Here is a 100552-nt window from a genome sequence, read left to right as displayed (position 1 = left end):
AATTACGATTTAAAACAGAGATGTCTCATAATTCCAACACCATCGCGAGCGATCGTGGCGATATACTGCAATGCACCGCCGTATTTTAGAAATCCATACATTACAAAATTGGATTGTGGTGCTTTGCAGATTTAGCCGAGAGCGCGGTCCGGCCTATATTGAAAAATGTTTTTTTAAACGTTGTCACGCCGGACGCGACCAAAATTCCAAGAATTCAAATTCTCTTATTTTGGATTCAATACCTTCGTAGGATTATCGATCCCTTTTTGGTAAGATTTTCACGGAGCCGATCAGAAGTGCGCTTTCATCACTTGTAAAATATATGAGCGGCCCCCGAATTCGAGACGCTATCGTCGTCGGTCGCAGGCGTCGGAGGAGGGCCGTTGGATTTGTTTAAAATCAGTCCGAGTCCGTCATCGTCATTCTGCGCAGCTACCGCCATCAAGTCTCCGTCGATACAAACCAACATCCCGAAAGCGTCCGAGGACTCGGCATTGGGCGCTTTCAAATAAGATTGGAAGGTCCATCCGGAAGATGTTTTTCGAAACACATACGCCGCACCGGAATTCGACACGCTATCGTCGTCGACTCCGGGACCCGGAAGAGTCGCGGGAGAATGTAATACTCCGGTCTGAAAACTATCTTCTCCAGTGGCTCCGACGAGGATCGTATCTCCCGATATCGAAACGCTTCTTCCGAAATTATCACTGGCCTCGATGTTCGGAGATTTCAGATACGCTTCAAACGCCCAAATGTTTCCGTTTCTTCGAAACACATAGACCGCGCCGGAGGAAGTCGCGGAATCGTCGTCTCCAAGTGTTGTAAGATTCGGACCGAGAGAATTTGAAATCGTAGTTTGAGCGCTGTCTTCGTTGTAAGCCCCGATAACCGCGACACTTCCATCTTCAGAAAGATCCAAGCTGACGCCGAACTGATCGCTGTTGTCCGCGTTCGGAGCTTTGAGGTAGGATTCAAAAGCCCAGTTCGGACCGGTTTTTCGAAAGACATAGACTGCGCCGGAACCGCTCAGAGAATCGTCGTCACCGGCGGGCGTCAAGGACGGCCCAGGAGAATTCTGGATGGCCGTATTTCCGCTGTCCTCATTCGACGCACCCACGAGCAAAGTATCTCCTCTGACTTGAATCTTGACTCCGAATAAATCTCCCGTTTCTACATTCGGAGCTTTGAGATAGGCATCCCAAGCCCAAGTCGTTCCCGTCCGTTCAAAGATATAAACCGCACCCGATGTTGGCGCAGAATCGTTATCGGTCGCTCCTGTAAAACCGGGTGCAGGCGCTTGTGTAATCACTCCAAGACCTCCTCGCTCCTGAACGGCTCCAACCGCGATCCGATCGCCGGAAATCGAAACGCTTACACCGAACTGATCTCCGGGATCCGCATTTGGCGCTTTGAGATACGCTTCCAAAGCCCAAGTGCTTCCCGTTCTCCGATAGACGTACGCGGCTCCCGCGCTAATCAAAGAATCGTCGTCCCCCGCCGGAGTCAGACCAGCAAAGGGAGAATGAACAATGGTGGAGTTCCCACCGTCTTCCGCGCGAGCTCCGACCACAATCGTATCGCCCGAAACGGCAACGCTGCAACCGTATTGATCATTCGCCTCGGTGTTCGGAGCTTTGAGATAGGCTTCCAAGATCCAAGTCGTTCCCGTGCGACGGAAAACATAAGCGGCTCCTGCAGCGGACGCAGAATCGTCGTCCGCGACAGAAGTCAAACCTGCAAAGGGACTCGAAACGATCCCGGTCTGAGCGCCGTCTTCCCCGCACATTCCCACCACCAACGTATCTCCCGAAAGATCGAGATCAAACCCTCCGCTTGTATCGCCGATATCCGGGTTCGGAGATTTTAAAAAACTTTCCCATTCCGCATTGAGTGCATCGATTGAAATCTGGATCGAAACCGAAGAAGAACCGAATGAGTTCAAAGCCGTTATCGTATAAGAAGAAACAACTTGTTTGGACGTAGGCATTCCCGTAATTTCGCCGGTCGTCGAATCCAGTGTAAGACCGGAGGGCAAAGCCGGGGAAATCGAGATGGAAGTGGAAGCTCCGGTGATCGTCGGACGAATCGTAGAAATCGCTATGTTTTTTACGAATTGAAACGAACTCGCCGGATACGTCAGAGTGGGAGCGTTCTCGTTCGATCGGAAAAGATCCTCGTTCGTTAAGGATGTAGGATAACCGAGCAATACCATAAAAGGTCCGGAAGAATGATCCTGCAAACACCCGAAAAGAAAAAAGTGACAAAGGAGGGAACACCAAAAGACTCGATCACGAAAAAAATAATTTTTTCTCACCGCACTCCCCCTTTTACCGTAAGACTTTCCTTACAGCTTTTCCTGAGAGAGGATGGTACGTGAAAATCGGCCCTTCAACAACCCTGATTATAATTGAGGAAGTCTACGATTATAAGCAATCCGCTAGTTCTATGAACGAAAACAAAGAGTATAATTTTTTTTGAATATTCAAAAAATATTCTATTTCTTCTTTAAAATTCCACCTTTTGATTTTCGTGTGATTCATCGTTGCAGATGAAAAATTACTCAAGGGATACCTTTTGGACAAATTCTTCCTTCTACACAGTATTGCCTGAACCGCAAGTGAACTGGATCTTAGAAAGCCTTCCGCCGTAACAATGACGATCCCGTAAAACGAAAGCCAGGCACTGTGTAGCAGAACCTTCCTACAAGTTTGTCGAATCTTGAAAAGAATCTGTCGGAACTCCGACAATTCTTCCGTGAAAGTCGCGGGCCCCACCCTGATCTTGGGTGGTGGGGTGGGTGGCGGAAAAACTCCGGAAACTTTCCTCTACCACAAAATCAAACTTTTCGCAAGAAAAAATTCTCATGTAAGAACTCCTACAAAACCGATGTCCCGATACGATTCTCATCGTATTTCCTCTTAACTTGTGGGTAAGGTTATGCAAATTTCGGGTGGGTGGCGGGAAAACTCCGGAGGACTTTCCCCCATCATAAAATTCTAATTTTGCAAGAAAAAAACCCCGTGTAGGAACTCCTTTAAGAATTTCACATCGGCAACTTGCCGGTTCTCATTAGTTTTTCCAATTTTTCGAATGATCTTGACGCGGGCGAGGCGCATCTGAGCAAAAAAAATCCACGCCCTCCTCTTCGGGTGGCGTGGAACTTTCCAATGTAGTAACGGTTGCTAATTACTTCTTCAGTTCGGGGGCAAGTTCCGCCAACGGAACCTTATCCTTGGGAAGAGAAGCATAATCCGGGAATTCGTATCCGTTTGGATAGTGCTCGTGATCTTCAGGATTGTAAAAAGGAACGTAATCTTTACGAGATCCCCAAGCAAAGACCGATTTTTCAGGATCCTGACCCACTACCAAACAACGCGGATTGATCCAACCCTCGGTTTTTTCGGTCTTGACTCGAACAAAAGGTTTCGGATTTGGACCGTGATTTCTATACTCATACACTCTCACCACGGCTCCAGGCGCAACCCTTTCTTTGACAGCCGAGGTCGCGTCCGCTTCCGCAAAGATAGGGACCGAAGGATTCAGAGAAGGACTCACCAGGGAAGGATCACAATTCTTATGATTCGTAACCTGAGCCAACTTGGAACAAGCTCCCAGAAGAAGAGCCGTTCCGGTTAGGAGAACAACAAGTGTTAAATTTCTTTTCATTCTTCTTCCTCTTTTATTGATGATGGTGAAGAGCTTGATCCAATCTTGGATCCCCAACCGGGATCAATGGAGCAGACTCATAACGTTTTAGAACTACAAAAGCGAATAATCCGATAAAACCGATCACCGCTCCGAATGTAAGAATCAATCCGGAAAAACTGAAGTGTTCGAAGTTAGCGGGAAAAACCAACCAGTAAATTTCAATCACTTGTGTAAAAACGATCCAAAGAGCGATCTTTACAAGAGAATTGATATCTCTTTTGTTTGGACGATTCAGCAAAAGAAGAAACGGAAGAACAAACTTAATAAAAGGAAGCGCGTAAGTGATTACTTCCCATCCGCCCGTGAGTCTTTGCTCGTAGAAAAAAGTTTCTTCCGGGATGTTTGCATACCAGATCAACATAAACTGAGAAAATCCTACATACGCCCAGAAAGTACAGAAACCGAGCATAAACTTTCCGATATCGTGAATGTGATTTTCGTTTACGAGGTTTCCGAGATAACCTTTCTTTTTCAGAAAGTAGATCATGATCACGAGACTGGAAAGTCCGGTTTGATACGCGCCCGCAAAACAATACACGCCGAACATGGTCGAGAACCAGTGTGGAGTTAAGGACATGATCAAATCAAAAGACGCCAAGGAAAAAGAAAGAGCGAAGAATACAAGAAACCCACCGGCCAATCTTGCGTTGAACTGAGTGTGAGCTACATCCTTATCCTGATCTTGTTTCGTCGATCTCTTATAAAAAAGCCATCCGAATACGGACCAAACCGTTCCGAAAAGAATCATTCGAACGATAAAGAAAGGAACATTCAAAAGAGGTTTCTTGTGTTGTAGAAGATGATCGTGAGCCACCACGTCCGCATGACTCCATTCGTAAAGATCGTGAATTCCGAAGGTGGTTACGAGCAAAAGAACCGCGACGACCGGTAAGAATAGACCGTATCCTTCCGCGAGTCTCCTAACCGTGACGGACCAATGAGAACCGGTGATATGACTGATCGCGGTGAAAAAAACTCCCGCGAGTGAAATCCCTGTGATAAAAAAGGTTCCGATCAAAAAGGCGGACCAAGCCGGATTGGAATGTCCACCCTCGTGTCTTGGAGGAGTGTGTGATAGGGTAAAATACCCGATGAGTAAACTCAAAACTCCGATCCCGATCATCCCGAAAAGGGCGCTACGAGTTTTGGAGTCGAGTTTAAAGTTAATCAGATTTTGTTCGACTTTGACTTCCATGATTCTTAATTCCTGGCCACGTCTTTTTTAGTTCTGTTCTCGTATTCCTGGAGTTTTCTCACGTAGAGAACGATTTTCCAACGGTCTTCCGGAGAAACTTGTGAGGAATAACTCTTCATTCTTCCCCAACCCGCTGTGATTACGTGATAGATTTGTCCGTCGGAATACCCTTGGATCTTAGGAGAGATCACTGCAGGAACCGGAAACCCGATTCTTGGCGCCGGTCCTACGATGCTTCCGTTCCCTGCTCCTCTTACGCCGTGGCAAGGAGAACAGTAAGTTTGATATTTCGCCTCTCCCTTTTGGAGATTCGCTAAATCATTCTTATAAGGATTTCCAAGTCCTTTGTTCGGTAATTGTGTTACGTCCATTCCGAGAAATTCGTATGGAAAATAATTCACAGGAATTGCTCCCTTGGGAGGAATTCTGGAAGCGGCCCCGTCTTTTGAGATCGGATCCGCTTCTTGGGCTTCTCTCGCCGGAGAATCCGCCATATCCGGAAAGTATTCCAGAGGAGGCGTTTTGGACTCGCAGTTCCAGAATAGAACGGCGGCCAAAAGGAAAATCAGTGATTTGGTAAATTTCATTCTTGTCGCTGCTCCTATTTCACAACCTCGACGTTCTTTCCGCCAAGACCTTTGATAAAGCTAACCACTTCGTCTTCCTTGTATCCTTTAGAAGAAGAAGGGATCCAGAGTGCAAACTTGTCCGTAGTGATATCGGGATGCAAAATTCTCCGATTGATTTTCGGAAGTTTGGTTAAGAAAAACATCGCCGCCGCAGTTCCTACGCCGGCCATAAAAATCGTGAATTCGAACGTGATTGGGACGTAGGCAAACCAAGCGTTTAAATTCTTTCCGGAGATGTTCAAAGGCCAATCAAACTTGTGAGTGAGATATTGCATTCCAAAACCGACGGTGCATCCGAAAAGGCCCATGAAAAAAGTCACCCAAGGAAGACCAGAACGTGGAACTCCCATCGCGTCATCCAATCCGTGAACCGGATACGGAGTGAAACAATCGAAGTTCGTGTAATTCTTCTCTTTTGTTTTGGCCGCCGCAGAAATGATTTCCGCCGGAGAATCAAAGAGCCCGAATACTCCAGCGCTCGTTTCTTCAAATGTATGAAATTGTTCTTTATGAGGTTTATACATCAGTGGTGTCCTCCGTCTTTGCTTGGCATAACGGTTTTGACTTCCGCGATCGCGATTACAGGCATGATTCTACAGAACAGAAGGAACAACGTGAAGAAGATTCCGAACGTTCCGATGAGCATCATAAAGTCGTAAACGGTTGGGATATACATATCCCAGCTGGAAGGAAGGAAGTCTGCGTGAGTCGTCATAACGATTACGTATCTTTCGAACCACATCCCGATGTTTACTACGATAGAAATGATAAACATAACTGGAATGCTCGTTCTGAGTTTTTTCCACCAGAATACCTGTGGAGAAAATACGTTACAGCTAAACATAATAAAGTAAGCCCAACCGTAAGGACCAAAAGCTCTGTTTACAAAGGCAAAACCTTCGTATTCGTTACCCGAATACCAAGCCATGAAGAACTCGGTGGAGTAAGCGAGACCTACGATCAAACCTGTGACCATGATGACCTTGTTCATGTTTTCCAAGTGTTTCATGGTGATATAATCTTTCAGATTGAACACTTCTCTCGCGATTACCATCAGAGTCACAACCATTGCGAATCCGGAGAAAATCGCCCCTGCCACGAAGTATGGAGGGAAGATCGTAGTGTGCCATCCTGGAAGAATGGATACGGCGAAGTCGAAGGATACGATCGTGTGAACCGAAAGAACCAGAGGAGTGGAAAGAGCCGCGAGGATCATCGCAACCATCTCGAGGTGAGACCACGCTTTGTTCGAGCCTACCCAACCTAAAGAAAGAATGTCGTAGATCTTACGTTTCATCTCACCTTTGGAACGGTCTCTTACAGCCGCGATATCCGGAATCAAACCGATATACCAGAACACGAGAGAGATCGTTAAGTAAGTAGAAACCGCGAACGTATCCCAGATCAGAGGAGAACGGAAGTTGACCCAAAGAGGTCCTCTTTCGTTCGGATAAGGGAACAACCAAAATCCCACCCAGGGTCTTCCGATGTGGATGATCAAGTTGGAAGCGGCGGTTAACACGGCGAAGATGGTCATCGCTTCTGCGGCGCGGTTGATCCCTGTTCTCCATTCTTGGCGGAACAGATAAAGGACGGCTGAAATCAGGGTTCCGGCGTGACCGATCCCGATCCAGAATACGAAGTTTACGATGAAAAATCCCCAAGCCACAGGATTGTTGATCCCGAGGATATAGAGACCTTCCCACATTAGATATCCGATGATACCTAAGTCGATGACTGTAATGGTAAGAACCAGAAGGAAAGCCTTCCACCACAAAGAAGTGGGGAACGCTTCGACCGGTCTAAGGATATCTTCGGTAACGTCTCGAACCGACTTACCGCCGGTTACGAGAGGCTGGATATCCAGGGCTTCTTTGACTGCGTTGGACATTGACATAGCTTTTTACGTTACTCCATTAAATTGAGCTTCTGACTCGGGTCAGGTACGCAACCTGAGGACCGACGTTCAGATATTCGAGAACACGATACGATCTTGGATCGGAAGAAAGTTTCGCAACTTCGGAAGTTTTGTCGTTCGTATTACCGAAGCTGATCGCATCCGCGGCGCAACTTTGTTGGCAAGCGGTTTTGACTTCTCCGTCTTTCAGAACGCGACCTTCGTTTTTCGCAGCGATCTTCGCTTCCGCGATTTTGTGAGAACAGAAATTACATTTTTCCATTACCCCGCGACCGCGAACCGTAACTTCAGGATTGAGTCCCAGATAACGAGGAGCCTTCGCGCCTTCCGCACCGTTATACCAGTGTTGCATCCAGTTAAAACGTCTCACTTTGTAAGGACAGTTGTTCGAGCAGTAACGAGTTCCCACACAACGGTTGTAAACCATGTCGTTGATCCCTTCGGAACTGTGAACGGTTGCAAGAACCGGACAAACGGTTTCACAAGGAGCGTTGTCGCAGTGCTGGCAGAGCATAGGCTGGTGAGCCACTTGGAGAGTTTCCGGTTGATCCGGCTCGCCGATGTAATAACGGTCGATACGGAGCCAGTGCATCTCGCGACCCACGCGAACTTCATCACGGCCAACGACCGGAATGTTGTTCTCCACCTGACAAGCGATCACACAAGAACCGCAACCTGTGCAGGAAGAAAGGTCGATACTCATTCCCCATTTGTAACCGGGGTAAGAATAATTCGGGTTCGCTCCGACCGCATCCACGAGTTTTCCGTCTTTAAGAATCTTAGGAATCTCGGAAGCTGCCTTGCCGGAAGCTGGGTTTTTACGATATTCTTCAATGGAAGTGGATTGAACGAGCGGACGATCCGGGTAGTTAAAACCGGGAGACAACATGTGGTGGTGTTGCGTGCAAGCCAACTTGTAAGTCTTTCCTGTTTTCTCCAGAGAAGTGACTGCGAGACCGGAATAGACACCGTTTTCGGAAAGAACATACGCATTCTTACCAACTCCGGTTCCAACGGCGCCCGCAGCAGTTCTTCCGTAACCGACCGCAACACCGATCGCTTCTTTGTGCATTCCAGGTTGGATCTGCGCGGGAAGTTCGATCGTTTTGTTTCCGGTTTTTAAAACCAGAACGTCGTTGGAAGAAATTCCCTTTTCTTTTGCAAGAGCGGGAGAAAGAAGAATGTAGTTGTCCCAGGTAACTTTGGTTACCGGATCCGGAAGTTCTTGGAGCTGAGAATTGTTCGCGGCTCTACCGTCTCCGATCGCAGAGGTTTCATACAACGCGAGTTTGAGCCCCGCAGAAGGAGAAGCGATTTTTTTAAGAGCGGAACGGTTGAAGTTCCGAGAAGAACCGGCGGACTTCTTACGATCGGACGCCTTTACGGTGGTTCCGATTCTTAAGAGGTCTTCCCATTTCTGTTTAGAACCGAGTTTTTTAGTCCAAGAATTTTTTACGTATTCGTAAAAGCTCGTTTCTCCGCCGAGAGATCCGCCCGCAAAAGCGATCAAACTGTCTTCAAAAGAACGAGAATTGAAGAGAGGACGAACCGCAGGTTGTTGGATCGAGAAAATTCCTTTTGTGACTTCGGAATCCCCCCAAGACTCGAGGAAATGAGTGGTGGTCGCGAGAACGTTAGACGCAAGCGCAGTCTCGTCGGCACGATCGCTCAAAGAAACGACTAACGCGGCTTGGTGAAGAAGGTTTTTCCATTCTTCTCCCGCTTGATAAACCAGGTTGACGTCGTTTACAAAAAGAACGCCTACTTTGGTTCCTTTCAGCTCGGAAGCTAAAGAATTCAGATTGTTCGAATAATCCGCAGAACCTTCTTTTTTCGGATTGGAATGATCCACGGTTTTACCGTCGTTTTCCAAAACGCTGTTGAGAAGGTTTACAAGAACTTGAAGATCCACTGCGTCTTTGGTCGTCGCCGCGAGACTTCCCGCAACCACGAGAGACTTGCCTTTGTTGGACCAAAGAGCCTTTGCAGTCTTACGGATATTTTCTTCGCTCACTCCTAAGGAAGAAGCGAGGCTCGCAACGGTAGCACCGCCTAACGCTTCTTTTGTGTTGGCTCCGAGTTCGCCGAGAGCCGCCGCGATCGCAAGAGCGAGAGCGGTTTGATCCCCGGGACGAATCGGAAGACGAAGATCCGCATTGGATCCCGACATAGTAGGAATGGATTCCGCCGCTACGAAGAAGTTTACGTCCTTCGCACCGTTACGAAGATTTCTTCTTTTAGAAAAATCTTTTTGGTGTTCTTCGGGAGAAAGCCAATTGCCCATAAAGTCGCAATCGATAGAAAGAATAACGTTCGCGAGATCGAAGTGATAGTTCGGAATCAGAGCCTTTCCGTAGGAAGCGGCCTGCCCTTTTGCCACAACTTCTTCCGCAGAAGTAAGAGAAATCTCGTAGTGTTTTCCACCGCCAACTGTGCGAAGAAAGTCTCCGATGATCGACTTGGTGGAAGGAGAATCGAGCGGTCTTGTAACAACGACCGACTTTCCTTTGTTCGCCGCGAGAGCCGCTTTTACTTTTGCGTCAACGGTCGCCCAATCGGCTTTAACCTCAATACCACCTTCGATGGTAGCCGGTCCTTGCGCTCTGTCCGGATCGTATAGATCGAAGATAGAAGCCTGACCTGCGGCGCCGAGCGCTCCTTGAGAAACCGGATGATCGGGATTTCCCTCGAGTTTCAGAGGACGTCCGTCTCTTGCTTTGATTAGAATCCCGGTTCCTGCATAAACGGAAGCGTAGTAGTAAGAATGTCCGTGTTTTACGAAATCATATTGTGCGTTTTCGTCGGCCTTATTGAGATCCACATAAGGAACGATCTTCTCAATCGGTTTACGAACACAATTGAGAGAGGTCATCGCGACCCCGGCGCCCATCAATTTGAGAAAGGATTTGCGATCGAATTCTCCCGACTTAATTCTTGCGATCAAAGGATCCGGAGAAGTAAAGAATTCCGCTTTTTGCATTTCCTTAACTTCTTCGTCTTTGTCTCTGAGATCATAAGAGAGCCAGTGAGCCTTCTTTTCTTTTTGGAAATTTTTTTGATCCATGCTTAGTATTACTCCCGGTTATCTGTGGCAGGTTGAACAGTCGGTTGGTGCGTTGTTCTCTCTGTGACAATCCACGCAGTATCCCATATTCAGGGATGCGACTTGTTTCACTTTGACCATCTCCGCTACGTTTCCATGACACTGAGAACAATCCACTCCTCTCGAAATGTGACGAGAGTGATTGAATTGAACGTGATCCGGCATATCGTGCACCTTCACCCATTCAAGCGGCTTGTTTTCGTTATACGATTTTGTAAGCGTCTTGATTAGGGGTTTGGAAGTTGCTACAAGAGAGTGGCAGTTCATGCAAGTTGATGTGGAGGGGACTGTGGCGTGTGCTGAGGTTTCTACCCCGGTGTGACAGTACTTACAGTCTATCTTATTATCTCCGGCATGTATCTTATGATTGAAGGGTATAGGCTGATCGGGCGCATACCCAACATACTTGGAGGGAGAGAAAATCAGATACGCTACGGCCGCGATGGCAATGAGCGGTACCGAAAGTTTCAGTGCTCTGTTATTCATTCGTATGAAGTCCCTATGAATCCAATATTGGTATTGGTAACAGGATTTTTGTCTCTGTGAAAAATTGCAAGTAAACGAAGATCCAGGGCCTTTTCTTTGCGTTTATTTTGAAGGCTATTTGAGAATTAAAATCAATTACAAAAGTTTCATCTGTTTTAAAAAAAGTTCTGAAAGTTAAAAAAAAATCCGAGCGTAGCCAGGCGACGGAACGGAGAAAAATCTACTTTTTTTGTGAAAACTTGGATTTAAAAAATGGAAAGTTCAAGAACTTGGACTGTCTAAGGAGTTCTTCTTTCCATGCTTCATTCTCCAACTTTTGGGATCGTTCGAATTTCCGGGAAGATCCTTCTCTTTTTTGCTGTTCTCCTCGCTGCGGAGTCGCTCAAGGCACAGAATTTAAAACTAAAACTCGCGAGTTTCAACGCGATGTTTCTCTATGACGAGATCGAAGACCGGAAAAAATTTCCTAAAGGAAGAATTCCAAGAAAAGAATCCGACTTTGAAAAAATCAAAACCCATCTTTCCAAGATCGATCCGGATATTTTAGCGCTTCAGGAAGTGGAGAATGAGGCCGCGGTTCTCAAAATTCTTCCGAATTCTTATCTTTGCTCCGTGACAAAAACTCCCGGTTATCAACAAGAAGTGGGAATCTGTTGGAAGAAGAAATTCGTCTCTCACGAGATTCTTCTTTATCCCGAACTTTCCTTAGAGCCCGGAGCAAGAAGCGGAATCGAGCTGAAAGTTTCCATCGGGAAAACTACCTACTCTTTTCTAAACGTCCACCTCAAAGCCGGTCATTCCGAAAAAGCCCGCGATCTTCGATATAGACAACTCCAAACGTTAAACGAAATTCTAAAACGCAAAAAGAAGTATTTTTTGCTCGGGGATATGAACGTTTCTCTCGGGAAGGACAAAAAGGCTTGGAAATTTCTTTCGGAAGGTTTGGATTTGAAAAATCCGGGACGTTATGCGAAACAACTTTGCTGGGGACACAAATCCTTAATCGATTTTATCCTGACGGACCTTTCAATTTCCAACGCGGCCTTCGAACAAATTCCCTTTATGGAGGACGACGGAGACTTTGACGGAATCCCGGAAAGCGAGAACGGCCTATCCGATCACTGCCCCGTGGTTTTAGAAATCGCACTCGAATGAGATTTCCAACCGGATTTTTCGATCTGATTTTTCCGAAATTCCCGTTCCGGATGAGATTTTTTTTTAAAAAAAGAACGGTTCTGAATTTCGATCGCCCTCAAGTAGAAATCGGATTGTTTTTTGCGGAAGTTCGATTTTGGGCGCGCTTTCGCGTAACGTTTCGAGGAATCGATCAAAAATTCGCAAGAAAAAGTAAGTTTACGGTCTCAATTTGGGCTTTTTCCAGTCGGGTTTAAGCCATCTATGCGGTTGACTGGATACAAACGTTAAGGAGAATCAAAAGAATGTGGAATACGGATTCGTTATGGTTAGAAGTGTCGGTCGTGACCATTTTCTTTTTGTTAGGACATATTTTCTTAGGGCATTTCGAAGAAAGAGGCCCCAGTTGGAGAAAACTGGGAAAGTATATTCTCACTCTCCTGATCATCATCCTTACTTCCATTTACTTCGGAAGGACGTTCTCTTTTCTCCTTTTAGCCTTATCACTTTTACCCGTTATCTATATCCACGCGATCGTTCTTCCAAAAAAAGGAATCCACGGCTGGACGGGTGAACCCAAAACAAAGTATTACGACTTCCGCGGATGGGACAAAAATATTTTTGAAGCGGATTCGATGTCACAAAAAAAGAAAAAGTAAAATTCAAAACATACAATTTTCATTTCGGGGCGGTCTCAGGACATTCTCATCGAACGAGAAATTATGATTCATAACTCAAGACCTCGGTTATAAATTGAGCGTTTGATTTTTTTTAGAAATGCAAAAGAATTTCCCCGTCTCGGTCTTGAGAGTATGAAAACGATACTCAAAAAATTAACAACTACTACATTCATTTTTTTGAATGTATTTTGTTCGGGTGAAAGTAGTTCAAACGATTCCGATATTCTGAACTTACTGTTGTTCCGGCAAAATTCCGAATCGGCGTCGGCCTCTTCGTCCAACAACCGTGCATTCCGATACATTTTCGTCACCGCCGACGCTCATAACGGAAATTTCGGAGGAATCAGCGGCGCGGATGCGTTTTGCGGAACTCAAACTCCGACCGGACTGGGAACTACCGGAAGTTTCAAGGCTTTGATGATTTCGCAAAACGGAGGCGGAGAAAACACAAGGATCGCGTCTTTAAACGCGGACGCGAACTTCAACGGCCAAGGAAACGGACAAGTGAACTGGATCCTAAAAGCGGATACGGATTACAGAAGAATCGACGGAACCACTGTCGTTTTTCGAACCAACGGCCGACGTCTCTTTGACTTCAACCCGGCAAATTCTTTGCAGAATTCCTTTACGACAACCGTTGGAACCCGAATCTGGACTGCCTTGAATCCGGACTGGAGTGCGACCAATTCCTGCGGAGATTGGTTTTCAGCCGATGCAGGGAACCAGGGAGAAACGGGCCTACCGAATGAAAGAGATGTTCAGTCGATCCATATCGGAACGATCAACTGCAATACGACAGCGAGAGTCCTCTGTATAGAACAGTAGATTTCGAAAAAAGGGATTTGTCTTAGGCTTCGAACAAATCCCTTTTTAAAAATAAAAAAATAGATCCGGAAGTGAGAATGGAGTTTCCGACGATGCAAAACCGTTTTAGAAATGCGTCCGAGAAAAATTCTTCACAGATTTCAAATCCGATTTTTCGGAAAATCAGACTCACTTTTACGTTAGCCGCCTTCTCCTCCGCGCCAGAACCTTATCCGCAAGTTAAGAAGAAATAAAAACAAGAATCGTCCCGAGAACAGGGTTTTGTAGGAGTTCCTACATGAAAATTTTTTCTTGCGAAAAGTTTGATTTTGTGATAGAGGAAAGTCACCCGAGATTTTCCCGCCACCGCTCCCCACCACCCAAAATCAGGGCGGGGCCGCCCATCTTTCACGGAAGAGTTGTCGTAGTTCCGACAGATCCTTCTTGAGATCAAGACAACTTCTGGGCAAGGATATGCTCCACGCAGGGAGGATTTGTATTTCAGTTCAATTCCATAAACAACCGCGGAAAAAACTCGGACCAAAAATAGAATTCCTATTTTTAGAAAATTTTCTCCATCAGGATTCGTTTATTTTGTAAGAAAAAACTAGAAGAATTGGACCTTGCACAAAAACAAATCAGGCTGTACTGATAAAACAAAAATTTCTCTGCCCTCTCCAATTCGATCGCACTTCCGCTAGGGAGGGAAATCCTATGTATTGAGCCGTTAAATTAAAATAAAATCCGATCCCTAAGATCACGAGCCCATCGCAAAAGTATATTATAAAAATTCGTCAGGCGCTTTGTAACTGGTATTCGTTTCGATTTCAGAGACTCGAACTTGGCAAATCAAGGAAAAAAGGGATTTGTCTTAGGCTTCGGGAGTTGCCTAAGACAAACTCGAACTCAATCGATCAGTAAATGGAAATTCTTAAATGGTAATTATTTCTTTGTTTCCGGAAGAATCGCCCCGCGAACTTGTCCATCCTCGCGACCGATCGTCTTGATAAGAATATAAAGCTTACCTGCGTTCAACGCCTTCTTCTGATCCAAGTTCAAATCGCACGAACCCCAATCCTTCCACGGACTGTTGGTCGCATTGTATGGAGGTTTGAAGGAACAAATCGGATCTTCTACTCCTTCCGTTTGAACAAGAATACCGGTTGCATTCGTTCCGAAATATTCGTAAGATCCCGATACTTTCAGCTTGCCGGTTTCTTCGTCCAAAATCGCATCCACACTTCCTCTGGCGTTCACGTTTTGTTGGGTCGAGTCTTTCAAAGACGCTAAGTATTTAACCGGTCCTTTTCCATAAACCAAAACCGGAAAAAAAAGAATACTAAGCGCCAATAAGATAGTTTTCAGTTTCATTGATAATCCTTTCAAATTTTTTCAAAGACTCGATGAAGTTCTCTTCAAGACTTTTCCTGCACCAAGCAACAAGAGTGTTCGAAGAATTTGCGGATTTATTTTTTAAAAATAAAAACTCCACCTTACATCTTTGATTTAAGAAAATATTATATAATAAATCTGCAACCTTCGCCAAAAATCGGAGAAAGCACGAACGCAAATTATAAGCAGATCACGAGGATTATCATTCTATTCCCGATTTAAAAATCGAAAACAAAAAGGACATACGATCGATATTCTAAGATCAACCTTAAGGGATTGATAAACGAAATGTCTTAAGGAGCTGAAAGATTTTGAAATTCGAAATGGATGCAATCCAGGATTTCCATTTCTTCAACGTCCAAGTTTTTCCAATCGGATTTCATTTCGAGAAGAATCGGATGGGAAATCTCTATGTCTAAAAAACCGAGCAACTCGATGAATCTTTTTTGAAGGTGAGGATTTTCCCGAATGGACGACAATAAAAGCGAGGAGACGGCTTCCGGATTCTTCTTAGCCGCCTTTGCAATCATTAGATTCACCGAATGGTCCCAGAAATCGGATCGTCTCGTGGCCAAGTTTTCATAAAAGTCGACGGGTTTCGTGATTAAAATGGAAAACAAGTGGGAAATGGTTTCGTTGAGATTGAAAGAACACAAAAATTGTTCGATGTAACGATCCTCAAGTTCAAAAACGTTGTTCTCTTCGGATAAATACTCTTCTTGGTAATTCGACCCGAAACCCGCAAAAACAAAGGGATCCATCGGGCAGGTCAAGTCGGCTATAAATTCCAATAGTTTTTGTTTAGACATCACTTTTCATTTTCAGATCGGTTGATGGAATTGGTATCCGGTTCCAAGACGATTCTTGAAAACGGAAGAAGTATCGATAGAATCCGATTCCAATCTTCCAAAAACTTCAATCACCTTCGATTAAATCCAAACAAATCGGAAGAACGTTTAAAGCATAAGGAGGTAAATTCGATGCGATCTTTTTATCATCGATTTCGTTCCAGAGTTCGATTTCTCTTTTCGGTTTCAGAATTACGACGCCCGTTTTTTTGTAGATGTTCGGACTCGAGGTATTCCGTATCCTTCCAAAAATCGAAACCGGATTCCTGAACAAAGGTTCTTCATAATTGAGATGTTTGTATCTATGATTCATTCCATTCTGAGGAATCCAACCTACGTTGACCAACACCGCATCGAACGCATACCAGGAAGGCCAACCCAAAGAGGGATTCGATTCTCTCAAAAATGAAAAAGGTTTCAAAATCAGATAACCGCTTTCACCGTCTTTTGTCGCCTCCTCCAGTATTTCCAATTTGTGAAAAAACCCGGAAAGAGAAACGAGTCCACCTCGTTTTCCGGCGAAGGAAAGATTTTTCTGAGTAAGGATTTTTGTCTCCGAAAGAATTTCGGTCCTAAGGACGATCTTTTGAGGATCGTAAACCGCACGATCGCAGGAAAGAAAAAAGAAATTTATAACGATCCAAAAGAATAGGAAACTTCGATGAAAATTCATTTTATTCTCCAAGACCTAAGAGGTTGAGAAAATTCTTTCGATCGATTTCGAGGTCCGCGACGTTCTCCATAAAATAATTCGACTGCCAGATTTGAGTTTTTTGCGCCTGTTTGTTAAGCGACAAGTCCCAAGGCGGATAAATTCTAAAACCCCTCTTGCCCTCCTTTTTGCCCGAGAGAATTCCATGCTCGTATAAAGCTTCCTTTGGAAAGATAAATTGTCCGGAACGGTTTGGAAGATTTGCAAGAACGATATAATAATCGACGTCGTCTTGAATATGGTACGGTTCGATCGGACCGCCTTTTTTGCGTTTCCAAAGAGTGACGAATTGCCCTGCCTTGGTCGGGGTAATCTTGGCGCTGCGGAATACGATCTTCTGATTTTTGAGTTCAAAAAAACAAGCGGCGTATTCTAAACTTTCTTTTTCGATAAAAAAACGAGCGGCCTCCAGTTCGAGAGGATCCAAAACTTTCCGACGAAATTCTTCGAACGCATTTGGAAAAATATATTTTTCTAATGCTTGTCCGTCTTCCATCCTTCGAGAAAGAGAAATATTTTTTTTCTTTGTCATAGGCTGTTTTTTGTTTGGATCCATAGAAAGTAAATTTTTCCCGCCATATCAAACGAGTAGAAAACAAAACAGTGCAAGCAGGAACGTAATCGGAGTAAAAAGAATACTTTCGAGTTGATTGAGGGAATTCAAGTTTCCAAACGTGTTCAACGAGAAAAGAAAAATCATGATCCAAAGAATGACCTTAAGAAGCGCAACCGAAAGATACCTACGAATATATCCCCGTTCCATAAGGATCACAAAAAGAAAGAATGAATTCAACAAGATGGAGACGATTTCGAATCCGTACATCTGCTGCGTGTTTTGAAGACGACCGCCCCAGACAATCGTATAAGGAATGATCCGAATCAAAACAAAAAAATGAAAAACTAAGATGACCGAAAAAATCACAATGAGGACTCTTCCTATATTTTTTTTCAGTTCCGGATTTTGAATAATCATCAATATCGATCCTTTTCGATAAATTCTAATTCTTTTAGATTCTATCCATTTGGGTCAAAGGATCCTTATCGACAAGAATTCTTTCATTTCAATTTCTTTTTGTTTTCTTCGACTCTCAACTTTACGATTTTTGAAATGAGAGTTTTCGGCAATTTCCGATCCAAAGGAAACTGAATCGCACCTTTCGAATATTTATAAGGAGCCAAATCATCTGCAAATATTTTCGTCGCGATCGAAGTAGGATAAAATCCTAGATGTTTTTTGTAAGCCGCAAAATACACCAAAATACCGTTATATTCAAAGGCCGGCATATTATAACCGATCTTTTCCTTTGCCTGAGGAGCCGCCTTGCGAACGATGTTTCTCATTTCGCTTAATATTTCTCGGGTTTCTTTCGGGAAGGAACCGATGTATTCGTCGATCGTTTTGTACTTCACACCCGATAACGAACGGGAGCGAATTTCAGTTTTTTTGAAATTCACCTTCAAAGGTTTCATTTCCTTTTCGATAAGCGCAATCGTATTCGGCCCAACTCCGTGAAGGATGGAAATTTCTTTTTTTGTAAACTTTGAGAAGTCTTCGATCTTTTTTAGCTTCAGCGATTGGAGCGCTCGTTTTGCAGGATTGGAAAGTTTTTCTAAAAGGATTTCCAGTTTCATCAATTTTACCGTTTTGCACCTTTTCGGATTGTTCTTAAATTTAGAATGAAGGACATACTTCCGTTCGTTTGGGATTTTCCCGCGCTCTTATCACAAGCGGACATCCGAGCCGATTTCAAGCTTTTTTCAATTTTTTTCATTTTTCCAAAATTCTTCTCTTTGTGAAAATGAGATTTTCAGCAGAGTTTTGAGCTCCTGGAATGAAAGATCAATTTCAGAATGGAGTTTTCATTACACTCGTATTCATTTTTTAGTGAGTTAAAAACCGCCCCAATTTTTAAATTTTCTGACGAGGTAAATGTTTCAAACCGGAAGATCAGAACGTTTTTTAGCGTAAAAATAAAAGAAAAAAACAATCCTTAAACTTTTGGGAAATTAAAAGAACAAAATTACGACCTGAAAACCGAAGCAAACTCTCGCTTTAAAGAGAATTGATTCACACCTTTCGCTAGCGAAGTTTTACAAAGAGTTGCGGGGGGAATATAGAATGGATCCGGATCAAAATACATGGTTTCAAAATAGGACACAAAAAGCTAACGGAACTTCACAATTCAAAAGACGTTTGGTCAAAGTTAGAATCTTTCGAATTTACAAAGGAATTCTGAAAAGTATTCACCCTTTCAGGATTTAGGGAGAAGTTTTTGTTTTCTACTTGCTTGCCTTACTAATACAATCGAAGATCAAGTATATCTTCTTTAGGATTGGTGTCCAAAGACCGACAAGACGTTTCCACTCAATCGATCTATGTAAAAAAATCATGAATTATTGTAAGTTTGCGGATCGATTCTCGTTGCAAGACGTGATTCAAACACAGGAACTCGTCGTTCCAGAATCCAAGTCACCACCAAGCATTGTTCTATTCGGTTTCGCTCGGAGGAAGTTTTGAAGGAGAAAATTCCCGACCTGCTTCGATTCTCAAATCCAAGCCAAAAGCCCGTTATTGATAAAAATGATTTTTGCAGACTTTGCTAAAAGAATTTGGAAAGTTCGGAAAGCTGGACTCCCCTTTTCAGCGAACACGGAAGCGACCCAGGGAGAACAGGTCGTTCACAAACTGCATGACCGTTGAAACGTTTATCTGTAGAGAATTGAGATCCGATGAAAACGGAACCCGGCATCTCAAGGGAGAACCGGGTTCCATTTTCGCGAGAGAAGAAACGGTGGAAAAGAAAATTATTCGCGGAGAATATCGGAATTTTTATAACGAACATTCCCAATGTAGGGAGCTCCGTTGATAAGAAGCCCGAACTGAATGTCGTTCCGAATTTCCACTTTGTAATTACCGGAAACCAAATCTTGAGGTGTAAACAAGGCTTGGGTTTGGTTCAATTTAACCTTAGCTTCATAATACCATACATGGGATGAATTTTGTTTCGCAAGGAAGTAACAATCCGCCATGTCCAAATGTCCTCGCCCGATCGTCTGTCCATTCGAAGGATGAGTCAACAGCACGGTCAGACTGAAATCTTTGATGTCCGTAAGAAGCGCCATGTTCTCAAACGAAGGCAAACGATATTTTACTTTCGCGTAACAATCGGACGCTTCCGCGGATTCGCAGACAAAGGAAACTTTCGCGTTAAAGGAATCGTAAGGAGCCTCGAACTTTTCCGTACTCTTCCATTTATGAACGAGATTTCCCATGCCGAAAGGACTATTGGCAGGCCTTTCGGCAAGATGGAAACTGAGCTCGTTATCCGCGTTCGAATCTACGAAGTCCGTAGACAATCTTGAAATTCCCGGAAACTCGTGTTGAAACGGCAGGCTAAAGCGGATCGTATTTGAGTTCGGTCTGGTCGGTTCCGTAAAAGTTCCGGAGCCGGCTGAGGATCCGATCCTCATATCCAGACGATAGGACTTAGAAGTAACTGGACGGTCGAATAACGCTTCTACTACGATATGACCCGAAGTAGTCGGTTGGATCTGTCTGACCTTAACCTCCTCACCTTCTTGAAGATCACCCGAAGGAAGATCATAGTCTGTACAAGTTTGCCCCAAGGGGAGATATCCCAAATCCGTTAAACTAAAAACTTTCACACTTCCCGGACTTGGAGTAACGGAAAGTAGAACGGGTTCGCTTCCCGTTGATTCTCCCGGATTCGGAGTTACCGCAGAAGGAACGGTTCCGCCCTGACCCGAAGTGAGGAGAGGAACTACACTTTCCGAAGTCAGCGCTTTTTTAGAATCCTCATCTTCGCAAGATAATACGAATATGCCGAGTACGATTAGAGAAACGATTGTTATCTTTTTAATATTGGTTAGAATCATCTTCCTACCACTCCAAAAACATTTATGAAGGTTTATCTGAGAAAATCGGTAAAGATTTATTGAGAGAAAAACGATTTCTAAAACTTCTTTCTCTAAAAGACTGAACCTTACCTAAATCGATTCCTCACCTTCTCTTTGTTATACCGACGGAAAAGTATTTTTTTCCAAGATCGGATTCGGAAAATCTCAAAGGGAACGAAAGGTGATCGGGAGGACATGAAATCGGACTTTCAGGGAAGAGAAAGAAGAATCGGGATCATCTTCCAGGGTCGTTTTTCTTTTTTGAAATGATTTTTTCGTGGAAAAAAGTGGAAATTTACAAAGATCGGATTTCAAAAAGATATAAGATTCAGAAAGGGAAGAGAAAATCAATCTTCACTATCTACGATTTGAAAATAATTTCCTTCCTTCCATTTCTCATAACGCGCCCAGTTGATCTTTTTACCGACCGGAACGTAAGGGTATTCCTGATGTTTGATCTTGATTCCGTGAACTAAGGAATAAATCCCGGCGGCGAGAGAAATCGCGACATCCTTTCTGCGTTTGGTCATAAGGATCATATCTTTTTCCTTATCTATATAACCGATTTCTAAATAAGCCGAGATGGCGTTTACAAAGGTGGGTAACGCGTAAGTGGAAAGATAAGGTTTGTTGATCGGGCCGGGTTCGGGAGAATCGTCTCCTTCTTCACTTCTCTTACGAAGTCCGTATTGAACAAAACGCATAAGTTCCGCCGAAGCGTAGTGGTTGTCTCCGCCAAATCCTTCTCTACCGTCTTCTCTTCTCCAGAGTTCTGGTTCGGCCTTTTCTCTTTCCCAAAATTTTCCCTCGGCTGAAAAACTTTTATGAGTTTTAGAATACGGTCCTTTCCCGCCCACCTTGGCTAATTCTTCCCAGCCGGGGAGATCCTTGTATCTCCAACTAACCATATTTTGGCGATAACCTTCGAACGCGGAGAGATCCGTTTTATTTCCCTTTTTATTCGGCCAATAACCGTGAAAATAAATCCAGGCATCCGCGACCGCATTCTCCAGACGAGACCAGCCTTCCTTAAAAATCATCCAGTGACTCCAGGGAGAATCGGTAAACTTTTCTTCCGCATATCTTCCTTCCGAAATTCCCTTGAGAACATAGAAGGTTCGATAAGAAGGAGAAAGCACTGCAGCCATTCCGCCGGGATGTTCCTTGTAACTCGGATTGAGATGAAGAGAAACAACCAAGTTCGGTTTTTCCCGATTGATAAACGAAATTCTTCCCTGTTTGATCTTTTTCGTTTTTTTATCCGGATAATCGAAAAGACGATACGGAGCGTTCGGATCCTCGTTCGCGGAATATTCCCTTTCCTCGGCGTTCCCGTTCCTTGTCATCACGGAATCGATTTTAATCCAGGGAAGATCCTCGTTAGTAAAAGACTTCATATACGTTTTGAAAGTTTCAAAACCGTCTTCCGTCCTCGTAAGGTCGAGAATCTCTTTGAGTTCTTTAGCAAGTTCTAATACGACTGCTCGTTCTTTTCTTCCTCTGGAGGAAGCTCCGGACTTGTAGAGTTCGAGATATTTATCCGAGATGGGATCGTATTTGTCACCGTGATCCTCTTTCGGCTTGAGATCGACACCCCCGTGTCCAGGATCGATCACTACTTTAAAAGTTTTAACTGGGGATTGGATAGAATCGAGTTCTTCCTTTTTTCCGGGGCCGGCCTCGACGACCGCACCCGGAAGAAGAATCGATAAAAAGAAAAAATTTAAAAAGAAGGAAAAGTTTTTCAGTCGCCTCACTATTTTTTCTGCGGATCCTTATTGTCTGAGCTTTCGGAGAACACCATATTTCTGTTGTCGCTCAGGTCCACTTTATATTTTTCGCGGATATTCTTACTTTCTTCCTCAGCCTTCAACTTACTTAAAATCGAAATTCCGTATTCTTTTGCTAAACGGAAATGGATGAGAGAATCCTTATATCTGGAATCCTTCCGCATTCTATCGGCTTGGATCATCTGATAATAGGCGATCTGGAGTTTGTGATGATTGGCCGAAATTTCGCGGCTTCTTGCGGAAGTGGATGGAGTCATTCCGTTTTGAGTTTGTTCCACGCTTACGATCGTATCCGCGCATTCTCCGAGGAGTTGGTCCGTCCTTTTGTTGTATTGATCCGAAAACTTGTTGTAGAGTTTGTCGACGCTCTCGCTCGTCTCGCGCATTTTTCTTCCCGCGACCACGTATTGTCTTCTGTAATAATAATGCAAAGCGTCGTTGTATAGTTTCCAGATGGAGTTCAATTCTTCATTGGAACCTTGGACGCTCGATCCGAAATTTTTTGTCACCGTGGAAAGGGCGTGGATATCATTTTTCACTCTTTCTTTTACGGAATCCAAAGTTCTCGCGTAATGAAATTCTTCCAAATAGTCGCCTTGATATTTCGGGTCGTTAGCCGCACTCGCGAGCTCGCTCCCTTTTCCGTCGTCTTTAGCGGAGCCGGATTGGGCGCTGACTGAAAGGGAAACGAATAAGAATAGGACGAATGAAATCTGGAAACTTTTTAATGACATGCGGATCTCCTACGGGGAAGTATAACACAGCGTTTTAAAACGCAACTAGTATTTTTAGAGTTTGTTTTGCTGTTCGAAACCTATCTCTCTCGAAAACGAACTTGTAGCAAACCGTCTCCGACCGGGAAGAGAGTATAGGAAAGTTCGGAATTCTTCACTTCTTCCCAAAATTCCCTGACGGCCTTATCGGAAGGAGCCTGTCTATCCGGGTCGAAAATTCTACCGTGCCAAAGCACGTTATCGAACACAGCGACGTCGGGTTTTAGCTTCTTTAAAATTCTAAAAATTTCAGGATAAAGAACCTTATCACAATCTATGAATACGAACTTACCTTTCCACTCTTTCGTACCTTCTTCGTTCGCTTCTTTGAGGTATTGAAGACAATGCGTTTTGAGAAGATGAATCTCCAGATCGCCGAAGGGATGTTTTTCAAGATAAGAACGAACCTTGGCTATATAATAAATTTCTCTTTCTAAAGAAACGACCTTCGTGATTTTTTTTAAACCGCTCGCCATCCAAAAAAGGGAAATCCCGTAACCCGTTCCGAGTTCCAAAACTTCCTCGGGTTGTTCCGATTCTACGAGAAATTTGAGAACGGAACCCGAAGCGGGAGTCAACACCGGAACTCCTTCCGCAAACGCGTCCTCTTCCATCTGATAAAGAATCGCGACCGGACGAGGAATCAGCTCGGAATCGATTCGTTCTTCCAGACCTTCCAGAAACACGGAGGTCCCGTATTTACCCGGAGGACTCCCTTTGCTCATGGAATAAAAAGATGAAATCTATGTTTTTGATCGTCCGGAATCTTATCCGCCAGGACTTGACGAATGTAAGGAATCGGATAACGTTTTGAAAAATGAATAAGAACGATTTTTTCGTTTTTAAAAGAGGAAAGGTTTTCGAGAATCTCGTCGAGATGGATATGTCCCCATTCTCTCGCACGCGCCACGTTGCGTTCTTGGTCTATATAAGTACATTCAATAAATAGAATACTCGAATTAGCGACGTCCTCACTTTCCAAAACGTATTCTATCTTAGTGTCGCCGGAAAAACTGATCACGGGGAAGGAACTCAGTTCCGAAACTTCCCTATTCTCTTTGAGAATTTTGTTCAGCTCGTGTTGTGGAAGGGATTGAAATTCTTTTTTGAGCTTTTTTCTTTTTTCGTAGATCGTATAACCTTGGGAAGGAACACGATGAAACGTTTTGTGAGGGGAGAAAAAATGAGTGGAATCCAAATCCACTTTTTCACCCGGAGCCACCGCCCGCAGATCGTAATTGTACGGAAAGTCTTCGATCTGAGAATAAAGATCCAAAATTTTTCTCATAGGTTCTTCCAATGCGGGCGGAACAAAAATCTTAGGCGGTTTGAGTTTCCGAAGAGATCTCTGAGAAATATAATACGGAAGTCCCGCCGAATGATCCAGATGAGAATGAGTCAAAAGCAACGTATCCAGATGGATTCGATTCGGATTCTGCGCGCCGATATCAAACATCAGACTCAAAGAAGGAAGATAGATGGAAGTGCGTATTCCACCTTCCGAAATTCCTTCGAACTGATATTGTTTGTGCTGGAACTTACAATACACTTAGGGAATCCTTTCCTCCGGAGAAATCGTCCGGACCGCTTCCTTGATTCCCTTTGTAATATCCTTCGGCCCGGTGAGAATCGTCTTTACTCCGGAACTGACAAAATATTTTTTTCCGACTCTTTTCAGATCGGAAAGAGTGACCGCTTGGATCTTATCGCGATAATTTTTAAGATAATCCGAAGACAGATTGTGTTCTCTAAATCGAAGCGTGTTATGAAGAATCCCCATCTTATCCGCAAACTGAAAAATAAATCTGTTAACAATCGATTGTTTCGCCGTTTCAAGTTCCTGTTCGGTGATCTTGGAAATCGTCTCTTCGCTTAATATTTCTCGCATTAGATCGTAAACTTCCTTGGTCGTGGAAGTTTTTGTCTGAGTCGTAAAGTAGACGACTCCGTAATCTTTTTCAAAATAAGCGGCGCTGCTGGAAGAATACGCAAGACCCCGGTCCGAACGGATTTTTTGCATAAAGTATGAGCTAAAACCGCCGCCTCCGATGATGTAGTTCGCAAGTTGAATCGCATAAAAATCAGGATCCTTATGCGCCGGAAGAATTCCCGCCATAAGAACGATACTCTGAGTCGCGTCCTTATCGACGCTCAAGATCTGAAACGGAAGAGAATCCAGATTCTTTTTTAGTCCTTGCGTGCTTACGAGAAGTTTTTTGTCCTCTCGAACAAAAGCCCGATCGGGAAGCAAAAAAGCCGCGAGCGGTTCGGCGTCTTTTTTTTCCAAATCTCCCGTTAACAAAACCACCCTTTCCGAAGCGGAGACTATATTTTCGAAATAATCTTTCAGATCGGAGGATTGAATTTTGGAAAGGGAATCCAATTCCGCACTTTTGCCCAGAACGGTTCCTTTATACACGAGTTCCGCTGCCTTACGATACGCGATGTCCGGAAGTTTGTCGTTTCTTCGTTTGATCGCTTCCTCTAATTTGAGTTTTGCGACCGAAAATCCTTCTTCGTTTAACAAAGGATTGGAAATAAATTCTTTCAAAAGAGGAAGAATATTTTGTTCAAATCTGGAAAGATAAGAAACCGTCAAAACGATCTTATCGGAATTCGCGTCGGTATCGAGTTTGGCGCCGTAACCTTCGAGGGTTTCCAAAAATTTACTTCCGGGTGCGGAAGCGGTTCCGCTGTGTTTCCAGGCTTCCACAAAAAGTTCCGGAATTTCGGGACGTAACTCCGGATTGGAAAGAATTCCGGAATAAATATGAATCTCCAAATTCCTAAGCGGAAATTCTTCCCCGGGCAAAAATAAAACTTCAGTTCCCTTGCCGGAGGAAAAAGTCTGCACTTCCGGAAACTCGAAACTCAACGGTGGAATTTTTACGTTCTTCACAAAGTCACCGGGAGCCGAAGAAACCGGTGAAATCAATACGATCGAAACGATCAGAATAAAGTAGAATTTTTGAATATAAGGTTTCATGAATTTATTTTCGTTCGAGTCCTATTTTTCCGAAATTTTTGTTTCTTTGACGGGAGGGTTGAGATCGGCGATCGTTCTGTTTTCGAGAACGAAATACTTACGCGCGACTCTTTGTACGTCCTCGGGAGTGACCGCGTCCAATTCTTCGTAACCTCTTAAGAGTTCCTTCCAATCTCCGTAGAGAAGTTGAAAGAGAGAAAGAACGTCGGCGAGTTTTCCGTTGTCGTCCAAACCTCTCAGATAACTTCCGAGGATTTGATTTTTGATCCGAAAGAGTTCCTCTTTTGTGACGGGTTCCGTTTTTAAACGATCCAATTCCTCTTGGACCACATTCTCCACTTTTCTCTGATCCGCGTTTTGATTGTTCGTGATGTAGATCGAAAAAAGATTGGAAAGCCGATCGCCGGGATCTCCGTTCCAGCAGGAAACCCCCTGCGCGATCTGTTCCTCCAAAACCAATCTTTTAAAAAGACGACCCGATTCTCCATCGGCGAGAAGAGTGTCGATGATACCGAAGACCGCGTCGTCGGGATGAGGGAATGTCGGTTTATTAAATCCGATAATTTTAGATGGATTGCTCGGGTGTGTTACGGAAACAAACTTCGGTCCCGCAAAACCGACTTCGGGAATTTTTTTCAGAGGAACCGGTTTTCCTTTTTTCAAATCTCCGAAGTAATTACGAAGAATTGCTTCGGTCTTTTCAAAGTCCAAAGATCCTACGACGGCGATCACCATTCTCTGAGGATCGTAATAATTCTTAAAAAAGTTTTGGGTCTTTTCGAGATCTAAGAATCCGAGATTTTTTTCATAACCGATGACCGGCATTCGATACGGATGATTTTCCGGAAAAGCGGCGTCCATATATTTCTCGCGAAGAATTCCCATACCTCTGTTTTCGACGCGCATCCTCCTTTCTTCCAAGACAACTTCTCTTTCCGTATAATATTCTCTTAATATAGGATTTTTGAGTCGATCGGATTCGAGTTTTGCCCAGATCTCCAAACGATTTGCGGGAAGAAGAATCTGATAATTCGTAACGTCGTTCGAAGTGTAAGCGTTGAAGCCGACTCCCCCGTTTCGGGAATAGATAAAATTGTCTTCGTTGGAAACAACGAACTTACGATGTAATTCCAAAAGAACCCCGAAACGTTTGCGAAGGGTTTCGATTTGACTCTTAAATTCCGCCGAAGGTTCTTCACCTTTTAGTTTCATCTCCGCTTCCCGGATGCGAAGTTCGTCCAGACGTTTTCCCCAAACTGCGATTTGTTCCAAGTAAGGTTTTTCTTTTTCGAAGTTCGTGGTTCCTATGTTTTTGGTTCCCTTAAAAAGCATGTGCTCCAAAAGATGAGCCGTTCCTGCGATCTCGGGGGTTTCGTCCGCGGAGCCGACTAAAAATTTGGAATAGACCGCGATCGTGGGAGAATCTTCCCGTTTCATCATAAGAACTCGCAGACCGTTATCCATCTGAAAGGTTCTTGTTTTTTCTTCGAGGGATTTCTTGAGACTCGAAAAAATGGAACCTTCCGCGGACAAGGACACGAAGGAAAAAAAGAGACAGATTCCAAAAATCAAACAAGGTTTAAGAATCGGTTTTTTGAAACTCATGCTTACAGTCTTTCCTCTTTGGGACCTGGTGTCCAGAAGTTCACTAAAAAAATCCTGCTTCCTTTTACTTCCGATCGGGAAATGATTGTCTCATGCGGTCTTACCATCTGTTTTTAGGAATCGCGATTTTATTCTTCTTTTCCTGCGTTCCCGCGGATCCGGAATACAGACAGAAGGTTTTGGAAAACGTAAAGGACACAGGTTTTATTTCCCGAGAATTCTTTCAGATTCTTGTCAAAGTTTCTCTTCCAACCAAGGACGTAGGAATTTTAGAATTGAGAAAACAGTGTAGAAAGATCGCGGAAACAAAAAGAGACGAAATGGCGGTATCGATTCTTATCAAGGAAATCCGAGAGAACGATAGTCGTTACGGAAGCCTTCAATCGGACCCGACAAACAACAATACCAACCCGGCCCTTCCTTCTCAGATTTCGAATACGACCGGGGTAAGCGCCACACCCGGAGGAGTTGCGGTTTCGGGGACTTCCGCCAACACTTCGAATCAGACCTTCAATCCCTATGCGTCTTCGACTAGTACTTCCGCGAACTCTTCGTTTCCCGATCCCAGGGCCGCAGAAAGAGAAAAGGAGAAAGCCAAACTTTTAGGCCAAGACGTTTTGCTTTACAGAGGAACCTTTGCGTGGTTTTTAAATTCCATGTTTCTTTTTCGGGAAGACTATAGCGACCCCGCGAATTGTACTTTCATTTATAGAAATATTCAGAAAGATTTGTATGCGAACGTGATACGAAAGGGAATTCAACCGATCTCTAAACAAGAAACGCCGGAGGCTCCATGAGACTTGTTTTTTTCTGCATCCTATCGATCTTATTCTTCATCGAATGTTCTTCCGGTGCGAGGAAACCCGTTGAAAATGGAAGGGAAGAATCCACGACCACGGTTCAAGAAGAATCGAACTCGAACTCTGCGGACGAATACATCAAGGCGGCCGAAGGTTTTATCAACGGAGATACGTTTCAAGTAGTCATCTCGTCTTTGGAAGGAAGTCAGGAAAACGCACAGGACCTAGCCCGCAAAAGAGCGATCAATCTTTTGATCGCCGAAAAAGGGGAAACGTTTCGTTCTTCCGATAAAATCGTCATCAAAGAACTGGTCGAGACCAAGGGAAAGATCGTCAAGTCATCGGGTGCGATTCATGGAAAGACCTACTTTCTGTTTCAGGTCCAATCTCCCGGTTTGAAATCCTCTTTGAAAAGATAAGCTCTAATCGATCTCGACTCGCGGTTGGAAATTCTGTCCGACGATCGACGTTTTTTTCAAACGAACTTTTCCGAGACGGTCCAGACTCTCCTCGACTTTCAAATCGATTGTATCGGAAAAATTGACCTTAAAAATTTTAATAAAGGAAGTATCCTCCTTTTAGATCGACAATCGCAAACATATTAGAATTTTATGTTTCTTTTATGAACCCTCCCACCAGCGATCGACTGTAAAACATCCTTCTCTGGATTTCAATTTTGATTTTTCTAAACGATGTTACCGATGCAGATTCCGGTCATTTTCATCCGCCCCTCGAAAACGAGGGATACAATGAGGCGGACTCGATGATCGGCATTCTCGTCGCGTTGCCCTCCGAATCTCAAAATTCAAACTCGAACGAACCGCGGCTAACGGACGACTCGGATCCAAAAAAACGAAGTCGTCCTCAAACAGGGGAAACTTCGGAAAGAATTCCCTTAAAATTTCAAAGGGCATTTACAAAATCACGAGTGACACGGTGGAGTTTTCTTGGATCAGAGAGAATTCTGATTTTGCAAAATCGATACGAGACGAAATTTGAATCCGAAACGGTTTTTTCTTGGAGGCAACCGTTGTTATCTAGGAACGGAGCCAAAGGAGAAGAGGAAGAAAAGGAATCTTTCACCTTTTAGAAGGAACCTTGTTGCTCGGAAAAGAAGATTCGAAAAATCGAGAGTGTTTTTTCGGGGAAAGTTTTCGATTTCAAAATATCCTTTTTCTCCGAAAACTTTCCGGGCTTTTAAAATCGTGCTTTGGGCATTTCCCAAGACGAACCGTTTCTCGGAGCGAAAACATCCTTTCCAAAGAAAGGATGTTTCAGGACTGCAACGTTACTGAATGATTTCCACTTGTTGGATCTTTCCGGGGATGCAGATATTCTTGTCGAAGTTACAGTAGTAGATCTTACCGTGAATTTCCAAATCCCCTTTTCCAGTCACCGTAAGCTGAATCGGATCGACCGAAGCAAGGTATTCCTTTTTCTTTTCGGAAGTTTTTCCTTTCACCGTCAGATTCGCTTTCTCCACCTTTACGCCCTTACCCGCGTTGAGAAGAATCTTATGAGGCGCGTCTTTTTGAATTCCGAAATTGGACGGATGAACGATTTTTAAGAGATAAGAATTTCCAAAACTTTTCTCCAGTTTGAACTTCACCGGACTTTCCTCTTCGGCAAAAACTCCGAAGGAAACACAACTTAAAAGAACAGTGGCGAGGATAAAATTTTTCATACTAGTTTGACCAATTTGTCCGAGGATTTGTTTTAGAAAAGGATTCTTCACTTCTCTAAAAGTTAGACCTCCGACTCCACGAAATCTTGCGCCTATTTCTTGAGAAATCCCGGAAAACGAAACAGGAATTAAATTTGAAACTGGCTGATGGAATCCGGTTTTCCGAAGATCCTTTCCAACTCCACGGAAAAGTTTTTGAGAAGAACGGAAGAGATGGATCCGGAAGTCGCCGACGCAAAGAGTTTAAAACCGGATTCTCCATTGGAAAAAATCTCGATCGATCTTTCCATCGGATCCAAAATCCAGTATTCCTTGACCCCGTGTTTTTCGTAGAGTTTCTTCTTCGTCTTAAGATCGTGATACGCGTTCCCTTCGGAGAGAATTTCGGCGACCCAATCGGGGGCGCCTTCCACCCGAGTTCTTTGGATGATAGAACTTCGTTCCTTTGATATAAAAATCAGGTCGGGTTGAACGACGTTGTGTTCGTCTAACAGGACATCGATGGGAGAAGCAAGGGCAATGCCGTTTTGATTTTTTCTTACAAACTGCATTAGATAAAAATGAAGCTCGCCGGAAATTCTTTGATGCTCGGGAATCGGAGCTGGAACCATAAATATTTCACCATCCAAAAGTTCGGCCAAGGTTCCTTCCGGAAGTTTGGCGAGATCTTTATCCGTTTTGATTTCGGTCATTGGCATAGTGAGAACTCATTCTTAGATTGGGTTTGAAGCCGGAACAGTTCAGCCTCTTTTTGAGATCAGATTTTGTATCATCCACGATCGAATGTCAACCGAATCTCGGAATGAGTTTGGTCGGAGTAGAAGTTTTTGAGAAATTTATTTTCTTTCGATTCTCGTCTACCCCGATTGTTTATCGAGTCGGATTCAAATGGAAATATTCTCATTCGTTTTTCGAAGGAAGTTTGCAAAAGAATTCTCCAAAATAAAAACTCAGGATGCAATTCTCCTCTTTCCGAGATTTGGACCGAACTCGGACTTCAAAAGAACGGATTGGAAAGGTTGAAAGTCTAACGGAGCAAACGGCGAAGGTTTTGATTTTATGAAAATCGAGGAAAAGACCACACGAGGAATGTTCGAGAACAAACCTCGGTGAAACGATTTTATTTGTAGTTCGTAAATTGAACGTCGAAGGGAAGATCGGAAGTTTTTAAAAGATGAATCACTTCTTGAAGATCGTCTTTTTTCTTTCCGACGACACGAACCGATTCTCCCATGATGGTCACGTTGACCTTGAGTTTGGAATCCTTGATCAACCTCGTGACTTCCTTGGTCTGTTCCTTTTCCATTCCTTTTCGGATTTTGACTTTCATACGAACGGTTCCACCGGTCGCAGGTTCGATCTTGGATTTGAAATCGAAATTCTTCAGACCGATTCCGCGTTTCGCCATCTTGGAAACCAAAACGTCGATGACACTTTCGAGTTTTCCTTCGTTATCGGAAGTAAGAATCAGTTGTTCTTCTTCGAGTTGGATATCGGATTTGGAACCCTTAAAATCAAAACGGGTTTTGATTTCTCCGAGAGCCTGTGTGACCGCGTTGATCAGTTCGGGTCTGCTGATTTCGGAAACTACGTCGAAGGATGGATCGCTCATATTCTTTCTCCACTTAAGATTTGTTTTGCTTCTTTGACCGCGGCGGAAATCGCAGAATCCAGATTCTGAATATCCTTTCCACCACCCTGAGCCATGTCCGGCTTTCCGCCGCCCTTACCGCCTAACGCCGTGCAAGCCGCCTTTACGAGATTCCCACAATGAATTCCCTTGGAGGTCAACTCGGGGGAACAGGTGACCACAACGCTCGCGCTTTCCGAAGTTTTACTTCCAAGGATCACGAGAAGATTTTTTTCCCTGACCTTGAGATTATCGGAAAGTCCTTTGAGAGAACTTGGATCCTTGTCTTCGAAGATTGCGGAAAGAATTTTCCCGGCGCCCGTATCGGTTGCGGAAGCAAAGACGGATTCGATGACGGAAGCATTGTTTTCAAAGTCTCTGGACTCGAAGGATTTCTTAGCTTTTAGAAAAAGAGAAGTATTCTCTTCTATCTTCTGTGCGATCGTTTCGGAAAGGTCTCGGAAAAAAGTGACTGCGGTGGCGCCTTCTCTTTCGAACTTTCCGCGGATCTCCGTCGGACCCGGAATTTCACCGGTGATCCAAAGATTCTTTCCTTCTTCGCCTAACTCCGATTTGATTTTTAGATTTAGGTTTTGAACGGCTTCGGTGAGTTCGGCGAAACGATTTTGGAACGTCTCGATGACCGCTGGTCCGCAGACCCCTTCGATACGACGGTTTCCGGCCCCCGGAGAAGATTCTTTTTTGATAAAGAAGAATCCGATTTCTCCGGTATGTGTAACGTGAGTTCCTCCGCAGAATTCTAAGGAAGCGTCTCCCATCTGAACGACTCTTACCTTGTCTCCGTATTTTTCTCCGAAGGTCGCGACGGCGCCGGTTTTTTTAGCCTCGTCGATCGCGAGTTCTTTGGTTTCAACGCCGAAGTTTTTACGAATCGATTCGTTGACCCAGGATTCTATCTTGCGAATTTCTTCGTGAGTCAGAGCGGAAGGATGAGAAAAATCAAAACGAAGATATTCCGGAGAAACGATCGAACCTTTTTGAAGGACGTGATCGCCGAGTAAATTGCGAAGCGCACCGTTTAAGAGGTGAGTCCCCGAGTGATGAAAGCGAAGTCTTTCTCTTCGAAGCGGCTCCACTTCCGCATCCAGATCCTGGCCTGTGGAGAATTCTCCGCTCAAGACTTCTCCGAAGTGAATGATGACGTCGTTCTCTTTTTGTGTGTCGAGAACCTTGAAGACATTCTTTCCGTTTCGTAAGAATCCGGTGTCGCCGACTTGTCCCCCACCTTCCGGATAAAAAGGCGTTTTGTTTAAAACGATGGCGCCCGCCTGACCTTCTTTGAGAACGGAAGTCGGTTTATGATCAAAGAATAAATGTGTAATATTCCCTTTTTCGAATAGAGAAGAATAACCTAAAAACTCGGTCTTTTCGACGTTGAGTCCGGTCATCAAAGAAACCTTGTGGACCTTCCAGGATTCTCTGGAAAATTGTCTGTCCTTTTCCAATTCTTCTTGAAAGCCTTTTTTGTCGAAGGAGAGGTCGTGTTCCGCAACGATTTCTTCGGTCATCTCCGCAGGAAAACCGTACGTTCCATAAAGTAAGAATGCGTCCGCACCGGAAAAGACCGCTTGACCGGAAGATTTTGTTTTATGAACGAGAGTTTCTATCTTCTCGAGCCCAAGTTCCAGAGTTTTGTGAAAGAGTTCCTCTTCCGCGAGAATCGTTTTTTTCAGTGATGCCGAATTCTTTGCGAGTTCCGGATAACGGCCTTGATAGATTTCGATGACCTTGTCCACGAGTTTGTAGAGAAAGGGTTCGTTGAAATTCAACTTTCTTCCGAAGAGCGTAGCTCGACGGATCAAACGGCGAATCACGTATCCTCTTCCGGTTCGATCCGGATAGATTCCATCCCCGATTGAAAAGAGAACCGAGCGAATATGATCGGTCACAACTCGAAAGGGAGTTTTGTTTTCGGAAGAATACTTGAGACCGGATAATTCTTCGTAAAAGGAAATGATCTTCCGAAGTTCGTCCGTATCGTAGACAGAATCCACGTTTTGTAATAACAACGCGACGCGTTCGAGTCCGGAGCCCGTATCGATCCCGGTTTGTTTGAGAGGGTGAAGATTCCCTTCGGTGTCCTGGTTGAATTGATTGAAGACTATATTCCAAAATTCTAAAAAACGATCGCAGTCGCATCCGGGTTTGCAGGTTCCGCTGGTCGCACAATCCGGTCCGCCCTTCTCCACTCCACGGTCGAGATAGAGTTCGGAACAAGGTCCGCAGGCACCGCTGTCTCCGGCAGGTCCCCAGAAATTGTCCTTTTTTCCGAGACGCGTTATGCGCTCTTTAGGAATTCCTTTTCCCAACCAGATTTTTTCTGCCTCGTCGTCGTCGGTGTAAACGGTAACCCAGATTTTTTCCTTATCAAAGCCGAGATGATTCACCGAACAATCGAGCGCGTATTCAATGGCTTCTTCTTTGAAATAATCTCCAAAGCTGAAATTTCCGAGCATCTCGAAGAAGGTACAATGCCTTTCGGTTCTTCCTACAACTTCGAGGTCGGTGGTCCGGAGGCATTTTTGACAAGAGGTCGCTCTGGTGTAGGGAAGTTCCACGGCTCCGGTGAAGAAGGGTTTGAACTGAACCATCCCGGCGGTCGTGAAGAGAAGCGTGGGATCTCCCGCGGGAAGAAGGGAAGAAGACGGAACTACGCTGTGAGACTTATCTTTGAAGTAGTTTAAGAAAATTTCGCGGATTTCCGCTACGGATTGGCGTTTCATGATACCTCTAAAATCAAAAAATGCCTGAAGCTCTCGGACGAAAGAGATTCAGGCATTTCAAAAACGAAATGAAATGAAAAAAGAAACTTAACGTTTGGAGAACTGTGTTCCTCTTCTCGCTTTGTGAAGACCGTATTTCTTTCTTTCCACCATTCTTGGATCCCGAGTTAGGAATCCTTCTTTTTTAACGGCTGGACGGAACTCCGGTTTGATTCTGCAGATCGCTCTTGCGAGTGCGTGACGAATCGCGCCGACTTGTCCAGTGATTCCCCCGCCGGAAACATTTAAGTTGAGATCATACTTATCGGTTACGTTCAGGAGAGTCAGAGGGCGAATCGCTTCGTCAATGATAGATTTGCGGTTTTGAAGATATTCTTTGATATCTTTGTGGTTTACGGTAATTTTACCGGAACCTTCTTTGATTTTTACGCGGGCAACGGAGGTTTTTCTTCTTCCTACTGCCCAGATTTCTTTTGCTGCTGCGGGTGCCATTCTTAAATCGGTCTCCTTAGAATTCCAGTTTCACAGGCTTTTGCGCCTGGAGGTTGTGTTCAGCGCCCGGAAAAATTTTGCAATGGGTGAGCATTTTGTCTCCGAGTTTGCTCTTAGGAAGCATTCCCTTTACAGCCTCGTAGATGATCTTTTCCGGCTGTTTTGCGATGAGATCTTTGAAAGAAGTTTCAGTCATCCCACCCGGATAACGAGAGTGGTGATAATACTTCTTCTGAGTTTCTTTGTTACCGGTTACTTTCACTTTAGAAGCATTGATAACAATGATGTTGTCTCCACAATCTTGGTTCGGAGTAAAAGTTGCTTTGTGTTTTCCGCGAAGTCTTGCGGCAATCCCGGAGACAAGTCTTCCGAGGGTTTTTCCTTCCGCATCCACTACGAACCAGCCTTTGACGGCATTTTCTTTCGTAAGAGAAGGAGTTTTATGTGCTTTTGATAATACTGACATGAAAATCGTCCTGTAGGAGCCAGATTTTCGCTCTGACCCCCAAAGTCAAGAAAAAAGAACCGAATTACCGGAAAGGAAGCGTTTTAGAAAAAGGAAGGTCTTCCGTCCCTTGAGGATTTGTGAGAGTTCCTACTTTTTTCCTTCTCTCCTTGAGAACAAGGAGGTTTCTTTTTTGACGCGGGGCGATTCGCTCGCAGATCCGTTTTTACAAAAGGCTCGCGACTGCGCTTTTCGCTCCAATTCCTTTGGAATTTCCGCTTCAATCGCGATCGCGGAAGTTTTTTCCGGAGAGAAAAAGGTTTCTTTCGAAAAAACCTCGGAAACAAAATGTGAGAGTTCCTACTTTTTCAAAAAGAGAAAATTCCAGAACTCAAAAACCGTGGAGTTCCCACGAAGATTGGTGGTTCCAACGATTGCGTGAGATCTTACCTACGTTTCTAAAAGTAGGAACTCCTCCTTTCAGAGGCCTCATTCGGGAATTCTTTGAAATGGGAAGACCGACTTTGAAAAAGTCGGAACTACTTTTCCGGGGGAAGGAAGATTTCCGGAGCGAGGGACACTCAACTTTCACACTGTTTCCTCAACTCGGATCGTTTTTCACACCGCGATTGATCGGGCCAGTGGCCGCTCACTTATGTTCGCTGAACTAAAGCGCCACTGCTTCCTGAACTCAAGATCTCGTTCCCTATGGGTCACTCGATCGGGCACAACGGCCGGCACGAGAGCGTGAGAAGGAGGTAGCCGAAGCGCGGCACAGCCCGATCCCGCGAGTTCATTCAAAAAATCTAAATTTACCGTAGAACAAAACGCGGGAGCCACCCAAACTTTTTTTACTTACATTCGCTCTTGAGTTTAGTTGAGATCGTTAGATCCACGTCCGGCCAGAGTTTCGAAATTCCGTCCTTTCCTTTGTGAAGGTCATTGCAGACTTGGTTCAGGGCCTCCACCGAAGAAAGAGCTTTGAAATCTCCGAGTTCGATTTTGCTCGTTGCTTCGATCTGCGATTCTTCCGAGATGGAGAAGTTCACGTCGATTTTCTTCGTTACCCCATTGAACTGAAGTTGAATCACTCCCTTCCCCGCCTTCTTGTCGGAATTCAACTCTACGGATAATACCTTTCCTTCGATTTTTCCGTTTTTCTTCAGAGGAAAGAAAAATGCGGACTTAATCTTCGCGTCTCTCTCGTTGTTCCCGGAATTCACCGTATTCGGATCGATCGTAAATTTGAGTCCCTTCAAAGCTTTTTCCGGAGACTTCCCGGACGAAGTTCCGTCCACTTCAATCTTTTCGAAAGAACCTCCGACCCCGGTCTTCTCCGTAAACTTGAAAGCCTTCCACCCAAACTTCGTGGAAGAATGATCGTAAGTGTAAGAACAGTTTTTGTTTTTGGTCGCTTCTTCTGAAAATCCGGCGACAAATGGAAGGAGGATCAAAGAATAGAATAGAATGATTCGTTTCATAGTCTCTCAGACTGATCCGAAATCAAAGAAAGTCAAGATTTTTGAAGGAAAATTCGAATTTGAAAGAATCGGAAATCATCCGCGCACTCTATCCTCCCGAATCTTTACAGACTGACGACTGTTATCTGGACGAAGAAGGTCGGATCTACACGACGGATACGATCTGCGAAGGAACCCATTTCCGAATCGAATGGAGCGGCCCCAGAGAAATCGCTAAAAAACTCGTGGAAGTCAACGTCTCGGACATCGCCGCAGGAGGTGGAGTTCCCACAAAAGCATTCTTAAACCTTGGACTCAGCCCTGAATTCTCAAAAGAAGAATGGATTCTTCCTTTCTCGCAGTCTCTCGAAACAACTCTTTCTTCCTATGGAATCACACTTTGCGGAGGAGACACGTATCGCTCCCCTTCTCTCAATCTCACTCTTACTCTGGTCGGAACTTCAACCCTTCCCTGGAAACGTTCCGGCGGAAAGTTGGGCGACTTTCTCTATCTTTCCGGCGCCGTAGGTCTTTCTCAACTCGGTTATAAAATTCTGAACGAAGGCCTCTCAGTGCCGGAACCCCTCCGAAGTCTTTCTTTGGAAAAACATCTTTCACCGAAGGCCCGACTGAAAGTGGCCCAAGAACTCTCCCGAAACTTTCCGGTCTCGTCCTGTATGGATCTTACGGACGGTCTCCTCCAGGATCTTCCCAAACTCTCGGCGTCCTCCGAACTCGGCCTGGAAATCTTTCTGGAAAGAATTCCTTCTCCGGAGGGAATTCTTTCGTTTTTGAGTTTGGAAGAGGTCTTGAGTTCGGGAGAAGAATTGGAACTTCTCTTCTTGAGTCCCTTCGAACTCCCGAACACGTTAGCCGGAATATCAATCACAAAAATTGGTGCTACGACCGGAGCCTGGAAAGGAGTTCGATACTTCCAAAAAAACACCGAAAAGAATTTTGAACATTCTGGTTTTGAACACTTTGAACCGTCTTAATGGAGGATCGGATTTTCTATCCGGAGTTCCAAGATGCGTTTTTCTCTCAAAAAACTCTCCTTAAAGAATCCGCTTTTTTATCTTCTGATCCAAGGAACAAGATTCCAGATCAGAAACGCTCCGTGGAGATATAAACCGGGAAGCCAAATCGGAACCAGAAGAAAATCCGGTTGTGTATAATAAAAAAGGCCCGCCCGAGAAATCAATCCCTCCATCATAGCGCCTGCGATCGCAAGAAGAATAGAAAACAAACCCAGTTCTTTTCTATTCTCTGAAAAGAAGATTCTAAGAATCCAAAAAAACAAATAGATCGCCGCAAGCAATAAAGATTGATCTGCATAGACGCCGCTTGCAAAATAAACCCCCACAAACCAAAGGGTTGAAATCACGAAATCTTTTTTGTTAAATTCCCCGCTTTCTTTTCGAAAAAAGAAAGCGCCTAAATACATAAAGAAAGTTGCAAGCAAGAATTGAGGCGCCACCCACCAAGCTTGTCCCCATAATCCGGAATGAAAATACTTTAGAACTCCGTAATATACATGGATTTGATCGCAAGCGGCAAGTCCGATCGCACCTAAAACCAGGACTACGATTAACTTTCCCGGATTCTCTAAAATTCTCAGATTTAAAATCGGCATCAAATTCTCCTAAATTTTTTTTCCAACTTGTTTTTTTGCGGTGATTCTAATCGACTTTTCTCTCTCGCGCAACCCATTCCTGAAAATGGAAAAAGAATCCGCCGCTTTTTTGATCTTTCCGATTCGTTTTATCGATCGAATGAAACGAATCGAACCAAAAACGTTTCCATGGATTGATTCGTCTTGAAATTGTAAGGACAAAAGAGAACGTCTCTTCTCGATCCTACATAGAGCCGCAAATATTATAAAAAATCTCAACGCATGTTTGTGAAGGAATGAATGCCTTTGAGTGATGTTGTGTATCGAAGAATGCAATTCACACGAGTTATAAATTCCTATCGGTTGCAACCGGCGACCGGAAGAGAATCTCGGATTTGGCTTATTACAGATCGGACCGGGTTGAGATTCTAAGGAAAGTAATTTTAAGAAACCGACCTAGTAAGGAGCGTTTTGATTGTATGAATTTTCTCATTCGATTCTACAATTTGCTTCGATAGAGGGGTTCAAGTTGTTCTTTGAGAGTTTCGAATGTGCTTGAACTTTGAGTTCAAGCACAAAGTTGCCCCGGAATTTTTCAGCCAAGACTGCGTGCTCGACCTCCAGGGAAACAAGGCTGTTATTAGAGCCCGGCTTCCATCCAACTGGCTTCTCGATTCTTTACATTGGATCAAAAATCCAATACAAAAATTAAAATCCACATCGTAAGACGTTTTCTAAGCCGTTCCTTTTTTGATTCTTGAATCGAAAAAAAGGGAAATATATATTCAATTTCGTTAATTTGATTAGAATCTTAATTTTAAATATTCTAATTTTTTTAAGTATTTAGAAAGCCTCGGATACTTCTGTGAAAAAGAAACGGACGTAAGCTACCAGACATCGAAGAGAAATCTCTGGGACTTTTCCCGAACTCGTAAAACCCGCAAGGGGCTCCGGATCCAATCTATTTTCAAAAAAAATAGCGGAGGAATTCTTGCGACGTTTTAGATCTGCTTCCGGCGCGGATCTGAAAGTGTAGAAGACTCTAGATTCCACCGTGAAACCTTATCCAAAAGTTATCCGGACCCGGACGGAAATCTGTCGGAACTCCTACAATTCCACTGTGAAATTCGCGCGCCCCGCCCGATTTTCGGGTGGTGGGGTGGGTGGCGGAAAAATTCCGGCGACTTTCCTCTATCAAAAAATTATATTTTTTGCAAGTAAAAACTTCCTTGTAGGAATTCCTACAAAATCTCTCTTCTCGGGACGATTCTCATTGTATCTCCCTCTCAAATTGTTGGTACGGTTATAATTCCACCGGAAGGGGAACCGAGAATCACAAACGTAATATCGATTTATAGATTTTGGTTATAGGATTTACCTTGCAGCTTCCTATCCAAGATCCAAGAACTTCCGATAAGGATTACCGGTATCACTAAATAACTGATCGCGATTTCAGTAAAATAGGTGAAGGCGTTCATTTTAAAGCCGATGATAAACGCCAAAAGATCTGGCACAATACTCAAGACCAGCCAGAGAACGCTGGCGGAATAAGAATGTTTTTGAAAATCGGAGTTAACTGTTCTTAAATACAATCCCCAAAAAACAACAACCGTGAGCGCAAGAATAACCCCCAGAATCGATTTGAAGAAAAGTCGATTACTTCCAAGGAGTTGAAATAATGGAATCGCAAGAACGAACGGGATGACCCAAACGATAATCCCATAACTGAATATTCGGAACGTAAAGATTGATTGTCTCATAATTTTTCCAGAATTAAAAAAAGGATACAAATCTCATTCTATATTTTATTTCCGCAGCTTTTCCCAAACGGTGAGCAGGGTTCCTATAAAATCTGCCTTTCGCAAGACGGGATTTTCTTTGGGAAAGCATTTGTTGTTTCGGAGGCTTTTTATATTTGTGTGTTTATGCGAACTGCGCATAAACCCGAACAAGGCGACTTCAAGATCACGAACCAACTCCATCGCCGCGTTTACGCGAACTGCGTATAAACCCAAACATCGCAACTCCAAAATCACGAACCCACCCCATCGCCGCGTTTAGGCGAACTGCGTATAAACCCAAACAAGGCAACTCCAAAATCACGAACCACCCCCATCGCCGCGTTTAGGCGAACTGCGTATAAACCCGAACATCGCAACTCCAAAATCACGAACCAACTCCATCGCCGTGTTTAGGCGAACTGCGTATAAACCCAAACAAGGCAACTCCAGAATCACGAACCCACCCCATCGCCGTGTTTAGGCGAACTGCGTATAAACCCAAACAAGGCCTCCCCTTCAGAAATCCTTCGATTTATTTTAATTGCAGAGAAGGATCCGATCGGTTGAATTGTTCCATCCGAACAGAGAGGGGAAAAGAGAAATGAAGATACTTAAGTGGGCGCTTGGAATATTGGGAGCTTTCTCCCTTTTCCTTGTAGTAACTTTTTATGCGGAGATTCCTAAATACGAATACAAACCGACCCCTTTGCATTCCGACTTTGAAACGTATTATAAGGAAAAACTTCAGATCAGTCTTTCTAAAAAAGCGAGACCCGGAAACGAAGAAAAACTTGTTCGTTATTCTCCCGGAAAAACCGAAGTAGCCATTCTTTACATTCACGGCTTCGGGGCTTCCCGGGCGGAGGGCGAAGAAGTAACGGATAAACTTGCAAAAGATCTCAAAGCGAATCTCTATTATGTTCGTCTTCCCGGACACGGAACTAACTTAGAAGATCACAGAGATACAAGTTTTGATCAGATCATCCAAGACGCGGAAACCGCCTTTTTGGAAGCGGAGAAACTCGGAAAAAAAACGATTCTGATCGGAACCAGCATGGGCGGTTTGATCTCCACCTATTTAGCAGCAAAATATCCCGAGAAAGTTCATGTCCTGATTTTAGCATCCCCTTTTTACGATTTCACAAATCCATTGGGAGGGCTCTATCAATTCTCTTGGGGAAAAGAATTCGGACATCTTCTTCTTGGAAAAATTAGAAAGTCGACAGACGAACAAAAAAGAGATCCCGCGAGCGCATTCTGGTATCGAGATCAGTATCTCGCTGCGGTTCAAAACGTCTCCGACTTAAAGGAATTCGTCCTCAACACGGACCCTTTTTCAAAAATAACCTCTCCCGTCTTGATGTTCTATTATTATAAGAACGATCAGGAACAAGACAAATCGGCCTCCGTTAAATCGATGTTAAACGCTTTTGAAAGGATTCAGAAGAATGGAAAAGCGAACCCTCTAAATAAAGCGGTTCGACTCGAAGTCGGCGATCACGTCCTTTTTTCGAAATATATGGTGAGCGATAAGGAGAAAATTCTCAAAGAAACGGAGGATTTTATCGGAAAGGTATTATTGGAAACAAAATAAACCTAATTTCAAAACGAATTTCTATCCTACGAAGTTGAGTTTGTAAACCTCTTCTATTTCTCGAGGTTTACAAACATTCCGAAGACTACTTCTTCCGTTTTTTCACCGCAGTCTTTTTCTTGGCCGCTTTTTTCTTAACGACTTTTTTCTTCGTCTTAGGCTTTGACTTCGTTTTCGGTTTTGCCTTTTTCGCCGCCGCCTTTTTAGCTTTTGCGGCTTTTTTCTTAGGAGCGCTCTTTTTCTTTGCGGGAGCTTTCTTTTTAACCGCCTTCTTCACAGCCGTCTTCTTTGGCGCCGGGCCAAGATTCGAAAGAGCGAAAAGAATCGCACTTTCCGATAAAGAATCCCAATCTTCTTGGAATTCGCTCGGAATCTGAAGCCAATCCTTCATCGCCCTTCCCTTTCCGGACGGATCAAAAAGTTTAGCTCCCGGATAACGCGCGATGATTTCGGCAATTTTCTCCGCACCGAGTTTTAAAACGAGTTCTCCTTGGAAAAAAGCTCCGAAGGGTTTTCCATCCAAGTTCAGCGATTCAAGACCGAACCACTTTCCGATGGAAGCTTGTTTGTGTTTGTTGATAAAGTTTTCTGATAAGACTTCAATGTTAGATTGAGACATGCGACTAAGATAATTCTTTCTTAATAGTTTTCAATAAATAAATTTTTCTTATAAATACAACAAAAGATTTACGAGACTCGCACCGAAAATCCGAGGATGAGTTTGGGCCCTCGAACCGCTCACGAAGATCGTTTCTCCATCGGAACCTAAGTCCCAGAGGTCACCTCTTAAGAAAACATTCATCCCAAAGTTCGCTCCGGAACTTGAAATTCTCCCGGCCAAAGCGTATTTCAACCAAGCTTCCCCTTCTCGTATTCTTCCGATATCGCTTCTTTGAATATCGGATGGATTTTCGGAACCGTTGTAACCCTTCCAAATCGCATCCATTGCGCCGTTGGGAGCCACAAAGGAGGGCACAACGACAAAAGCTACATTCTGTTTTCTGAATGTTTCGTAAACCTCCGGATACCAGGAATCAGCGCAGACCAAAATCCCTAGTTTTCCGGCAGGAGTGGAAACGATCCTGAGATTTTCAACGGTCGACGCTCGAACAAAGGGTTTTTCGTCGTCTACGGGGAATATTTTTAGAGAAGAGTTCTCGGCAACCTTTCCATCTGGAAGAAAAACGAAGGATCCGTTTTGCAAAGCGCCGTTCCCGATTCTTAAAAAACCATCTTTTACAAAAGGTTCCGGAAGAAGAATCGAACCCGCTACGATCGTTATCGAAAACTTCCTGGAAAGACCGGAGAATGTATTTTGATAAGCGACAAGCATCTCCTTCGATTTCATCCGAAAGACGGCGTCGGAAACCTTGTCTTCCGCTTTTGCTTGAATCCAATTCCAAACAAAGGAAAAAAAGTTGCTGAGGACAAGATTCTCCATCGCCTCTTTCATTCGAGCGGCTCGGTATATCGATTCTTTTTCGCCGACCACAACGAGCCAAGTTCCCAAGTATTCGGGAAGAACCACGATCGTTTTTGGATTTAGAAAACCTTTTTTTTCGGCCAGAAGAAGATACGATTCGATCTTTTCCCGAAACCGATCGGCGCTCGCGTAATCTTCGGCAGACATCCAGGGTTGAATTCCCAAAATGTTTCCCTTGTTCGAGTCGACACCGTCGACTAACGTTCGTTCGATGCGGGTTTGGATTGGTTGTAAAGAAGGCGTTCGTCCGACGTTGGACCAGATGGTATAAAAACCGAGGAGAAGAATCAAGGAAACACCGAGGATTCGTTTTGTAAGCGTCATGGCAGACTACTTCGTTTGTTTTTTCAGTTTCGCTCAACCCAATTTTTTTGAAAAAGAATGAGTTCTGATCGGGAAAAAGATTTCGGGAGAATCAAAAAAGGAAAAACCGCCGAGGAAAAATTCCCCGGCGGTTTTAAACGGAGCTTATTTCAATTTGTAAGAACCCTTGTATGAATAAGTAGAATCTACGGTTTCGGTTCCGACCGTTCCGGTGACACGTACGGTCTCGTCGATGTTGACAACGGCCTTATCGATATCGTTCGCGTTCTCAATCGATAGTTTCGCGTTGTTTCTTGTAAACGTAACGTCGAATGTGGGATACAAAAATCCGTTTACCTTATAGTTGCTGGAACGAATTCTTTGGGTTCCGGAAGCGGAAACTTTGTAAAGCGAAGTAGTCGAAGTCGGATCCGTGGTTTGTGTCATGGTGGCGTCTTGTAAAAGTTCTCCCTCAAGTAAAACGGAAACGTTAGAATTACTGCTTCCATCGAGAGCAGGAGCGGAAAAAGAGCAAGAGGTATAAATCGACTTTGCTCCGTTAAGCTGCATCGTTATAACTCCCGCACCCACGGGGGTTATAACCACGTCTCCGGACAAATCCATGGAACCACCTTTTGGGCATTTCATCGACTGACTGACCACAGCCAATGGAGAAACCGCTCCGTTGGAATACGCACCCGCTCCACCACCGTTGCCGGTATCTCTGAGATTTAAGGCCGAATACAAACCGGAAACACCTTGATCTTTAGGGGAAGTCAGCGCCATCAGGAGCGCAAAATTTTTCATGGAATCATCGTTCCCGGATTTCCCATCGCAATAGGAAAAGAGGAAAGTTAAAAGAATGAGAGAAATCGTTTTTTTCAAAAGCATCGTGAAATCCTCCTTTTGGATTCACACTGCTTACGGTATGGAAACCAAAAGTGTGCCAGTTGAAATCAAAAACGAACCGTAAATCCTCCTGAAATTTCTTTCTCCCTTTCCAAAAACGAAATCCTCACCGAAGGAACCACCGTCCATTCTTCCAGTTTGTAACCGAGAAAAGCGTCCAAGAGCAAAACGAATAAAAATCCGGAAACGTATAAATTTCTTTCCTGAAAATATCTCCCTCTCTGCAGAATCTGTCCATCTACCAATTCAACTCTCTGGCTGATGGAATAATATTCATGCGCCAAGGTCGCCAATATTAAATTCGTATCCCGACTCAAAATGGAAGCGTAAACTTCAGGAGGACTACTGTAAGAATCGGACTCGCTCAAGGGCTTCGGCTTCGATAGATAAACGTAACTTCTTTCCGCAAGATAGAGTTCCGCGAGAATGAAAAAAAATCCAACACTCTTCCAAGCATAAGAATCGGAACGAACCAAACGAGACCATCCGGGAATCAAACCTTCCGAAAACGACTTCAAACCGGAGGTCCTTTTCGGAGTCGCGTCCGCAACCTCTAAGAAGAGTTCCTTCTCTTTCGATGGCTCTTCGATTCTTTCCGTCTTTGTTTGTGAGTCGGAAGTGCGGGGAATGGAAGATGATTTCGGAATTCCATCCGAAACGAATATTTTCAAAACCTTGGAAAGAGGAATATTCTCAGTCTTACCGTTTGCGTGTGAGATTTCAAAACCGTTCGCTACGGGTTTGATCTTTACGTTTTCGATCTTCCTTCCGTTTTTGAGCAAAACCGATTTTGCGTCCAAGGAGAAATCGAAAAAACAAAGCGGGGATAACAAAAGAAAAAAAAAGAAAACAACGGGGGCGAAATTTCGCATCGTTTGAACAATACTTGGGAACATACCTTGAGTCAATTCGTTATTGGATGAAAATGATTGAGAAATGTTTTAGTTCATTCTTTCAACCTTTTCGTATGAGGAGAATTCGGATCCGATCTTAAATTCGAAATCAAAAAGAGTAGATTCTAATTTCTTAAATACACAAAACGCTCTTTCTAAAAAGAATCGCAGAGTTATGTAAAAATCAAAAACGAACCGTCAAACCTCCGGAAATTTCTTTCTCTCTTCCTGAAAAAGAAACGTTCAAAGTAGGGACTATCATCCAGTCCTCGTATTTGTAACCGATATACGCATCCAAAAGAAGAACAAACAAAAGTCCGGAGACGATCCAATCTCGTTCCTGAAGATAACGGGACTTTTCTAGGATTTGTCCGTCGCTCAATCGAACCTTGTTATAAGTAGAATACGCTTCGTTGATGCCCGCAGCCAGTATCAGATTGGTATCTCGGAGCCAGAGCGCGTACAAAAATTCGAACGGGAATCCGTAATTGGGATCTTCGGAAACAAAACCCGGTTCCTGTAGATAAACGTAACTTCTTTCCACAAGTGCCAGCTCGGCGAGAATGAAAAAAAAACCCAATCCTTTCCAGGCATAAGAATCCGAACGAACCAAACGAGACCAACCGGGAATCAACCCCTCCGAAAACGACCTCAAACCGGATGTCTTTTTCGGGATCGCGTCCGCAACGTCTAAAAAGAGTTCCTTCTCTTTTGTCGTCTCCGCGCTTTTTTTAATCTTTGTTTGTGATTGTGGGCTCGGGAGAATTTGCGCCGACTTGGGAACGTCGTCCGAAATGAATATTTTTAGAACTTCGGAAAGAGAAATGTTTTCCACCTTACCGTTTGTGTGCGAGATTTCAAAACCGTTCGTTACAGGTTTGATCTTTACGTTTTCGATCTTTCTGCCGTTTTTTAAAAGGACTGATTTGGCGCTCAGATCCAGACTCAAAAAACAACAGAGAAACAAAAACGGACAAAAGCGAGTAAAGATTCGCATTCTTTGAATGGGAGTTCCAACCTTTGTTTGAGTCAACTCGTAAATGAACTGGAAACCTCGGTTTAGAAATGGAAAGCCCTGGAACAAAGAAAGACTTCCGATGTTAAAAATCAAATTCTCGGATCGAATTTTGATTCGAACTTTAGCCGATCCAAAATTCTCAGGAGAATCGAAATTCTAAACCGAAAACATTCGATCGAAGAAACGTGAGAAGACCAGGATTCGCAAAAATGAAAAACCATTCCCATCTTAGAACAAGATAGGAATTTCCTCGAAAAATGAGATACATTTTTGTCGAGGTTTTTGTATGGAAGAAGTTCGAACGCTTGATTTTGACGAATTGTATCCAAAGAATTACGATAAGATCTTTCGATTCTTATTGGGTAAAGGTGCGTCTCAAGAAGAAGCGGAAGAGGTTTGCCAGGAAACGTTTATCAAGGTTCTACATCATTGGGAAAGTTTTGATCCCTCGAAAGGGAACGTAAGCTCCTGGATGATAACCATCGCAAAAAATCAGTTTTTCGATTTAATGCGAAAAAAAAATTCTACACAAGGCAAAGAAATCGAAAATTCTCAGGAATACATAGAATCGATCGCACAAGCAAAGGCAAAAAACGAGGATGAAAAAAACCGATTGGATCTTTTGAAAGACACGGTGGAAAGCCTTCCTCCTTTGGAAAAGGAAATCATTCAACTTCGTTTTATGAAAAAATATACGATCAAAGAAACTTCCGAACAACTGGGAATTTCGGTAAGAACCGTGAATCGGAAAACATACGCATCCTTGACCATACTGCGTATGAAATTACAAGGGTCTGATTTTGGCTTTGGAAGTCTTTGAGGAGGCGAAATGGAAAACGACAACAAGAACAGTCCAAGCAGAAACAAAAAAATTAGAATCAAAAAAGCGAGCAAAGATTCGTATTCTTCGAGTAAAAAGCTAAACTTGAGAGCCGATAAACGCCCTTCTCATCGCGTCCTACATCGTACGATCAAAATTTTGGAATGGAATCCTCAGGGAAAGACAGTGAATTCGATTTAAATCCGTCTAAAATGCGGAAAGAAAATTCCATTCACAAAAAATCAAAAAAACTTTTTTTTAGAATTTAGCTGGCACTTTTTCTCAAGTCGAATCGTTACTTGTTATAGAATGGGTGAAAACTCTGAAGTTCGAACGTTCGATTTTGACGAATTGTATTCAAAGAATTACGATAAGATCTTTCGATTCTTATTGGGTAAAGGTGCGTCTCAAGAAGAAGCGGAAGAGGTTTGCCAGGAAACGTTTATCAAGGTTCTACATCATTGGGAAAGTTTTGATCCCTCGAAAGGGAACGTAAGCTCCTGGATGATAACCATCGCAAAAAATCAGTTTTTCGATTTAATGCGAAAAAAAAATTCTACACAAGGCAAAGAAATCGAAAATTCTCAGGAATACATAGAATCGATCGCACAAGCAAAGGCAAAAAACGAGGATGAAAAAAACCGATTGGATCTTTTGAAAGACACGGTGGAAAGCCTTCCTCCTTTGGAAAAGGAAATCATTCAACTTCGTTTTATGAAAAAATATACGATCAAAGAAACTTCCGAACAACTGGGAATTTCGGTAAGAACCGTGAATCGGAAAACATACGCATCCTTGACCATACTGCGTATGAAATTACAAGGGTCTGATTTTGGCTTTGGAAGTCTTTGAGGAGGCGAAATGGAAAACGACAACAAGAACAGTCGGAGATCAAAAATGCAGAAAGCCATCGCCAACGAAATGACCCGGCTCGAACTCGCCGAGTTTTTATCCGATCATCAAACAAAGAAAGAATTCTTCGCACTGATGAAATTAAAAAAGGATCTCGGTTCGATCGGCGCGATCGAACCTTCAAGTTCTTCGGAAGCGAAAAAAAGAGTTAATTTTAAATTCGGCCTTTTAGCGGCGGCCTCCTTATTTTTGATTTCAGCCCTGGCTCTTTACTTCCGTTTTTTTTATGAAGCTGCAAATGCGAACGAGTTCGAAGTCGCAAAATCCATCGTTACCGGAACCTGCGAGATTCAAAACTTTCAACAAAAGGTAGTATTAAAAAGCGGGAAAGAATCCTTTTGCGACCATCAAATCCAAGGTGAGATCGGATTGATCGTGAGAACGTTTCCAGAATCGGAATTTCAAATTCATAAAAACGAGGATGGGATTCTCTTGGAGTTACGCTCCGGGATTGTGATCGTCACTACAAAACGAAAAAACTCCGCAGTTTCGATCCGTGCCCGAGTCCACTCCATTTCTTCCCAACTGTTGGGAACCACTTTGGTCCTTTTCTCGGAAGGGAATTTAGATCATTATAAAATACTTGTGTTAGAAGGAAACATTCGAGTGCCGGATTCCTATGGAGAAGCCCAAAAAACCTTCGACGTAGGCTCCGGATACTCTATTTTTGAAATGGATCCGAAGTCAAAAGAAGATTCCTCAAAAAAAATCGTAACGGAAAAAATCAATCCTAAGGATTTAAAAAAATACTCCAGTCTTTCCGATGATTCGCAAAAGATCCTTCAAACCGAAGAAACAAAACACGATTCTCGGACGGTCGAATATATAAAACGGGAACTTACTTCCGAATCGAATAGGATCGAGGAACCTACGTATAAAATCACCCTCAAGGACAAAACAAAATACGTGGGAAAAATCCAGGAGAACGAAAATTCTTATATCCTTACCGATAAAAAGGGAGTTGAAATCAGGATCGATAAAAAAGACATAGTTGAGTTGGAATTGGTTCCTTAAAAACCAATAATCCTAGAAAAAGTCCCGCATTGGAAACGGATAAAGTCGAAAACGAAGAGATTCTTTAATTGATTATAAATTTCTAAATTACAATTTTTTACTAATAACGGGGATACTAATCGGAGGATTGCTCGCGTCGCAAACAAAGGTGGAAAGCGCGGTGGAGACGATCGATATCAAAAAAATCCGATCGGCGCATTCGTCCACCGCATCCTTCTGATAAACTTTCTTTTCGTCGATTCCCATCGAATCCGGTATGACTAACGTGAGAGTGAGCCCCGCCAAAGAAGCGGATCGAACCGGCTCGGCTTCCGAGAGTCCCATGATATAAACCAACTGACTGAGCAAAAGACGGTCCGATATAATCTCTTTTGCTTCCTTACCCGTTACAAGGCTTGGATTGATGTCTAAATAGGCGCAGTCCTTGCAAAGAAAAACCGCAAAGAGGAGAAATAAAGAATTGGCTTTTATTTTTCCGAACAGCATACTTTATCAGACGATACGATCCCTTTGTTTTTTCGAATTCTATTCAAAATACGATAAAAAGGGATCGGAGCGACCGACGTCTAAGTAGTTCGGTTTAATTTTTTTAGTATTTAGGCCAGACTATGGAGTCGTCCTTAAATAGAGGACTGAATCCGAAAAAGATCAATTCGTTTTCTTCAAATTGAAAGATCGCGTTCAACTGATCCGAGAAAGCGGTGACACCTTCCTCAGCGTCTTCCTCTTCATCATGCTCGTGCTCTTCATCGTCTTCTTCCAGATCGTTGACGCCGTTTTTTTCGAGAAGGTCTCGGATCGTTTCGATGGATTCTCCAATGATCGGTTTTCCATAGAGAAGAATCGAAGGATTGGAAATCGTTATCGAGTAGAGTTTGTTGTCCTCGTCCGCGTCGAACTCGTATTCTGCTTCCTGAGAAAAATATTCATATCCCGTAGACTGTGAACCTTCGTAGTCGTAGTTGTAAACCTCGTCCGGTTCTCCCAACTTAGCCTTTACTTCTTCCATCGACATTCCAAAATAAAGTCCGTTCAATCCCTTTCCAATTTCAATGTTCACAGTCTACGGGATATGAATATTTTTCTCAGGAAGCAGAATACGAGTTCGACGCGGACGAGGACAACAAACTCTACTCGATAACGATTTCCAATCCTTCGATTCTTCTCTATGGAAAACCGATCATTGGAGAATCCATCGAAACGATCCGAGACCTTCTCGAAAAAAACGGCGTCAACGATCTGGAAGAAGACGATGAAGAGCACGAGCATGATGAAGAGGAAGACGCTGAGGAAGGTGTCACCGCTTTCTCGGATCAGTTGAACGCGATCTTTCAATTTGAAGAAAACGAATTGATCTTTTTCGGATTCAGTCCTCTATTTAAGGACGACTCCATAGTCTGGCCTAAATACTAAAAAAATTAAACCGAACTACTTAGACGTCGGTCGCTCCGATCCCTTTTTATCGTATTTTGAATAGAATTCGAAAAAACAAAGGGATCGTATCGTCTGATAAAGTATGCTGTTCGGAAAAATAAAAGCCAATTCTTTATTTCTCCTCTTTGCGGTTTTTCTTTGCAAGGACTGCGCCTATTTAGACATCAATCCAAGCCTTGTAACGGGTAAGGAAGCAAAAGAGATTATATCGGACCGTCTTTTGCTCAGTCAGTTGGTTTATATCATGGGACTCTCGGAAGCCGAGCCGGTTCGATCCGCTTCTTTGGCGGGGCTCACTCTCACGTTAGTCATACCGGATTCGATGGGAATCGACGAAAAGAAAGTTTATCAGAAGGATGCGGTGGACGAATGCGCCGATCGGATTTTTTTGATATCGATCGTCTCCACCGCGCTTTCCACCTTTGTTTGCGACGCGAGCAATCCTCCGATTAGTATCCCCGTTATTAGTAAAAAATTGTAATTTAGAAATTTATAATCAATTAAAGAATCTCTTCGTTTTCGACTTTATCCGTTTCCAATGCGGGACTTTTTCTAGGATTATTGGTTTTTAAGGAACCAATTCCAACTCAACTATGTCTTTTTTATCGATCCTGATTTCAACTCCCTTTTTATCGGTAAGGATATAAGAATTTTCGTTCTCCTGGATTTTTCCCACGTATTTTGTTTTGTCCTTGAGGGTGATTTTATACGTAGGTTCCTCGATCCTATTCGATTCGGAAGTAAGTTCCCGTTTTATATATTCGACCGTCCGAGAATCGTGTTTTGTTTCTTCGGTTTGAAGGATCTTTTGCGAATCATCGGAAAGACTGGAGTATTTTTTTAAATCCTTAGGATTGATTTTTTCCGTTACGATTTTTTTTGAGGAATCTTCTTTTGACTTCGGATCCATTTCAAAAATAGAGTATCCGGAGCCTACGTCGAAGGTTTTTTGGGCTTCTCCATAGGAATCCGGCACTCGAATGTTTCCTTCTAACACAAGTATTTTATAATGATCTAAATTCCCTTCCGAGAAAAGGACCAAAGTGGTTCCCAACAGTTGGGAAGAAATGGAGTGGACTCGGGCACGGATCGAAACTGCGGAGTTTTTTCGTTTTGTAGTGACGATCACAATCCCGGAGCGTAACTCCAAGAGAATCCCATCCTCGTTTTTATGAATTTGAAATTCCGATTCTGGAAACGTTCTCACGATCAATCCGATCTCACCTTGGATTTGATGGTCGCAAAAGGATTCTTTCCCGCTTTTTAATACTACCTTTTGTTGAAAGTTTTGAATCTCGCAGGTTCCGGTAACGATGGATTTTGCGACTTCGAACTCGTTCGCATTTGCAGCTTCATAAAAAAAACGGAAGTAAAGAGCCAGGGCTGAAATCAAAAATAAGGAGGCCGCCGCTAAAAGGCCGAATTTAAAATTAACTCTTTTTTTCGCTTCCGAAGAACTTGAAGGTTCGATCGCGCCGATCGAACCGAGATCCTTTTTTAATTTCATCAGTGCGAAGAATTCTTTCTTTGTTTGATGATCGGATAAAAACTCGGCGAGTTCGAGCCGGGTCATTTCGTTGGCGATGGCTTTCTGCATTTTTGATCTCCGACTGTTCTTGTTGTCGTTTTCCATTTCGCCTCCTCAAAGACTTCCAAAGCCAAAATCAGACCCTTGTAATTTCATACGCAGTATGGTCAAGGATGCGTATGTTTTCCGATTCACGGTTCTTACCGAAATTCCCAGTTGTTCGGAAGTTTCTTTGATCGTATATTTTTTCATAAAACGAAGTTGAATGATTTCCTTTTCCAAAGGAGGAAGGCTTTCCACCGTGTCTTTCAAAAGATCCAATCGGTTTTTTTCATCCTCGTTTTTTGCCTTTGCTTGTGCGATCGATTCTATGTATTCCTGAGAATTTTCGATTTCTTTGCCTTGTGTAGAATTTTTTTTTCGCATTAAATCGAAAAACTGATTTTTTGCGATGGTTATCATCCAGGAGCTTACGTTCCCTTTCGAGGGATCAAAACTTTCCCAATGATGTAGAACCTTGATAAACGTTTCCTGGCAAACCTCTTCCGCTTCTTCTTGAGACGCACCTTTACCCAATAAGAATCGAAAGATCTTATCGTAATTCTTTGAATACAATTCGTCAAAATCGAACGTTCGAACTTCAGAGTTTTCACCCATTCTATAACAAGTAACGATTCGACTTGAGAAAAAGTGCCAGCTAAATTCTAAAAAAAAGTTTTTTTGATTTTTTGTGAATGGAATTTTCTTTCCGCATTTTAGACGGATTTAAATCGAATTCACTGTCTTTCCCTGAGGATTCCATTCCAAAATTTTGATCGTACGATGTAGGACGCGATGAGAAGGGCGTTTATCGGCTCTCAAGTTTAGCTTTTTACTCGAAGAATACGAATCTTTGCTCGCTTTTTTGATTCTAATTTTTTTGTTTCTGCTTGGACTGTTCTTGTTGTCGTTTTCCATTTCGCCTCCTCAAAGACTTCCAAAGCCAAAATCAGACCCTTGTAATTTCATACGCAGTATGGTCAAGGATGCGTATGTTTTCCGATTCACGGTTCTTACCGAAATTCCCAGTTGTTCGGAAGTTTCTTTGATCGTATATTTTTTCATAAAACGAAGTTGAATGATTTCCTTTTCCAAAGGAGGAAGGCTTTCCACCGTGTCTTTCAAAAGATCCAATCGGTTTTTTTCATCCTCGTTTTTTGCCTTTGCTTGTGCGATCGATTCTATGTATTCCTGAGAATTTTCGATTTCTTTGCCTTGTGTAGAATTTTTTTTTCGCATTAAATCGAAAAACTGATTTTTTGCGATGGTTATCATCCAGGAGCTTACGTTCCCTTTCGAGGGATCAAAACTTTCCCAATGATGTAGAACCTTGATAAACGTTTCCTGGCAAACCTCTTCCGCTTCTTCTTGAGACGCACCTTTACCCAATAAGAATCGAAAGATCTTATCGTAATTCTTTGGATACAATTCGTCAAAATCAAGCGTTCGAACTTCTTCCATACAAAAACCTCGACAAAAATGTATCTCATTTTTCGAGGAAATTCCTATCTTGTTCTAAGATGGGAATGGTTTTTCATTTTTGCGAATCCTGGTCTTCTCACGTTTCTTCGATCGAATGTTTTCGGTTTAGAATTTCGATTCTCCTGAGAATTTTGGATCGGCTAAAGTTCGAATCAAAATTCGATCCGAGAATTTGATTTTTAACATCGGAAGTCTTTCTTTGTTCCAGGGCTTTCCATTTCTAAACCGAGGTTTCCAGTTCATTTACGAGTTGACTCAAACAAAGGTTGGAACTCCCATTCAAAGAATGCGAATCTTTACTCGCTTTTGTCCGTTTTTGTTTCTCTGTTGTTTTTTGAGTCTGGATCTGAGCGCCAAATCAGTCCTTTTAAAAAACGGCAGAAAGATCGAAAACGTAAAGATCAAACCTGTAACGAACGGTTTTGAAATCTCGCACACAAACGGTAAGGTGGAAAACATTTCTCTTTCCGAAGTTCTAAAAATATTCATTTCGGACGACGTTCCCAAGTCGGCGCAAATTCTCCCGAGCCCACAATCACAAACAAAGATTAAAAAAAGCGCGGAGACGACAAAAGAGAAGGAACTCTTTTTAGACGTTGCGGACGCGATCCCGAAAAAGACATCCGGTTTGAGGTCGTTTTCGGAGGGGTTGATTCCCGGTTGGTCTCGTTTGGTTCGTTCGGATTCTTATGCCTGGAAAGGATTGGGTTTTTTTTTCATTCTCGCCGAGCTGGCACTTGTGGAAAGAAGTTACGTTTATCTACAGGAACCGGGTTTTGTTTCCGAAGATCCCAATTACGGATTCCCGTTCGAATTTTTGTACGCGCTCTGGCTCCGAGATACCAATCTGATACTGGCTGCGGGCATCAACGAAGCGTATTCTACTTATAACAAGGTTCGATTGAGCGACGGACAAATCCTAGAAAAGTCCCGTTATCTTCAGGAACGAGATTGGATCGTCTCCGGACTTTTGTTTGTTCTTCTTTTGGATGCGTATATCGGTTACAAATACGAGGACTGGATGATAGTCCCTACTTTGAACGTTTCTTTTTCAGGAAGAGAGAAAGAAATTTCCGGAGGTTTGACGGTTCGTTTTTGATTTTTACATAACTCTGCGATTCTTTTTAGAAAGAGCGTTTTGTGTATTTAAGAAATTAGAATCTACTCTTTTTGATTTCGAATTTAAGATCGGATCCGAATTCTCCTCATACGAAAAGGTTGAAAGAATGAACTAAAACATTTCTCAATCATTTTCATCCAATAACGAATTGACTCAAGGTATGTTCCCAAGTATTGTTCAAACGATGCGAAATTTCGCCCCCGTTGTTTTCTTTTTTTTTCTTTTGTTATCCCCGCTTTGTTTTTTCGATTTCTCCTTGGACGCAAAATCGGTTTTGCTCAAAAACGGAAGGAAGATCGAAAACGTAAAGATCAAACCCGTAGCGAACGGTTTTGAAATCTCACACGCAAACGGTAAGACTGAGAATATTCCTCTTTCCAAGGTTTTGAAAATATTCGTTTCGGATGGAATTCCGAAATCATCTTCCATTCCCCGCACTTCCGACTCACAAACAAAGACGGAAAGAATCGAAGAGCCATCGAAAGAGAAGGAACTCTTCTTAGAGGTTGCGGACGCGACTCCGAAAAGGACCTCCGGTTTGAAGTCGTTTTCGGAAGGTTTGATTCCCGGATGGTCTCGTTTGGTTCGTTCCGATTCTTATGCTTGGAAGAGTGTTGGATTTTTTTTCATTCTCGCGGAACTCTATCTTGCGGAAAGAAGTTACGTTTATCTATCGAAGCCGAAGCCCTTGAGCGAGTCCGATTCTTACAGTAGTCCTCCTGAAGTTTACGCTTCCATTTTGAGTCGGGATACGAATTTAATATTGGCGACCTTGGCGCATGAATATTATTCCATCAGCCAGAGAGTTGAATTGGTAGATGGACAGATTCTGCAGAGAGGGAGATATTTTCAGGAAAGAAATTTATACGTTTCCGGATTTTTATTCGTTTTGCTCTTGGACGCTTTTCTCGGTTACAAACTGGAAGAATGGACGGTGGTTCCTTCGGTGAGGATTTCGTTTTTGGAAAGGGAGAAAGAAATTTCAGGAGGATTTACGGTTCGTTTTTGATTTCAACTGGCACACTTTTGGTTTCCATACCGTAAGCAGTGTGAATCCAAAAGGAGGATTTCACGATGCTTTTGAAAAAAACGATTTCTCTCATTCTTTTAACTTTCCTCTTTTCCTATTGCGATGGGAAATCCGGGAACGATGATTCCATGAAAAATTTTGCGCTCCTGATGGCGCTGACTTCCCCTAAAGATCAAGGTGTTTCCGGTTTGTATTCGGCCTTAAATCTCAGAGATACCGGCAACGGTGGTGGAGCGGGTGCGTATTCCAACGGAGCGGTTTCTCCATTGGCTGTGGTCAGTCAGTCGATGAAATGCCCAAAAGGTGGTTCCATGGATTTGTCCGGAGACGTGGTTATAACCCCCGTGGGTGCGGGAGTTATAACGATGCAGCTTAACGGAGCAAAGTCGATTTATACCTCTTGCTCTTTTTCCGCTCCTGCTCTCGATGGAAGCAGTAATTCTAACGTTTCCGTTTTACTTGAGGGAGAACTTTTACAAGACGCCACCATGACACAAACCACGGATCCGACTTCGACTACTTCGCTTTACAAAGTTTCCGCTTCCGGAACCCAAAGAATTCGTTCCAGCAACTATAAGGTAAACGGATTTTTGTATCCCACATTCGACGTTACGTTTACAAGAAACAACGCGAAACTATCGATTGAGAACGCGAACGATATCGATAAGGCCGTTGTCAACATCGACGAGACCGTACGTGTCACCGGAACGGTCGGAACCGAAACCGTAGATTCTACTTATTCATACAAGGGTTCTTACAAATTGAAATAAGCTCCGTTTAAAACCGCCGGGGAATTTTTCCTCGGCGGTTTTTCCTTTTTTGATTCTCCCGAAATCTTTTTCCCGATCAGAACTCATTCTTTTTCAAAAAAATTGGGTTGAGCGAAACTGAAAAAACAAACGAAGTAGTCTGCCATGACGCTTACAAAACGAATCCTCGGTGTTTCCTTGATTCTTCTCCTCGGTTTTTATACCATCTGGTCCAACGTCGGACGAACGCCTTCTTTACAACCAATCCAAACCCGCATCGAACGAACGTTAGTCGACGGTGTCGACTCGAACAAGGGAAACATTTTGGGAATTCAACCCTGGATGTCTGCCGAAGATTACGCGAGCGCCGATCGGTTTCGGGAAAAGATCGAATCGTATCTTCTTCTGGCCGAAAAAAAAGGTTTTCTAAATCCAAAAACGATCGTGGTTCTTCCCGAATACTTGGGAACTTGGCTCGTTGTGGTCGGCGAAAAAGAATCGATATACCGAGCCGCTCGAATGAAAGAGGCGATGGAGAATCTTGTCCTCAGCAACTTTTTTTCCTTTGTTTGGAATTGGATTCAAGCAAAAGCGGAAGACAAGGTTTCCGACGCCGTCTTTCGGATGAAATCGAAGGAGATGCTTGTCGCTTATCAAAATACATTCTCCGGTCTTTCCAGGAAGTTTTCGATAACGATCGTAGCGGGTTCGATTCTTCTTCCGGAACCTTTTGTAAAAGATGGTTTTTTAAGAATCGGGAACGGCGCTTTGCAAAACGGATCCTTCGTTTTTCTTCCAGATGGAAAGGTTGCCGAGAACTCTTCTCTAAAAATATTCCCCGTAGACGACGAAAAACCCTTTGTTCGAGCGTCGACCGTTGAAAATCTCAGGATCGTTTCCACTCCTGCCGGAAAACTAGGGATTTTGGTCTGCGCTGATTCCTGGTATCCGGAGGTTTACGAAACATTCAGAAAACAGAATGTAGCTTTTGTCGTTGTGCCCTCCTTTGTGGCTCCCAACGGCGCAATGGATGCGATTTGGAAGGGTTACAACGGTTCCGAAAATCCATCCGATATTCAAAGAAGCGATATCGGAAGAATACGAGAAGGGGAAGCTTGGTTGAAATACGCTTTGGCCGGGAGAATTTCAAGTTCCGGAGCGAACTTTGGGATGAATGTTTTCTTAAGAGGTGACCTCTGGGACTTAGGTTCCGATGGAGAAACGATCTTCGTGAGCGGTTCGAGGGCCCAAACTCATCCTCGGATTTTCGGTGCGAGTCTCGTAAATCTTTGGTTGTATTGATAAGAAAAATTTATTTCTTGAAAACTCTTAAGAAAGAATTCTCTTAGTCGCATGTCTCATTCTAACTTTGAAGTCTTCTCAGAAAACTTTATCAACAAACACAAACAAGCTTCCATCGGAAAGTGGTTCGGTCTTGAATCGCTGAACTTGGATGGAAAACCCTTCGGAGCTTTTTTCCAAGGAGAACTCGTTTTAAAACTCGGTGCGGAGAAAATTGCCGAAATCATCGCGCGTTATCCGGGAGCTAAACTTTTTGATCCGTCCGGAAAGGGAAGGGCGATGAAGGATTGGCTTCAGATTCCGAGCGAATTCCAAGAAGATTGGGATTCTTTATCGGAAAGTGCGATTCTTTTCGCTCTTTCGAATCTTGGCCCGGCGCCAAAGAAGACGGCTGTGAAGAAGGCGGTTAAAAAGAAAGCTCCCGCAAAGAAAAAGAGCGCTCCTAAGAAAAAAGCCGCAAAAGCTAAAAAGGCGGCGGCGAAAAAGGCAAAACCGAAAACGAAGTCAAAGCCTAAGACGAAGAAAAAAGTCGTTAAGAAAAAAGCGGCCAAGAAAAAGACTGCGGTGAAAAAACGGAAGAAGTAGTCTTCGGAATGTTTGTAAACCTCGAGAAATAGAAGAGGTTTACAAACTCAACTTCGTAGGATAGAAATTCGTTTTGAAATTAGGTTTATTTTGTTTCCAATAATACCTTTCCGATAAAATCCTCCGTTTCTTTGAGAATTTTCTCCTTATCGCTCACCATATATTTCGAAAAAAGGACGTGATCGCCGACTTCGAGTCGAACCGCTTTATTTAGAGGGTTCGCTTTTCCATTCTTCTGAATCCTTTCAAAAGCGTTTAACATCGATTTAACGGAGGCCGATTTGTCTTGTTCCTGATCGTTCTTATAATAATAGAACATCAAGACGGGAGAGGTTATTTTTGAAAAAGGGTCCGTGTTGAGGACGAATTCCTTTAAGTCGGAGACGTTTTGAACCGCAGCGAGATACTGATCTCGATACCAGAATGCGCTCGCGGGATCTCTTTTTTGTTCGTCTGTCGACTTTCTAATTTTTCCAAGAAGAAGATGTCCGAATTCTTTTCCCCAAGAGAATTGATAGAGCCCTCCCAATGGATTTGTGAAATCGTAAAAAGGGGATGCTAAAATCAGGACATGAACTTTCTCGGGATATTTTGCTGCTAAATAGGTGGAGATCAAACCGCCCATGCTGGTTCCGATCAGAATCGTTTTTTTTCCGAGTTTCTCCGCTTCCAAAAAGGCGGTTTCCGCGTCTTGGATGATCTGATCAAAACTTGTATCTCTGTGATCTTCTAAGTTAGTTCCGTGTCCGGGAAGACGAACATAATAGAGATTCGCTTTGAGATCTTTTGCAAGTTTATCCGTTACTTCTTCGCCCTCCGCCCGGGAAGCCCCGAAGCCGTGAATGTAAAGAATGGCTACTTCGGTTTTTCCGGGAGAATAACGAACAAGTTTTTCTTCGTTTCCGGGTCTCGCTTTTTTAGAAAGACTGATCTGAAGTTTTTCCTTATAATACGTTTCAAAGTCGGAATGCAAAGGGGTCGGTTTGTATTCGTATTTAGGAATCTCCGCATAAAAAGTTACTACAAGGAAAAGGGAGAAAGCTCCCAATATTCCAAGCGCCCACTTAAGTATCTTCATTTCTCTTTTCCCCTCTCTGTTCGGATGGAACAATTCAACCGATCGGATCCTTCTCTGCAATTAAAATAAATCGAAGGATTTCTGAAGGGGAGGCCTTGTTTGGGTTTATACGCAGTTCGCCTAAACACGGCGATGGGGTGGGTTCGTGATTCTGGAGTTGCCTTGTTTGGGTTTATACGCAGTTCGCCTAAACACGGCGATGGAGTTGGTTCGTGATTTTGGAGTTGCGATGTTCGGGTTTATACGCAGTTCGCCTAAACGCGGCGATGGGGGTGGTTCGTGATTTTGGAGTTGCCTTGTTTGGGTTTATACGCAGTTCGCCTAAACGCGGCGATGGGGTGGGTTCGTGATTTTGGAGTTGCGATGTTTGGGTTTATACGCAGTTCGCGTAAACGCGGCGATGGAGTTGGTTCGTGATCTTGAAGTCGCCTTGTTCGGGTTTATGCGCAGTTCGCATAAACACACAAATATAAAAAGCCTCCGAAACAACAAATGCTTTCCCAAAGAAAATCCCGTCTTGCGAAAGGCAGATTTTATAGGAACCCTGCTCACCGTTTGGGAAAAGCTGCGGAAATAAAATATAGAATGAGATTTGTATCCTTTTTTTAATTCTGGAAAAATTATGAGACAATCAATCTTTACGTTCCGAATATTCAGTTATGGGATTATCGTTTGGGTCATCCCGTTCGTTCTTGCGATTCCATTATTTCAACTCCTTGGAAGTAATCGACTTTTCTTCAAATCGATTCTGGGGGTTATTCTTGCGCTCACGGTTGTTGTTTTTTGGGGATTGTATTTAAGAACAGTTAACTCCGATTTTCAAAAACATTCTTATTCCGCCAGCGTTCTCTGGCTGGTCTTGAGTATTGTGCCAGATCTTTTGGCGTTTATCATCGGCTTTAAAATGAACGCCTTCACCTATTTTACTGAAATCGCGATCAGTTATTTAGTGATACCGGTAATCCTTATCGGAAGTTCTTGGATCTTGGATAGGAAGCTGCAAGGTAAATCCTATAACCAAAATCTATAAATCGATATTACGTTTGTGATTCTCGGTTCCCCTTCCGGTGGAATTATAACCGTACCAACAATTTGAGAGGGAGATACAATGAGAATCGTCCCGAGAAGAGAGATTTTGTAGGAATTCCTACAAGGAAGTTTTTACTTGCAAAAAATATAATTTTTTGATAGAGGAAAGTCGCCGGAATTTTTCCGCCACCCACCCCACCACCCGAAAATCGGGCGGGGCGCGCGAATTTCACAGTGGAATTGTAGGAGTTCCGACAGATTTCCGTCCGGGTCCGGATAACTTTTGGATAAGGTTTCACGGTGGAATCTAGAGTCTTCTACACTTTCAGATCCGCGCCGGAAGCAGATCTAAAACGTCGCAAGAATTCCTCCGCTATTTTTTTTGAAAATAGATTGGATCCGGAGCCCCTTGCGGGTTTTACGAGTTCGGGAAAAGTCCCAGAGATTTCTCTTCGATGTCTGGTAGCTTACGTCCGTTTCTTTTTCACAGAAGTATCCGAGGCTTTCTAAATACTTAAAAAAATTAGAATATTTAAAATTAAGATTCTAATCAAATTAACGAAATTGAATATATATTTCCCTTTTTTTCGATTCAAGAATCAAAAAAGGAACGGCTTAGAAAACGTCTTACGATGTGGATTTTAATTTTTGTATTGGATTTTTGATCCAATGTAAAGAATCGAGAAGCCAGTTGGATGGAAGCCGGGCTCTAATAACAGCCTTGTTTCCCTGGAGGTCGAGCACGCAGTCTTGGCTGAAAAATTCCGGGGCAACTTTGTGCTTGAACTCAAAGTTCAAGCACATTCGAAACTCTCAAAGAACAACTTGAACCCCTCTATCGAAGCAAATTGTAGAATCGAATGAGAAAATTCATACAATCAAAACGCTCCTTACTAGGTCGGTTTCTTAAAATTACTTTCCTTAGAATCTCAACCCGGTCCGATCTGTAATAAGCCAAATCCGAGATTCTCTTCCGGTCGCCGGTTGCAACCGATAGGAATTTATAACTCGTGTGAATTGCATTCTTCGATACACAACATCACTCAAAGGCATTCATTCCTTCACAAACATGCGTTGAGATTTTTTATAATATTTGCGGCTCTATGTAGGATCGAGAAGAGACGTTCTCTTTTGTCCTTACAATTTCAAGACGAATCAATCCATGGAAACGTTTTTGGTTCGATTCGTTTCATTCGATCGATAAAACGAATCGGAAAGATCAAAAAAGCGGCGGATTCTTTTTCCATTTTCAGGAATGGGTTGCGCGAGAGAGAAAAGTCGATTAGAATCACCGCAAAAAAACAAGTTGGAAAAAAAATTTAGGAGAATTTGATGCCGATTTTAAATCTGAGAATTTTAGAGAATCCGGGAAAGTTAATCGTAGTCCTGGTTTTAGGTGCGATCGGACTTGCCGCTTGCGATCAAATCCATGTATATTACGGAGTTCTAAAGTATTTTCATTCCGGATTATGGGGACAAGCTTGGTGGGTGGCGCCTCAATTCTTGCTTGCAACTTTCTTTATGTATTTAGGCGCTTTCTTTTTTCGAAAAGAAAGCGGGGAATTTAACAAAAAAGATTTCGTGATTTCAACCCTTTGGTTTGTGGGGGTTTATTTTGCAAGCGGCGTCTATGCAGATCAATCTTTATTGCTTGCGGCGATCTATTTGTTTTTTTGGATTCTTAGAATCTTCTTTTCAGAGAATAGAAAAGAACTGGGTTTGTTTTCTATTCTTCTTGCGATCGCAGGCGCTATGATGGAGGGATTGATTTCTCGGGCGGGCCTTTTTTATTATACACAACCGGATTTTCTTCTGGTTCCGATTTGGCTTCCCGGTTTATATCTCCACGGAGCGTTTCTGATCTGGAATCTTGTTCCTTGGATCAGAAGATAAAAAAGCGGATTCTTTAAGGAGAGTTTTTTGAGAGAAAAACGCATCTTGGAACTCCGGATAGAAAATCCGATCCTCCATTAAGACGGTTCAAAGTGTTCAAAACCAGAATGTTCAAAATTCTTTTCGGTGTTTTTTTGGAAGTATCGAACTCCTTTCCAGGCTCCGGTCGTAGCACCAATTTTTGTGATTGATATTCCGGCTAACGTGTTCGGGAGTTCGAAGGGACTCAAGAAGAGAAGTTCCAATTCTTCTCCCGAACTCAAGACCTCTTCCAAACTCAAAAACGAAAGAATTCCCTCCGGAGAAGGAATTCTTTCCAGAAAGATTTCCAGGCCGAGTTCGGAGGACGCCGAGAGTTTGGGAAGATCCTGGAGGAGACCGTCCGTAAGATCCATACAGGACGAGACCGGAAAGTTTCGGGAGAGTTCTTGGGCCACTTTCAGTCGGGCCTTCGGTGAAAGATGTTTTTCCAAAGAAAGACTTCGGAGGGGTTCCGGCACTGAGAGGCCTTCGTTCAGAATTTTATAACCGAGTTGAGAAAGACCTACGGCGCCGGAAAGATAGAGAAAGTCGCCCAACTTTCCGCCGGAACGTTTCCAGGGAAGGGTTGAAGTTCCGACCAGAGTAAGAGTGAGATTGAGAGAAGGGGAGCGATACGTGTCTCCTCCGCAAAGTGTGATTCCATAGGAAGAAAGAGTTGTTTCGAGAGACTGCGAGAAAGGAAGAATCCATTCTTCTTTTGAGAATTCAGGGCTGAGTCCAAGGTTTAAGAATGCTTTTGTGGGAACTCCACCTCCTGCGGCGATGTCCGAGACGTTGACTTCCACGAGTTTTTTAGCGATTTCTCTGGGGCCGCTCCATTCGATTCGGAAATGGGTTCCTTCGCAGATCGTATCCGTCGTGTAGATCCGACCTTCTTCGTCCAGATAACAGTCGTCAGTCTGTAAAGATTCGGGAGGATAGAGTGCGCGGATGATTTCCGATTCTTTCAAATTCGAATTTTCCTTCAAAAATCTTGACTTTCTTTGATTTCGGATCAGTCTGAGAGACTATGAAACGAATCATTCTATTCTATTCTTTGATCCTCCTTCCATTTGTCGCCGGATTTTCAGAAGAAGCGACCAAAAACAAAAACTGTTCTTACACTTACGATCATTCTTCCACGAAGTTTGGGTGGAAGGCTTTCAAGTTTACGGAGAAGACCGGGGTCGGAGGTTCTTTCGAAAAGATTGAAGTGGACGGAACTTCGTCCGGGAAGTCTCCGGAAAAAGCTTTGAAGGGACTCAAATTTACGATCGATCCGAATACGGTGAATTCCGGGAACAACGAGAGAGACGCGAAGATTAAGTCCGCATTTTTCTTTCCTCTGAAGAAAAACGGAAAAATCGAAGGAAAGGTATTATCCGTAGAGTTGAATTCCGACAAGAAGGCGGGGAAGGGAGTGATTCAACTTCAGTTCAATGGGGTAACGAAGAAAATCGACGTGAACTTCTCCATCTCGGAAGAATCGCAGATCGAAGCAACGAGCAAAATCGAACTCGGAGATTTCAAAGCTCTTTCTTCGGTGGAGGCCCTGAACCAAGTCTGCAATGACCTTCACAAAGGAAAGGACGGAATTTCGAAACTCTGGCCGGACGTGGATCTAACGATCTCAACTAAACTCAAGAGCGAATGTAAGTAAAAAAAGTTTGGGTGGCTCCCGCGTTTTGTTCTACGGTAAATTTAGATTTTTTGAATGAACTCGCGGGATCGGGCTGTGCCGCGCTTCGGCTACCTCCTTCTCACGCTCTCGTGCCGGCCGTTGTGCCCGATCGAGTGACCCATAGGGAACGAGATCTTGAGTTCAGGAAGCAGTGGCGCTTTAGTTCAGCGAACATAAGTGAGCGGCCACTGGCCCGATCAATCGCGGTGTGAAAAACGATCCGAGTTGAGGAAACAGTGTGAAAGTTGAGTGTCCCTCGCTCCGGAAATCTTCCTTCCCCCGGAAAAGTAGTTCCGACTTTTTCAAAGTCGGTCTTCCCATTTCAAAGAATTCCCGAATGAGGCCTCTGAAAGGAGGAGTTCCTACTTTTAGAAACGTAGGTAAGATCTCACGCAATCGTTGGAACCACCAATCTTCGTGGGAACTCCACGGTTTTTGAGTTCTGGAATTTTCTCTTTTTGAAAAAGTAGGAACTCTCACATTTTGTTTCCGAGGTTTTTTCGAAAGAAACCTTTTTCTCTCCGGAAAAAACTTCCGCGATCGCGATTGAAGCGGAAATTCCAAAGGAATTGGAGCGAAAAGCGCAGTCGCGAGCCTTTTGTAAAAACGGATCTGCGAGCGAATCGCCCCGCGTCAAAAAAGAAACCTCCTTGTTCTCAAGGAGAGAAGGAAAAAAGTAGGAACTCTCACAAATCCTCAAGGGACGGAAGACCTTCCTTTTTCTAAAACGCTTCCTTTCCGGTAATTCGGTTCTTTTTTCTTGACTTTGGGGGTCAGAGCGAAAATCTGGCTCCTACAGGACGATTTTCATGTCAGTATTATCAAAAGCACATAAAACTCCTTCTCTTACGAAAGAAAATGCCGTCAAAGGCTGGTTCGTAGTGGATGCGGAAGGAAAAACCCTCGGAAGACTTGTCTCCGGGATTGCCGCAAGACTTCGCGGAAAACACAAAGCAACTTTTACTCCGAACCAAGATTGTGGAGACAACATCATTGTTATCAATGCTTCTAAAGTGAAAGTAACCGGTAACAAAGAAACTCAGAAGAAGTATTATCACCACTCTCGTTATCCGGGTGGGATGACTGAAACTTCTTTCAAAGATCTCATCGCAAAACAGCCGGAAAAGATCATCTACGAGGCTGTAAAGGGAATGCTTCCTAAGAGCAAACTCGGAGACAAAATGCTCACCCATTGCAAAATTTTTCCGGGCGCTGAACACAACCTCCAGGCGCAAAAGCCTGTGAAACTGGAATTCTAAGGAGACCGATTTAAGAATGGCACCCGCAGCAGCAAAAGAAATCTGGGCAGTAGGAAGAAGAAAAACCTCCGTTGCCCGCGTAAAAATCAAAGAAGGTTCCGGTAAAATTACCGTAAACCACAAAGATATCAAAGAATATCTTCAAAACCGCAAATCTATCATTGACGAAGCGATTCGCCCTCTGACTCTCCTGAACGTAACCGATAAGTATGATCTCAACTTAAATGTTTCCGGCGGGGGAATCACTGGACAAGTCGGCGCGATTCGTCACGCACTCGCAAGAGCGATCTGCAGAATCAAACCGGAGTTCCGTCCAGCCGTTAAAAAAGAAGGATTCCTAACTCGGGATCCAAGAATGGTGGAAAGAAAGAAATACGGTCTTCACAAAGCGAGAAGAGGAACACAGTTCTCCAAACGTTAAGTTTCTTTTTTCATTTCATTTCGTTTTTGAAATGCCTGAATCTCTTTCGTCCGAGAGCTTCAGGCATTTTTTGATTTTAGAGGTATCATGAAACGCCAATCCGTAGCGGAAATCCGCGAAATTTTCTTAAACTACTTCAAAGATAAGTCTCACAGCGTAGTTCCGTCTTCTTCCCTTCTTCCCGCGGGAGATCCCACGCTTCTCTTCACGACCGCCGGGATGGTTCAGTTCAAACCCTTCTTCACCGGAGCCGTGGAACTTCCCTACACCAGAGCGACCTCTTGTCAAAAATGCCTCCGGACCACCGACCTCGAAGTTGTAGGAAGAACCGAAAGGCATTGTACCTTCTTCGAGATGCTCGGAAATTTCAGCTTTGGAGATTATTTCAAAGAAGAAGCCATTGAATACGCGCTCGATTGTTCGGTGAATCATCTCGGCTTTGATAAGGAAAAAATCTGGGTTACCGTTTACACCGACGACGACGAGGCAGAAAAAATCTGGTTGGGAAAAGGAATTCCTAAAGAGCGCATAACGCGTCTCGGAAAAAAGGACAATTTCTGGGGACCTGCCGGAGACAGCGGTGCCTGCGGACCTTGTTCCGAACTCTATCTCGACCGTGGAGTGGAGAAGGGCGGACCGGATTGTGCGACCAGCGGAACCTGCAAACCCGGATGCGACTGCGATCGTTTTTTAGAATTTTGGAATATAGTCTTCAATCAATTCAACCAGGACACCGAAGGGAATCTTCACCCTCTCAAACAAACCGGGATCGATACGGGCTCCGGACTCGAACGCGTCGCGTTGTTATTACAAAACGTGGATTCTGTCTACGATACGGACGAACTTCGGAAGATCATTTCCTTTTACGAAGAATTATCCGGTCTCAAGTATTCTTCCGAAAACAAAACTCCCTTTCGAGTTGTGACCGATCATATTCGCTCGGTTCTCTTTTCAATCGGGGATGGAATCTATCCGGATCGAACCGGAAGAGGATACGTGATTCGCCGTTTGATCCGTCGAGCTACGCTCTTCGGAAGAAAGTTGAATTTCAACGAACCCTTTCTCTACAAACTCGTGGACAAGGTCATCGAAATCTATCAAGGCCGTTATCCGGAACTCGCAAAGAATTCGGCATCACTGAAAAAAACGATTCTCGCGGAAGAGGAACTCTTTCACAAAACTCTGGAACTTGGGCTCGAGAAGATAGAAACTCTCGTTCATAAAACAAAATCTTCCGGTCAAGCGGTCTTTTCCGGTGCGGACGCATTCTTACTTTATGGAACGTACGGTTTTCCTGCGGAGATGACCGAAGAAATCGTTGCGGAACACGACCTCTCCTTCGACAAAAAAGGCTTTCAAGAAGAATTGGAAAAGGACAGACAATTTTCCAGAGAATCCTGGAAGGTCCACAAGGTTTCTTTGATGACCGGACTCAACGTCGAAAAGACCGAGTTTTTAGGTTATTCTTCTCTATTCGAAAAAGGGAATATTACACATTTATTCTTTGATCATAAACCGACTTCCGTTCTCAAAGAAGGTCAGGCGGGCGCCATCGTTTTAAACAAAACGCCTTTTTATCCGGAAGGTGGGGGACAAGTCGGCGACACCGGATTCTTACGAAACGGAAAGAATGTCTTCAAGGTTCTCGACACACAAAAAGAGAACGACGTCATCATTCACTTCGGAGAAGTCTTGAGCGGAGAATTCTCCACAGGCCAGGATCTGGATGCGGAAGTGGAGCCGCTTCGAAGAGAAAGACTTCGCTTTCATCACTCGGGGACTCACCTCTTAAACGGTGCGCTTCGCAATTTACTCGGCGATCACGTCCTTCAAAAAGGTTCGATCGTTTCTCCGGAATATCTTCGTTTTGATTTTTCTCATCCTTCCGCTCTGACTCACGAAGAAATTCGCAAGATAGAATCCTGGGTCAACGAATCGATTCGTAAAAACTTCGGCGTTGAAACCAAAGAACTCGCGATCGACGAGGCTAAAAAAACCGGCGCCGTCGCGACCTTCGGAGAAAAATACGGAGACAAGGTAAGAGTCGTTCAGATGGGAGACGCTTCCGTAGAATTCTGCGGAGGAACTCACGTTACACATACCGGAGAAATCGGATTCTTCTTTATCAAAAAAGAATCTTCTCCGGGGGCCGGAAACCGTCGTATCGAAGGGGTCTGCGGACCAGCGGTCATCGAGACGTTCCAAAATCGTTTCGCCGAACTCACCGAAGCCGTTCAAAACCTAAATCTAAAAATCAAATCGGAGTTAGGCGAAGAAGGAAAGAATCTTTGGATCACCGGTGAAATTCCGGGTCCGACGGAGATCCGCGGAAAGTTCGAAAGAGAAGGCGCCACCGCAGTCACTTTTTTCCGAGACCTTTCCGAAACGATCGCACAGAAGATAGAAGAGAATACTTCTCTTTTTCTAAAAGCTAAGAAATCCTTCGAGTCCAGAGACTTTGAAAACAATGCTTCCGTCATCGAATCCGTCTTTGCTTCCGCAACCGATACGGGCGCCGGGAAAATTCTTTCCGCAATCTTCGAAGACAAGGATCCAAGTTCTCTCAAAGGACTTTCCGATAATCTCAAGGTCAGGGAAAAAAATCTTCTCGTGATCCTTGGAAGTAAAACTTCGGAAAGCGCGAGCGTTGTGGTCACCTGTTCCCCCGAGTTGACCTCCAAGGGAATTCATTGTGGGAATCTCGTAAAGGCGGCTTGCACGGCGTTAGGCGGTAAGGGCGGCGGAAAGCCGGACATGGCTCAGGGTGGTGGAAAGGATATTCAGAATCTGGATTCTGCGATTTCCGCCGCGGTCAAAGAAGCAAAACAAATCTTAAGTGGAGAAAGAATATGAGCGATCCATCCTTCGACGTAGTTTCCGAAATCAGCAGACCCGAACTGATCAACGCGGTCACACAGGCTCTCGGAGAAATCAAAACCCGTTTTGATTTTAAGGGTTCCAAATCCGATATCCAACTCGAAGAAGAACAACTGATTCTTACTTCCGATAACGAAGGAAAACTCGAAAGTGTCATCGACGTTTTGGTTTCCAAGATGGCGAAACGCGGAATCGGTCTGAAGAATTTCGATTTCAAATCCAAGATCGAACCTGCGACCGGTGGAACCGTTCGTATGAAAGTCAAAATCCGAAAAGGAATGGAAAAGGAACAGACCAAGGAAGTCACGAGGTTGATCAAGGATTCCAAACTCAAGGTCAACGTGACCATCATGGGAGAATCGGTTCGTGTCGTCGGAAAGAAAAAAGACGATCTTCAAGAAGTGATTCATCTTTTAAAAACTTCCGATCTTCCCTTCGACGTTCAATTTACGAACTACAAATAAAATCGTTTCACCGAGGTTTGTTCTCGAACATTCCTCGTGTGGTCTTTTCCTCGATTTTCATAAAATCAAAACCTTCGCCGTTTGCTCCGTTAGACTTTCAACCTTTCCAATCCGTTCTTTTGAAGTCCGAGTTCGGTCCAAATCTCGGAAAGAGGAGAATTGCATCCTGAGTTTTTATTTTGGAGAATTCTTTTGCAAACTTCCTTCGAAAAACGAATGAGAATATTTCCATTTGAATCCGACTCGATAAACAATCGGGGTAGACGAGAATCGAAAGAAAATAAATTTCTCAAAAACTTCTACTCCGACCAAACTCATTCCGAGATTCGGTTGACATTCGATCGTGGATGATACAAAATCTGATCTCAAAAAGAGGCTGAACTGTTCCGGCTTCAAACCCAATCTAAGAATGAGTTCTCACTATGCCAATGACCGAAATCAAAACGGATAAAGATCTCGCCAAACTTCCGGAAGGAACCTTGGCCGAACTTTTGGATGGTGAAATATTTATGGTTCCAGCTCCGATTCCCGAGCATCAAAGAATTTCCGGCGAGCTTCATTTTTATCTAATGCAGTTTGTAAGAAAAAATCAAAACGGCATTGCCCTTGCTTCTCCCATCGATGTCCTGTTAGACGAACACAACGTCGTTCAACCCGACCTGATTTTTATATCAAAGGAACGAAGTTCTATCATCCAAAGAACTCGGGTGGAAGGCGCCCCCGATTGGGTCGCCGAAATTCTCTCCGAAGGGAACGCGTATCACGATCTTAAGACGAAGAAGAAACTCTACGAAAAACACGGGGTCAAGGAATACTGGATTTTGGATCCGATGGAAAGATCGATCGAGATTTTTTCCAATGGAGAATCCGGTTTTAAACTCTTTGCGTCGGCGACTTCCGGATCCATCTCTTCCGTTCTTCTCAAAAACTTTTCCGTGGAGTTGGAAAGGATCTTCGGAAAACCGGATTCCATCAGCCAGTTTCAAATTTAATTCCTGTTTCGTTTTCCGGGATTTCTCAAGAAATAGGCGCAAGATTTCGTGGAGTCGGAGGTCTAACTTTTAGAGAAGTGAAGAATCCTTTTCTAAAACAAATCCTCGGACAAATTGGTCAAACTAGTATGAAAAATTTTATCCTCGCCACTGTTCTTTTAAGTTGTGTTTCCTTCGGAGTTTTTGCCGAAGAGGAAAGTCCGGTGAAGTTCAAACTGGAGAAAAGTTTTGGAAATTCTTATCTCTTAAAAATCGTTCATCCGTCCAATTTCGGAATTCAAAAAGACGCGCCTCATAAGATTCTTCTCAACGCGGGTAAGGGCGTAAAGGTGGAGAAAGCGAATCTGACGGTGAAAGGAAAAACTTCCGAAAAGAAAAAGGAATACCTTGCTTCGGTCGATCCGATTCAGCTTACGGTGACTGGAAAAGGGGATTTGGAAATTCACGGTAAGATCTACTACTGTAACTTCGACAAGAATATCTGCATCCCCGGAAAGATCCAACAAGTGGAAATCATTCAGTAACGTTGCAGTCCTGAAACATCCTTTCTTTGGAAAGGATGTTTTCGCTCCGAGAAACGGTTCGTCTTGGGAAATGCCCAAAGCACGATTTTAAAAGCCCGGAAAGTTTTCGGAGAAAAAGGATATTTTGAAATCGAAAACTTTCCCCGAAAAAACACTCTCGATTTTTCGAATCTTCTTTTCCGAGCAACAAGGTTCCTTCTAAAAGGTGAAAGATTCCTTTTCTTCCTCTTCTCCTTTGGCTCCGTTCCTAGATAACAACGGTTGCCTCCAAGAAAAAACCGTTTCGGATTCAAATTTCGTCTCGTATCGATTTTGCAAAATCAGAATTCTCTCTGATCCAAGAAAACTCCACCGTGTCACTCGTGATTTTGTAAATGCCCTTTGAAATTTTAAGGGAATTCTTTCCGAAGTTTCCCCTGTTTGAGGACGACTTCGTTTTTTTGGATCCGAGTCGTCCGTTAGCCGCGGTTCGTTCGAGTTTGAATTTTGAGATTCGGAGGGCAACGCGACGAGAATGCCGATCATCGAGTCCGCCTCATTGTATCCCTCGTTTTCGAGGGGCGGATGAAAATGACCGGAATCTGCATCGGTAACATCGTTTAGAAAAATCAAAATTGAAATCCAGAGAAGGATGTTTTACAGTCGATCGCTGGTGGGAGGGTTCATAAAAGAAACATAAAATTCTAATATGTTTGCGATTGTCGATCTAAAAGGAGGATACTTCCTTTATTAAAATTTTTAAGGTCAATTTTTCCGATACAATCGATTTGAAAGTCGAGGAGAGTCTGGACCGTCTCGGAAAAGTTCGTTTGAAAAAAACGTCGATCGTCGGACAGAATTTCCAACCGCGAGTCGAGATCGATTAGAGCTTATCTTTTCAAAGAGGATTTCAAACCGGGAGATTGGACCTGAAACAGAAAGTAGGTCTTTCCATGAATCGCACCCGATGACTTGACGATCTTTCCCTTGGTCTCGACCAGTTCTTTGATGACGATTTTATCGGAAGAACGAAACGTTTCCCCTTTTTCGGCGATCAAAAGATTGATCGCTCTTTTGCGGGCTAGGTCCTGTGCGTTTTCCTGACTTCCTTCCAAAGACGAGATGACTACTTGAAACGTATCTCCGTTGATAAAACCTTCGGCCGCCTTGATGTATTCGTCCGCAGAGTTCGAGTTCGATTCTTCTTGAACCGTGGTCGTGGATTCTTCCCTTCCATTTTCAACGGGTTTCCTCGCACCGGAAGAACATTCGATGAAGAATAAGATCGATAGGATGCAGAAAAAAACAAGTCTCATGGAGCCTCCGGCGTTTCTTGTTTAGAGATCGGTTGAATTCCCTTTCGTATCACGTTCGCATACAAATCTTTCTGAATATTTCTATAAATGAAAGTACAATTCGCGGGGTCGCTATAGTCTTCCCGAAAAAGAAACATGGAATTTAAAAACCACGCAAAGGTTCCTCTGTAAAGCAAAACGTCTTGGCCTAAAAGTTTGGCTTTCTCCTTTTCTCTTTCTGCGGCCCTGGGATCGGGAAACGAAGAGTTCGCGGAAGTACTAGTCGAAGACGCATAGGGATTGAAGGTCTGATTCGAAGTGTTGGCGGAAGTCCCCGAAACCGCAACTCCTCCGGGTGTGGCGCTTACCCCGGTCGTATTCGAAATCTGAGAAGGAAGGGCCGGGTTGGTATTGTTGTTTGTCGGGTCCGATTGAAGGCTTCCGTAACGACTATCGTTCTCTCGGATTTCCTTGATAAGAATCGATACCGCCATTTCGTCTCTTTTTGTTTCCGCGATCTTTCTACACTGTTTTCTCAATTCTAAAATTCCTACGTCCTTGGTTGGAAGAGAAACTTTGACAAGAATCTGAAAGAATTCTCGGGAAATAAAACCTGTGTCCTTTACGTTTTCCAAAACCTTCTGTCTGTATTCCGGATCCGCGGGAACGCAGGAAAAGAAGAATAAAATCGCGATTCCTAAAAACAGATGGTAAGACCGCATGAGACAATCATTTCCCGATCGGAAGTAAAAGGAAGCAGGATTTTTTTAGTGAACTTCTGGACACCAGGTCCCAAAGAGGAAAGACTGTAAGCATGAGTTTCAAAAAACCGATTCTTAAACCTTGTTTGATTTTTGGAATCTGTCTCTTTTTTTCCTTCGTGTCCTTGTCCGCGGAAGGTTCCATTTTTTCGAGTCTCAAGAAATCCCTCGAAGAAAAAACAAGAACCTTTCAGATGGATAACGGTCTGCGAGTTCTTATGATGAAACGGGAAGATTCTCCCACGATCGCGGTCTATTCCAAATTTTTAGTCGGCTCCGCGGACGAAACCCCCGAGATCGCAGGAACGGCTCATCTTTTGGAGCACATGCTTTTTAAGGGAACCAAAAACATAGGAACCACGAACTTCGAAAAAGAAAAACCTTACTTGGAACAAATCGCAGTTTGGGGAAAACGTCTGGACGAACTTCGCATCCGGGAAGCGGAGATGAAACTAAAAGGTGAAGAACCTTCGGCGGAATTTAAGAGTCAAATCGAAACCCTTCGCAAACGTTTCGGGGTTCTTTTGGAATTACATCGTAAGTTCGTTGTTTCCAACGAAGACAATTTTATCTATTCCCGAAACGGGGGAGTCGGCTTCAACGCTTACACTTCGAACGACGTTACGAATTATCAGATTCTTCTTCCCGCAAATCGTTTGGAGATCTGGGCAAAACTCGAATCCGATCGACTCAAAAATCCTATATTAAGAGAATATTATACGGAAAGAGAAGTTGTCTTGGAAGAAAGGAGGATGCGCGTCGAAAACAGAGGTATGGGAATTCTTCGCGAGAAATATATGGACGCCGCTTTTCCGGAAAATCATCCGTATCGAATGCCGGTCATCGGTTATGAAAAAAATCTCGGATTCTTAGATCTCGAAAAGACCCAAAACTTTTTTAAGAATTATTACGATCCTCAGAGAATGGTGATCGCCGTCGTAGGATCTTTGGACTTTGAAAAGACCGAAGCAATTCTTCGTAATTACTTCGGAGATTTGAAAAAAGGAAAACCGGTTCCTCTGAAAAAAATTCCCGAAGTCGGTTTTGCGGGACCGAAGTTTGTTTCCGTAACACACCCGAGCAATCCATCTAAAATTATCGGATTTAATAAACCGACATTCCCTCATCCCGACGACGCGGTCTTCGGTATCATCGACACTCTTCTCGCCGATGGAGAATCGGGTCGTCTTTTTAAAAGATTGGTTTTGGAGGAACAGATCGCGCAGGGGGTTTCCTGCTGGAACGGAGATCCCGGCGATCGGCTTTCCAATCTTTTTTCGATCTACATCACGAACAATCAAAACGCGGATCAGAGAAAAGTGGAGAATGTGGTCCAAGAGGAATTGGATCGTTTAAAAACGGAACCCGTCACAAAAGAGGAACTCTTTCGGATCAAAAATCAAATCCTCGGAAGTTATCTGAGAGGTTTGGACGACAACGGAAAACTCGCCGACGTTCTTTCTCTCTTTCAACTTCTCTACGGAGATTGGAAGGAACTCTTAAGAGGTTACGAAGAATTGGACGCGGTCACTCCCGAGGACGTACAAAGAGTCGCGCGTAAGTATTTCGTTCTCGAAAACAGAACGATCGCCGATCTCAACCCTCCCGTCAAAGAAACAAAAATTTCGGAAAAATAGGACTCGAACGAAAATAAATTCATGAAACCTTATATTCAAAAATTCTACTTTATTCTGATCGTTTCGATCGTATTGATTTCACCGGTTTCTTCGGCTCCCGGTGACTTTGTGAAGAACGTAAAAATTCCACCGTTGAGTTTCGAGTTTCCGGAAGTGCAGACTTTTTCCTCCGGCAAGGGAACTGAAGTTTTATTTTTGCCCGGGGAAGAATTTCCGCTTAGGAATTTGGAGATTCATATTTATTCCGGAATTCTTTCCAATCCGGAGTTACGTCCCGAAATTCCGGAACTTTTTGTGGAAGCCTGGAAACACAGCGGAACCGCTTCCGCACCCGGAAGTAAATTTTTGGAAACCCTCGAAGGTTACGGCGCCAAACTCGATACCGACGCGAATTCCGATAAGATCGTTTTGACGGTTTCTTATCTTTCCAGATTTGAACAAAATATTCTTCCTCTTTTGAAAGAATTTATTTCCAATCCTTTGTTAAACGAAGAAGGATTTTCGGTCGCAAAACTCAAATTAGAGGAAGCGATCAAACGAAGAAACGACAAACTTCCGGACATCGCGTATCGTAAGGCAGCGGAACTCGTGTATAAAGGAACCGTTCTGGGCAAAAGTGCGGAATTGGATTCCCTTTCCAAAATTCAATCCTCCGATCTGAAAGATTATTTCGAAAATATAGTCTCCGCTTCGGAAAGGGTGGTTTTGTTAACGGGAGATTTGGAAAAAAAAGACGCCGAACCGCTCGCGGCTTTTTTGCTTCCCGATCGGGCTTTTGTTCGAGAGGACAAAAAACTTCTCGTAAGCACGCAAGGACTAAAAAAGAATCTGGATTCTCTTCCGTTTCAGATCTTGAGCGTCGATAAGGACGCGACTCAGAGTATCGTTCTTATGGCGGGAATTCTTCCGGCGCATAAGGATCCTGATTTTTATGCGATTCAACTTGCGAACTACATCATCGGAGGCGGCGGTTTTAGCTCATACTTTATGCAAAAAATCCGTTCGGACCGGGGTCTTGCGTATTCTTCCAGCAGCGCCGCTTATTTTGAAAAAGATTACGGAGTCGTCTACTTTACGACTCAGACAAAAACTTCCACGACCAAGGAAGTTTACGATCTAATGCGAGAAATATTAAGCGAAGAGACGATTTCCAAGATCACCGAACAGGAACTTGAAACGGCGAAACAATCGATTGTTAACAGATTTATTTTTCAGTTTGCGGATAAGATGGGGATTCTTCATAACACGCTTCGATTTAGAGAACACAATCTGTCTTCGGATTATCTTAAAAATTATCGCGATAAGATCCAAGCGGTCACTCTTTCCGATCTGAAAAGAGTCGGAAAAAAATATTTTGTCAGTTCCGGAGTAAAGACGATTCTCACCGGGCCGAAGGATATTACAAAGGGAATCAAGGAAGCGGTCCGGACGATTTCTCCGGAGGAAAGGATTCCCTAAGTGTATTGTAAGTTCCAGCACAAACAATATCAGTTCGAAGGAATTTCGGAAGGTGGAATACGCACTTCCATCTATCTTCCTTCTTTGAGTCTGATGTTTGATATCGGCGCGCAGAATCCGAATCGAATCCATCTGGATACGTTGCTTTTGACTCATTCTCATCTGGATCATTCGGCGGGACTTCCGTATTATATTTCTCAGAGATCTCTTCGGAAACTCAAACCGCCTAAGATTTTTGTTCCGCCCGCATTGGAAGAACCTATGAGAAAAATTTTGGATCTTTATTCTCAGATCGAAGACTTTCCGTACAATTACGATCTGCGGGCGGTGGCTCCGGGTGAAAAAGTGGATTTGGATTCCACTCATTTTTTCTCCCCTCACAAAACGTTTCATCGTGTTCCTTCCCAAGGTTATACGATCTACGAAAAAAGAAAAAAGCTCAAAAAAGAATTTCAATCCCTTCCACAACACGAGCTGAACAAAATTCTCAAAGAGAATAGGGAAGTTTCGGAACTGAGTTCCTTCCCCGTGATCAGTTTTTCCGGCGACACTAAGATAGAATACGTTTTGGAAAGTGAGGACGTCGCTAATTCGAGTATTCTATTTATTGAATGTACTTATATAGACCAAGAACGCAACGTGGCGCGTGCGAGAGAATGGGGACATATCCATCTCGACGAGATTCTCGAAAACCTTTCCTCTTTTAAAAACGAAAAAATCGTTCTTATTCATTTTTCAAAACGTTATCCGATTCCTTACATTCGTCAAGTCCTGGCGGATAAGATTCCGGACGATCAAAAACATAGATTTCATCTTTTTATTCCATGAGCAAAGGGAGTCCTCCGGGTAAATACGGGACCTCCGTGTTTCTGGAAGGTCTGGAAGAACGAATCGATTCCGAGCTGATTCCTCGTCCGGTCGCGATTCTTTATCAGATGGAAGAGGACGCGTTTGCGGAAGGAGTTCCGGTGTTGACTCCCGCTTCGGGTTCCGTTCTCAAATTTCTCGTAGAATCGGAACAACCCGAGGAAGTTTTGGAACTCGGAACGGGTTACGGGATTTCCCTTTTTTGGATGGCGAGCGGTTTAAAAAAAATCACGAAGGTCGTTTCTTTAGAAAGAGAAATTTATTATATAGCCAAGGTTCGTTCTTATCTTGAAAAACATCCCTTCGGCGATCTGGAGATTCATCTTCTCAAAACGCATTGTCTTCAATACCTCAAAGAAGCGAACGAAGAAGGTACGAAAGAGTGGAAAGGTAAGTTCGTATTCATAGATTGTGATAAGGTTCTTTATCCTGAAATTTTTAGAATTTTAAAGAAGCTAAAACCCGACGTCGCTGTGTTCGATAACGTGCTTTGGCACGGTAGAATTTTCGACCCGGATAGACAGGCTCCTTCCGATAAGGCCGTCAGGGAATTTTGGGAAGAAGTGAAGAATTCCGAACTTTCCTATACTCTCTTCCCGGTCGGAGACGGTTTGCTACAAGTTCGTTTTCGAGAGAGATAGGTTTCGAACAGCAAAACAAACTCTAAAAATACTAGTTGCGTTTTAAAACGCTGTGTTATACTTCCCCGTAGGAGATCCGCATGTCATTAAAAAGTTTCCAGATTTCATTCGTCCTATTCTTATTCGTTTCCCTTTCAGTCAGCGCCCAATCCGGCTCCGCTAAAGACGACGGAAAAGGGAGCGAGCTCGCGAGTGCGGCTAACGACCCGAAATATCAAGGCGACTATTTGGAAGAATTTCATTACGCGAGAACTTTGGATTCCGTAAAAGAAAGAGTGAAAAATGATATCCACGCCCTTTCCACGGTGACAAAAAATTTCGGATCGAGCGTCCAAGGTTCCAATGAAGAATTGAACTCCATCTGGAAACTATACAACGACGCTTTGCATTATTATTACAGAAGACAATACGTGGTCGCGGGAAGAAAAATGCGCGAGACGAGCGAGAGCGTCGACAAACTCTACAACAAGTTTTCGGATCAATACAACAAAAGGACGGACCAACTCCTCGGAGAATGCGCGGATACGATCGTAAGCGTGGAACAAACTCAAAACGGAATGACTCCATCCACTTCCGCAAGAAGCCGCGAAATTTCGGCCAATCATCACAAACTCCAGATCGCCTATTATCAGATGATCCAAGCCGATAGAATGCGGAAGGATTCCAGATATAAGGATTCTCTCATCCATTTCCGTTTAGCAAAAGAATACGGAATTTCGATTTTAAGTAAGTTGAAGGCTGAGGAAGAAAGTAAGAATATCCGCGAAAAATATAAAGTGGACCTGAGCGACAACAGAAATATGGTGTTCTCCGAAAGCTCAGACAATAAGGATCCGCAGAAAAAATAGTGAGGCGACTGAAAAACTTTTCCTTCTTTTTAAATTTTTTCTTTTTATCGATTCTTCTTCCGGGTGCGGTCGTCGAGGCCGGCCCCGGAAAAAAGGAAGAACTCGATTCTATCCAATCCCCAGTTAAAACTTTTAAAGTAGTGATCGATCCTGGACACGGGGGTGTCGATCTCAAGCCGAAAGAGGATCACGGTGACAAATACGATCCCATCTCGGATAAATATCTCGAACTCTACAAGTCCGGAGCTTCCTCCAGAGGAAGAAAAGAACGAGCAGTCGTATTAGAACTTGCTAAAGAACTCAAAGAGATTCTCGACCTTACGAGGACGGAAGACGGTTTTGAAACTTTCAAAACGTATATGAAGTCTTTTACTAACGAGGATCTTCCCTGGATTAAAATCGATTCCGTGATGACAAGGAACGGGAACGCCGAGGAAAGGGAATATTCCGCGAACGAGGATCCGAACGCTCCGTATCGTCTTTTCGATTATCCGGATAAAAAAACGAAAAAGATCAAACAGGGAAGAATTTCGTTTATCAATCGGGAAAAACCGAACTTGGTTGTTTCTCTTCATCTCAATCCGAGTTACAAGGAACATCCCGGCGGAATGGCTGCAGTGCTTTCTCCTTCTTATCGAACCTTCTATGTTCTCAAGGGAATTTCGGAAGGAAGATATGCGGAAGAAAAGTTTACCGATTCTCCCTGGAGTCACTGGATGATTTTTAAGGAAGGCTGGTCTCGTCTGGAGAATGCGGTCGCGGATGCCTGGATTTATTTTCACGGTTATTGGCCGAATAAAAAGGGAAATAAAACGGATCTCTCCGCGTTCGAAGGTTATCGCCAAAATATGGTTAGTTGGAGATACAAGGATCTCCCCGGCTGGGAAGAATTAGCCAAGGTGGGCGGGAAAGGACCGTATTCTAAAACTCATAAAAGTTTTTCAGCCGAGGGAAAATTTTGGGAAAGAGAAAAGGCCGAACCAGAACTCTGGAGAAGAGAAGACGGTAGAGAAGGATTTGGCGGAGACAACCACTACGCTTCGGCGGAACTTATGCGTTTTGTTCAATACGGACTTCGTAAGAGAAGTGAAGAAGGAGACGATTCTCCCGAACCCGGCCCGATCAACAAACCTTATCTTTCCACTTACGCGTTACCCACCTTTGTAAACGCCATCTCGGCTTATTTAGAAATCGGTTATATAGATAAGGAAAAAGATATGATCCTTATGACCAAACGCAGAAAGGATGTCGCGATTTCTCTCGCCGCCGGGATTTATTCCTTAGTTCACGGAATCAAGATCAAACATCAGGAATACCCTTACGTTCCGGTCGGTAAAAAGATCAACTGGGCGCGTTATGAGAAATGGAAGGAAGGAAATTATTTTCAAATCGTAGATAGTGAAGATTGATTTTCTCTTCCCTTTCTGAATCTTATATCTTTTTGAAATCCGATCTTTGTAAATTTCCACTTTTTTCCACGAAAAAATCATTTCAAAAAAGAAAAACGACCCTGGAAGATGATCCCGATTCTTCTTTCTCTTCCCTGAAAGTCCGATTTCATGTCCTCCCGATCACCTTTCGTTCCCTTTGAGATTTTCCGAATCCGATCTTGGAAAAAAATACTTTTCCGTCGGTATAACAAAGAGAAGGTGAGGAATCGATTTAGGTAAGGTTCAGTCTTTTAGAGAAAGAAGTTTTAGAAATCGTTTTTCTCTCAATAAATCTTTACCGATTTTCTCAGATAAACCTTCATAAATGTTTTTGGAGTGGTAGGAAGATGATTCTAACCAATATTAAAAAGATAACAATCGTTTCTCTAATCGTACTCGGCATATTCGTATTATCTTGCGAAGATGAGGATTCTAAAAAAGCGCTGACTTCGGAAAGTGTAGTTCCTCTCCTCACTTCGGGTCAGGGCGGAACCGTTCCTTCTGCGGTAACTCCGAATCCGGGAGAATCAACGGGAAGCGAACCCGTTCTACTTTCCGTTACTCCAAGTCCGGGAAGTGTGAAAGTTTTTAGTTTAACGGATTTGGGATATCTCCCCTTGGGGCAAACTTGTACAGACTATGATCTTCCTTCGGGTGATCTTCAAGAAGGTGAGGAGGTTAAGGTCAGACAGATCCAACCGACTACTTCGGGTCATATCGTAGTAGAAGCGTTATTCGACCGTCCAGTTACTTCTAAGTCCTATCGTCTGGATATGAGGATCGGATCCTCAGCCGGCTCCGGAACTTTTACGGAACCGACCAGACCGAACTCAAATACGATCCGCTTTAGCCTGCCGTTTCAACACGAGTTTCCGGGAATTTCAAGATTGTCTACGGACTTCGTAGATTCGAACGCGGATAACGAGCTCAGTTTCCATCTTGCCGAAAGGCCTGCCAATAGTCCTTTCGGCATGGGAAATCTCGTTCATAAATGGAAGAGTACGGAAAAGTTCGAGGCTCCTTACGATTCCTTTAACGCGAAAGTTTCCTTTGTCTGCGAATCCGCGGAAGCGTCCGATTGTTACGCGAAAGTAAAATATCGTTTGCCTTCGTTTGAGAACATGGCGCTTCTTACGGACATCAAAGATTTCAGTCTGACCGTGCTGTTGACTCATCCTTCGAATGGACAGACGATCGGGCGAGGACATTTGGACATGGCGGATTGTTACTTCCTTGCGAAACAAAATTCATCCCATGTATGGTATTATGAAGCTAAGGTTAAATTGAACCAAACCCAAGCCTTGTTTACACCTCAAGATTTGGTTTCCGGTAATTACAAAGTGGAAATTCGGAACGACATTCAGTTCGGGCTTCTTATCAACGGAGCTCCCTACATTGGGAATGTTCGTTATAAAAATTCCGATATTCTCCGCGAATAATTTTCTTTTCCACCGTTTCTTCTCTCGCGAAAATGGAACCCGGTTCTCCCTTGAGATGCCGGGTTCCGTTTTCATCGGATCTCAATTCTCTACAGATAAACGTTTCAACGGTCATGCAGTTTGTGAACGACCTGTTCTCCCTGGGTCGCTTCCGTGTTCGCTGAAAAGGGGAGTCCAGCTTTCCGAACTTTCCAAATTCTTTTAGCAAAGTCTGCAAAAATCATTTTTATCAATAACGGGCTTTTGGCTTGGATTTGAGAATCGAAGCAGGTCGGGAATTTTCTCCTTCAAAACTTCCTCCGAGCGAAACCGAATAGAACAATGCTTGGTGGTGACTTGGATTCTGGAACGACGAGTTCCTGTGTTTGAATCACGTCTTGCAACGAGAATCGATCCGCAAACTTACAATAATTCATGATTTTTTTACATAGATCGATTGAGTGGAAACGTCTTGTCGGTCTTTGGACACCAATCCTAAAGAAGATATACTTGATCTTCGATTGTATTAGTAAGGCAAGCAAGTAGAAAACAAAAACTTCTCCCTAAATCCTGAAAGGGTGAATACTTTTCAGAATTCCTTTGTAAATTCGAAAGATTCTAACTTTGACCAAACGTCTTTTGAATTGTGAAGTTCCGTTAGCTTTTTGTGTCCTATTTTGAAACCATGTATTTTGATCCGGATCCATTCTATATTCCCCCCGCAACTCTTTGTAAAACTTCGCTAGCGAAAGGTGTGAATCAATTCTCTTTAAAGCGAGAGTTTGCTTCGGTTTTCAGGTCGTAATTTTGTTCTTTAAATTTCCCTAAAGTTTAAGGATTGTATTTGACTTTTATTTTTCCGATAAAAAACTTTCTCATCTTCCGCTATGAAACATTTCCATCGTCAGAAATTTTAAAAATTGGGCCGGATATTCACTCTCTAAAAAATGAATACGAGTGTAATGAAAACTCCATTCTGAAATTGATCTTTCATTCCAGGAGCTCAAAACTCTGCTGAAAATCTCATTTTCACAAAGAGAAGAATTTTGGAAAAATGAAAAAAATTGAAAAAAGCTTGAAATCGGCTCGGATGTCCGCTTGTGATAAGAGCGCGGGAAAATCCCAAACGAACGGAAGTATGTCCTTCATTCTAAATTTAAGAACAATCCGAAAAGGTGCAAAACGGTAAAATTGATGAAACTGGAAATCCTTTTAGAAAAACTTTCCAATCCTGCAAAACGAGCGCTCCAATCGCTGAAGCTAAAAAAGATCGAAGACTTCTCAAAGTTTACAAAAAAAGAAATTTCCATCCTTCACGGAGTTGGGCCGAATACGATTGCGCTTATCGAAAAGGAAATGAAACCTTTGAAGGTGAATTTCAAAAAAACTGAAATTCGCTCCCGTTCGTTATCGGGTGTGAAGTACAAAACGATCGACGAATACATCGGTTCCTTCCCGAAAGAAACCCGAGAAATATTAAGCGAAATGAGAAACATCGTTCGCAAGGCGGCTCCTCAGGCAAAGGAAAAGATCGGTTATAATATGCCGGCCTTTGAATATAACGGTATTTTGGTGTATTTTGCGGCTTACAAAAAACATCTAGGATTTTATCCTACTTCGATCGCGACGAAAATATTTGCAGATGATTTGGCTCCTTATAAATATTCGAAAGGTGCGATTCAGTTTCCTTTGGATCGGAAATTGCCGAAAACTCTCATTTCAAAAATCGTAAAGTTGAGAGTCGAAGAAAACAAAAAGAAATTGAAATGAAAGAATTCTTGTCGATAAGGATCCTTTGACCCAAATGGATAGAATCTAAAAGAATTAGAATTTATCGAAAAGGATCGATATTGATGATTATTCAAAATCCGGAACTGAAAAAAAATATAGGAAGAGTCCTCATTGTGATTTTTTCGGTCATCTTAGTTTTTCATTTTTTTGTTTTGATTCGGATCATTCCTTATACGATTGTCTGGGGCGGTCGTCTTCAAAACACGCAGCAGATGTACGGATTCGAAATCGTCTCCATCTTGTTGAATTCATTCTTTCTTTTTGTGATCCTTATGGAACGGGGATATATTCGTAGGTATCTTTCGGTTGCGCTTCTTAAGGTCATTCTTTGGATCATGATTTTTCTTTTCTCGTTGAACACGTTTGGAAACTTGAATTCCCTCAATCAACTCGAAAGTATTCTTTTTACTCCGATTACGTTCCTGCTTGCACTGTTTTGTTTTCTACTCGTTTGATATGGCGGGAAAAATTTACTTTCTATGGATCCAAACAAAAAACAGCCTATGACAAAGAAAAAAAATATTTCTCTTTCTCGAAGGATGGAAGACGGACAAGCATTAGAAAAATATATTTTTCCAAATGCGTTCGAAGAATTTCGTCGGAAAGTTTTGGATCCTCTCGAACTGGAGGCCGCTCGTTTTTTTATCGAAAAAGAAAGTTTAGAATACGCCGCTTGTTTTTTTGAACTCAAAAATCAGAAGATCGTATTCCGCAGCGCCAAGATTACCCCGACCAAGGCAGGGCAATTCGTCACTCTTTGGAAACGCAAAAAAGGCGGTCCGATCGAACCGTACCATATTCAAGACGACGTCGATTATTATATCGTTCTTGCAAATCTTCCAAACCGTTCCGGACAATTTATCTTTCCAAAGGAAGCTTTATACGAGCATGGAATTCTCTCGGGCAAAAAGGAGGGCAAGAGGGGTTTTAGAATTTATCCGCCTTGGGACTTGTCGCTTAACAAACAGGCGCAAAAAACTCAAATCTGGCAGTCGAATTATTTTATGGAGAACGTCGCGGACCTCGAAATCGATCGAAAGAATTTTCTCAACCTCTTAGGTCTTGGAGAATAAAATGAATTTTCATCGAAGTTTCCTATTCTTTTGGATCGTTATAAATTTCTTTTTTCTTTCCTGCGATCGTGCGGTTTACGATCCTCAAAAGATCGTCCTTAGGACCGAAATTCTTTCGGAGACAAAAATCCTTACTCAGAAAAATCTTTCCTTCGCCGGAAAACGAGGTGGACTCGTTTCTCTTTCCGGGTTTTTTCACAAATTGGAAATACTGGAGGAGGCGACAAAAGACGGTGAAAGCGGTTATCTGATTTTGAAACCTTTTTCATTTTTGAGAGAATCGAATCCCTCTTTGGGTTGGCCTTCCTGGTATGCGTTCGATGCGGTGTTGGTCAACGTAGGTTGGATTCCTCAGAATGGAATGAATCATAGATACAAACATCTCAATTATGAAGAACCTTTGTTCAGGAATCCGGTTTCGATTTTTGGAAGGATACGGAATACCTCGAGTCCGAACATCTACAAAAAAACGGGCGTCGTAATTCTGAAACCGAAAAGAGAAATCGAACTCTGGAACGAAATCGATGATAAAAAGATCGCATCGAATTTACCTCCTTATGCTTTAAACGTTCTTCCGATTTGTTTGGATTTAATCGAAGGTGATTGAAGTTTTTGGAAGATTGGAATCGGATTCTATCGATACTTCTTCCGTTTTCAAGAATCGTCTTGGAACCGGATACCAATTCCATCAACCGATCTGAAAATGAAAAGTGATGTCTAAACAAAAACTATTGGAATTTATAGCCGACTTGACCTGCCCGATGGATCCCTTTGTTTTTGCGGGTTTCGGGTCGAATTACCAAGAAGAGTATTTATCCGAAGAGAACAACGTTTTTGAACTTGAGGATCGTTACATCGAACAATTTTTGTGTTCTTTCAATCTCAACGAAACCATTTCCCACTTGTTTTCCATTTTAATCACGAAACCCGTCGACTTTTATGAAAACTTGGCCACGAGACGATCCGATTTCTGGGACCATTCGGTGAATCTAATGATTGCAAAGGCGGCTAAGAAGAATCCGGAAGCCGTCTCCTCGCTTTTATTGTCGTCCATTCGGGAAAATCCTCACCTTCAAAAAAGATTCATCGAGTTGCTCGGTTTTTTAGACATAGAGATTTCCCATCCGATTCTTCTCGAAATGAAATCCGATTGGAAAAACTTGGACGTTGAAGAAATGGAAATCCTGGATTGCATCCATTTCGAATTTCAAAATCTTTCAGCTCCTTAAGACATTTCGTTTATCAATCCCTTAAGGTTGATCTTAGAATATCGATCGTATGTCCTTTTTGTTTTCGATTTTTAAATCGGGAATAGAATGATAATCCTCGTGATCTGCTTATAATTTGCGTTCGTGCTTTCTCCGATTTTTGGCGAAGGTTGCAGATTTATTATATAATATTTTCTTAAATCAAAGATGTAAGGTGGAGTTTTTATTTTTAAAAAATAAATCCGCAAATTCTTCGAACACTCTTGTTGCTTGGTGCAGGAAAAGTCTTGAAGAGAACTTCATCGAGTCTTTGAAAAAATTTGAAAGGATTATCAATGAAACTGAAAACTATCTTATTGGCGCTTAGTATTCTTTTTTTTCCGGTTTTGGTTTATGGAAAAGGACCGGTTAAATACTTAGCGTCTTTGAAAGACTCGACCCAACAAAACGTGAACGCCAGAGGAAGTGTGGATGCGATTTTGGACGAAGAAACCGGCAAGCTGAAAGTATCGGGATCTTACGAATATTTCGGAACGAATGCAACCGGTATTCTTGTTCAAACGGAAGGAGTAGAAGATCCGATTTGTTCCTTCAAACCTCCATACAATGCGACCAACAGTCCGTGGAAGGATTGGGGTTCGTGCGATTTGAACTTGGATCAGAAGAAGGCGTTGAACGCAGGTAAGCTTTATATTCTTATCAAGACGATCGGTCGCGAGGATGGACAAGTTCGCGGGGCGATTCTTCCGGAAACAAAGAAATAATTACCATTTAAGAATTTCCATTTACTGATCGATTGAGTTCGAGTTTGTCTTAGGCAACTCCCGAAGCCTAAGACAAATCCCTTTTTTCCTTGATTTGCCAAGTTCGAGTCTCTGAAATCGAAACGAATACCAGTTACAAAGCGCCTGACGAATTTTTATAATATACTTTTGCGATGGGCTCGTGATCTTAGGGATCGGATTTTATTTTAATTTAACGGCTCAATACATAGGATTTCCCTCCCTAGCGGAAGTGCGATCGAATTGGAGAGGGCAGAGAAATTTTTGTTTTATCAGTACAGCCTGATTTGTTTTTGTGCAAGGTCCAATTCTTCTAGTTTTTTCTTACAAAATAAACGAATCCTGATGGAGAAAATTTTCTAAAAATAGGAATTCTATTTTTGGTCCGAGTTTTTTCCGCGGTTGTTTATGGAATTGAACTGAAATACAAATCCTCCCTGCGTGGAGCATATCCTTGCCCAGAAGTTGTCTTGATCTCAAGAAGGATCTGTCGGAACTACGACAACTCTTCCGTGAAAGATGGGCGGCCCCGCCCTGATTTTGGGTGGTGGGGAGCGGTGGCGGGAAAATCTCGGGTGACTTTCCTCTATCACAAAATCAAACTTTTCGCAAGAAAAAATTTTCATGTAGGAACTCCTACAAAACCCTGTTCTCGGGACGATTCTTGTTTTTATTTCTTCTTAACTTGCGGATAAGGTTCTGGCGCGGAGGAGAAGGCGGCTAACGTAAAAGTGAGTCTGATTTTCCGAAAAATCGGATTTGAAATCTGTGAAGAATTTTTCTCGGACGCATTTCTAAAACGGTTTTGCATCGTCGGAAACTCCATTCTCACTTCCGGATCTATTTTTTTATTTTTAAAAAGGGATTTGTTCGAAGCCTAAGACAAATCCCTTTTTTCGAAATCTACTGTTCTATACAGAGGACTCTCGCTGTCGTATTGCAGTTGATCGTTCCGATATGGATCGACTGAACATCTCTTTCATTCGGTAGGCCCGTTTCTCCCTGGTTCCCTGCATCGGCTGAAAACCAATCTCCGCAGGAATTGGTCGCACTCCAGTCCGGATTCAAGGCAGTCCAGATTCGGGTTCCAACGGTTGTCGTAAAGGAATTCTGCAAAGAATTTGCCGGGTTGAAGTCAAAGAGACGTCGGCCGTTGGTTCGAAAAACGACAGTGGTTCCGTCGATTCTTCTGTAATCCGTATCCGCTTTTAGGATCCAGTTCACTTGTCCGTTTCCTTGGCCGTTGAAGTTCGCGTCCGCGTTTAAAGACGCGATCCTTGTGTTTTCTCCGCCTCCGTTTTGCGAAATCATCAAAGCCTTGAAACTTCCGGTAGTTCCCAGTCCGGTCGGAGTTTGAGTTCCGCAAAACGCATCCGCGCCGCTGATTCCTCCGAAATTTCCGTTATGAGCGTCGGCGGTGACGAAAATGTATCGGAATGCACGGTTGTTGGACGAAGAGGCCGACGCCGATTCGGAATTTTGCCGGAACAACAGTAAGTTCAGAATATCGGAATCGTTTGAACTACTTTCACCCGAACAAAATACATTCAAAAAAATGAATGTAGTAGTTGTTAATTTTTTGAGTATCGTTTTCATACTCTCAAGACCGAGACGGGGAAATTCTTTTGCATTTCTAAAAAAAATCAAACGCTCAATTTATAACCGAGGTCTTGAGTTATGAATCATAATTTCTCGTTCGATGAGAATGTCCTGAGACCGCCCCGAAATGAAAATTGTATGTTTTGAATTTTACTTTTTCTTTTTTTGTGACATCGAATCCGCTTCAAAAATATTTTTGTCCCATCCGCGGAAGTCGTAATACTTTGTTTTGGGTTCACCCGTCCAGCCGTGGATTCCTTTTTTTGGAAGAACGATCGCGTGGATATAGATAACGGGTAAAAGTGATAAGGCTAAAAGGAGAAAAGAGAACGTCCTTCCGAAGTAAATGGAAGTAAGGATGATGATCAGGAGAGTGAGAATATACTTTCCCAGTTTTCTCCAACTGGGGCCTCTTTCTTCGAAATGCCCTAAGAAAATATGTCCTAACAAAAAGAAAATGGTCACGACCGACACTTCTAACCATAACGAATCCGTATTCCACATTCTTTTGATTCTCCTTAACGTTTGTATCCAGTCAACCGCATAGATGGCTTAAACCCGACTGGAAAAAGCCCAAATTGAGACCGTAAACTTACTTTTTCTTGCGAATTTTTGATCGATTCCTCGAAACGTTACGCGAAAGCGCGCCCAAAATCGAACTTCCGCAAAAAACAATCCGATTTCTACTTGAGGGCGATCGAAATTCAGAACCGTTCTTTTTTTAAAAAAAAATCTCATCCGGAACGGGAATTTCGGAAAAATCAGATCGAAAAATCCGGTTGGAAATCTCATTCGAGTGCGATTTCTAAAACCACGGGGCAGTGATCGGATAGGCCGTTCTCGCTTTCCGGGATTCCGTCAAAGTCTCCGTCGTCCTCCATAAAGGGAATTTGTTCGAAGGCCGCGTTGGAAATTGAAAGGTCCGTCAGGATAAAATCGATTAAGGATTTGTGTCCCCAGCAAAGTTGTTTCGCATAACGTCCCGGATTTTTCAAATCCAAACCTTCCGAAAGAAATTTCCAAGCCTTTTTGTCCTTCCCGAGAGAAACGTTCATATCCCCGAGCAAAAAATACTTCTTTTTGCGTTTTAGAATTTCGTTTAACGTTTGGAGTTGTCTATATCGAAGATCGCGGGCTTTTTCGGAATGACCGGCTTTGAGGTGGACGTTTAGAAAAGAGTAGGTAGTTTTCCCGATGGAAACTTTCAGCTCGATTCCGCTTCTTGCTCCGGGCTCTAAGGAAAGTTCGGGATAAAGAAGAATCTCGTGAGAGACGAATTTCTTCTTCCAACAGATTCCCACTTCTTGTTGATAACCGGGAGTTTTTGTCACGGAGCAAAGATAAGAATTCGGAAGAATTTTGAGAACCGCGGCCTCATTCTCCACTTCCTGAAGCGCTAAAATATCCGGATCGATCTTGGAAAGATGGGTTTTGATTTTTTCAAAGTCGGATTCTTTTCTTGGAATTCTTCCTTTAGGAAATTTTTTCCGGTCTTCGATCTCGTCATAGAGAAACATCGCGTTGAAACTCGCGAGTTTTAGTTTTAAATTCTGTGCCTTGAGCGACTCCGCAGCGAGGAGAACAGCAAAAAAGAGAAGGATCTTCCCGGAAATTCGAACGATCCCAAAAGTTGGAGAATGAAGCATGGAAAGAAGAACTCCTTAGACAGTCCAAGTTCTTGAACTTTCCATTTTTTAAATCCAAGTTTTCACAAAAAAAGTAGATTTTTCTCCGTTCCGTCGCCTGGCTACGCTCGGATTTTTTTTTAACTTTCAGAACTTTTTTTAAAACAGATGAAACTTTTGTAATTGATTTTAATTCTCAAATAGCCTTCAAAATAAACGCAAAGAAAAGGCCCTGGATCTTCGTTTACTTGCAATTTTTCACAGAGACAAAAATCCTGTTACCAATACCAATATTGGATTCATAGGGACTTCATACGAATGAATAACAGAGCACTGAAACTTTCGGTACCGCTCATTGCCATCGCGGCCGTAGCGTATCTGATTTTCTCTCCCTCCAAGTATGTTGGGTATGCGCCCGATCAGCCTATACCCTTCAATCATAAGATACATGCCGGAGATAATAAGATAGACTGTAAGTACTGTCACACCGGGGTAGAAACCTCAGCACACGCCACAGTCCCCTCCACATCAACTTGCATGAACTGCCACTCTCTTGTAGCAACTTCCAAACCCCTAATCAAGACGCTTACAAAATCGTATAACGAAAACAAGCCGCTTGAATGGGTGAAGGTGCACGATATGCCGGATCACGTTCAATTCAATCACTCTCGTCACATTTCGAGAGGAGTGGATTGTTCTCAGTGTCATGGAAACGTAGCGGAGATGGTCAAAGTGAAACAAGTCGCATCCCTGAATATGGGATACTGCGTGGATTGTCACAGAGAGAACAACGCACCAACCGACTGTTCAACCTGCCACAGATAACCGGGAGTAATACTAAGCATGGATCAAAAAAATTTCCAAAAAGAAAAGAAGGCTCACTGGCTCTCTTATGATCTCAGAGACAAAGACGAAGAAGTTAAGGAAATGCAAAAAGCGGAATTCTTTACTTCTCCGGATCCTTTGATCGCAAGAATTAAGTCGGGAGAATTCGATCGCAAATCCTTTCTCAAATTGATGGGCGCCGGGGTCGCGATGACCTCTCTCAATTGTGTTCGTAAACCGATTGAGAAGATCGTTCCTTATGTGGATCTCAATAAGGCCGACGAAAACGCACAATATGATTTCGTAAAACACGGACATTCTTACTACTACGCTTCCGTTTATGCAGGAACCGGGATTCTAATCAAAGCAAGAGACGGACGTCCTCTGAAACTCGAGGGAAATCCCGATCATCCGGTTTCTCAAGGAGCGCTCGGCGCCGCAGGTCAGGCTTCTATCTTCGATCTATACGATCCGGACAGAGCGCAAGGACCGGCTACCATCGAAGGTGGTATTGAGGTTAAAGCCGATTGGGCGACCGTTGACGCAAAAGTAAAAGCGGCTCTCGCGGCGAACAAAGGAAAGTCGGTCGTTGTTACAAGACCGCTCGATTCTCCTTCCACCAAGTCGATCATCGGAGACTTTCTTCGCACAGTTGGCGGTGGAAAACACTACGAGATTTCTCTTACTTCTGCGGAAGAAGTTGTGGCAAAAGGGCAGGCCGCTTCCTACGGAAAGGCTCTGATTCCGAACTATCACTTCGATCTCGCGAACGTTATTCTTTCTATCGATTGCGACTTTATGGGCAATTGGCTTTCTCCCGAAGAACACCAAAAAGATTTTTCTAAAAGAAGAAATCTTCGTAACGGTGCGAAGGACGTAAACTTCTTCGTAGCGGCGGAATCCATTCCTACTATGTCGGGATCCAATGCGGATCTTCGTCTTCCGATTCGTCCCGGGGATCAAACCGCTCTCGCTCTTGCGATCGCGGCGGCTCTCGGCGAACTCGGAGCCAACACAAAAGAAGCGTTAGGCGGTGCTACCGTTGCGAGCCTCGCTTCTTCCTTAGGAGTGAGCGAAGAAAATATCCGTAAGACTGCAAAGGCTCTTTGGTCCAACAAAGGCAAGTCTCTCGTGGTTGCGGGAAGTCTCGCGGCGACGACCAAAGACGCAGTGGATCTTCAAGTTCTTGTAAACCTTCTCAACAGCGTTTTGGAAAACGACGGTAAAACCGTGGATCATTCCAATCCGAAAAAAGAAGGTTCTGCGGATTATTCGAACAATCTGAATTCTTTAGCTTCCGAGCTGAAAGGAACCAAAGTAGGCGTTCTTTTTGTAAACGACGTCAACCTGGTTTATCAAGCGGGAGAAGAATGGAAAAACCTTCTTCACCAAGCCGCGTTAGTCGTTTCTTTGAGCGATCGTGCCGACGAGACTGCGCTTGCGTCTAACGTTCTCGCGACCACCACTCATTTCCTCGAGTCTTGGGGGGATTCCGAAGTCACAAAAGGAATTTTCTCGATCCAACAACCTGCGGTTCGTCCTCTCTTCAATTCTCGTTCTTTTGAAGACAGTTTGATCGCTTTTGCGGGCGGATCTCTCGGCGGAGAAACGAGCTTTTACGAATACGTAAAAAATTCTTGGACTAAAAAACTCGGTTCTAAACAGAAATGGGAAGACCTCTTAAGAATCGGAACCACCGTAAAGGCGTCCGATCGTAAGAAGTCCGCCGGTTCTTCTCGGAACTTCAACCGTTCCGCTCTTAAAAAAATCGCTTCTCCTTCTGCGGGGCTCAAACTCGCGTTGTATGAAACCTCTGCGATCGGAGACGGTAGAGCCGCGAACAATTCTCAGCTCCAAGAACTTCCGGATCCGGTAACCAAAGTTACCTGGGACAACTACATTCTTCTTTCTCCCGCTCTTGCAAAAGAAAAGGGAATTTCTTCCAACGACGTTCTGGTTTTAAAAACCGGAAACAAAACGATCGAACTTCCCGCGCAGATCCAACCTGGAATGCACAAAGAAGCGATCGGTGTTGCGGTCGGTTACGGAAGAACTGCTGCGGGCGCCGTTGGAACCGGAGTTGGTAAGAATGCGTATGTTCTTTCCGAAAACGGTGTCTATTCCGGTCTCGCAGTCACTTCTCTGGAGAAAACAGGAAAGACTTACAAGTTGGCTTGCACGCAACACCACCACATGTTGTCTCCCGGTTTTAACTACCCGGATCGTCCGCTCGTTCAATCCACTTCCATTGAAGAATATCGTAAAAACCCAGCTTCCGGCAAGGCAGCTTCCGAGATTCCTAAGATTCTTAAAGACGGAAAACTCGTGGATGCGGTCGGAGCGAACCCGAATTATTCTTACCCCGGTTACAAATGGGGAATGAGTATCGACCTTTCTTCCTGCACAGGTTGCGGTTCTTGTGTGATCGCTTGTCAGGTGGAGAACAACATTCCGGTCGTTGGCCGTGATGAAGTTCGCGTGGGTCGCGAGATGCACTGGCTCCGTATCGACCGTTATTACATCGGCGAGCCGGATCAACCGGAAACTCTCCAAGTGGCTCACCAGCCTATGCTCTGCCAGCACTGCGACAACGCTCCTTGTGAAACCGTTTGTCCGGTTCTTGCAACCGTTCACAGTTCCGAAGGGATCAACGACATGGTTTACAACCGTTGTGTGGGAACTCGTTACTGCTCGAACAACTGTCCTTACAAAGTGAGACGTTTTAACTGGATGCAACACTGGTATAACGGTGCGGAAGGCGCGAAGGCTCCTCGTTATCTGGGACTCAATCCTGAAGTTACGGTTCGCGGTCGCGGGGTAATGGAAAAATGTAATTTCTGTTCTCACAAAATCGCGGAAGCGAAGATCGCTGCGAAAAACGAAGGTCGCGTTCTGAAAGACGGAGAAGTCAAAACCGCTTGCCAACAAAGTTGCGCCGCGGATGCGATCAGCTTCGGTAATACGAACGACAAAACTTCCGAAGTTGCGAAACTTTCTTCCGATCCAAGATCGTATCGTGTTCTCGAATATCTGAACGTCGGTCCTCAGGTTGCGTACCTGACCCGAGTCAGAAGCTCAATTTAATGGAGTAACGTAAAAAGCTATGTCAATGTCCAACGCAGTCAAAGAAGCCCTGGATATCCAGCCTCTCGTAACCGGCGGTAAGTCGGTTCGAGACGTTACCGAAGATATCCTTAGACCGGTCGAAGCGTTCCCCACTTCTTTGTGGTGGAAGGCTTTCCTTCTGGTTCTTACCATTACAGTCATCGACTTAGGTATCATCGGATATCTAATGTGGGAAGGTCTCTATATCCTCGGGATCAACAATCCTGTGGCTTGGGGATTTTTCATCGTAAACTTCGTATTCTGGATCGGGATCGGTCACGCCGGAACCCTGATTTCAGCCGTCCTTTATCTGTTCCGCCAAGAATGGAGAACAGGGATCAACCGCGCCGCAGAAGCGATGACCATCTTCGCCGTGTTAACCGCCGCTTCCAACTTGATCATCCACATCGGAAGACCCTGGGTGGGATTTTGGTTGTTCCCTTATCCGAACGAAAGAGGACCTCTTTGGGTCAACTTCCGTTCTCCTCTGATCTGGGATACGTTCGCGGTTTCTACTTACTTAACGATCTCTCTCGTGTTCTGGTATATCGGTTTGATTCCGGATATCGCGGCTGTAAGAGACCGTTCCAAAGGTGAGATGAAACGTAAGATCTACGACATTCTTTCTTTAGGTTGGGTAGGCTCGAACAAAGCGTGGTCTCACCTCGAGATGGTTGCGATGATCCTCGCGGCTCTTTCCACTCCTCTGGTTCTTTCGGTTCACACGATCGTATCCTTCGACTTCGCCGTATCCATTCTTCCAGGATGGCACACTACGATCTTCCCTCCATACTTCGTGGCAGGGGCGATTTTCTCCGGATTCGCAATGGTTGTGACTCTGATGGTAATCGCGAGAGAAGTGTTCAATCTGAAAGATTATATCACCATGAAACACTTGGAAAACATGAACAAGGTCATCATGGTCACAGGTTTGATCGTAGGTCTCGCTTACTCCACCGAGTTCTTCATGGCTTGGTATTCGGGTAACGAATACGAAGGTTTTGCCTTTGTAAACAGAGCTTTTGGTCCTTACGGTTGGGCTTACTTTATTATGTTTAGCTGTAACGTATTTTCTCCACAGGTATTCTGGTGGAAAAAACTCAGAACGAGCATTCCAGTTATGTTTATCATTTCTATCGTAGTAAACATCGGGATGTGGTTCGAAAGATACGTAATCGTTATGACGACTCACGCAGACTTCCTTCCTTCCAGCTGGGATATGTATATCCCAACCGTTTACGACTTTATGATGCTCATCGGAACGTTCGGAATCTTCTTCACGTTGTTCCTTCTGTTCTGTAGAATCATGCCTGTAATCGCGATCGCGGAAGTCAAAACCGTTATGCCAAGCAAAGACGGAGGACACCACTGATGTATAAACCTCATAAAGAACAATTTCATACATTTGAAGAAACGAGCGCTGGAGTATTCGGGCTCTTTGATTCTCCGGCGGAAATCATTTCTGCGGCGGCCAAAACAAAAGAGAAGAATTACACGAACTTCGATTGTTTCACTCCGTATCCGGTTCACGGATTGGATGACGCGATGGGAGTTCCACGTTCTGGTCTTCCTTGGGTGACTTTTTTCATGGGCCTTTTCGGATGCACCGTCGGTTTTGGAATGCAATATCTCACTCACAAGTTTGATTGGCCTTTGAACATCTCCGGAAAGAATTTAAACGCTTGGTTTGCCTACGTCCCAATCACGTTCGAATTCACGATTTTTATGGCCGGCGTAGGAACTGCGGCGGCGATGTTTTTCTTAACCAAACTTCCGAAAATCAATCGGAGAATTTTGCATCCCGATATCACTACGGACAAGTTTGCACTCTGGATCCCTTCTTCTTCTAAAGGATACAAGGAAGACGAAGTGGTTAGCTTTATCAAAGGTCTTGGCGGAAAGAACGTCGAGGTTGTGAAATAGGAGCAGCGACAAGAATGAAATTTACCAAATCACTGATTTTCCTTTTGGCCGCCGTTCTATTCTGGAACTGCGAGTCCAAAACGCCTCCTCTGGAATACTTTCCGGATATGGCGGATTCTCCGGCGAGAGAAGCCCAAGAAGCGGATCCGATCTCAAAAGACGGGGCCGCTTCCAGAATTCCTCCCAAGGGAGCAATTCCTGTGAATTATTTTCCATACGAATTTCTCGGAATGGACGTAACACAATTACCGAACAAAGGACTTGGAAATCCTTATAAGAATGATTTAGCGAATCTCCAAAAGGGAGAGGCGAAATATCAAACTTACTGTTCTCCTTGCCACGGCGTAAGAGGAGCAGGGAACGGAAGCATCGTAGGACCGGCGCCAAGAATCGGGTTTCCGGTTCCTGCAGTGATCTCTCCTAAGATCCAAGGGTATTCCGACGGACAAATCTATCACGTAATCACAGCGGGTTGGGGAAGAATGAAGAGTTATTCCTCACAAGTTTCTCCGGAAGACCGTTGGAAAATCGTTCTCTACGTGAGAAAACTCCAGGAATACGAGAACAGAACTAAAAAAGACGTGGCCAGGAATTAAGAATCATGGAAGTCAAAGTCGAACAAAATCTGATTAACTTTAAACTCGACTCCAAAACTCGTAGCGCCCTTTTCGGGATGATCGGGATCGGAGTTTTGAGTTTACTCATCGGGTATTTTACCCTATCACACACTCCTCCAAGACACGAGGGTGGACATTCCAATCCGGCTTGGTCCGCCTTTTTGATCGGAACCTTTTTTATCACAGGGATTTCACTCGCGGGAGTTTTTTTCACCGCGATCAGTCATATCACCGGTTCTCATTGGTCCGTCACGGTTAGGAGACTCGCGGAAGGATACGGTCTATTCTTACCGGTCGTCGCGGTTCTTTTGCTCGTAACCACCTTCGGAATTCACGATCTTTACGAATGGAGTCATGCGGACGTGGTGGCTCACGATCATCTTCTACAACACAAGAAACCTCTTTTGAATGTTCCTTTCTTTATCGTTCGAATGATTCTTTTCGGAACGGTTTGGTCCGTATTCGGATGGCTTTTTTATAAGAGATCGACGAAACAAGATCAGGATAAGGATGTAGCTCACACTCAGTTCAACGCAAGATTGGCCGGTGGGTTTCTTGTATTCTTCGCTCTTTCTTTTTCCTTGGCGTCTTTTGATTTGATCATGTCCTTAACTCCACACTGGTTCTCGACCATGTTCGGCGTGTATTGTTTTGCGGGCGCGTATCAAACCGGACTTTCCAGTCTCGTGATCATGATCTACTTTCTGAAAAAGAAAGGTTATCTCGGAAACCTCGTAAACGAAAATCACATTCACGATATCGGAAAGTTTATGCTCGGTTTCTGTACTTTCTGGGCGTATGTAGGATTTTCTCAGTTTATGTTGATCTGGTATGCAAACATCCCGGAAGAAACTTTTTTCTACGAGCAAAGACTCACGGGCGGATGGGAAGTAATCACTTACGCGCTTCCTTTTATTAAGTTTGTTCTTCCGTTTCTTCTTTTGCTGAATCGTCCAAACAAAAGAGATATCAATTCTCTTGTAAAGATCGCTCTTTGGATCGTTTTTACACAAGTGATTGAAATTTACTGGTTGGTTTTTCCCGCTAACTTCGAACACTTCAGTTTTTCCGGATTGATTCTTACATTCGGAGCGGTGATCGGTTTTATCGGATTATTCGCTTTTGTAGTTCTAAAACGTTATGAGTCTGCTCCATTGATCCCGGTTGGGGATCCAAGATTGGATCAAGCTCTTCACCATCATCAATAAAAGAGGAAGAAGAATGAAAAGAAATTTAACACTTGTTGTTCTCCTAACCGGAACGGCTCTTCTTCTGGGAGCTTGTTCCAAGTTGGCTCAGGTTACGAATCATAAGAATTGTGATCCTTCCCTGGTGAGTCCTTCTCTGAATCCTTCGGTCCCTATCTTTGCGGAAGCGGACGCGACCTCGGCTGTCAAAGAAAGGGTTGCGCCTGGAGCCGTGGTGAGAGTGTATGAGTATAGAAATCACGGTCCAAATCCGAAACCTTTTGTTCGAGTCAAGACCGAAAAAACCGAGGGTTGGATCAATCCGCGTTGTTTGGTAGTGGGTCAGGATCCTGAAAAATCGGTCTTTGCTTGGGGATCTCGTAAAGATTACGTTCCTTTTTACAATCCTGAAGATCACGAGCACTATCCAAACGGATACGAATTCCCGGATTATGCTTCTCTTCCCAAGGATAAGGTTCCGTTGGCGGAACTTGCCCCCGAACTGAAGAAGTAATTAGCAACCGTTACTACATTGGAAAGTTCCACGCCACCCGAAGAGGAGGGCGTGGATTTTTTTTGCTCAGATGCGCCTCGCCCGCGTCAAGATCATTCGAAAAATTGGAAAAACTAATGAGAACCGGCAAGTTGCCGATGTGAAATTCTTAAAGGAGTTCCTACACGGGGTTTTTTTCTTGCAAAATTAGAATTTTATGATGGGGGAAAGTCCTCCGGAGTTTTCCCGCCACCCACCCGAAATTTGCATAACCTTACCCACAAGTTAAGAGGAAATACGATGAGAATCGTATCGGGACATCGGTTTTGTAGGAGTTCTTACATGAGAATTTTTTCTTGCGAAAAGTTTGATTTTGTGGTAGAGGAAAGTTTCCGGAGTTTTTCCGCCACCCACCCCACCACCCAAGATCAGGGTGGGGCCCGCGACTTTCACGGAAGAATTGTCGGAGTTCCGACAGATTCTTTTCAAGATTCGACAAACTTGTAGGAAGGTTCTGCTACACAGTGCCTGGCTTTCGTTTTACGGGATCGTCATTGTTACGGCGGAAGGCTTTCTAAGATCCAGTTCACTTGCGGTTCAGGCAATACTGTGTAGAAGGAAGAATTTGTCCAAAAGGTATCCCTTGAGTAATTTTTCATCTGCAACGATGAATCACACGAAAATCAAAAGGTGGAATTTTAAAGAAGAAATAGAATATTTTTTGAATATTCAAAAAAAATTATACTCTTTGTTTTCGTTCATAGAACTAGCGGATTGCTTATAATCGTAGACTTCCTCAATTATAATCAGGGTTGTTGAAGGGCCGATTTTCACGTACCATCCTCTCTCAGGAAAAGCTGTAAGGAAAGTCTTACGGTAAAAGGGGGAGTGCGGTGAGAAAAAATTATTTTTTTCGTGATCGAGTCTTTTGGTGTTCCCTCCTTTGTCACTTTTTTCTTTTCGGGTGTTTGCAGGATCATTCTTCCGGACCTTTTATGGTATTGCTCGGTTATCCTACATCCTTAACGAACGAGGATCTTTTCCGATCGAACGAGAACGCTCCCACTCTGACGTATCCGGCGAGTTCGTTTCAATTCGTAAAAAACATAGCGATTTCTACGATTCGTCCGACGATCACCGGAGCTTCCACTTCCATCTCGATTTCCCCGGCTTTGCCCTCCGGTCTTACACTGGATTCGACGACCGGCGAAATTACGGGAATGCCTACGTCCAAACAAGTTGTTTCTTCTTATACGATAACGGCTTTGAACTCATTCGGTTCTTCTTCGGTTTCGATCCAGATTTCAATCGATGCACTCAATGCGGAATGGGAAAGTTTTTTAAAATCTCCGAACCCGGATATCGGCGATACAAGCGGAGGGTTTGATCTCGATCTTTCGGGAGATACGTTGGTGGTGGGAATGTGCGGGGAAGACGGCGCTCAGACCGGGATCGTTTCGAGTCCCTTTGCAGGTTTGACTTCTGTCGCGGACGACGATTCTGCGTCCGCTGCAGGAGCCGCTTATGTTTTCCGTCGCACGGGAACGACTTGGATCTTGGAAGCCTATCTCAAAGCTCCGAACACCGAGGCGAATGATCAATACGGTTGCAGCGTTGCCGTTTCGGGCGATACGATTGTGGTCGGAGCTCGCGCGGAAGACGGTGGGAACTCCACCATTGTTCATTCTCCCTTTGCTGGTCTGACTCCGGCGGGGGACGACGATTCTTTGATTAGCGCGGGAGCCGCGTACGTCTATCGGAGAACGGGAAGCACTTGGGCTTTGGAAGCGTATCTCAAAGCGCCAAATGCGGATCCCGGAGATCAGTTCGGTGTAAGCGTTTCGATTTCCGGCGATCGGATCGCGGTTGGAGCCGTTCAGGAGCGAGGAGGTCTTGGAGTGATTACACAAGCGCCTGCACCCGGTTTTACAGGAGCGACCGATAACGATTCTGCGCCAACATCGGGTGCGGTTTATATCTTTGAACGGACGGGAACGACTTGGGCTTGGGATGCCTATCTCAAAGCTCCGAATGTAGAAACGGGAGATTTATTCGGAGTCAAGATTCAAGTCAGAGGAGATACTTTGCTCGTGGGTGCGTCGAATGAGGACAGCGGAAATACGGCCATCCAGAATTCTCCTGGGCCGTCCTTGACGCCCGCCGGTGACGACGATTCTCTGAGCGGTTCCGGCGCAGTCTATGTCTTTCGAAAAACCGGTCCGAACTGGGCTTTTGAATCCTACCTCAAAGCTCCGAACGCGGACAACAGCGATCAGTTCGGCGTCAGCTTGGATCTTTCTGAAGATGGAAGTGTCGCGGTTATCGGGGCTTACAACGAAGACAGCGCTCAAACTACGATTTCAAATTCTCTCGGTCCGAATCTTACAACACTTGGAGACGACGATTCCGCGACTTCCTCCGGCGCGGTCTATGTGTTTCGAAGAAACGGAAACATTTGGGCGTTTGAAGCGTATCTGAAATCTCCGAACATCGAGGCCAGTGATAATTTCGGAAGAAGCGTTTCGATATCGGGAGATACGATCCTCGTCGGAGCCACTGGAGAAGATAGTTTTCAGACCGGAGTATTACATTCTCCCGCGACTCTTCCGGGTCCCGGAGTCGACGACGATAGCGTGTCGAATTCCGGTGCGGCGTATGTGTTTCGAAAAACATCTTCCGGATGGACCTTCCAATCTTATTTGAAAGCGCCCAATGCCGAGTCCTCGGACGCTTTCGGGATGTTGGTTTGTATCGACGGAGACTTGATGGCGGTAGCTGCGCAGAATGACGATGACGGACTCGGACTGATTTTAAACAAATCCAACGGCCCTCCTCCGACGCCTGCGACCGACGACGATAGCGTCTCGAATTCGGGGGCCGCTCATATATTTTACAAGTGATGAAAGCGCACTTCTGATCGGCTCCGTGAAAATCTTACCAAAAAGGGATCGATAATCCTACGAAGGTATTGAATCCAAAATAAGAGAATTTGAATTCTTGGAATTTTGGTCGCGTCCGGCGTGACAACGTTTAAAAAAACATTTTTCAATATAGGCCGGACCGCGCTCTCGGCTAAATCTGCAAAGCACCACAATCCAATTTTGTAATGTATGGATTTCTAAAATACGGCGGTGCATTGCAGTATATCGCCACGATCGCTCGCGATGGTGTTGGAATTATGAGACATCTCTGTTTTAAATCGTAATT

Annotated in this window: 95 protein-coding genes and 3 pseudogenes; 49 read left to right on the top strand and 49 right to left on the bottom strand. The window is 43.7% G+C overall.

What is annotated here, in order from left to right; translation table 11 throughout:
* Positions 1-307: 307 nt before the first annotated feature.
* Complete coding sequence (locus JWG45_RS11395; RefSeq protein WP_205279785.1) at positions 308-2239, bottom strand: putative Ig domain-containing protein; 1932 nt, start codon at positions 2237-2239, stop codon at positions 308-310.
* Positions 2240-2718: 479 nt separating this feature from the next.
* On the opposite strand from JWG45_RS11395, the gene JWG45_RS11390 reads away from it, so the two are divergent.
* The gene (locus JWG45_RS11390; RefSeq protein WP_205279786.1) at positions 2719-2922 is read left to right on the top strand and encodes a hypothetical protein; all 204 of its coding nucleotides are present in this window, start codon (positions 2719-2721) and stop codon (positions 2920-2922) included.
* 264 nt (positions 2923-3186) lie between these two features.
* Here JWG45_RS11390 and lsa16 (JWG45_RS11385) read toward each other — a convergent pair whose 3' ends face one another.
* Genes lsa16 (JWG45_RS11385) through JWG45_RS11355 form a run of 7 tightly spaced genes read right to left on the bottom strand, consistent with a single transcriptional unit; the run spans position 3187 to position 11039 of the window.
* On the bottom strand, positions 3187-3666 hold the full coding sequence (gene lsa16 / locus JWG45_RS11385; RefSeq protein WP_205279787.1) for an E-cadherin-binding lipoprotein adhesin Lsa16: 480 nt from the start codon (positions 3664-3666) through the stop codon (positions 3187-3189).
* 13 nt (positions 3667-3679) lie between these two features.
* Complete coding sequence (locus JWG45_RS11380) at positions 3680-4903, bottom strand: cation-translocating P-type ATPase (protein WP_205279788.1); 1224 nt, start codon at positions 4901-4903, stop codon at positions 3680-3682.
* A 5-nt stretch (positions 4904-4908) separates the two neighbouring features.
* Positions 4909-5490, bottom strand: a complete 582-nt coding sequence (locus tag JWG45_RS11375) for a c-type cytochrome (protein ID WP_205279789.1) — start codon at positions 5488-5490, stop codon at positions 4909-4911.
* A gap of 14 nt (positions 5491-5504) precedes the next feature.
* A complete protein-coding gene (locus JWG45_RS11370; RefSeq protein ID WP_205279790.1) occupies positions 5505-6056 on the bottom strand; it encodes a DUF3341 domain-containing protein in 552 nt (183 codons plus the stop codon).
* The gene (nrfD, locus tag JWG45_RS11365; RefSeq protein WP_205279827.1) at positions 6056-7423 is read right to left on the bottom strand and encodes an NrfD/PsrC family molybdoenzyme membrane anchor subunit; all 1368 of its coding nucleotides are present in this window, start codon (positions 7421-7423) and stop codon (positions 6056-6058) included. Before nrfD (JWG45_RS11365) ends, JWG45_RS11370 begins: the two co-directional genes overlap by 1 nt.
* A gap of 25 nt (positions 7424-7448) precedes the next feature.
* On the bottom strand, positions 7449-10514 hold the full coding sequence (locus JWG45_RS11360) for a TAT-variant-translocated molybdopterin oxidoreductase (protein WP_205279791.1): 3066 nt from the start codon (positions 10512-10514) through the stop codon (positions 7449-7451).
* An 18-nt stretch (positions 10515-10532) separates the two neighbouring features.
* Positions 10533-11039, bottom strand: a complete 507-nt coding sequence (locus JWG45_RS11355) for a cytochrome c3 family protein (RefSeq protein ID WP_083244061.1) — start codon at positions 11037-11039, stop codon at positions 10533-10535.
* Between the two features lie 297 nt (positions 11040-11336).
* Here JWG45_RS11355 and JWG45_RS11350 point away from each other — a divergent pair, with 297 nt between their 5' ends.
* The 3 genes from JWG45_RS11350 (at position 11337) to JWG45_RS11340 (ending at position 13678) form a co-directional block, all read left to right on the top strand.
* Entirely contained in the window at positions 11337-12194 is an 858-nt protein-coding gene (locus JWG45_RS11350; protein ID WP_232380642.1) for an endonuclease/exonuclease/phosphatase family protein, read from the top strand.
* A 284-nt stretch (positions 12195-12478) separates the two neighbouring features.
* The gene (locus JWG45_RS11345) at positions 12479-12832 is read left to right on the top strand and encodes a hypothetical protein (protein WP_205279792.1); all 354 of its coding nucleotides are present in this window, start codon (positions 12479-12481) and stop codon (positions 12830-12832) included.
* Positions 12833-12985: 153 nt separating this feature from the next.
* Positions 12986-13678 carry a DUF1554 domain-containing protein gene (locus tag JWG45_RS11340; protein ID WP_205279793.1) on the top strand — a complete coding sequence of 231 codons (693 nt, stop codon included), beginning with the start codon at positions 12986-12988 and terminating at the stop codon, positions 13676-13678.
* Between the two features lie 921 nt (positions 13679-14599).
* Here the strand turns inward: JWG45_RS11340 and JWG45_RS11335 are convergent.
* The 13 genes and pseudogenes from JWG45_RS11335 to JWG45_RS11275 all read right to left on the bottom strand — a co-directional run bounded on the left by JWG45_RS11335 (position 14600) and on the right by JWG45_RS11275 (position 27681).
* Entirely contained in the window at positions 14600-15028 is a 429-nt protein-coding gene (locus tag JWG45_RS11335) for a CHRD domain-containing protein (RefSeq protein ID WP_205279794.1), read from the bottom strand.
* A 314-nt stretch (positions 15029-15342) separates the two neighbouring features.
* Positions 15343-15858: a hypothetical protein gene (locus JWG45_RS11330; RefSeq protein ID WP_205279795.1), complete on the bottom strand. Its 516-nt coding sequence runs from the start codon at positions 15856-15858 to the stop codon at positions 15343-15345.
* 106 nt (positions 15859-15964) lie between these two features.
* Entirely contained in the window at positions 15965-16570 is a 606-nt protein-coding gene (locus tag JWG45_RS11325; RefSeq protein WP_205279796.1) for an SURF1 family cytochrome oxidase biogenesis protein, read from the bottom strand.
* Position 16571: 1 nt separating this feature from the next.
* Entirely contained in the window at positions 16572-17105 is a 534-nt protein-coding gene (locus JWG45_RS11320) for a MepB family protein (RefSeq protein WP_205279828.1), read from the bottom strand.
* An 84-nt stretch (positions 17106-17189) separates the two neighbouring features.
* Positions 17190-17582 carry a hypothetical protein gene (locus JWG45_RS11315; RefSeq protein ID WP_205279797.1) on the bottom strand — a complete coding sequence of 131 codons (393 nt, stop codon included), beginning with the start codon at positions 17580-17582 and terminating at the stop codon, positions 17190-17192.
* 83 nt (positions 17583-17665) lie between these two features.
* The gene (locus JWG45_RS11310; protein WP_205279829.1) at positions 17666-18079 is read right to left on the bottom strand and encodes an iron chaperone; all 414 of its coding nucleotides are present in this window, start codon (positions 18077-18079) and stop codon (positions 17666-17668) included.
* A gap of 1335 nt (positions 18080-19414) precedes the next feature.
* Positions 19415-20506, bottom strand: coding sequence for a hypothetical protein (locus JWG45_RS11305; protein ID WP_205279798.1), 1092 nt, complete (start codon positions 20504-20506; stop codon positions 19415-19417).
* 368 nt (positions 20507-20874) lie between these two features.
* The gene (locus JWG45_RS11300) at positions 20875-22284 is read right to left on the bottom strand and encodes an N-acetylmuramoyl-L-alanine amidase (RefSeq protein ID WP_408611626.1); all 1410 of its coding nucleotides are present in this window, start codon (positions 22282-22284) and stop codon (positions 20875-20877) included.
* Positions 22284-23051, bottom strand: coding sequence for a hypothetical protein (locus tag JWG45_RS11295; RefSeq protein ID WP_205279799.1), 768 nt, complete (start codon positions 23049-23051; stop codon positions 22284-22286). Before JWG45_RS11295 ends, JWG45_RS11300 begins: the two co-directional genes overlap by 1 nt.
* 80 nt (positions 23052-23131) lie before the next feature.
* Positions 23132-23815 carry an O-methyltransferase gene (locus JWG45_RS11290; protein ID WP_205279800.1) on the bottom strand — a complete coding sequence of 228 codons (684 nt, stop codon included), beginning with the start codon at positions 23813-23815 and terminating at the stop codon, positions 23132-23134.
* Positions 23812-24639 carry an MBL fold metallo-hydrolase gene (locus tag JWG45_RS11285; RefSeq protein ID WP_205279801.1) on the bottom strand — a complete coding sequence of 276 codons (828 nt, stop codon included), beginning with the start codon at positions 24637-24639 and terminating at the stop codon, positions 23812-23814. The genes JWG45_RS11290 and JWG45_RS11285 overlap by 4 nt, the downstream gene beginning before the upstream one ends.
* A pseudogene (locus tag JWG45_RS11280) lies at positions 24640-26010 on the bottom strand (M16 family metallopeptidase); the annotation flags it as partial.
* Positions 26011-26097: 87 nt separating this feature from the next.
* A complete protein-coding gene (locus JWG45_RS11275) occupies positions 26098-27681 on the bottom strand; it encodes a M16 family metallopeptidase (RefSeq protein ID WP_205279803.1) in 1584 nt (527 codons plus the stop codon).
* A 92-nt stretch (positions 27682-27773) separates the two neighbouring features.
* On the opposite strand from JWG45_RS11275, the gene JWG45_RS11270 reads away from it, so the two are divergent.
* Both JWG45_RS11270 and JWG45_RS11265 read left to right on the top strand, forming a co-directional pair.
* Positions 27774-28478 carry a hypothetical protein gene (locus tag JWG45_RS11270; protein ID WP_205279804.1) on the top strand — a complete coding sequence of 235 codons (705 nt, stop codon included), beginning with the start codon at positions 27774-27776 and terminating at the stop codon, positions 28476-28478.
* Positions 28475-28900 (top strand): lipoprotein, encoded by a 426-nt coding sequence (locus JWG45_RS11265; protein ID WP_205279805.1) that lies wholly within the window; start codon positions 28475-28477, stop codon positions 28898-28900. The genes JWG45_RS11270 and JWG45_RS11265 overlap by 4 nt, the downstream gene beginning before the upstream one ends.
* Before the next feature lie 869 nt (positions 28901-29769).
* Here JWG45_RS11265 and mpl17 (JWG45_RS11260) read toward each other — a convergent pair.
* The 7 genes from mpl17 (JWG45_RS11260) to JWG45_RS11230 form a co-directional block, all read right to left on the bottom strand.
* On the bottom strand, positions 29770-30165 hold the full coding sequence (mpl17, locus tag JWG45_RS11260) for a cell surface protein MPL17 (protein WP_205279806.1): 396 nt from the start codon (positions 30163-30165) through the stop codon (positions 29770-29772).
* Positions 30166-30293: 128 nt separating this feature from the next.
* Positions 30294-30863, bottom strand: coding sequence for a Uma2 family endonuclease (locus JWG45_RS11255; RefSeq protein ID WP_205279807.1), 570 nt, complete (start codon positions 30861-30863; stop codon positions 30294-30296).
* Positions 30864-31285: 422 nt separating this feature from the next.
* Positions 31286-31777, bottom strand: coding sequence for a YajQ family cyclic di-GMP-binding protein (locus JWG45_RS11250; RefSeq protein ID WP_118970186.1), 492 nt, complete (start codon positions 31775-31777; stop codon positions 31286-31288).
* Positions 31774-34539, bottom strand: coding sequence for an alanine--tRNA ligase (gene alaS, locus JWG45_RS11245; protein WP_205279826.1), 2766 nt, complete (start codon positions 34537-34539; stop codon positions 31774-31776). The genes JWG45_RS11250 and alaS (JWG45_RS11245) overlap by 4 nt, the downstream gene beginning before the upstream one ends.
* 87 nt (positions 34540-34626) lie before the next feature.
* Positions 34627-35031 (bottom strand): 30S ribosomal protein S9, encoded by a 405-nt coding sequence (gene rpsI / locus JWG45_RS11240; protein WP_205279809.1) that lies wholly within the window; start codon positions 35029-35031, stop codon positions 34627-34629.
* A 16-nt stretch (positions 35032-35047) separates the two neighbouring features.
* The gene (gene rplM, locus JWG45_RS11235; RefSeq protein WP_069608081.1) at positions 35048-35497 is read right to left on the bottom strand and encodes a 50S ribosomal protein L13; all 450 of its coding nucleotides are present in this window, start codon (positions 35495-35497) and stop codon (positions 35048-35050) included.
* Between the two features lie 830 nt (positions 35498-36327).
* Entirely contained in the window at positions 36328-36957 is a 630-nt protein-coding gene (locus JWG45_RS11230; protein ID WP_205279810.1) for a YceI family protein, read from the bottom strand.
* 41 nt (positions 36958-36998) lie between these two features.
* Between JWG45_RS11230 and JWG45_RS11225 the strand changes: the two genes are divergently transcribed.
* Positions 36999-37931: a thiamine-phosphate kinase gene (locus tag JWG45_RS11225; protein WP_205279811.1), complete on the top strand. Its 933-nt coding sequence runs from the start codon at positions 36999-37001 to the stop codon at positions 37929-37931.
* A 77-nt stretch (positions 37932-38008) separates the two neighbouring features.
* Here the strand turns inward: JWG45_RS11225 and JWG45_RS11220 are convergent, their stop codons facing one another.
* Together JWG45_RS11220 and JWG45_RS11215 are read right to left on the bottom strand one after the other, a co-directional pair.
* Positions 38009-38569, bottom strand: a complete 561-nt coding sequence (locus tag JWG45_RS11220) for a DUF2878 family protein (RefSeq protein WP_205279812.1) — start codon at positions 38567-38569, stop codon at positions 38009-38011.
* A gap of 1331 nt (positions 38570-39900) precedes the next feature.
* Positions 39901-40308, bottom strand: coding sequence for a hypothetical protein (locus JWG45_RS11215; RefSeq protein ID WP_205279813.1), 408 nt, complete (start codon positions 40306-40308; stop codon positions 39901-39903).
* 622 nt (positions 40309-40930) lie between these two features.
* Between JWG45_RS11215 and JWG45_RS11210 the strand changes: the two genes are divergently transcribed.
* A complete protein-coding gene (locus JWG45_RS11210; protein WP_205279814.1) occupies positions 40931-41923 on the top strand; it encodes an alpha/beta hydrolase in 993 nt (330 codons plus the stop codon).
* A gap of 85 nt (positions 41924-42008) precedes the next feature.
* Here the strand turns inward: JWG45_RS11210 and JWG45_RS11205 are convergent, their stop codons facing one another.
* The 5 genes from JWG45_RS11205 to JWG45_RS11185 all read right to left on the bottom strand — a co-directional run bounded on the left by JWG45_RS11205 (position 42009) and on the right by JWG45_RS11185 (position 46622).
* On the bottom strand, positions 42009-42542 hold the full coding sequence (locus tag JWG45_RS11205; RefSeq protein ID WP_205279825.1) for a DUF773 domain-containing protein: 534 nt from the start codon (positions 42540-42542) through the stop codon (positions 42009-42011).
* Between the two features lie 48 nt (positions 42543-42590).
* On the bottom strand, positions 42591-43730 hold the full coding sequence (locus JWG45_RS11200) for a nitrilase-related carbon-nitrogen hydrolase (protein WP_205279824.1): 1140 nt from the start codon (positions 43728-43730) through the stop codon (positions 42591-42593).
* A 144-nt stretch (positions 43731-43874) separates the two neighbouring features.
* Positions 43875-44600, bottom strand: a complete 726-nt coding sequence (gene srp, locus JWG45_RS11195) for a sigma factor SigX-regulated lipoprotein (protein WP_205279817.1) — start codon at positions 44598-44600, stop codon at positions 43875-43877.
* A 65-nt stretch (positions 44601-44665) separates the two neighbouring features.
* The gene (locus JWG45_RS11190; RefSeq protein WP_232380643.1) at positions 44666-45514 is read right to left on the bottom strand and encodes an LA_0442/LA_0875 N-terminal domain-containing protein; all 849 of its coding nucleotides are present in this window, start codon (positions 45512-45514) and stop codon (positions 44666-44668) included.
* A 181-nt stretch (positions 45515-45695) separates the two neighbouring features.
* Entirely contained in the window at positions 45696-46622 is a 927-nt protein-coding gene (locus tag JWG45_RS11185; protein ID WP_232380644.1) for an LA_0442/LA_0875 N-terminal domain-containing protein, read from the bottom strand.
* 193 nt (positions 46623-46815) lie between these two features.
* On the opposite strand from JWG45_RS11185, the gene JWG45_RS11180 reads away from it, so the two are divergent.
* From JWG45_RS11180 to rsx (JWG45_RS11165), 4 genes are all read left to right on the top strand, one after another.
* Positions 46816-47349, top strand: coding sequence for an RNA polymerase sigma factor (locus JWG45_RS11180; RefSeq protein ID WP_205279818.1), 534 nt, complete (start codon positions 46816-46818; stop codon positions 47347-47349).
* A 9-nt stretch (positions 47350-47358) separates the two neighbouring features.
* A complete protein-coding gene (locus tag JWG45_RS11175; protein ID WP_205279819.1) occupies positions 47359-47550 on the top strand; it encodes a hypothetical protein in 192 nt (63 codons plus the stop codon).
* 108 nt (positions 47551-47658) lie between these two features.
* The gene (locus JWG45_RS11170; protein ID WP_205279820.1) at positions 47659-48201 is read left to right on the top strand and encodes an RNA polymerase sigma factor; all 543 of its coding nucleotides are present in this window, start codon (positions 47659-47661) and stop codon (positions 48199-48201) included.
* A 45-nt stretch (positions 48202-48246) separates the two neighbouring features.
* A complete protein-coding gene (gene rsx / locus JWG45_RS11165) occupies positions 48247-49275 on the top strand; it encodes an LIMLP_03685 family anti-sigma factor (RefSeq protein WP_205279821.1) in 1029 nt (342 codons plus the stop codon).
* An 87-nt stretch (positions 49276-49362) separates the two neighbouring features.
* Here rsx (JWG45_RS11165) and JWG45_RS11160 read toward each other — a convergent pair whose 3' ends face one another.
* On the bottom strand, positions 49363-49761 hold the full coding sequence (locus tag JWG45_RS11160) for a TIGR04452 family lipoprotein (RefSeq protein WP_205279822.1): 399 nt from the start codon (positions 49759-49761) through the stop codon (positions 49363-49365).
* A gap of 103 nt (positions 49762-49864) precedes the next feature.
* A complete protein-coding gene (locus JWG45_RS11155) occupies positions 49865-50335 on the bottom strand; it encodes a hypothetical protein (protein ID WP_205279823.1) in 471 nt (156 codons plus the stop codon).
* Here JWG45_RS11155 and JWG45_RS11150 point away from each other — a divergent pair.
* Positions 50332-50688, top strand: a pseudogene (locus tag JWG45_RS11150) (hypothetical protein); the annotation flags it as partial. The gene JWG45_RS11155 and the pseudogene JWG45_RS11150 overlap by 4 nt on opposite strands.
* A 103-nt stretch (positions 50689-50791) precedes the next feature.
* A complete protein-coding gene (locus JWG45_RS11145) occupies positions 50792-51190 on the top strand; it encodes a TIGR04452 family lipoprotein (protein ID WP_205279822.1) in 399 nt (132 codons plus the stop codon).
* An 87-nt stretch (positions 51191-51277) separates the two neighbouring features.
* Here JWG45_RS11145 and rsx (JWG45_RS11140) read toward each other — a convergent pair whose 3' ends face one another.
* From rsx (JWG45_RS11140) to JWG45_RS11125, 4 genes are all read right to left on the bottom strand, one after another.
* A complete protein-coding gene (rsx, locus tag JWG45_RS11140) occupies positions 51278-52306 on the bottom strand; it encodes an LIMLP_03685 family anti-sigma factor (protein ID WP_205279821.1) in 1029 nt (342 codons plus the stop codon).
* A gap of 45 nt (positions 52307-52351) precedes the next feature.
* Positions 52352-52894 (bottom strand): RNA polymerase sigma factor, encoded by a 543-nt coding sequence (locus tag JWG45_RS11135; RefSeq protein WP_205279820.1) that lies wholly within the window; start codon positions 52892-52894, stop codon positions 52352-52354.
* Between the two features lie 108 nt (positions 52895-53002).
* Complete coding sequence (locus JWG45_RS11130) at positions 53003-53194, bottom strand: hypothetical protein (RefSeq protein ID WP_205279819.1); 192 nt, start codon at positions 53192-53194, stop codon at positions 53003-53005.
* Between the two features lie 9 nt (positions 53195-53203).
* Positions 53204-53737: an RNA polymerase sigma factor gene (locus tag JWG45_RS11125; protein WP_205279818.1), complete on the bottom strand. Its 534-nt coding sequence runs from the start codon at positions 53735-53737 to the stop codon at positions 53204-53206.
* 193 nt (positions 53738-53930) lie between these two features.
* Between JWG45_RS11125 and JWG45_RS11120 the strand changes: the two genes are divergently transcribed.
* The 5 genes from JWG45_RS11120 to JWG45_RS11100 all read left to right on the top strand — a co-directional run bounded on the left by JWG45_RS11120 (position 53931) and on the right by JWG45_RS11100 (position 58544).
* Positions 53931-54857: an LA_0442/LA_0875 N-terminal domain-containing protein gene (locus tag JWG45_RS11120; protein ID WP_232380644.1), complete on the top strand. Its 927-nt coding sequence runs from the start codon at positions 53931-53933 to the stop codon at positions 54855-54857.
* A 181-nt stretch (positions 54858-55038) separates the two neighbouring features.
* Positions 55039-55887 carry an LA_0442/LA_0875 N-terminal domain-containing protein gene (locus tag JWG45_RS11115; protein ID WP_232380643.1) on the top strand — a complete coding sequence of 283 codons (849 nt, stop codon included), beginning with the start codon at positions 55039-55041 and terminating at the stop codon, positions 55885-55887.
* A 65-nt stretch (positions 55888-55952) separates the two neighbouring features.
* Positions 55953-56678, top strand: a complete 726-nt coding sequence (gene srp, locus JWG45_RS11110; RefSeq protein ID WP_205279817.1) for a sigma factor SigX-regulated lipoprotein — start codon at positions 55953-55955, stop codon at positions 56676-56678.
* Between the two features lie 144 nt (positions 56679-56822).
* Positions 56823-57959, top strand: coding sequence for a nitrilase-related carbon-nitrogen hydrolase (locus tag JWG45_RS11105; RefSeq protein ID WP_205279816.1), 1137 nt, complete (start codon positions 56823-56825; stop codon positions 57957-57959).
* Between the two features lie 51 nt (positions 57960-58010).
* Positions 58011-58544 carry a DUF773 domain-containing protein gene (locus JWG45_RS11100; protein ID WP_205279815.1) on the top strand — a complete coding sequence of 178 codons (534 nt, stop codon included), beginning with the start codon at positions 58011-58013 and terminating at the stop codon, positions 58542-58544.
* Positions 58545-58629: 85 nt separating this feature from the next.
* On the opposite strand, the gene JWG45_RS11095 is transcribed toward JWG45_RS11100, so the two are convergent.
* Positions 58630-59622 (bottom strand): alpha/beta hydrolase, encoded by a 993-nt coding sequence (locus JWG45_RS11095; RefSeq protein WP_205279814.1) that lies wholly within the window; start codon positions 59620-59622, stop codon positions 58630-58632.
* 622 nt (positions 59623-60244) lie between these two features.
* Here JWG45_RS11095 and JWG45_RS11090 point away from each other — a divergent pair.
* Positions 60245-60652 carry a hypothetical protein gene (locus JWG45_RS11090; RefSeq protein WP_205279813.1) on the top strand — a complete coding sequence of 136 codons (408 nt, stop codon included), beginning with the start codon at positions 60245-60247 and terminating at the stop codon, positions 60650-60652.
* A gap of 1331 nt (positions 60653-61983) precedes the next feature.
* Positions 61984-62544, top strand: a complete 561-nt coding sequence (locus JWG45_RS11085; protein WP_205279812.1) for a DUF2878 family protein — start codon at positions 61984-61986, stop codon at positions 62542-62544.
* 77 nt (positions 62545-62621) lie between these two features.
* Here JWG45_RS11085 and JWG45_RS11080 read toward each other — a convergent pair whose 3' ends face one another.
* Entirely contained in the window at positions 62622-63554 is a 933-nt protein-coding gene (locus JWG45_RS11080) for a thiamine-phosphate kinase (RefSeq protein WP_205279811.1), read from the bottom strand.
* 41 nt (positions 63555-63595) lie between these two features.
* Here JWG45_RS11080 and JWG45_RS11075 point away from each other — a divergent pair, with 41 nt between their 5' ends.
* From JWG45_RS11075 to mpl17 (JWG45_RS11045), 7 genes are all read left to right on the top strand, one after another.
* The gene (locus tag JWG45_RS11075) at positions 63596-64225 is read left to right on the top strand and encodes a YceI family protein (RefSeq protein WP_205279810.1); all 630 of its coding nucleotides are present in this window, start codon (positions 63596-63598) and stop codon (positions 64223-64225) included.
* Positions 64226-65055: 830 nt separating this feature from the next.
* Positions 65056-65505 (top strand): 50S ribosomal protein L13, encoded by a 450-nt coding sequence (gene rplM, locus JWG45_RS11070; RefSeq protein WP_069608081.1) that lies wholly within the window; start codon positions 65056-65058, stop codon positions 65503-65505.
* Positions 65506-65521: 16 nt separating this feature from the next.
* A complete protein-coding gene (rpsI, locus tag JWG45_RS11065; protein ID WP_205279809.1) occupies positions 65522-65926 on the top strand; it encodes a 30S ribosomal protein S9 in 405 nt (134 codons plus the stop codon).
* A gap of 87 nt (positions 65927-66013) precedes the next feature.
* Positions 66014-68779 (top strand): alanine--tRNA ligase, encoded by a 2766-nt coding sequence (alaS, locus tag JWG45_RS11060; protein ID WP_205279808.1) that lies wholly within the window; start codon positions 66014-66016, stop codon positions 68777-68779.
* Positions 68776-69267: a YajQ family cyclic di-GMP-binding protein gene (locus JWG45_RS11055; protein ID WP_118970186.1), complete on the top strand. Its 492-nt coding sequence runs from the start codon at positions 68776-68778 to the stop codon at positions 69265-69267. Before alaS (JWG45_RS11060) ends, JWG45_RS11055 begins: the two co-directional genes overlap by 4 nt.
* A gap of 422 nt (positions 69268-69689) precedes the next feature.
* Complete coding sequence (locus JWG45_RS11050; RefSeq protein ID WP_205279807.1) at positions 69690-70259, top strand: Uma2 family endonuclease; 570 nt, start codon at positions 69690-69692, stop codon at positions 70257-70259.
* Between the two features lie 128 nt (positions 70260-70387).
* Entirely contained in the window at positions 70388-70783 is a 396-nt protein-coding gene (gene mpl17 / locus JWG45_RS11045; protein WP_205279806.1) for a cell surface protein MPL17, read from the top strand.
* A gap of 869 nt (positions 70784-71652) precedes the next feature.
* Here the strand turns inward: mpl17 (JWG45_RS11045) and JWG45_RS11040 are convergent.
* Positions 71653-72078, bottom strand: a complete 426-nt coding sequence (locus JWG45_RS11040; protein WP_205279805.1) for a lipoprotein — start codon at positions 72076-72078, stop codon at positions 71653-71655.
* The gene (locus tag JWG45_RS11035) at positions 72075-72779 is read right to left on the bottom strand and encodes a hypothetical protein (RefSeq protein WP_205279804.1); all 705 of its coding nucleotides are present in this window, start codon (positions 72777-72779) and stop codon (positions 72075-72077) included. The genes JWG45_RS11040 and JWG45_RS11035 overlap by 4 nt, the downstream gene beginning before the upstream one ends.
* 92 nt (positions 72780-72871) lie before the next feature.
* On the opposite strand from JWG45_RS11035, the gene JWG45_RS11030 reads away from it, so the two are divergent.
* The 13 genes and pseudogenes from JWG45_RS11030 to JWG45_RS10970 all read left to right on the top strand — a co-directional run bounded on the left by JWG45_RS11030 (position 72872) and on the right by JWG45_RS10970 (position 85953).
* Positions 72872-74455: a M16 family metallopeptidase gene (locus JWG45_RS11030; protein ID WP_205279803.1), complete on the top strand. Its 1584-nt coding sequence runs from the start codon at positions 72872-72874 to the stop codon at positions 74453-74455.
* A gap of 87 nt (positions 74456-74542) precedes the next feature.
* Positions 74543-75913: pseudogene (locus JWG45_RS11025) on the top strand (M16 family metallopeptidase); the annotation flags it as partial.
* Entirely contained in the window at positions 75914-76741 is an 828-nt protein-coding gene (locus JWG45_RS11020; protein ID WP_205279801.1) for an MBL fold metallo-hydrolase, read from the top strand. It begins immediately after the preceding pseudogene.
* Positions 76738-77421 (top strand): O-methyltransferase, encoded by a 684-nt coding sequence (locus tag JWG45_RS11015; protein ID WP_205279800.1) that lies wholly within the window; start codon positions 76738-76740, stop codon positions 77419-77421. Before JWG45_RS11020 ends, JWG45_RS11015 begins: the two co-directional genes overlap by 4 nt.
* Before the next feature lie 80 nt (positions 77422-77501).
* Positions 77502-78269, top strand: coding sequence for a hypothetical protein (locus JWG45_RS11010; RefSeq protein ID WP_205279799.1), 768 nt, complete (start codon positions 77502-77504; stop codon positions 78267-78269).
* Positions 78269-79678, top strand: a complete 1410-nt coding sequence (locus tag JWG45_RS11005) for an N-acetylmuramoyl-L-alanine amidase (RefSeq protein ID WP_408611626.1) — start codon at positions 78269-78271, stop codon at positions 79676-79678. The genes JWG45_RS11010 and JWG45_RS11005 overlap by 1 nt, the downstream gene beginning before the upstream one ends.
* A 368-nt stretch (positions 79679-80046) precedes the next feature.
* Positions 80047-81138, top strand: a complete 1092-nt coding sequence (locus JWG45_RS11000; RefSeq protein WP_205279798.1) for a hypothetical protein — start codon at positions 80047-80049, stop codon at positions 81136-81138.
* A gap of 1335 nt (positions 81139-82473) precedes the next feature.
* Positions 82474-82887, top strand: a complete 414-nt coding sequence (locus JWG45_RS10995; protein ID WP_205279829.1) for an iron chaperone — start codon at positions 82474-82476, stop codon at positions 82885-82887.
* Positions 82888-82970: 83 nt separating this feature from the next.
* Positions 82971-83363 carry a hypothetical protein gene (locus JWG45_RS10990; protein ID WP_205279797.1) on the top strand — a complete coding sequence of 131 codons (393 nt, stop codon included), beginning with the start codon at positions 82971-82973 and terminating at the stop codon, positions 83361-83363.
* Between the two features lie 84 nt (positions 83364-83447).
* Positions 83448-83981, top strand: coding sequence for a MepB family protein (locus JWG45_RS10985; RefSeq protein ID WP_205279828.1), 534 nt, complete (start codon positions 83448-83450; stop codon positions 83979-83981).
* Position 83982: 1 nt separating this feature from the next.
* Entirely contained in the window at positions 83983-84588 is a 606-nt protein-coding gene (locus tag JWG45_RS10980; RefSeq protein ID WP_205279796.1) for an SURF1 family cytochrome oxidase biogenesis protein, read from the top strand.
* Between the two features lie 106 nt (positions 84589-84694).
* On the top strand, positions 84695-85210 hold the full coding sequence (locus JWG45_RS10975; protein ID WP_205279795.1) for a hypothetical protein: 516 nt from the start codon (positions 84695-84697) through the stop codon (positions 85208-85210).
* A gap of 314 nt (positions 85211-85524) precedes the next feature.
* Positions 85525-85953: a CHRD domain-containing protein gene (locus JWG45_RS10970; RefSeq protein WP_205279794.1), complete on the top strand. Its 429-nt coding sequence runs from the start codon at positions 85525-85527 to the stop codon at positions 85951-85953.
* A gap of 921 nt (positions 85954-86874) precedes the next feature.
* On the opposite strand, the gene JWG45_RS10965 is transcribed toward JWG45_RS10970, so the two are convergent.
* From JWG45_RS10965 to JWG45_RS10955, 3 genes are all read right to left on the bottom strand, one after another.
* Complete coding sequence (locus JWG45_RS10965; RefSeq protein WP_205279793.1) at positions 86875-87567, bottom strand: DUF1554 domain-containing protein; 693 nt, start codon at positions 87565-87567, stop codon at positions 86875-86877.
* 153 nt (positions 87568-87720) lie between these two features.
* Positions 87721-88074, bottom strand: coding sequence for a hypothetical protein (locus tag JWG45_RS10960; RefSeq protein WP_205279792.1), 354 nt, complete (start codon positions 88072-88074; stop codon positions 87721-87723).
* A 284-nt stretch (positions 88075-88358) separates the two neighbouring features.
* Positions 88359-89216 (bottom strand): endonuclease/exonuclease/phosphatase family protein, encoded by an 858-nt coding sequence (locus JWG45_RS10955; protein WP_232380642.1) that lies wholly within the window; start codon positions 89214-89216, stop codon positions 88359-88361.
* A 297-nt stretch (positions 89217-89513) separates the two neighbouring features.
* Between JWG45_RS10955 and JWG45_RS10950 the strand changes: the two genes are divergently transcribed.
* Genes JWG45_RS10950 through lsa16 (JWG45_RS10920) form a run of 7 tightly spaced genes read left to right on the top strand, consistent with a single transcriptional unit; the run spans position 89514 to position 97366 of the window.
* Complete coding sequence (locus tag JWG45_RS10950; RefSeq protein WP_083244061.1) at positions 89514-90020, top strand: cytochrome c3 family protein; 507 nt, start codon at positions 89514-89516, stop codon at positions 90018-90020.
* 18 nt (positions 90021-90038) lie between these two features.
* Positions 90039-93104, top strand: a complete 3066-nt coding sequence (locus tag JWG45_RS10945; RefSeq protein ID WP_205279791.1) for a TAT-variant-translocated molybdopterin oxidoreductase — start codon at positions 90039-90041, stop codon at positions 93102-93104.
* Between the two features lie 25 nt (positions 93105-93129).
* On the top strand, positions 93130-94497 hold the full coding sequence (gene nrfD, locus JWG45_RS10940) for an NrfD/PsrC family molybdoenzyme membrane anchor subunit (protein ID WP_205279827.1): 1368 nt from the start codon (positions 93130-93132) through the stop codon (positions 94495-94497).
* Complete coding sequence (locus tag JWG45_RS10935; RefSeq protein ID WP_205279790.1) at positions 94497-95048, top strand: DUF3341 domain-containing protein; 552 nt, start codon at positions 94497-94499, stop codon at positions 95046-95048. The genes nrfD (JWG45_RS10940) and JWG45_RS10935 overlap by 1 nt, the downstream gene beginning before the upstream one ends.
* A 14-nt stretch (positions 95049-95062) precedes the next feature.
* Positions 95063-95644 carry a c-type cytochrome gene (locus JWG45_RS10930; protein WP_205279789.1) on the top strand — a complete coding sequence of 194 codons (582 nt, stop codon included), beginning with the start codon at positions 95063-95065 and terminating at the stop codon, positions 95642-95644.
* 5 nt (positions 95645-95649) lie between these two features.
* Positions 95650-96873 (top strand): cation-translocating P-type ATPase, encoded by a 1224-nt coding sequence (locus JWG45_RS10925; protein WP_205279788.1) that lies wholly within the window; start codon positions 95650-95652, stop codon positions 96871-96873.
* 13 nt (positions 96874-96886) lie between these two features.
* Positions 96887-97366, top strand: a complete 480-nt coding sequence (gene lsa16, locus JWG45_RS10920; protein WP_205279787.1) for an E-cadherin-binding lipoprotein adhesin Lsa16 — start codon at positions 96887-96889, stop codon at positions 97364-97366.
* Between the two features lie 264 nt (positions 97367-97630).
* On the opposite strand, the gene JWG45_RS10915 is transcribed toward lsa16 (JWG45_RS10920), so the two are convergent.
* Positions 97631-97834, bottom strand: a complete 204-nt coding sequence (locus JWG45_RS10915) for a hypothetical protein (RefSeq protein WP_205279786.1) — start codon at positions 97832-97834, stop codon at positions 97631-97633.
* A 479-nt stretch (positions 97835-98313) separates the two neighbouring features.
* On the opposite strand from JWG45_RS10915, the gene JWG45_RS10910 reads away from it, so the two are divergent.
* Positions 98314-100245 (top strand): putative Ig domain-containing protein, encoded by a 1932-nt coding sequence (locus JWG45_RS10910; RefSeq protein WP_205279785.1) that lies wholly within the window; start codon positions 98314-98316, stop codon positions 100243-100245.
* Positions 100246-100552: the final 307 nt, after the last annotated feature.

It is taken from the genome of Leptospira ainlahdjerensis, assembly GCF_016919175.1.
GTDB classification, from domain to species: Bacteria; Spirochaetota; Leptospiria; order Leptospirales; family Leptospiraceae; genus Leptospira; species Leptospira ainlahdjerensis.
Note: the sequence above shows the minus strand (reverse complement) of the source record. Positions and strands in the feature narration are given on the sequence as shown.

Bases quoted from the DNA above. Each gene is read 5' to 3' on its own strand.
- JWG45_RS11265 (WP_205279805.1), top strand. From the start codon at position 28,475: ATGAGACTTGTTTTTTTCTGCATCCTATCGATCTTATTCTTCATCGAA.
- JWG45_RS10980 (WP_205279796.1), top strand. From the start codon at position 83,983: ATGAATTTTCATCGAAGTTTCCTATTCTTTTGGATCGTTATAAATTTC.
- JWG45_RS11335 (WP_205279794.1), bottom strand. From the start codon at position 15,028: ATGAAACTGAAAACTATCTTATTGGCGCTTAGTATTCTTTTTTTTCCG.
- JWG45_RS10995 (WP_205279829.1), top strand. From the start codon at position 82,474: ATGAAACCTTTGAAGGTGAATTTCAAAAAAACTGAAATTCGCTCCCGT.
- lsa16 (WP_205279787.1), bottom strand. From the start codon at position 3,666: ATGAAAAGAAATTTAACACTTGTTGTTCTCCTAACCGGAACGGCTCTT.
- JWG45_RS11115 (WP_232380643.1), top strand. From the start codon at position 55,039: ATGTTCCCAAGTATTGTTCAAACGATGCGAAATTTCGCCCCCGTTGTT.
- JWG45_RS11250 (WP_118970186.1), bottom strand. From the start codon at position 31,777: ATGAGCGATCCATCCTTCGACGTAGTTTCCGAAATCAGCAGACCCGAA.
- JWG45_RS11050 (WP_205279807.1), top strand. From the start codon at position 69,690: ATGCCAATGACCGAAATCAAAACGGATAAAGATCTCGCCAAACTTCCG.
- JWG45_RS10985 (WP_205279828.1), top strand. From the start codon at position 83,448: ATGGAAGACGGACAAGCATTAGAAAAATATATTTTTCCAAATGCGTTC.
- rplM (WP_069608081.1), bottom strand. From the start codon at position 35,497: ATGTCAGTATTATCAAAAGCACATAAAACTCCTTCTCTTACGAAAGAA.
- srp (WP_205279817.1), bottom strand. From the start codon at position 44,600: ATGCTTTTGAAAAAAACGATTTCTCTCATTCTTTTAACTTTCCTCTTT.
- JWG45_RS11305 (WP_205279798.1), bottom strand. From the start codon at position 20,506: ATGATTCTAACCAATATTAAAAAGATAACAATCGTTTCTCTAATCGTA.
- rsx (WP_205279821.1), top strand. From the start codon at position 48,247: ATGCAGAAAGCCATCGCCAACGAAATGACCCGGCTCGAACTCGCCGAG.
- JWG45_RS11220 (WP_205279812.1), bottom strand. From the start codon at position 38,569: ATGCCGATTTTAAATCTGAGAATTTTAGAGAATCCGGGAAAGTTAATC.
- JWG45_RS10975 (WP_205279795.1), top strand. From the start codon at position 84,695: ATGTCTAAACAAAAACTATTGGAATTTATAGCCGACTTGACCTGCCCG.
- JWG45_RS10960 (WP_205279792.1), bottom strand. From the start codon at position 88,074: ATGTGGAATACGGATTCGTTATGGTTAGAAGTGTCGGTCGTGACCATT.
- JWG45_RS11275 (WP_205279803.1), bottom strand. From the start codon at position 27,681: ATGAGTTTCAAAAAACCGATTCTTAAACCTTGTTTGATTTTTGGAATC.
- JWG45_RS10970 (WP_205279794.1), top strand. From the start codon at position 85,525: ATGAAACTGAAAACTATCTTATTGGCGCTTAGTATTCTTTTTTTTCCG.
- nrfD (WP_205279827.1), bottom strand. From the start codon at position 7,423: ATGTCCAACGCAGTCAAAGAAGCCCTGGATATCCAGCCTCTCGTAACC.
- JWG45_RS11205 (WP_205279825.1), bottom strand. From the start codon at position 42,542: ATGTCTCAATCTAACATTGAAGTCTTATCAGAAAACTTTATCAACAAA.
- JWG45_RS11375 (WP_205279789.1), bottom strand. From the start codon at position 5,490: ATGAAATTTACCAAATCACTGATTTTCCTTTTGGCCGCCGTTCTATTC.
- JWG45_RS10925 (WP_205279788.1), top strand. From the start codon at position 95,650: ATGGAAGTCAAAGTCGAACAAAATCTGATTAACTTTAAACTCGACTCC.
- mpl17 (WP_205279806.1), bottom strand. From the start codon at position 30,165: ATGAAAAATTTTATCCTCGCCACTGTTCTTTTAAGTTGTGTTTCCTTC.
- JWG45_RS11055 (WP_118970186.1), top strand. From the start codon at position 68,776: ATGAGCGATCCATCCTTCGACGTAGTTTCCGAAATCAGCAGACCCGAA.
- JWG45_RS11215 (WP_205279813.1), bottom strand. From the start codon at position 40,308: ATGAGACAATCAATCTTTACGTTCCGAATATTCAGTTATGGGATTATC.
- JWG45_RS11310 (WP_205279829.1), bottom strand. From the start codon at position 18,079: ATGAAACCTTTGAAGGTGAATTTCAAAAAAACTGAAATTCGCTCCCGT.
- rpsI (WP_205279809.1), bottom strand. From the start codon at position 35,031: ATGGCACCCGCAGCAGCAAAAGAAATCTGGGCAGTAGGAAGAAGAAAA.
- JWG45_RS11075 (WP_205279810.1), top strand. From the start codon at position 63,596: ATGAAACGAATCATTCTATTCTATTCTTTGATCCTCCTTCCATTTGTC.
- mpl17 (WP_205279806.1), top strand. From the start codon at position 70,388: ATGAAAAATTTTATCCTCGCCACTGTTCTTTTAAGTTGTGTTTCCTTC.
- JWG45_RS11145 (WP_205279822.1), top strand. From the start codon at position 50,792: ATGCTGTTCGGAAAAATAAAAGCCAATTCTTTATTTCTCCTCTTTGCG.
- JWG45_RS10955 (WP_232380642.1), bottom strand. From the start codon at position 89,216: ATGCTTCATTCTCCAACTTTTGGGATCGTTCGAATTTCCGGGAAGATC.
- JWG45_RS11105 (WP_205279816.1), top strand. From the start codon at position 56,823: ATGACGCTTACAAAACGAATCCTCGGTGTTTCCTTGATTCTTCTCCTC.
- JWG45_RS10965 (WP_205279793.1), bottom strand. From the start codon at position 87,567: ATGAAAACGATACTCAAAAAATTAACAACTACTACATTCATTTTTTTG.
- JWG45_RS11230 (WP_205279810.1), bottom strand. From the start codon at position 36,957: ATGAAACGAATCATTCTATTCTATTCTTTGATCCTCCTTCCATTTGTC.
- JWG45_RS11085 (WP_205279812.1), top strand. From the start codon at position 61,984: ATGCCGATTTTAAATCTGAGAATTTTAGAGAATCCGGGAAAGTTAATC.
- JWG45_RS11040 (WP_205279805.1), bottom strand. From the start codon at position 72,078: ATGAGACTTGTTTTTTTCTGCATCCTATCGATCTTATTCTTCATCGAA.
- JWG45_RS11125 (WP_205279818.1), bottom strand. From the start codon at position 53,737: ATGGAAGAAGTTCGAACGCTTGATTTTGACGAATTGTATCCAAAGAAT.
- nrfD (WP_205279827.1), top strand. From the start codon at position 93,130: ATGTCCAACGCAGTCAAAGAAGCCCTGGATATCCAGCCTCTCGTAACC.
- JWG45_RS11180 (WP_205279818.1), top strand. From the start codon at position 46,816: ATGGAAGAAGTTCGAACGCTTGATTTTGACGAATTGTATCCAAAGAAT.
- JWG45_RS10935 (WP_205279790.1), top strand. From the start codon at position 94,497: ATGTATAAACCTCATAAAGAACAATTTCATACATTTGAAGAAACGAGC.
- JWG45_RS10950 (WP_083244061.1), top strand. From the start codon at position 89,514: ATGAATAACAGAGCACTGAAACTTTCGGTACCGCTCATTGCCATCGCG.
- JWG45_RS11355 (WP_083244061.1), bottom strand. From the start codon at position 11,039: ATGAATAACAGAGCACTGAAACTTTCGGTACCGCTCATTGCCATCGCG.
- rplM (WP_069608081.1), top strand. From the start codon at position 65,056: ATGTCAGTATTATCAAAAGCACATAAAACTCCTTCTCTTACGAAAGAA.
- JWG45_RS11380 (WP_205279788.1), bottom strand. From the start codon at position 4,903: ATGGAAGTCAAAGTCGAACAAAATCTGATTAACTTTAAACTCGACTCC.
- JWG45_RS11290 (WP_205279800.1), bottom strand. From the start codon at position 23,815: ATGAGCAAAGGGAGTCCTCCGGGTAAATACGGGACCTCCGTGTTTCTG.
- JWG45_RS11010 (WP_205279799.1), top strand. From the start codon at position 77,502: ATGTCATTAAAAAGTTTCCAGATTTCATTCGTCCTATTCTTATTCGTT.
- JWG45_RS11015 (WP_205279800.1), top strand. From the start codon at position 76,738: ATGAGCAAAGGGAGTCCTCCGGGTAAATACGGGACCTCCGTGTTTCTG.
- JWG45_RS11190 (WP_232380643.1), bottom strand. From the start codon at position 45,514: ATGTTCCCAAGTATTGTTCAAACGATGCGAAATTTCGCCCCCGTTGTT.
- JWG45_RS11320 (WP_205279828.1), bottom strand. From the start codon at position 17,105: ATGGAAGACGGACAAGCATTAGAAAAATATATTTTTCCAAATGCGTTC.
- JWG45_RS11095 (WP_205279814.1), bottom strand. From the start codon at position 59,622: ATGAAGATACTTAAGTGGGCGCTTGGAATATTGGGAGCTTTCTCCCTT.
- JWG45_RS11255 (WP_205279807.1), bottom strand. From the start codon at position 30,863: ATGCCAATGACCGAAATCAAAACGGATAAAGATCTCGCCAAACTTCCG.
- JWG45_RS11270 (WP_205279804.1), top strand. From the start codon at position 27,774: ATGCGGTCTTACCATCTGTTTTTAGGAATCGCGATTTTATTCTTCTTT.
- JWG45_RS11345 (WP_205279792.1), top strand. From the start codon at position 12,479: ATGTGGAATACGGATTCGTTATGGTTAGAAGTGTCGGTCGTGACCATT.
- JWG45_RS10930 (WP_205279789.1), top strand. From the start codon at position 95,063: ATGAAATTTACCAAATCACTGATTTTCCTTTTGGCCGCCGTTCTATTC.
- JWG45_RS11325 (WP_205279796.1), bottom strand. From the start codon at position 16,570: ATGAATTTTCATCGAAGTTTCCTATTCTTTTGGATCGTTATAAATTTC.
- lsa16 (WP_205279787.1), top strand. From the start codon at position 96,887: ATGAAAAGAAATTTAACACTTGTTGTTCTCCTAACCGGAACGGCTCTT.
- JWG45_RS11100 (WP_205279815.1), top strand. From the start codon at position 58,011: ATGTCTCATTCTAACTTTGAAGTCTTCTCAGAAAACTTTATCAACAAA.
- JWG45_RS11295 (WP_205279799.1), bottom strand. From the start codon at position 23,051: ATGTCATTAAAAAGTTTCCAGATTTCATTCGTCCTATTCTTATTCGTT.
- JWG45_RS11200 (WP_205279824.1), bottom strand. From the start codon at position 43,730: ATGACGCTTACAAAACGAATCCTCGGTGTTTCCTTGATTCTTCTCCTC.
- JWG45_RS11360 (WP_205279791.1), bottom strand. From the start codon at position 10,514: ATGGATCAAAAAAATTTCCAAAAAGAAAAGAAGGCTCACTGGCTCTCT.
- JWG45_RS11370 (WP_205279790.1), bottom strand. From the start codon at position 6,056: ATGTATAAACCTCATAAAGAACAATTTCATACATTTGAAGAAACGAGC.
- JWG45_RS11330 (WP_205279795.1), bottom strand. From the start codon at position 15,858: ATGTCTAAACAAAAACTATTGGAATTTATAGCCGACTTGACCTGCCCG.
- alaS (WP_205279808.1), top strand. From the start codon at position 66,014: ATGAAACGCCAATCCGTAGCGGAAATCCGCGAAATTTTCTTAAACTAC.
- JWG45_RS11315 (WP_205279797.1), bottom strand. From the start codon at position 17,582: ATGATTATTCAAAATCCGGAACTGAAAAAAAATATAGGAAGAGTCCTC.
- JWG45_RS11030 (WP_205279803.1), top strand. From the start codon at position 72,872: ATGAGTTTCAAAAAACCGATTCTTAAACCTTGTTTGATTTTTGGAATC.
- JWG45_RS11170 (WP_205279820.1), top strand. From the start codon at position 47,659: ATGGGTGAAAACTCTGAAGTTCGAACGTTCGATTTTGACGAATTGTAT.
- JWG45_RS11160 (WP_205279822.1), bottom strand. From the start codon at position 49,761: ATGCTGTTCGGAAAAATAAAAGCCAATTCTTTATTTCTCCTCTTTGCG.
- JWG45_RS10990 (WP_205279797.1), top strand. From the start codon at position 82,971: ATGATTATTCAAAATCCGGAACTGAAAAAAAATATAGGAAGAGTCCTC.
- JWG45_RS10945 (WP_205279791.1), top strand. From the start codon at position 90,039: ATGGATCAAAAAAATTTCCAAAAAGAAAAGAAGGCTCACTGGCTCTCT.
- alaS (WP_205279826.1), bottom strand. From the start codon at position 34,539: ATGAAACGCCAATCCGTAGCGGAAATCCGCGAAATTTTCTTAAACTAC.
- JWG45_RS11000 (WP_205279798.1), top strand. From the start codon at position 80,047: ATGATTCTAACCAATATTAAAAAGATAACAATCGTTTCTCTAATCGTA.
- JWG45_RS11340 (WP_205279793.1), top strand. From the start codon at position 12,986: ATGAAAACGATACTCAAAAAATTAACAACTACTACATTCATTTTTTTG.
- rpsI (WP_205279809.1), top strand. From the start codon at position 65,522: ATGGCACCCGCAGCAGCAAAAGAAATCTGGGCAGTAGGAAGAAGAAAA.
- JWG45_RS11350 (WP_232380642.1), top strand. From the start codon at position 11,337: ATGCTTCATTCTCCAACTTTTGGGATCGTTCGAATTTCCGGGAAGATC.
- rsx (WP_205279821.1), bottom strand. From the start codon at position 52,306: ATGCAGAAAGCCATCGCCAACGAAATGACCCGGCTCGAACTCGCCGAG.
- JWG45_RS11130 (WP_205279819.1), bottom strand. From the start codon at position 53,194: ATGGAAAACGACAACAAGAACAGTCCAAGCAGAAACAAAAAAATTAGA.
- JWG45_RS11210 (WP_205279814.1), top strand. From the start codon at position 40,931: ATGAAGATACTTAAGTGGGCGCTTGGAATATTGGGAGCTTTCTCCCTT.
- srp (WP_205279817.1), top strand. From the start codon at position 55,953: ATGCTTTTGAAAAAAACGATTTCTCTCATTCTTTTAACTTTCCTCTTT.
- JWG45_RS11135 (WP_205279820.1), bottom strand. From the start codon at position 52,894: ATGGGTGAAAACTCTGAAGTTCGAACGTTCGATTTTGACGAATTGTAT.
- JWG45_RS11175 (WP_205279819.1), top strand. From the start codon at position 47,359: ATGGAAAACGACAACAAGAACAGTCCAAGCAGAAACAAAAAAATTAGA.
- JWG45_RS11035 (WP_205279804.1), bottom strand. From the start codon at position 72,779: ATGCGGTCTTACCATCTGTTTTTAGGAATCGCGATTTTATTCTTCTTT.
- JWG45_RS11090 (WP_205279813.1), top strand. From the start codon at position 60,245: ATGAGACAATCAATCTTTACGTTCCGAATATTCAGTTATGGGATTATC.